We start from the raw sequence: 87,631 nt of genomic DNA, 5'->3' as shown, positions 1-87,631 counted from the left end.
CAATCAGGATGTCGATCAACAGCTGCACCACCATCATCGACACCGCTTCGGCGGTTTTGCCGGCGATTTCGCTCGGTGGCAGCATGTCCAACCACAGGCTGGCGCAGCGCACCAGCAGGCACAGCGCTGCTTCGTCACTGGCTAGCAACTGGGCTTTTTCCATGACATCCGGTGCGGTTTTGGCGAGCTTTTCCAGCTCCGCGGCGCTTTCACCCAACCGCTCTGCGAACTTCGCCGGATCCTTGAGAATGTCCGACAGCAGGCTGATGCCGTCCCACACACCTTCAATGGCCGCCCAACTGCCCGCGAGCATTCCATTGCCTACAGCCACCGAAGACGATTGCGACCACTTCGGCTTGAACGTCCGCCACTCATCTCGCAGCCAGCTGTCGAGCTCCTTCGTCAGGCCATCGTAGGAAGAGAAAAGATCTTCAACTTGCTGTGGTGTGACTTCGTTGTGGACGTGAATGCGGTAGAGCTTGCCTTCTTCCCCTCGGAATGTTCCCTTGCCATTTTTATCGAGCGTGACCGGCGTCGACTTACCGCCATCCATGGCAATCACATCGACCTGAATATTCCCCACGGGAATGTCATAAACCGATTCAAATTTGCTCTCGATCTCGAGCTTTCCACCTTTCGGGCACTGCACGACTGTGGAGAGAAAGTCGTCGTCGCCACTGCTCACCACGGTGCTGGCATTGCCGAATCTGATGATCCGTTCCATGCCCATCAGCGAAGGCAGATCGGCAGCGTGACTGGCCGTATCTGCCGCCCGGCTGAACCAGTGCTTGAGCTGTTCGCGGTAGAGCGTCAGGGTGTTCGGAAAACTGTCGAGCTCCTGCTCGATGCGCACAATCTGATCCATCAGCTCAGCTCCGCCATCAGGTAATCCACCAACGCTTGTTTCGCTGCTTGGGGCAGGTCCGGCGCTTCAAGAAAACTCGCGGTCTTGCGCCGCAAAACGCTTTCGGAAAACGCTTCAAACAGGTCTGGGCGGTCTTCGCTCAGCCACTTCAGCAGGTTGTTGATTCGGGTGACTTCAGACTGTGCGGCGAGCTGTTCCAACAACGTCGCCGGGACTTTCCACCATGGAAAAACGAGGGAGGTTTTCAGCGCGCGACCACCGATCTCGTGCGCCTGACCATTGATCAGGCAACGCCCGATCAGCGGCAGCAGCTGCACGGAATCGACCTCGGCGGATTGCAGAATTGGCAGCAGATAGCGCCCATCCCAGAACCGAAAAAATACCTTGTCGCCATTGGGCAGCAGCGCTTGTGTGAGAGAGCGCAAGTGCTCGACCAGCGCTTGATGACTGGCCGCAGAAACCGCCAACCAGCCCCAGTCACGAGACTCAGTGGCGGCAACCCACTCCAGAAACTCACTATCCGCAGCGACGATTCCGACATAGGGCATCACCGCTTCCCACTCGGCATACGCGGTATCAGCCCAGATCGGGCTCGGCGCTTGAGCGGTGATTGAGCGTTGCCAGGCTTTGAACGGTTCAGCAGCACTGGCGCTGCTGAATATCGCAAACAGTTGCTCCGCCGGTTTCAGCGGCTGGTGCTCCAGCCAGGCGCGAGGTGACAAGGCATCAGGCGGCACAAACACCGTCCTTGCAGCGCTCGCATTCTTCGCAGAACGGCGCGTCGCTTTGCAGGCTGAGTATTTGTGCGGCACTGAGCAGCGCCGCCGGGGCGGCGGCGAGTTTCAACGGAACATCCGGCAGGCTCGGCGCCGCAGCCATGGCCGCCATCGGCGCACCACCGACCTGAATCGGTACGCTGCTGAAAATCCCGCCGGGGCCGATGTTGATCCACTGCCCGCCCGCTTGAATGGTCGCGCTGGCACCGCCGTCAATGACCACTTGCTGGCCGGCGCTGACGTGAAACTGCTGACTGGCATTGAGGGCCTGACTGGTCACGCGAATGTGCCGGTCACCGGCCACCACCAAGTGATCGTCCAGCCGCACTTCGGTCTGGCGCTGACCGTGGGTGATGCGTTTTTCGTCAGCCTTCAGTTCATGGCGGGCGGTGCCGGTAACGACGATGCTGCGAGCGTTATCGACCTGCACCTGTTGATCATTCAGTACGTGCTGGGTCCAGTTTCGCTGGGCGCGCAGGTAGATTTCCTCGGCGCCCTTGCGATCCTCGATGCGCACTTCGTTGTAACCGCCGCCGCCGGGACTACTTTGGCTGCGGAAAATGCTGCGGGTCTTGTCCGCCGGCAGATCGAGCGGCACCGGGGTCGCCGCGTTGGGTAGGCAACCCATCACCAGCGGTTTGTCCGCATCGGCGTCGACGAACCCCACCAGCACTTCCATGCCGACGCGCGGAATCATCACGCTGCCGTAACGGTCATGCGCCCAGCCAGTGGCGACACGCAACCAGCAACTGGAATGCTCGTTGAGCTCACCGTCACGGTCCCAGGCGAGCTGAACCTTGACCCGACCGTACTCGTCGCAATGGATTTCGCTGTCAGTCGGGCCGGTGACCATGGCGGGTTGATAGCCGAGCATGCGTGGCTTTTCTGGTCCCAGCGGCGGGCGAAAGGAAACGTCCCACGGCGTCGCCAGAAAGGTATTGCGATAGCCCTGGAAATCATCCGGGCTGTCGCTGGTGGCCGACTCTTCCAGCACCTGCGGCTGCCGGCCCCGGTGCTCGATTTCGGTGATCAACCACAGGTCATTCCACGCCTGGCGCGGGTGTTCGGCGAGGTGTAGGAAATGCCCACTGACCAACGCAGATTCGTCGCCGCGACCTTCGGCTTGGCGGTAATCTGCCCCGTGGCGCTCCAAGGCCCGTTGCGCCAGATGCTTGCCATGTTCGCGATCAGTGAATTGGCCGGGGAAGTGGTAGTCCTCGAGCACCGGTCGCTGCTCGCTGTCGTGGCGGCTTTCGAGTTGCAAACGCGGTTTACGGAAGTCGTAGTCCCGGCGAGTGACCGCTGTGGTCCGGGTTTCCAGCCGCACGTTGAAACGTTTGATCGCTGGCGCATCTGCCGCCATCCCACTGCCTGGCAGGTACAGCGTCGGCTCGGGCAGCCGGGGGAAAACCGTCTGGTCATCGCCGAACACCAACAGATGCCCGTCGGGGCTGTGCTGGAAGTGGTAGTGAATACCTACCTCGGCACACAACCGCTGGATGAACGCCAGATCGCTTTCGGCGTACTGCACGCAATACTCGCGTTCGGGGTAGTCGCTGCCGAGCCGGAACTCGAAGGCATCGCGCTGGATGCTGTGGTCTTTGAGGATTTGCGCGACGATAGTCGGCACGCTTTTGTGCTGGAAAATCCGCTGATTGATACGCTGACCGAGGTACGCCAGACGCGGCACGAGACTGATTTGGTAGCCCGTCAGACGCTGGCCGGAATCGCTCTGGCCGACGCGAAAAATCTGACCGTGAATACCGGAACCTTGCGCATCGAAACTCAGAAAGGCCTGACGATGCAGCAGGCTTTCGAGCTCCAGATCCGGGCGCTCGCTGACCAGTTCCAGGTCAAAGCGGTAGGGTTGGCTTATGGCTTCCTTGCCCGTGAACTCAAGTACCTTGAGCTCATTCTGGACGCCGTCGAGGGTCAACGTGAAACGCGGTTGATTGGCTGGCGCGAACATCCGATGTGTCTCTACAGAATGAAGGCGGGCGATTCTGCATGAGCGACAAGGGGTGTTGAGCGGAGGTCAGGAAAATCAGATTTTCCCTGCTTTTTTAGGGATTTTTCCTTCAAAAATCGGGATATAGGACTACAGACTTTCCTGTCAGAAGCACCACCGAACAACTGTGGGAGCGGGCTTGCCCGCGATAGCGGTGGGTCAGGTAATGCATTTGTGACTGACAGGGCCCTATCGCGGGCAAGCCCGCTCCCACAATGGAACTTCGATGTTTCACGCCCTGCGTCAAAAGAAACAGCGCAAAAAAACGGCCCGCTTCCAGTAGGAAGCGGGCCGTTTTGTTGTAGCCGAAAGGTCAGAGCATCAGCTCATCCCCATCACTGGTTCAGGCGGAAATCCTTCTCGGCCGCAGCAAAGCGCTGAAGCATGCCGGCGGTCGGTGTGCCCCTTTTGCTGACGAAGTAGATCGCCAGGCTGGCGAAGATGAAACCAGGGATGATTTCGTACAGGCCCAGCAGTTCGAAGTGTTTCCAGACGATCACGGTGATCGCGCCGACCAGGATGCCGGCCAGTGCGCCGTTGCGGGTCATGTCTTTCCAGATCACGGAGATCAGGACAACTGGACCGAACGCGGCACCGAAACCAGCCCAGGCGTAGCTGACCAGACCCAGTACACGGTTTTCCGGGTTAGCCGCCAGAGCGATGGCGATCAGGGCAACCAGCAGCACCATGGCACGGCCGACCCAGACCAGCTCAACCTGGGAAGCGGTTTTACGCAGGAAGGTTTTGTAGAAGTCTTCGGTCAGGGCGCTCGAGCACACCAGCAGTTGGCAGCTCAGCGTACTCATTACCGCCGCCAGAATGGCCGACAGCAACACACCGGCAACCCACGGGTTGAACAGGATTTTCGCCAGTTCGATGAACACACGCTCGTGGTTTTCGGTCACGGGCATCGCCAGGGCAGGGTTTGCCGAGAAGTAAGCGATACCGAAGAAACCTACAGCGACGGTGCCGCCCAGGCACAGGATCATCCAGGTCATGGAGATGCGACGTGCCTTGGCAATCGACTTGACCGAATCCGCCGCCATGAAACGCGCCAGGATGTGCGGCTGGCCAAAGTAGCCCAGACCCCAGCCCATCAGCGAAATCACGCCGATGAAGGTGGTGTTTTTCAGCATGTCGAAGTTGCTTGGGTCTTGTGCTTCGATCGCCAGGAACGTGGTGTCGATGCCGCCAGTGGCCAGCAGCACGATGATCGGCGTCAGCAGCAAGGCGAAGATCATCAGCGTGGCTTGTACGGTGTCAGTCCAGCTCACTGCCAGGAAACCACCGACGAAGGTGTAGGCAATCGTCGCCGCGGCACCGGCCCACAGCGCTGTCTCGTAGGACATGCCGAAGGTGCTTTCGAACAGACGGGCACCGGCCACGATGCCGGAAGCGCAGTAGATGGTGAAGAACACCAGGATCACGACCGCGGAGATGATCCGCAGCAGGCCGCTTTTATCTTCAAAACGGCTGGAGAAGTAATCCGGCAGGGTCAGTGCATCACCGTTGTGCTCGGTCTGCACGCGCAGACGGCCGGCGACGAACAGCCAGTTCAGGTAAGCACCGATGATCAGGCCGATGGCGATCCAGCTTTCGGAAAGACCGGACATGTAGATGGCGCCTGGCAGGCCCATCAACAACCAGCCGCTCATATCGGAAGCACCGGCAGAGAGTGCAGTCACGACGCTGCCCAGGCTACGACCGCCCAGAATGTAGTCAGAAAGGTTGTTGGTGGAGCGATAGGCCATGAAGCCGATCAGCACCATTGCTGCGATGTAGATCACGAACGTGATCAGGGTTGGATTGCTTACGCTCATTGAGTGACGCCCTGGCATTGTTTTTATGTAACGGCGGCTGGTGAACCGCTCGCAAACGAAGACGTTTGACAGACGATTCGGGATCCCGCGCATTTATGACTGATGTTTCCCCAGGAAAGCCATCAGCCGGCGCACCGATCTTTTTGACCGGTTGCACCTTGGCCGCGAATGCTATTCAACAAAGCAAATAAGGTGCAACCAGTTTCGCCAGAATAAGTTGCACCTAGTCGGATTATCTTGAAAAGGGTCGTTTTTTGCTCCTTTTCAGGGCGTTTTTCGCATTGCGCTAGAAGCAAAAGCACCAAGCAGGCGCGGGAGATGTGTACCAGAATTTATTTCCTGACGAGCCGCCGATTATTCCGACAAAAAAGGGTTGCACCCGGTTGCACCTCGACCAACGCACAGCTAATCTTGCCGCCAGCTGATGCCACGAGGTCGTGGCAAACATGAGGATAAAAATATGGCTACCACCACCCTTGGGGTCAAACTTGACGACCCGACCCGCGAACGCCTCAAGGCCGCCGCGACCTCGATCGATCGCACGCCGCACTGGCTGATCAAGCAGGCAATTTTCAATTACCTGGAAAAACTCGAGGGTGGTGCAACCCTGACCGAGCTGAGCGGTTTGACCGGCAAAGACGCCGACGACGCTGGCGAAGTCCATACCGATCACGCGCACCAGTGCTTCCTGGAGTTCGCTGAAAGCATCCTGCCGCAATCGGTGCTGCGTGCGTCTATCACTGCCGCTTACCGTCGCCCGGAACCCGAAGTGGTGCCGATGCTGATCGAGCAGGCGCGCCTGCCGGCCCCGATGTGCGACGCCACCAACAAGCTCGCCGCCTCGATTGCCGAGAAACTGCGCAATCAGAAGAGCGCCGGCGGCCGTGCCGGGATTGTTCAGGGCCTGTTGCAGGAATTTTCCCTGTCGTCCCAGGAAGGCGTGGCACTGATGTGCCTGGCCGAAGCGCTGCTGCGCATTCCGGACAAAGGCACTCGCGACGCATTGATCCGCGACAAGATCAGCACCGGCAACTGGCAGCCGCACCTGGGCAACAGCCCGTCGCTGTTCGTCAACGCCGCCACCTGGGGCTTGCTGCTGACCGGCAAACTGGTCGCCACCCACAACGAAGCCGGCCTGACGTCGTCCCTGAGCCGCATCATCGGCAAGAGCGGCGAGCCGATGATCCGCAAGGGCGTCGACATGGCCATGCGCCTGATGGGCGAGCAGTTCGTCACCGGCGAAACCATCGCCGAAGCCCTGGCCAACGCCAGCAAGTTCGAAGCCAAGGGCTTCCGCTATTCCTACGACATGCTGGGTGAAGCCGCACTCACCGAGCACGACGCCCAGAAGTACCTGGCCTCGTACGAACAAGCCATCCACTCGATCGGCAAAGCCTCTCACGGTCGTGGGATTTATGAAGGCCCGGGCATTTCCATCAAGCTGTCCGCCTTGCACCCGCGTTATAGCCGCGCCCAGTACGAGCGCGTGATGGACGAGCTGTACCCGCGCCTGCTGTCGCTGACTCTGTTGGCCAAGCAATACGACATCGGCCTGAACATCGACGCCGAAGAAGCCGACCGCCTCGAGTTGTCGCTGGATCTGCTGGAGCGCCTGTGCTTCGAGCCGCAACTGACCGGCTGGAACGGCATCGGCTTCGTGATCCAGGCTTACCAGAAGCGTTGCCCGTACGTGATCGATTACGTGATCGACCTGGCTCGCCGCAGCCGTCATCGCCTGATGATCCGCTTGGTGAAAGGCGCGTACTGGGACAGCGAAATCAAACGCGCCCAGGTCGAAGGCCTGGAAGGCTATCCGGTCTACACCCGCAAGGTGTACACCGACGTTTCCTACATCGCCTGCGCACGCAAACTGCTGTCGGTGCCGGAAGTCATCTATCCGCAGTTCGCCACGCACAACGCCCACACCTTGTCGGCCATCTACCACATCGCCGGTCAGAACTATTACCCCGGCCAGTATGAGTTCCAGTGCCTGCACGGCATGGGCGAACCGCTGTACGAACAGGTTGTAGGTAAAGTTTCCGAAGGCAAGCTGAACCGTCCGTGCCGCGTGTACGCACCGGTCGGTACTCACGAAACACTGTTGGCGTACCTGGTGCGTCGTCTGCTGGAAAACGGTGCGAACACTTCGTTCGTCAACCGCATCGCCGACCAGTCTATTTCGATTCAGGAGCTGGTGGCCGATCCAGTGGCCAGCATCGAGCAGATGGCGACGCTGGAAGGCGGCTTCGGCCTGCCGCACCCGCGTATCCCGCTGCCACGTGACCTGTATGGTGCCGAGCGCGCCAACTCCAGCGGTATCGACATGGCCAACGAACATCGTCTGGCTTCCCTGTCGTGCGCCCTGCTGGCCACTGCTCACAACAACTGGAAAGCCGCGCCGATGCTCGGCTGCGCGTCCAGCACTGAAAGCCCTGCGCCGGTATTGAACCCGTCGGATCTGCGTGACGTGGTTGGTCACGTACAGGAAGCCACTGTCGAAGACGTCGACAACGCGATCCAGTGCGCCCTGAACGCTGGGCCGATCTGGCAGGCCACCCCGCCGGCCGAACGTGCCGCGATCCTGGAACGTGCCGCCGATTTGATGGAAGGCGAGATCCAGCCGTTGATGGGCCTGTTGGCTCGCGAAGCCGGCAAAACCTTCGCCAACGCCATCGCCGAAGTGCGTGAAGCCGTGGACTTCCTGCGTTACTACGCGGTGCAGGCTCGCAACGATTTTACCAACGATGCCCACCGTCCGTTGGGTCCGGTGGTCTGCATCAGCCCGTGGAACTTCCCGCTGGCGATCTTCAGTGGTCAGGTCGCTGCTGCCCTGGCCGCCGGTAACCCGGTACTGGCCAAACCTGCGGAACAAACCCCGCTGGTGGCTGCTCAAGCCGTGCGTTTGTTGCTCGAAGCCGGGATTCCGGAAGGCGTGCTGCAACTGCTGCCGGGCCGTGGCGAAACCGTTGGTGCCCGTCTGGTCGGTGACGATCGGGTCAAAGGCGTGATGTTCACCGGCTCCACCGAAGTCGCTCGTTTGTTGCAACGCAATGTCGCCGGTCGCCTGGATGCCCAGGGCCGTCCGATTCCGCTGATCGCCGAAACCGGCGGCCAGAACGCGATGATCGTCGACTCCTCGGCGCTGACCGAACAGGTTGTGATCGACGTGGTGTCGTCGGCCTTCGACAGTGCTGGCCAGCGTTGCTCGGCGCTGCGGGTGCTGTGCTTGCAGGAAGATTCCGCCGACCGCGTCATCGAAATGCTCAAGGGCGCCATGGCTGAATGCCGTCTCGGCAACCCTGAGCGCCTGTCCGTGGACATCGGCCCGGTGATCGATGCCGAAGCCAAAGCCGGCATCGAGAAGCACATCCAGGCTATGCGCGACAAAGGTCGCAATGTGTATCAGGTGGCCATAGCCAACAGCGAAGAAGTCAAACGCGGCACCTTCGTGATGCCGACCCTGATCGAACTGGAAAGCTTCGACGAACTGCAACGGGAGATCTTCGGCCCGGTTCTGCACGTGGTTCGCTACAAGCGCAAAGAGATCGATCAACTGATCGGCCAGATCAACGCTTCCGGCTACGGCCTGACCCTGGGCGTACACACTCGCATCGACGAGACCATCGCCAAGGTGATCGACAACGTCAACGCCGGTAACGTCTACGTGAACCGCAACATTGTTGGTGCTGTGGTCGGCGTGCAACCGTTCGGCGGTGAAGGCCTGTCGGGTACTGGCCCGAAAGCCGGTGGTCCGCTGTACCTGTACCGCTTGCTGTCGACGCGTCCTACCGATGCGATCGAACAATCCTTCGCTCGCGGCGACGCCATCGCTGCACCGGACGTCCGCCTGCGTGACGCCATGAGCAAACCGCTGACCGCCCTGAAAGCCTGGGCCGACAGCAACAAGCTCGCTGACTTGAGCGCCCTGTGCGTGCAGTTCGCGGCGCAATCGCAAAGCGGGATCACCCGTGTACTGGCAGGCCCGACCGGCGAGCGCAACAGCTACGCCATCCTGCCGCGCGAACACGTGCTGTGCCTGGCGGATGTCGAAGGCGATTTGCTGACCCAACTGGCGGCGGTGTTGGCCGTCGGTGGTTCGGCGGTGTGGCCGGACGCTGAACCGGGCAAGGCCCTGTTCGCACGCCTGCCGAAAGAAATCCAGGCGCGGATCAAGCGGGTTGCCGACTGGACCAAGGACGAGGTGGTGATTGATGCGGTCCTGCATCACGGCCATTCCGACCAGTTGCGTGCGGTCTGCCAGCAAGTGGCCAAGCGTGCCGGTGCGATTGTCGGGGTTCACGGCTTGTCGCAGGGTGAAACCAACATTGCGCTGGAACGTCTGGTGATCGAGCGTGCGTTGAGCGTTAACACCGCTGCGGCGGGTGGTAATGCCAGTTTGATGACGATCGGCTAAACCGCAACAAGACCGGGCACCTGCAATGGGTGCCTGGTTTACACATTACCTGTGGGGCTTGCCCGCGATAGCGATGTATCAGTCACTGATGATATTGACCGGTCTGACGCCATCGCGGGCAAGCCCGCTCCCACAGTTGCTTGTGTCGCCTGCTAAGCCGCCGCTCTGCTGCACCATCACGCTCATCAATCATCCTGTTCAGCCTCTATTCCCACGCCTAGACTCGGTCCATTCCAAAATAAGGTAGGCCGCCATGTCCGAGACGTTGCTCAGTTCCCGTAATCTGGCTTTCGAGCTGTATGAAGTCCTCGATGCCGAGGGCCTGACCCAGCGTGAGCGGTTCGCCGAGCACAACCGCGAGACCTTCGATGCGGCCATCGGCACTGCCCGCAGCATCGCCGAGAAGTTATTCGCCCCGCACAACCGCAAGGGCGACGAGAACGAGCCGCGCTATGAGGACGGTCAGGCGATTCTGATTCCGGAAGTGAAACCGGCGGTGGACGCCTTCCTCGAAGCCGGTTTCCTCAACGCCGCGCGCAATTTCGACGCGGGCGGCATGCAACTTCCTACGCTGCTGTCGCAAGCGTGCTTTGCGCACTTTCAGTCGGCCAACGCGGCGTCGACTTCTTACCCGTTCCTGACCATGGGCGCGGCCAACCTGATCGAAAGCTTCGGCACCGATGAGCAGAAGCAACGCTTCCTGCAACCGATGATCGACGGCCGTTTCTTCGGCACCATGGCCCTCACCGAGCCCCATGCTGGCTCGTCGCTGTCGGATATTCGAACCCGCGCAGAGCCTGCGTCCGACGGCACCTATCGACTCAAGGGCAACAAGATCTTCATCTCCGGTGGCGATCACCCGCTGTAGGAAAACATCGTGCACATGGTGCTGGCCAAACTGCCAGACGCACCGGCCGGGGTGAAGGGCATTTCGCTGTTTATCGTGCCCAAGTTTCTGGTCAACGATGATGGTAGCCTCGGCCAGCGCAACGACGTGTTGCTGGCCGGGTTGTTCCACAAGATGGGCTGGCGTGGCACCACGTCCACCGCGCTGAACTTCGGCGACAACGGCGAGTGTGTCGGCTATCTGGTGGGCAAGCCGCACCATGGCCTGAGCTACATGTTCCAGATGATGAACGAGGCGCGGATCGGCGTCGGCATGGGCGCGGTGATGCTGGGTTATGCCGGTTATCTGTACTCACTGGAATACGCCCGCGAGCGTCCGCAAGGTCGGGTGCCGGATAGCAAGGACCCGACCACCGCGCCGGTGGCAATCATTCAGCATGCCGATGTCAGACGCATGCTGCTGACCCAGAAAGCCTACGTCGAAGGCGCGTTCGACCTCGGGTTATATGCGGCGCGGCTGTTCGACGACACTACAACCCTTGAAGGCGAAGCCGAGCGCAAACAGGCTCATGAGCTGCTGGATTTGCTGACACCGATCGTCAAGTCCTGGCCGTCGGAGTTTTGCCTGAAGGCCAACGAACTGGCGATCCAGATCCTCGGCGGCCACGGTTACACCCGTGAGTATCCGGTGGAGCAGTATTACCGCGACAACCGCCTGAACCCGATCCATGAAGGGACTCATGGCATTCAGTCCCTGGACTTGCTCGGGCGCAAACTGGCGCAGAACGGTGGCGCGGGGCTCAAGCAACTGATCCGCCTGATCGCCGACACCGGCGAGCGGGCGCAGGTGTATGAATCGCTAACGCCGCTGCGAGAACCGCTGGAGAAACTGATGGCGCGCCTGCAAGCCGTGACCACCGGCCTGCTGACCGATCTGGCTCAAGGCAAGGTCAACAGCAGCCTGGCGAACTCGGCGCTGTACTTGAAGGTGTTCGGTCATACGGTGATTGGTTGGCGTTGGCTGGAGCAGGCGATTCGTGCGGAGGAAGGGTTGGCCAAAGGGAATGCGGCGGATGTGAGCTTCTATAAAGGCAAGCTGCAGGCGGCACGGTATTTCCTGACGTGGGAAGTGCCGGGTTGCCACCATGAGCTGGCGATTCTTGAGGCTCGGGATGATGTGTGCCTGACGATGCGGGATGAGTGGTTTTGATCGGGGCTTTGTGGCGAAGCGGACATCCAATCGCGGGCAAGCCCGCTCCCACAGGGATCTCTGTTGTTCACAGATAATGTGTTCCACGCACAAATCCTGTGGGAGCGGGCTTGCCCGCGATGGCGTCAGTACAGGCAACACATTTATCAGCTCAACCGAAACCCACCCATCTGCCGAGCCAAATCATCCGCCAAGCGCTGCAACGTCTGACAGTCTTCACGGCAAGCCCTGACTTCCCCCGCCGTGGCCCGCGCCAAATCAGAAATCCCCTGTACATTGCGGTTGATCTCTTCCGTCACCACCGACTGCTCTTCCGTCGCCGTGGCCACCTGATGGTTCATATCGCTGATGCGCTCGACCTGCCCGGTAATCGCCGTCAGCGACGCCCCGGTGCGCTGACTCGACTCAACGCCCGTGCCGGTCGCCGCTTGCCCGGAATGCATGGAAGACACCGCATTCTCCGCGCCTTGCTTGAGACTGCCGATCATTTGCTGGATCTCGTCGGTGGACGATTGAGTTCGCCGCGCCAGGGTCCGCACTTCATCGGCCACCACCGCAAACCCGCGCCCCATGTCCCCGGCCCGCGCCGCTTCGATGGCGGCGTTGAGCGCCAGCAGATTGGTCTGCTCGGAAATCCCGCGAATCACCGCCAACACCTGATCGATGGACGCCACTTGATGAGCCAACTCGCCCACCGCACCGGCGGCGATGCCAATCTCCTCGGACATGCTTTCGATATGCCGGATCGATCCGCCCACCACTTCCCGCGCCTGCAGCGCTTCATCCCGCGCGGTTTGCGAAGCGACGGCCGCGTTGCCGGCGTTTTGAGCGATTTCCTGCACGGTCAGGCCCATTTCGTGAACAGCGGTGGCGACCATGTCGGTCATTTCCTGCTGACGGCCCGAGCGTTCGGCCGTGTTGTCCACCACCCGCGCCACCTGGCCGACCGCCGTGCGCAAACGCTCACTGGTGGCCAGGACTTCGCCGATCATGTCGCGCTGACTTTCCAGGAAGCGATTGAAACCGCGAGCCAGGTCACCCAGCTCATCGGCGCGGCTGGAATTTAACCTGTGGGTCAAATCTCCACCACCGCTACCGATGGCTACCAGCGCCACTGTTACCTGACGGATCGGCCGTACCAGCCCACGGGCGAGCAACACCACTAATAAAAGACAGACCAGCGCCACGACCAGACCAATACCGCGGCTCATCCACATCGCCCGGCGAGCTTCGGCGTAGATCTGCGACTGCGGCACTTCGGCCACCAGGGTCCAGCCCAGATCACGCAGTGGCAGGCTCAAGGCCAGAAACTCTTCGCCATCGCGGGCAAAACTGCTGGTGGCAGCTTTTGGACCCATCACTGCTTGCGCCGCCGAAGCGCCGATTTGCTCGACCAGCGTACGTTTGCCGCTGAACTGCGCCTCGGGGTGAACCTGGATCAATCCGTCGGAACGCACGAGATAGACCTTGCCGCGCTCACCAAAGTTGAAATTCTGGATCAGCTCCGACAGTTCTTTCATGCTCAGGCCCAGCCCGGCGACGCCCACGACTTTACCGGCCTGCTCGACCTTGAGGTCGATGAACAGCGCCAACTCACCGGTGGCGGTGTCATTGTCGATATTGAGGGTGCGCGGCTGATTGCTGTCGAGGAATGAATAGAACCAGGCGTCGTTGGGATTGGAACGGCTGAGCGTCCGGTCCAGGCCTTTTTCAGTGATGTAATGGCTTGAAGCGGCGCCGATAATCAGCGCGGTAAAGGCTTTGTGCTCGGTGCGGATGCCTTCCAGATACTTCACGAATGTGTCGGTCTGGACACTGTTTTCGCCCCCGGCCAACCAGTCTCGCACCATGCTGTTACTGGCAATGTCCTTGGCGGCGGTGAGGGGTTGAACGAGGATTCGCTCGATGTCGTTGCGCATCGCTTCGATGCTCGACGGCAGCGCCTGCTCGACCAGATAGCGCTGGGCGAGGCGGTTGACCACGAAGGTATAAATGCCAACCACGATCAGAATACTGACCAGCAGGGCGGTGCCCATGCTCAGGATCAACTGCCATTGAATACTGCGTCGCCAGAACTGCATGGAGCACCCCCAAAGAATAAGAGGCTGAAACACTGCAACAGCCATGCCGATTGTATACAACTAAATCGACAATTTATTCTTTGGTTGTGCGCAAAGCCGCTCAGGCCTGGTTGATCGTCTTGGCGATCACTTCAACCGTGGCGCTGACTTGCTCTTGGTAACGGTCGAGTTCCTGCCGGTGACGCTTTTGCATTTCGATCTGCTGCGAGCACAGATTCATCGCCGCCAGCACCAGCAAGCGGTCACCGATCAGCGTCGGGTATTTCTTTTTGGTCTCGGCCAGGGCGGCCTTCAACATCAATGCAGCGTCCAGCAGGGTCTGCTCTTCCCCGGCCGGCGCCTTGATTGAATAGTCCTCGCCCAGAATCGAGACGACTTTTACCCCTGCGGCGCCGTAACTCATGCGCTGACAGGGCCGGCGCTGACGCGCTCAACCAAGGCCTGGATGCGTGCGACAGTGGCGCCTTGTTTCTCTTCCTGTTCCATCAGGCTCAGTTGCAGGCTTTCGTTTTCATCCTTGACCCGGGCCAGTTCTGCACTCAGGGATTGATGCGTGCCGAGCAGGGTCTGGTTCTGTTGCACCAGGTCGCTGACCAGCTGTTCCAGTTGGCTTAGGGATGCTTCTAACATTTTGATTTTCCGGGCATTTTCAAAGGGCGCGTACGATAAAGAAAAGTCACTGTGGAAGCCAGGGTTATGCAGGCGCAAGGCCTTGATTTTCCTGACGGTCGACCTTCCTCGCGAGCTTTAAAGACTGCGATTGACGGCTCTGGTTCCTGCACTTCGTCGTTGCGGCCCTTCTGCGACAAATGCGCGCAGCGACTCAAGACTTTAGTCGTATGACCGATAAGCCATGAATACAGCAGTCTCAGCGCCGCACGGATGCGCTTTTTTCGGTGAACACCATGTCCCTACGAAATATGAATATCGCACCGCGGGCGTTCCTCGGCTTCACCCTGATTGGCGTCATGATGCTGATTCTGGGTGTGTTCGCCCTGAACCAGATGAGCAAGATTCGCGGCGCCGCCGAGGAGATCACCTCGAACAGCGTACCGAGCATTAAAAGCCTCGATGAATTCACACAGCTGACCCTGCGTCTGCGCGTGCTGTCTTATCGCCTGTTGGTGAATCGTGAGCCGGACGTCCAGCTGAAAACCATGGACCTTCTGGAAACCCGTAACCAGCAGATTCGAACGGCTCAGACAACCTATGAAAAACTGATCGCCAGCCCGCAGGAACGTGCGGCCTATGATCAGTATGTGCAGTTGCTGGGGCAGTATCGCCAGATCGAAGACCGGATGAAGAGCCTGTCGCGCAACAATCAGGTCGACGAACTGCGCACACTGGTCAACACCGATTTGCTGAACAACTCTGAAGCCATCAACACCGTGCTCAACCGCTTGCTGGAGATCAACACCCAGCAGGCCGACAACGCCAACCAGCAAGCCGCCGACCAGTACTCGTCAGCCTTCAACCTGGTAGTGACCCTGCTGGTGATCGCCACTGGCCTGACCCTGCTGTTCGCCTGGCTGCTGACCAACAGCATCACCAAACCCATCGCCAACGCCCTGAGCGCCGCCGAAGAAATCGCCGAAGGCAACCTGACGCGCCCGATCACGGTCGATGGCGAAGATGAAGCCGGTCGTCTGCTCGCCGCGATGGCGAAGATGCAGGAAAAACTGCGCGACACCCTGCAACGTATTTCCGGTTCGGCCACGCAACTGGCGTCCGCCGCAGAAGAGCTCAACAGCGTCACCGACGAAAGCGCCCGTGGCCTGACCCAGCAGAACAACGAAATCGAACAGGCCGCCACCGCCGTCAATGAAATGACCAGCGCCGTGGAAGAAGTCGCCCGCAACGCCGTGAGCACCTCCGAAGCCTCGAAAAATGCCACCACCTCTGCCGGTGATGGTCGTGACCTGGTGCAGGAAACCGTCAGCGCCATCGAACGCATGAGCGCCGACGTGCAGAGCACCGCTACCCTGATCGGCGATCTGGCCAACGAGTCGCGGGACATCGGCAAAGTGCTGGACGTGATCCGCGGCCTGGCCGACCAGACCAACCTGTTGGCGTTGAACGCCGCCATCGAAGCAGCCCGTGCCGGTGAAGCCGGTCGTGGTTTTGCGGTGGTCGCCGACGAAGTGCGTGCCCTGGCCCATCGCACCCAGCAATCGACCAGCGAAATCGAACGCATGATCGGCAGCATCCAGAGCGGCACCGAACACGCTGTGGATTCGATGCGCAACAGCACCGAGCGCGCCGAATCGACTTTGAACATCGCTCGCGGTGCCGGCCTGTCGCTGGACACCATCAACAGCGCCATCGTCGAAATCAACGAGCGTAACCTGGTGATCGCCAGCGCGGCCGAAGAACAGGCCCAGGTGGCCCGTGAAGTGGACCGCAATCTGGTGAACATTCGTGACCTGTCGGTGCAATCGGCCACTGGCGCCAACCAGACGAGTGCGGCCAGCAGCGAGCTGTCGCGCCTGGCGCTGGACCTGAACAACATGGTCGGGCGGTTTAGCCTGTAACGGCTACACCACCTCTGTGGCGAGGGAGCTTGCTCCCGCTCGGCTGCGAAGCAGTCGCAAATCGGTCCAAGCATTGAACCTGATGCAACGCAGCGCCGGTTTGGGGTCGCTACGCGACCCAGCGGGAGCAAGCTCCCTCGCCACAGTGATCTCATCCAGCCGAAGCGGGTGTGGATGATCAGCGTTAAAAGCTTTTTGACAGCATCACATTTCAACAGGTTAGAATCGCTGGCACGCAGACTGCATGGTCAGTTTGTGCCCGCCTTTAGCTTTCTGGAGTACTGCCTTTGAATGCGACGACCATCAACAGCCTGTTCTTGATCGGCGCGTTGCTGGTAGGTGCGAGCATTCTGGTGAGCTCACTTTCATCGCGCCTCGGTATCCCGATTCTGGTGATCATCCTCGCGGTGGGCATGTCGGCCGGTGTCGACGGCGCCGGCATTATTTTCGATAACTACCCCACGGCTTATCTGGTCGGCAACCTCGCCCTGGCAGTGATCCTGCTCGACGGCGGCTTGCGCACCCGGGTGGCGAGTTTTCGCGTGGCGTTGTGGCCGGCGCTGTCGCTGGCTACGGTCGGGGTGTTGATCACCACCGGGCTGACCGGGATGGCGGCGGCGTGGCTGTTCAACCTGAACCTGATTCAGGGCCTGCTGATCGGCGCCATCGTCGGCTCCACCGATGCCGCGGCCGTATTCTCGTTGCTGGGTGGCAAGGGCCTGAACGAACGGGTGACCGCGAGCCTGGAGATCGAGTCCGGCAGCAACGACCCGATGGCGGTGTTCCTCACCGTGACCCTGATCGACATGCTCGCCAGCGGCCAGACCGGCCTGCACTGGAGCCTGCTCGGGCACTTGCTGCGTGAGTTCGGTATCGGCGGCGTCATCGGCCTCGGCGGCGGTTGGTTGATGCTGCAACTGGTCAACCGCATCCATTTGGCCACCGGCCTTTATCCGATTCTGGTGATTGCCGGCGGCCTGGTGGTGTTTGCCCTGACCAACGCCCTGCACGGCAGCGGCTTTTTGGCGGTGTACCTGTGCGGCCTGGTGATCGGCAACCGCCCGGTGCGCAGCCGTCACGGTATTTTGCATATGCTCGACGGCATGGCCTGGCTGGCCCAGATCGGCATGTTCCTGGTGCTGGGGCTGCTGGTCACGCCCCATGACCTGCTGCCAATTGCGCTGCCGGCGCTGGGCCTGGCGCTGTGGATGATTCTGTTTGCCCGTCCGCTGTCGGTGCTGGTCGGCCTGCTGCCTTTCAAAGCGTTCCATGGGCGCGAGAAGGCATTCATTTCCTGGGTGGGCCTGCGCGGCGCGGTTCCGATCATTCTGGCAGTGTTCCCGCTGATGGCCGGGCTGCCCAACGCTCAGCTCTACTTCAACCTGGCGTTCTTTATCGTGCTGGTGTCGCTGTTGGTGCAAGGCACAAGCCTGCCGTGGGTTGCCAAGCTTTTGAAAGTGACCGTCCCGCCGGAACCCCTGCCCATCACCCGTTCGGCGCTGGAAGTGCATGTCACCAGCGAGTGGGAGCTGTTCGTGTATCGCCTCGGCGCCGAAAAATGGTGCATCGGCTCGCCCCTTCGCGAGCTGAAAATGCCCGAAGGCACCCGTATCGCGGCCCTGTTTCGTGGCCAACAACTGCTCCATCCGTCGGGTAGTACGGTGCTCGAAGTCGATGATTTGCTCTGCGTAATCGGCCATGAACACAACCTTCCAGCCCTCGGTAAACTCTTCAGTCAGGCACCGCAACGGGGGCTGGATTTGCGCTTCTTCGGCGACTTCGTGCTCGAAGGAGACGCCCAGCTGGGCGCGGTTGCTGCCCTGTACGGGTTGAAAGTCGAAGGCATCGATCCAAACGTGTCCCTGGGCCACTTCATTGCCCAGAAAGTGGGCGGTGCCCCAGTCGTCGGTGACCAGGTGGAGTGGAACAACACCCTCTGGACCGTCGCGGTCATGGAAGGGAACAAGATCGGTAAAGTGGGCGTCAGATTCCCCGAAGGAAGTCGCCCCGGTCCCGGCTTGTTCCTCTAAACTCCATTCTTCATCTCGTTTCGATCGGTCTCTATGTCAACTCTGCGCACCTTTTTCATCATGGCCCTGCTGGGCTTGAGCCTTTCAATCAGCACGCTGCAAGCCGCCGAACCGCCGTCCAGCGAAGCCGTGCAGACGAGCCTGAACAAGATCGCCGACCGCAAACTGCCGGAAGCCGACCAGAAAACCCTGCAAACCATCCTGCAGAGCACGCTCACCCAGCTCAACAACCTGCGCGATTACGATCAGAAGCTGATCGATCTCAAGCAGCAGTTGGCCAACGCTCCGAAGCAGAATATCGAGAACCAGCGTGAACTGACCCGCCTCAAGGCCACCAAAGTGGTGCCGGTGGGGCAACGCTATACCAAAGAGACGATTCAGCAGCTCGAACAACTGTTGACCGAACGCTCCACCCAGCAAAGCGATCTGCAGAAAGCCCTGGCCGAAGCGAACAGCCTGATCATCACCGCCCAGACCCGCCCCGAGCGCGCCCAGGCCGAGATCTCTGCCAGCCAGACGCGTATCCAACAGATCAATAACACCCTCAAGCTCGGCAAGGACAGCGGCAAGACCTTGACCCCTGAGCAGCGCGATCAGCTCAATGCTGAACTCGCGGCACTGAACGCCTTGATCCCGTTGCGTCGCCAGGAACTGGCCGGCAACAGCCTGTTGCAGGACCTGGGCAACAGCCAGCACGACTTGCTGTCGGAAAAATCCGATCGCCTGGATCAGGAGATCCAGGACCTGCAAACCCTGATCAACCAGAAACGCCTGGCCCAGTCGCAAGAGACAGTGACCCAACAGTCCATCGAAGCGCAGAAGGCTGGCGGCAGCAGCCTGCTGGCCACCGAAAGCGCGGCCAACCTGAAGCTCTCGGACTACCTGCTCAAAAGCACCGACCGCCTCAATGAAGTTACTCAACAGAACCTGCAGACCAAGCAGCAACTGGACAGCGTGACCCAGAGCGATTCGGCGCTGGACGAACAGATCAACGTGCTCAAGGGCAGCCTGCTGCTCTCCAAGATTCTCTACAAACAGAAACAGGCTCTTCCGCGTCTCAGGCTCGACCGCGACCTTGCCGACCAGATTGCCGACATTCGCCTGTATCAGTTCGAAGTCAGTCAGCAACGGGAACTGCTCAGCAACCCGATCACCTATGTCGATAACCTGCTGGCAACTCAACCACCCGAGCAAGTCACCCCGCAACTGCGCAAGAGCCTGCTGGAACTGGCCAGCACCCGAGCGGACCTGTTGGAGCGCCTGAATCGCGAACTGAGCGCGGTGCTCAACGAATCCATCACCCTGCAACTCAACCAGAAGCAACTGCTCAGCACCGCCCAAAGTCTGCGGGCGACCCTCGACGAGCAAATGTTCTGGATTCCCAGCAACAAGCCGCTGGATTTAGAGTGGATGCACGGCGTGCCGGATCGCCTGCAACGCCAGGTCACCACCTTGCCGTGGGCCTCAAGCCTGAGCGAACTGACCGATGGCCTGACGCAGCGGCCGCTGCTGTTCCTGCCACTGGCCTTGCTGATCGGGGCTCTGCTATGGCGCCGCAAGAATCTCTATGCCCGCCTGAATAAAGTTCACCAGGACATCGGCCATTTCAAGCGCGACAGCCAGTGGCACACCCCGCAAGCAATTCTGATCAACATCCTGCTGGCGATGCCCGTCTCTCTGGGCCTGGCCTTGTGCGGCCTGGCCTTGCAGATCGACGCCCGCGGGCAGAATACGAACATGGGTGCGGCGCTGCTGCAAATGGCCCAGGCCTGGCTGGTGTTCTACACCGCCTACCGCATCCTCGCGCCGGGTGGCGTGGCCGAACTGCATTTCCGCTGGGAAAAACCTCAGGTCGAATTCCTTCAAGGCTGGATTCGCCGGCTCGGGCTGGTGGTGATGGCCCTGGTGACCGTGGTGGCGGTCGCCGAACTGCAACCGGCGGCGCTGGCCGATGACGTGCTCGGCATGCCGGTGGTGCTGACCTGCTACGCCTTGATGGCCTGGTTGCTCAGCCGTTTGCTGGTCAGCAGCCCGACGCACGAAAACACATCACTGTTCCGCAAAGCCTTGGGAATCCTGTTCACCGCCCTGCCGATCGCGTTGTTCATCGCCGTGTGCTTTGGCTACTACTACACCGCGCTGAAACTCAGCGACCGGTTGATCAACACGCTTTACTTGCTGATGTTCTGGCTGGTGATCGAAGCCGCCTTCGTGCGCGGCCTCAGTGTCGCGGCACGGCGCCTGGCCTATCAGCGCGCTTTGGCCAAACGTCAGGCCGCGAAAGAGGCCGGCGACGGTGAAACGGTGATCGAAGAGCCGACCCTGGACATCGAGAAAGTCAATGAGCAGTCCCTGCGACTGATCCGCCTGGCGCTGCTCGGCGGTTTCATTGCGGCACTGTATTGGGTCTGGTCGGATCTGATCTCGGTGTTCGCGTACCTGGACAACATCACCCTCTACGAATACACCAGCGGCACCGGCGCCAACATGAGCATGGTGCCGATCAGCATCGGCGACATGCTCGGCGCGCTGATCATTATCGGCATCACCCTCGCCTTGGCGCGCAACCTGCCGGGTTTGCTGGAGGTGCTTGTGCTCTCAAAGCTGAATTTGGCTCAGGGCAGCTCCTACGCCATGACCACGCTACTGTCCTATGTGATTGCCGGCGTCGGTTTCGTCTCGACCCTGTCCACCCTCGGCGTGAGCTGGGACAAGTTGCAATGGCTGGTGGCGGCACTGTCGGTCGGTCTCGGTTTCGGCATGCAGGAGATCTTCGCCAACTTCATCTCCGGCATCATGATCCTGTTCGAACGCCCGGTGCGGATCGGCGACACCATCACCATCGGCAACCTGTCGGGCACGGTAAGCAAGATCCGCATCCGCGCCACGACCATCACCGACTTCGACCGCAAAGACATCATCGTCCCGAACAAGACGTTCATTACCGGGCAACTGATCAACTGGTCCCTGACCGACACCATCACCCGGGTAACCCTCAAGCTCGGCGTCGATTACGGCTCGGACCTGGATCTGGTGAAAGAGCTGCTGCTCAAGGCGGCCCGCGATAACCCGCGCGTACTGAAGGACCCCGAACCCCAGGTGTACTTCCTGAACTTCGGCGAAAGCACCCTCGACCACGAGTTGCGCATGCATGTGCGCGACCTCGGCGACCGCAACCCGGTACTTGATGAGGTCAACCGCTTTATCAATCGCGAGTTCAAGAAGCAGAAGATCAACATCTCGTTCCGGCAAATGGAGGTCTATCTCAAGAACCTTCACGGCCAGGAGTACAAGATGGTGCCGGTCGAGCCGGAAACCAAAACCATCGTGCCGCTGCCCGATGGCAATCCGCGGCGGGAGCCGCCGCCTGTCGAACTCGACTAAGCGCTCTATCCCTAGCAGAATGCTCGGACATTCTGCTGGAGATGGCCGTTGAAAGCCCTCGACGAACTGACCTTCGACAATCGCTTCGCCCGCCTGGGCGACGCGTTCTCAACCCACGTGCTGCCCGAACCCCTCGCCGCCCCACGGCTGGTGGTCGCCAGCCCCGCCGCCATGGCGCTGCTGGACCTGGACCCGGCCGAGGCCGAGACGCCGGTGTTCGCCGAGCTGTTCGGCGGCCACAAGCTGTGGGCCGAAGCCGAGCCACGGGCGATGGTCTATTCCGGACATCAGTTCGGCTCCTATAACCCGCAGTTGGGCGACGGTCGCGGCCTGTTGTTGGGCGAGGTCTATAACGAAGCCGGCGAGCATTGGGACCTGCACCTCAAGGGCGCCGGTCAGACGCCGTACTCACGCATGGGCGATGGACGGGCTGTGCTGCGTTCGTCGATCCGCGAGTTTCTCGCTTCCGAAGCCCTGCATGCCCTGAACATTCCCACCACGCGCGCACTGTGCGTGATCGGCTCCGACACGCCGGTCTGGCGCGAGAAACAGGAACGCGCGGCCATGGTCTTGCGCCTGTCGCCGAGCCATGTGCGCTTCGGGCATTTCGAATTCTTCTACTACACCAAGCGCCCCGAGCAGCAGAAAGAACTCGGTGAACACGTGCTGGCCATGCACTTCCCGCACTGCCTGGAACAGCCGGAACCGTATCTGGCGATGTTCCGCGAAATCGTCGAGCGCAATGCCGAGTTGATCGCCAAATGGCAAGCCTATGGGTTCTGCCACGGCGTAATGAACACCGACAACATGTCGATCCTGGGCATCACCTTCGACTTCGGCCCGTTCGCCTTCCTCGACGACTTTGACGCGCATTTCATCTGCAACCACTCCGATGACCAGGGCCGTTACTCCTTCAGCAACCAGGTGCCGATTGGCCAATGGAACCTCAGCGCCCTCGCCCAGGCCCTGACGCCGTTCATCAGCGTCGACGCCCTGCGCGAAACCCTCGGCCTGTACCTGCCTCTGTTCCAGGCCCACTACCTGGACCTGATGCGCCGCCGTCTCGGTTTCACCACGGCCGAAGACGACGACCAGAAACTACTGGAGCACCTGCTGCAACTGATGCAAAACAGCGGCGTCGACTACAGCCTGTTTTTCCGCCGCCTGGGGGATGAGTCACCCGAACTGGCCGTCGCCCGTTTGCGCGATGACTTCGTCGACATCAAGGGCTTCGATGCATGGGGCGAGCTCTACGTCGCTCGGGTTGCTCATGAAGGTGAGGTTGATCAGGAGCTGCGCCGGGAACGGATGCATGCGGTGAATCCGCTGTATATCCTGCGCAATTACCTGGCGCAAAAAGCCATCGATGCGGCGGAAAGCGGCGACTATTCAGAAGTTCGTCGTTTGCATGCAGTGCTGAGCAATCCGTTCAAGGAACAGCCGGGGATGGAGAGTTATGCCGAGCGGCCACCGGAATGGGGCAAGCATCTGGAGATCAGTTGTTCGTCGTGAGTGGGAAGGCCCTCTTCGCAATCGAAGAAGATAATGGTCTAAAACCTGTCGCCTTGATAAAGACCACCTTCGACTCCAGATCAGTTTCATAGACTGCCCAACTGAGAGCCAATCATGACCGAACCACTGCTCATCCCCTGCCCCCACTGCAACGGCCTCAACCGCATCCCCGCCGAACGCCTCAACGACCATCCAAAATGCGGCCGCTGCAAGGCCGAGGTCTTGCTGAACAAACCGTTCGAATTGAAGCAAGGCGATTACGCCAGTCAGATCAAGGGTGACCTGCCGTTGCTGGTGGATGTGTGGGCGGACTGGTGCGGACCGTGCAAGTCGTTTGCGCCGGTGTTCGAGCAGGCAGCGGGGCAATTGGCGGGCAAGTGTCGGCTGGCCAAGCTGGACAGCGAGGCGAATCAGCAGTTGTCGGCGCAATTGGGAATTCGCTCGATCCCGAGCCTGATTCTGTTCAAGAACGGTCGGGAAGTGGCCCGCCAGAGCGGGGCCTTCCCGTTACCGCAGTTGATGAGCTGGTTGCGCAGTCAGGGGATCTGAAGCCCCTTCAACAACAGCGACTCAGGTATTTTCCAGCAGGTTATGCAGGTCGACGAATTGCTGGGTCAGTTTGTGCCGCGGGTCGAGGTGGATCAGCGGCGTGTTGGCCTGATGGGATTCGCGCATGCGCACCGAACTGGCCAGATACACCGGCAGTACCGGCAGGCCTTCGGCGATCAGCTCATCGAGGATTTGCTGGGGCAGGCTGGCGCGAGCCTGGAACTGGTTGACGACAATGCCTTCGACTTCCAGCCCTTCGTTGTGGTCGTCCTTCAATTCTTCGATTTCCGCCAGCAGACCGTACAGCGCCTGGCGCGAGAAGCTGTCGCAGTCGAAGGGGATCAGCACACGGTCAGCGGCGATCAAGGCCGAGACGGCATAGAAATTCAGCGCTGGCGGGGTGTCGAGGTAGATCCGGTCGTAATCGCCGTCCAGCTCCTCGAGCAATTTACGCAGCTTGTTGATCTTGTGTTTGGCCTCAAGCTTGGGCTGCAAGTCTGCCAGCTCGGCGGTGGCAGTGATGACGTGAAGGTTGTCGAACGGAGTTTCGTAGATATCGACCTGACCTTTCTTCGAGAACGGCCCGGAGGACAGGGTCTGCTTGAAGAAGTCGGCGATACCCATCGGAATATCGTCACCGGTGAGCCCCGTCAGGTACTGAGTGGAGTTGGCCTGGGCATCGAGATCCACCAACAGCGTGCGATAGCCTTCGTTGGCGCTGACCGCCGCCAGATTGCAGGCAATACTTGATTTGCCCACGCCACCTTTCTGATTGAACACCACGCGCCGCATGTCAAAACCTCCGTGTATCAAAGAATGACCGAGTGTAGTAGTCCATAACGCTGCTTAGCTACCTCGCCAGCATCTAGACTACACAGTCATTAGCAAATCTCCGGCTGAAGAAGCTGCCAATTCGTTCATCGACAGCCAATAGCGCCGACAGACATACCCGCTGCACTGTGGATAATGGCCAAACGACAGCTTTTTTCGCGAACCAGACGGTACATTTCGTTGCGCAAAATGTAACCAGTATTTGCTACACGCCCGCAGCACCGGGATAATGCGCGCCACTCGGCGCTAAGCGCCACGTCAGGTCAGCCGCGGTTCTTGCGACTCACCGCATTAAAGGAAGCCCGCAGGGGCGGGATGAATGTCTGTGATCAACTTCAACATCGCCCAATGGCGCGCTTGGGCCCCTGGGCTTGAAAGCGTGGATGATTGGCAGGCCTGGAGCCGACAACCGGTCGTGCTCGAGCCCAGCGATGCCGCCCCGGATGTGTCGTTTCTGCCGGCCATGCAGCGCCGGCGACTCAGCCGTCTGGCGCGGATGGCGTTCAGTGTCGGCTGGCCCTTGGCCGATGGTCACCAGGACCTACCGTTGGTCTTTATTTCCCGCCACGGCGAAACCCCGCGCACCTTCGAAATTCTCAGCGATCTGGCGACCGACCAACCGTTGTCGCCCACCCAGTTCAGCCTGTCGGTGCACAACGCGGTGATCGGCCTGTGGTCGATCATGCGCGGCGAAGCCAGCGAAATGACCGCCCTCGCCGCGGCCGGCGATGGCCTTGAACACGGCATGCTGGAGGTGGCGGCACTGCTTGCCGAAGGCGCGCCTGCGGTACTGCTGGTGGTGACCGAAGAGCAACCGCCCGCTGTCTATTCGACCTGGATCGACGACGTGCCATTCCCTTACGCGGTCGGCCTGTTGATCACCCCCGGTAATCAGTGGCAGTTATCGCTGAACAGCGCCCCCCACGCGTTGTCCAAAGCCCGCTGGCCCCATGCCCTGAATCTGTTACGCACCCTGCTCGGTCAGCAGACTACCTGCCAACATGCCTGGAAAAATCGTGTATGGACCTGGCAACGCAACCTGTAACCGATAAAAACCGCGACGCCTACTACTGGCGCCTGCTGGCCACCGCCGCGAGCTTTACCCTGTTCGGGTTGGGCGGGCTATGCCTGCGACTGGTGGTGTTCCCACTGTTGAGCTGTCTGCCGGGAGACGCCCAGGCCCATCGTCAGCGCGCACGACAGACGGTCAGCCGGTGTTTCTGGTTTTTCATTCGGTTCATGGCTCGCAGTGGCGTGCTGACTTATGACATTCAAGGGGCGGAAAAGCTCGGACGGCCAGGCCAGATGATCGTCGCCAACCACCCCTCGCTGATCGATGTGGTGTTCCTGATCGGCCTTGTGCGCCACGCCAACTGCGTGGTCAAGAAAAGCCTCTGGGAAAACCCGTTCACCCGCGGTCCGCTGCGCTGTACCGAGTACATCAGCAACGATGGCAGCATGGACATGCTCGACGCCGCTGCCGACGCGCTGAAAAGCGGTCAGACCCTGATCATCTTTCCCGAGGGCACCCGCACCCAACCCGGCAAATCGCCGGCCTTTCATCGGGGGGGCGCGGCAATCGCCCTGCGCGGTGCGAGAATCCTCACCCCGGTGATCATCAAGGTCAACCCGACCACATTGACCAAGGCCGAACCCTGGTATCGAATCCCCAAACGCCGCGTGCACTTCAGTTTCCGCGTCGGGGCCGATATAGACCCACAGGCATTCGCTACGCAGGGGCCTGCGCCCCAAGCCTCGCGCAAGCTCAATGATTATTTGCACCATTACTTTATTAAGGAGCTCGCCGAAGATGAGCGATCTGCACACCAATAGCCTGATGCTGGAAATCAAAGAGCTGATCATCGAAGCGCTGGGCCTCGAAGACATCAGCCTCGAAGACATCGGCGATGACCAAACGCTGTTCGGCGAAGGCCTGGGCCTGGATTCGGTAGACGCGCTCGAACTCGGCCTGGCCATCCAGAAAAAGTACGGCATCAAAATCGACGCCGACGCCAAGGACACCCGTAATCACTTCACCAACGTGGCGAGCCTTGCGGCGTTCGTCACTGCAAAACAGGCAGTTTGAGACCGGACCATGCAAACTCGTGACGACATTTTCAACACCCTGCGCGATGCTCTGGTCGAACTCTTCGAGCTGGACCCCGAGCGCATCAGTCTGGAATCGAACCTGTATCAGGATCTGGAAATCGACAGCATCGATGCGGTCGACCTGATCGATCACATCAAACGCCAGACCGGCAAGAAAATCGCCGCCGAAGAATTCAAATCGGTGCGTACCGTCAGCGACGTGGTCGAGGCGGTCTACCGTCTGGTTCAACCCGCCGCATGAGCCGACTGATCGGCCTTGGCCTGCTGCTGGCAGGCCTGCTGTACCCCTTTGCGGTGTATTTCGGCATGGAGCATTTTGCCCCGTGGCAGTTCGGTCTGCTGCTGGGTAGCCTGTGGCTGGCACGGGCGCTGACCGGCGAACGGCGCCCTGGCAGCCTGTGGATGGCCACCGTCGCCATCGCGTTCTGCCTGCTGTTGGCGCTGTTCGACAGCCCAGTGTTGCTGCGCTGGTACCCGGTGCTCATCAGCGCGTTCATGCTGGTGCTGTTCGGCTTGAGCCTGAAATATGGCCCGCCGATGGCCGAACGCCTGGCCCGTCTGCGGGAGCCGGAATTACCGCCCAGGGCCATTCGCTACACCCGCCAGGTGACGATTGCCTGGAGCGTGTTTTTTCTCTGCAACGGCTTGTGCGCCGCCGCCCTGACCCTTTGGGCGCCGCTGAGCTGGTGGATGTTGTACACCGGCCTGATCTCCTATGGATTGATTGGCCTGATGTTTGCCATTGAATGGCTCATACGACAACGGGTACGAGGCCGCCCATGAATTGGATAAAACTTGAGCAACTGCTGCTCAAGGCTCAGCCGGAGCGTGCCGTGACGGCCGAGCCGGCGTTGAATCACGCGCAATTGTGCGACCGGGCCCTGAGCCTGGCTGCCGGCCTGCAAACCCAGGGTGTGCAGCGCATCGCCGTGCACCTTGAAGACGCCGCCGACCTGGCCATCGCCCTGCTCGGCGCCTGGCGTGCCGGGGTCAGCGTGCTGCTGCCTGCCGACCTGCAAGCGCAGACTCGCCAGCGCTGGTCGACCGAGGTCGATCTGTGGCTGACCGACCAGGCCGACGATGCACACCTGAGCGATTATCGGCATTCACCGCTGCCGGCCAACCCGCTGGATCTGGACGGCTGTCAGCTGAGTCTGTGCACCTCCGGCTCCAGTGGCGAACCCAAGCGCATCGACAAAACCCTGCGCCAACTGGCCAATGAAGTCGAGGCCCTGGAGCACTTGTGGGGTGCGGAACTGGGCGAAGCCTGCATCATCGGCAGCGTCGCCACTCAGCACATCTACGGGCTGCTGTTCCGGGCGCTGTGGCCGCTGTGCGCCGGGCGTCCGTTCGTGCGCAAGCAACTGGCCTTCCCGGAAGACTTGCAACGCGCCAGCCGCGAACACCCGGCCTTCGCCTGGATCGCCAGCCCGGCGCTGCTCAAACGCATGGGCGACAACCTCGACTGGCCAGCGCTGAGTGCGGTGCGCCGAGTGTTTTCCTCCGGTGGCACATTGCCCGCCGACGCCTCGCAAAGCCTGTACCAACGCCTGCAACAATGGCCGACCGAGATCCTCGGCAGCTCTGAAACCGGCGGTATCGCCTGGCGTCAGGGCCAGAATCTCTGGCAGCCCTTCGCCGACGTGGCGCTGAGCCAGGACAACGACGGGGCGCTGCTGATTGCGTCACCGTACCTGCCGGCCGGCCATATCGAACACACCGCCGATGCCGCGCGCATTGCCGCCGATGGCCGCTTCGAGCTGTTGGGGCGGCTGGACCGGATCGTCAAACTGGAAGAAAAACGTATCTCTCTACCGATGCTCGAACACGCGTTGATGGCTCACGCCTGGGTCGCCGAAGCGCGGCTGGGGGTGGTTCAGGAAAACCGCGCCTCATTGGGCGCGCTGCTGGTGCTCAGCGAGCAAGGCCTGCATGCCTTGCGCAATCAGGGGCGACGCAGCCTCACGCAAGCGTTGCGTCAGCATTTGAGTCAGCATTGTGAAACGCTGGCCCTGCCACGACGCTGGCGCCTGTTGCGGCAACTGCCGCTGAACGCGCAGGGCAAATTGCCCCAGGCCGAGGTTGAAACCTTGCTGCTGGCGCCCCGCCCAAAGACGCCGCAAGTGCTGGAGCAGGTCGAACTCGATGGCGAGTGGAGCCTGCAACTGGCCGTCCCGCCGGACCTGGCGTATTTCAGCGGGCACTTTCCCCAGGCGCCTGTATTGCCTGGCGTGGTGCAGGTGGATTGGGCATTGAGCCTGGGCCAGCAATTGATGGACCTGCCGGCAAAATTCGCCGGCATGGAAGTGCTGAAGTTCCAGCAACTGGTGCGTCCCGGCGATGAAATCCAGTTGCACCTGCGCTTCGACCCAACGCGTGGCAAATTGTATTTCGCCTATCGCAACGAAACCGCCACCTGCTCCAGCGGGCGGATTTTGCTGGAGGCTGCCAGCGATGCATAACTTTGGTGAGTGCTACGCACTCAATCGCGAGCAGGCTCGCTCCCACATTGGATCGCTGTTAAACACGAATTCCCTGTGGGAGCGAGCCTGCTCGCGATGCAGACACCTCGATCCTTCAGATGCACGCCATCATGCATAACCCCTGCGCCGTAATCCCGGTCTACAACCACGAAACCGCCATCACCGCCGTGGTCGAGGCGCTGCTTGCCAGCGGCCTGCCGTGCATTCTGGTGGACGATGCCAGCAGCCCGGCCTGCGCCAAGGTGCTTGACCAACTGGCGCAGCGCGACAGGGTTTACCTGATCAGGCTCACCATCAATCAAGGCAAGGGCGGCGCGGTGATGACCGGTCTGCGGGAGGCCTCGCGCCTGGGCTTCAGCCACGCCTTGCAGGTGGACGCCGACGGCCAGCATGACTTGCAAGACGTCAAAGTCTTCATCGAGCATTCGCGCGCCCATCCCGAGGCGGTGATTTGCGGTTATCCGCAATACGACACCAGCGTGCCGAAGGGCCGTTTGTACGCCCGCTACCTGACTCACGTCATGGTCTGGATCAACACCCTGTCGCTGCAGATTCGCGACTCGATGTGCGGTTTCCGTGTCTATCCATTACCGCCAACCCTGGCACTGATCGACTCGGCCAGGATCGGCAAGCGCATGGACTTCGACTCCGACATCCTGGTGCGCCTGGCCTGGCGCAATCAGCCGATGCAGTGGCTGAAAACCAGGGTTCATTACCCTTTGGATGGCGTCTCGCATTTCCGCCTGTTCCACGACAATGTTCTGATTTCGGGCATGCACACCCGGCTGTTCTTCGGCATGTTGCTGCGGGCACCGGTAATCCTCTGGCGACGGTGGCGAGCATGAGCGACAACACAGACAAACAGCACTGGGCCGACCGCCAGGAGCGTGGCAGTTTCTGGCTGATGAAGTTCACCGCGCTCTGTGCAAAAGTCTTGGGCCGCCGACTGTTGAGCCCACTGCTGTACGGCATCGTGCTGTACTTTTTCCTGTTCGGGCGCAGTGCTCGCCAAAGCGCCTGGCAATACCAGCAGCGGCTCGCCGACTGGAGCGGTCGCAACGAATTGCGCCCGACCCATTGGCGGGTGTTCGGCCAGTTCATGGCCTTCGCCGACTCCATGCTCGACAAGCTCGATGTGTGGAACGGCAAGCTGAGCATCGAGCAGATCGAAATCATCGACCCGGCGCTGCTGCGCAACCAACTGCGCGGCACACGCGGGCAAATGCTGGTGGGCGCGCACCTGGGCAACCTCGAGGTCTGCCGGGCGCTGGCCGAGATCGGCGAGAAAGTCACCATGAACGTGCTGGTGCACACCAAGCACGCCGAGCAGTTCAACCGTTTGCTGGGCGAAGCCGGGGCGACCAATCTGCGGCTGATTCAGGTCAGCGAGCTGGGCCCGGTGATCATGCTGCAACTGCATGAACGCCTGGAACGCGGCGAATGGCTGGCGATTGCCGGCGACCGTGTGCCGCTGCATGGCGGGCGCAGCGTGACGGTGGACTTTCTCGGTCATCAGGCTGCGTTCCCCCAAGGCCCGTGGTTACTGGCAGGCCTGCTGAAATGCCCGGTCAATCTGCTGCTGTGCCTGAAAAAACCCACGGGCGACTATCGACTGACCCTCGAACCGTTCACCGAGGCGGTGGTGTGGAAACGCAGCGAGCGCGAACAGGTCATTCACCAGTGGGCCTCCCGCTACGCCGAACGCCTGGGTCACTATTGCCTCGAAGCGCCCCAACAATGGTTCAACTTTTACCCTTTCTGGAAGACCGATGACGACGCCAACGCTTGAGCCGGTAACCTTCGGCGAACTCCCTTTGCGCATCGAAGACGTGCTGGCCCTGGCCAACCGTCAGGTGCCGACGCAGCTGCAAGGCGACCCCGAGTTTCGCCAGCGCATTGCCAAGGGTCCGCAGTTCCTTGATTCCCTGCTGGACAAGGAAGGCGTGATCTATGGCGTGACCACCGGTTATGGCGATTCCTGCGTGGTGGCCGTACCGCTGCATCACGTTGAAGCCCTGCCCCGCCATTTGTATACGTTCCACGGCTGCGGCCTGGGCAAACTGCTCGACGCCCAAGCCACCCGCGCAGTGCTGGCGGCGCGTTTGCAGTCGCTGTGCCACGGCGTGTCCGGGGTTCGCGTGGAGCTGTTGGAGCGCCTGCAAGCGTTCCTCGAGCACGACATCCTGCCGCTGATTCCGGAAGAGGGTTCAGTGGGCGCCAGCGGTGATCTGACGCCGCTGTCCTACGTCGCCGCGACCTTGTCCGGCGAACGTGAAGTGATGTTCCGCGGTGAGCGCCGACAAGCCGCCGATGTGCACCGCGAACTGGGTTGGCAACCGCTGGTGCTGCGCCCCAAAGAAGCCTTGGCGCTGATGAACGGCACCGCCGTCATGACTGGCCTCGCCTGCCTGGCTTACGCCCGCGCCGATTACCTGCTGCAACTGGCCACGCGCATCACCGCGCTGAACGTGGTCGCTTTGCAGGGCAACCCGGAGCACTTCGACGAGCGCCTGTTCGCCGCCAAACCCCATCCAGGGCAGATGCAAGTCGCTGCGTGGTTGCGCAAGGATCTGGCGATCGATGCGCCGACCGCGCCGCTGCATCGCCTGCAAGACCGTTACTCTCTGCGTTGCGCGCCGCACGTGCTCGGTGTATTGGCCGACAGCCTGAACTGGCTGCGTTCGTTCATCGAGATCGAGCTCAACAGTGCCAACGACAACCCGATCATCGACGCCGAAGCCGAACGCGTGCTGCATGGCGGGCACTTCTACGGCGGCCATATCGCGTTCGCCATGGACAGCCTGAAAAACCTGGTGGCGAACGTAGCCGACTTGCTCGACCGTCAGCTCGCACTGCTGGTGGACGAGCGTTACAACCATGGCTTGCCGAGCAACCTGTCCGGCGCCAGCGCCGACCGCGCGATGCTCAACCACGGCTTCAAGGCAGTGCAGATCGGCACCAGCGCCTGGACCGCCGAAGCCCTGAAAAACACCATGCCGGCCAGTGTCTTCTCGCGCTCCACCGAGTGCCATAACCAGGACAAAGTCAGCATGGGCACCATCGCCGCCCGCGACGCCATCCGCGTGCTGGAGCTGACCGAACAGGTCGCCGCCGCCACGCTGCTGGCCGCCAACCAAGGCGTCTGGCTACGCGGCCAGGCCGAAGACGCCCGGCCACTGCCACCGGCCTTGGCCACGATGCACGAAGAATTGGCCAAGGACTTCCCGCCGGTCATCGAAGACCGTGCCCTGGAAGGCGAATTGCGCCTGTGCCTGCAACGCATCGCCGAGCAACACTGGAGGCTGCATGCGTAGCAAGGGAGTGCTTCACACCGATACGGAAATCCTCGTCCCGTTCTTTGACGTCGACACCATGAACGTGGTCTGGCACGGCCATTACGTCAAATACCTGGAAGTCGCCCGCTGTGCGCTGCTGGACAGGATCGGCCACAACTACGACGCCATGGTGGCGTCGGGTTACGCCTGGCCGGTGATCGACTTGCAACTGCGCTATGTGCGCGGCGCCGTGTTCGGCCAGAAGCTGAATGTGCGCGCCAGCCTGGTGGAATGGGAGAATCGCCTGAAGATCAATTACCTGATCAGCGACCTTGCAACCGGCGAACGTCTGACCCGCGCTGTTTCAGTGCAGGTCGCCGTCGATATGAGCAGCCGCGAAATGCAGTTGGCCTCGCCGAAGGTGTTCACCGATGCGGTTGAAAGGATGCTGCCATGAATTCGCTGTTCAAATGCCTCGGCGCTTTAGCGTTGCTCGGGATTTCATCATTGGCGCAGGCCTTCGATCTGCAGCAACTCAGCGATCAACTGGCCAAACCCGATGTGATTCACGGCAGCTTCATCCAGGAAAAACACCTGCGCGCCCTGCCCCAGCCGCTGACCAGCAAGGGCACCTTCGTTTTGGCGAAGAATCACGGCCTGCTCTGGCTGCTGAAAACGCCACTGCAACAGGACTACCGCATCAGCGACAAGGGCATTGCCCGGCGTGATGCCAACGGTTGGCAAATGCTGCCGAACAAGAGTGCCGGCTCCGAACAGAACCGTTTGTTCCTGGCCGTACTGCAAGGCGACAGCAGTGGCCTGCAACGGGATTTCGAGCTTTCGCTGAGCGGTGATGCACAGAACTGGAAGCTGACCCTGACCCCGCGCTCGATGCTGCTCAAGCAGGTGTTCAACCAGATCAACATTGACGGCGGCGAACTGGTGCACAGCATCGAGCTGCTCGAAACCCAGGGTGACCGAACCTTGTTGCGCATGCAGGACAGCACCAGCGCCCAACCTTTGAGCGATGCGGAGCAACATGACTTTGCCGAGTGAACGGATGCTGCCGCGGCTGTTTCTGATCCTGCTGCTGGCAGTGCTTGCGCTCGCCGGTTGGCAGTGGCGCGACGGCACTCCGCTGTCGGCCAACCTGATGGAGCTGGTGCCAGGCACCGCACCGGACGCGCTGGAGTTGCGCGCCGAGCAACGCATGCAAGAACCGCTGAACCGGGAAATGCTGGTGCTGGTCGGCCATAAAGACCGCCAGCAAGCCATCGCCATGGCACAAAAACTGGGTGAGCAGTGGCAGGCCAGCGGCGTGTTCGAAAAGGTCCAGTGGAACTTGCAGGCTGATTTGCCCGCACTGCGCACGCAATTGCTGCAAGGCCGACTGGCGATGTTGTCGGCGACCGACCGCCAGCAACTCATCGAGCACCCCGACGCCTTCATCCAGCAACGGGTGCAAGCCCTGTTCGACCCGTTCACCGGGTTCAGCCTGGTGCCGAGCCAGGACGACTGGCTCGGCCTGACCGGGCGCATCCAGAACAGCCAGCCCCAGCACGGTTCGGTGCAACTGGACATCGGCAGCGGCGCGCTGGTGGCCGATGCCGACGGCAAGAGTTGGGTGATGCTGCGGGCGCGAACCGTCGGCAACGCGTTCGACATGAACCTGCCGCTGCAAGTGGCCGACCTGCTCCAGCACAGTCGCGAAGAAGCCGCCCAGGCCGATGTGCAACTGCTTGCCGCCAGCGGCCTGCTGTATGCCGCCAGCGGTCAACGGCAAGCCGCGCGGGAGATGACCTGGGTCGGTGGCGGCGCCACGCTCGGGATTCTGTTGCTGCTGTTGTTGGCCTTCCGCCGTTGGCGGGTATTGCTGGCATTCGTCCCGGTGCTGGTGGGCATGCTGTTCGGCGCGGTGGCCTGCGTGGCGCTGTTCGGTCACATGCATGTGATGACACTGGTGCTGGGCTCCAGCCTGATCGGCGTAGCAGTGGATTACCCGCTGCATTACCTGTCCAAAAGCTGGAGCCTGAAACCCTGGCACAGCTGGCCGGCGTTGCGCCTGACCCTGCCGGGGCTGACGCTGAGCCTGATCACCAGTTGCATCGGCTACCTGGCCTTGGCCTGGACGCCGTTCCCGGCCCTGACCCAAATTGCCGTGTTCTCCGCCGCCGGCCTGCTGGGCGCCTATCTGTCGGCCGTGTGCCTGCTGCCAGCTCTGCTCAAGGGCGCGCAACTGCGTCCGGCGCAATGGCCGATGCGCATCGCCGAGTCTTTGCTGGCGCTGCGTGAATCGCTGCTCAAATACGTACGCACGCCAGTGCTGCTGGCGCTGCTGATCGCCTTCTGTGTCGGCGGTCTGTTGCAGCTGCAGACCAAAAACGACATTCGCCAATGGGTCGGCGCCCCCCAGCATCTGACGGACGAAGCCCAGACCATCGCACGCATCACCGGCTATCAACCCACCAGCCAGTTCTTCCTGGTGCGCGCGGCCAATCAGCAGGAGTTGCTTGAACGCCAGACGGCACTGAGCGAGCGTCTGGATCAGTTGGTCAATCTGGAAAAACTCCAGGGCTACCTGTCGCTCAACCAGTTGGTCAGTCAGCCGAGCGAACAGCACAAAGTGCGTGATGCACTGGGCAAGCTGCCGCAATTCTGGCAACCGTTGCTCGACCTTGGCGTACCTGCCGACGCCCTGCAAGCCGAGTTGGTGAAGTTACAGGCGCTGCCCACCGAAGACATCGACGCGGCAATGGTCGGCCCATTGGCCGAACCCTACCGCACGCTGTGGCTGGGGCCGACCGATGACGGCGTGGCCGCGATGGTCAGCCTGCAAGGCTTGAACAATCCCGCGCTGTTGCGGGTCCAGGCGCTGGACTTGCCGGGCGTGGAACTGGTGGACCGCCTCGGCGATTTGAACAAGGTATTCGCCGCGACCCAAATCAGTGCCGCTGAATTGAAACTCGCCTCCTGCGTGCTGATCGTGCTGGTGCTGATCCTGCCATTCGGTTTCGGTGGCGCGTTGCGAATCGTCTCCTTGCCGCTGCTGGCGGCCCTGTGCAGCCTGGCAAGCCTCGGCTGGCTCGGTCAGCCGCTGACGCTGTTCAGCCTGTTCGGCTTGCTGCTGGTGACGGCCATCAGCGTCGACTACGCGATCCTCATGCGCGAACAGATCGGCGGTGCCGCCGCGAGCCTGCTGGGTACCCTGCTGGCAGCGGTGACCACGTGGTTGTCGTTCGGCCTGCTGGCAGTGTCCAGCACGCCGGCGGTGAGCAACTTCGGCCTGTCGGTGAGCCTCGGCCTGGCGTACAGCTTCATCCTGGCGCCGTGGGCCGGTCGACAAGCCCACGCCGCCCCGGTCGCGGAGCCGGCAGCGTGATGGTCGCGATGTTCTGGGTGATGGTCCTGGTGTTGTTCGCCGTGGCCACCCGTGTCGGCCGTCATTTCGGTCTGATTCCGATCGTCAGCCAGTTGCTGCTGGCGACCTTCGGCCTGCCGCTGCTGATGTACTTCTGGATCGAACCGGGCTGGCACCTTAGCGGTGCCGAACTGATCTCACCGAGCTGGCTGAAAAACCTCTACAGCCTGAGCTTTGCCTTGCTGCTGGGGCACATCCTCAGCGACGTGATCGACCTGCGGCTGGATCGCCAGAGCCTGAAAATCGCCCTGCCGAGCTTCTGCATTCCATTTGCCTGCGGGCTGGGGACAGCGGTCTGGCTGTTGCCGCCGCAGCCGTGGATCAGCTCGCTGGCGGTCGGCCTGCTGTTCGCCATCACCGCGATTCCGGTGTTGTATCTGTACCTGCGCCACATCGACTACCCGCCCGCAGCCACCCGGCGCCTGGTGCAGACCGCGATCCTGATCGACCTGACCTGCTGGACCCTGTTCGCGTTCGCCCAGGGCAGCCTGCACCTGAGCAGCCTTTTGCTGCCGCTGGCAGGCGCCTGCCTGCCGTTGTTGCTGCGACTGCTCGGCTTGCGTCAGCCGTTGCTGCACAGCGGCGGCTTCTTCGCGCTGTTGGTGGTCGCCGAACACTTCAAACTCAATGCGCTGATTTTCGGTATCGGGTACCTGCTGTGCATGGCTGCGCTCAAGGTGCCGCTGGTGCTGCCTTTGCCGGCGGCCTGGATGAACCGTTTGCAGACCTGGATCGCCATCCCGCTGATCCTCACGTTCGGCATCGTGCAGATCAACGTGCACAGCGCCATCAACAGTCTCGGATGGGTGCAATTGGCCGCGCTCCTGCTGTTGCCGATTGCCAGCAAACTGTTGGGCAACTGGCTGGGCCTCGGCTGGGCTGGTGCCTCGTTTGAAGGTGCCAGCCGCTGGCGGGAAAGCCTTTTACTGAATATTCGCGGCTTGAGCGAGATCGTCTTTCTCAACCTGCTGCTGCAACAACAGCTCGTCAGCCCGGCGCTGTACTTCGCGCTGATGCTGATGGGCCTGATCGCAACCCTGCTGCCGGCATTGGCCGGCATGCACCGAATCCCTTTGAACATCGCCGCCCCGGCAAGGAGCTCCCGTGCCAACAGTTGAAATGGAACGTCGTCAGGTGGTGGTGATCGGTGCCGGCCCCTCGGGCGCCATCGCCGCCGCGCTGCTCAAGCGTAAAGGTCATGATGTACTGATGATCGAGCGCCAGCATTTCCCAAGGTTCTCCATCGGCGAAAGCCTGTTGTCCCACTGCCTGGATTTCGTCGAAGAGGCCGGCATGCTCGAAGCGGTCAATGCGGCCGGTTTCCAGCGCAAGAACGGTGCGGCGTTCGCCTGGGGCGATCAGTACAGCGCCTTCGATTTCGGCGACACGTTCAGCAACGGCAAGCCGACGACGTTCCAGGTCCAGCGCGCCGATTTCGACAAGCTGCTGGCCGATCAGGCTGAACTGCAAGGTGTCGACGTCCGTTATGGCGAAGCCATCGTCAGCGTCGATTTCAATCTGTCGAAACCGCAGCTCGATGTGCTTCGCGAAGACGGCAGCCAATACCGCGTCGAGGCCGATTTCGTGCTCGATGCCAGCGGCTACGGTCGTGTGCTGCCGCGCTTGCTGGACCTTGAGGCACCGTCGAACTTTCCGGTGCGCCAAGCCGTGTTCACCCACGTCGAAGACCGTATCGACAGCCCGGCTTTCGAGCGGGAAAAAATCCTCATCACTACCCATCCGACCCAGCGTGACATCTGGTTCTGGACCATCCCGTTCAGCAATGGCCGTTGCTCGGTGGGCGTGGTGGCGGCCGCCGAACACTTCGAAGGCCGCACCGAGAATCTGGACGATTGCCTGCGCGGCTTCATCGCCGAAACCCCAAGCCTGGCCGGTGTGCTGAACAACGCCGTGTGGGATACGCCCGCGCGCTCCATCGGCGGTTACTCGGCCAACGTCAAAACCCTGCACGGTCCCGGTTTCGCCCTGCTGGGCAATGCGGCGGAATTTCTCGACCCGGTGTTTTCCTCCGGCGTGACCATCGCCATGCGTTCGGCAAGCATGGCCGCCGGGGTGCTGCACCGCCAACTGCAAGGTGAAAGCGTCGACTGGCAGACCGAGTTCGCCGAACCGCTCAAGCGCGGCGTCGACACCTTCCGCTGCTACGTCGAAGGCTGGTATGCCGGGACCTTTCAGGATGTGGTTTTCTATCAGGGCGGCACAGCAGACATCCGCCGCATGATCAGCTCGATCCTCGCGGGTTACGCCTGGGATCAACGCAACCCGTTCGTCAGCGAGCCCAAACGTCGACTGCGGATGATCTCGGACCTTTGCGCAAGGGATGCGACATGAGTTATTTGAGCGATAACTACGTCGAAGAAACCCGTTTCGGTTTCTGGTTCCTGCGCAGCCACACCTGGCAACACCATGTATTGCGAGTGGCAATCAATGATTTGCGCAGCCTGTTCAGTGCGCCATTGCCCAACAATCCGGTATTGCTGGATGCCGGCTGCGGCCAGGGCAAGTCGTTTCAGTACCTGCGTCAGACCTTCGCGCCCAAGCGCCTGATCGGCCTGGATGCCGACCCTCACAGCCTGAGCCTGAGCGGCGAAGAAGCGGCCCGCCAAGGCATGGATGTGGAGCTGATCGGCAGTGACTGCGCCAGCATCAAAGTACCAGACGCCAGCGTCGATCTGCTGTTCTGTCACCAGACCTTCCATCATCTTGTCGAGCAGGATCAGGCCCTGGCCGAGTTCTATCGGGTGCTCAAGCCGGGCGGCTATTTGCTGTTCGCCGAGTCCACCGAGGCATACATTGATACGTGGGTGATTCGCTGGCTGTTCCGCCACCCGATGCACGTGCAGAAGAGCGCCGCCGGCTATCTGGAGATGATTCGTCGGCAGGGTTTCGAGTTCGGCCCGCAGAACGTGTCTTACCCTTACTTGTGGTGGAGTCGCGCCAAGGATTTCGGCCTGCTCGAACGCTTCGGCCTGCGCCAGCCAAAACCCTTTGGCCAACGGGAAGAGACCCTGGTCAATGTGGTCGCGCGCAAGCCCCTTGAAGGTGCTGATTGATGTCTAGCGCAATTCAAACCTGTGGGAGCGAGCCTGCTCGCGAAAGCAGTGTGTCAGTCAACAAAAGTGTTGGATGTACCGACGCATTCGCGAGCAGGCTCGCTCCCACAGGGTCTGCGGTGCTGATCCGCTTTCTGCTGCTCAGCTGTGCCCTGTTGCTGAGCGCCTGCGCCAGCCAGGCACCGCTGCCCGAGCGAACCCCGCACCTGGCATTGCCGCTGCAACTGCACATCGAACGGCAGATGGCCGAGCAACGTCAGGACTGGCTGCTGGTGATCCAGCGTGAAGGCCCTGGTATTCGCTGGTCGATGATGGACCCTTTGGGGATTCCCGTGGCACGGCAGAAACTGATCGATGGCCAGTGGCAGGCTGACGGCTTGCTACCGCCCAATCCGGAAGCCCGGGAACTGTTCGCCGCCTTGTTGTTTGCGCTGACCCCTGCAGGCGAGTTGCACGGCAACTATCCCGCCGCCCGCCAGCATGACGGGCAACGGTCCTTGTCACCACGCTGGAACATCCGCTACTCACCACCCGGCTTGTCACAACCACTGAGCTTTGAATTGAACGTGTCCCAAGGCCCACACTACCGCATCACTCCGTTAGGCGAGAACACGCCATGACCGCTTACCTGAACGCCCTCGGGGTGATCTGCGCCCTCGGCCGTGACAAGCAGGAAGTCGCCCGCAACCTGTTTGCCGGCGATTGCTCGGGCATGCGCAACGAGGCCGGCTGGGTGGCGGAGCGCTCGTTGCCAGTGGCGGCGGTGCGTGGTGAGCTGGCGCCGATTCCAGCTGAGCTGGCTCGTCAAGGCAGTCGCAATAATCAATTGCTGCTGGAGGCCGCGCTGCAAATTCGCCAAGACATCGAACAGGCGATCCAGACCTACGGCCGCGACCGTATCGGCGTCATTCTGGGCACCAGCACCTCGGGCATCGATGAGGCCAGCCGCGGCCTGGCCCATTACATCCGTGAGCATCAGTTCCCCGCCGATTATGACTATCAGCAGCAAGAGCTCGGAGCACCGGCGACGTTTCTCGCCGACTGGCTGCAATTGAGCGGCCCGGCTTATGTGATTTCCACCGCCTGCACCTCCAGCGCCCGCGCGCTGATGAGCGCCCAACGCTTGCTCGACCTGGGTATGTGCGACGCCGTGTTGTGTGGTGGCGTCGACAGCTTGTGCAAGCTGACCCTCAACGGCTTCTCGGCCCTGGAAGCGGTATCCGAACAGCGCTGCAACCCGTTTTCGGCGAACCGCAACGGCATCAATATCGGCGAAGCCGCCGTGTTGTTCCTGATGAGCAAAACCGCCGACAGCAGCCAATCGATTGCCCTGCTCGGCAGTGGCGCCAGCTCCGATGCGCACCATATTTCCGCGCCGGAACCGACCGGCCGCGGCGCCCTGCAAGCGATGCGCAAAGCCTTGAGCCGCGCGGGTCTGCATTCACAGCAGATCGACTACCTGAACCTGCACGGCACCGCCACCCAACACAACGACGCCATGGAAAGCCTGGCCGTGACGACGCTGTTCCCGCAAGGCGTGCCCTGCTCGTCGACCAAACCGATGACCGGCCACACCCTCGGTGCCGCCGGCGCCCTGGAAGCGGCGTTCTGCTGGTTGAGCCTGAGCGCGGATAACCGCGAGCATGCCTTGCCGCCCCACGTCTGGGACGGTCAGCCCGACACCGAATTGCCAGCCTTGCATTGGGTGACCTCGTCCGACCACCTGACGTCCATTGCACCTCGCTACCTGATGAGCAATTCCTTTGCCTTCGGTGGCAATAACGTCAGCCTGATTATCGGAGACGCCCCATGATTGCCTGGCCGCTCGCCGAACTGCTGCCCCATGCCGGCGACATGATCCTCATCGAGCAGATCCTGTCGTTCGATGACGAGCAGATTCACACCCGACTCACCGTCAAACCCGGCGGCCTGTTCAATCGCCCCGACGGCAGTCTGCCGGCCTGGATAGGCATCGAGCTGATGGCCCAGAGCGTCGCCGCTTACGCCGGCTGCCATGCGCGCCAGAAAGGCAATGCGGTGGAGTTGGGTTTCCTGCTCGGCACCCGTAAATTCGAATGCAACGTGGAGCACTTCCCCGCCGGCACCGAGCTGACCATCCACGGGATACGCTCGCTGGAAGACGACAACGGCATGGGTGTGTTCGAATGCCACATCACCGCCCCCGGCATCCACGCCACCGCCCGGCTGAACGTGTTCCGCCCGCCTCAAGCCGCTCAATATCTTCACGAACCCCAAGGAGTCGAGTGATGACTGAATCCGTACTGGTCACCGGCTCCAGCCGTGGTATCGGCCGCGCCATCGCGTTGCGTCTGGCCCGGGCCGGGCATGACATCGTGCTGCACTGCCGCAGCGGCCTGGCGGACGCCGAAGCGGTTAAAGCCGAAGTCGAGGCCCTGGGGCGTAACGCGCGCATCCTGCAATTCGACGTCAGCGACCGAGCGGGTTGCAAGGCTATCCTCGAAGCCGATGTCGAAGCCCATGGTGCTTATTACGGCGTGGTACTCAACGCCGGCCTGACCCGCGACGGTGCTTTTCCGGCCCTGAGCGAGGAGGATTGGGATGTGGTGATGCGCACCAATCTCGACGGTTTCTACAACGTGCTGCACCCGGTGATGATGCCGATGATTCGTCGTCGCGCCGCCGGGCGGATTGTCTGCATTACTTCGGTATCCGGGCTGATCGGCAATCGCGGGCAGGTCAATTACAGTGCGTCCAAGGCCGGTTTGATCGGCGCGGCCAAAGCGTTGGCGATTGAACTGGGCAAGCGCAAAATCACTGTTAACTGTGTCGCACCCGGCCTGATCGACACGGCGATGCTCGATGAAAACGTGCCGGTGGAAGAATTGATGAAAATGATCCCCGCACAACGCATGGGCACCCCGGAAGAGGTGGCCGGTGCAGTGAATTTCCTGATGTCGGCGGAAGCGTCGTACATCACCCGGCAGGTTCTGGCCGTCAACGGAGGCCTGTGCTGATGAAGCGCGTCGTCGTCACCGGCATGGCCGGCATCACCTCACTGGGCAGCGACTGGGACACCATCGCCGCCAACTTCGCCGCCAACCGCAGCGGCATCCGTCGCATGGACGAGTGGGATCGCTTTACCGAACTCAACACCCGTCTGGCCGGGCCGATCGACGACTTCCAGGTCCCCGGCCACTGGACGCGCAAGCAACTGCGCAGCATGGGCCGGGTATCACGGCTGGCGGTCGGCGCGGCGGAACAAGCCTTGGCGGACGCCGGGTTGCTGGGTGACGAATCGATCAAGGACGGGCGCATGGGCGTATCCTGCGGCTCGTCCACCGGCAGCACCGACGAAATCAAGGCGTTCGGCAACATGCTGCTCAACTCGGTGGCCGAAGGCCTGAACGCCAACTCCTACGTGCGGATGATGCCGCACACCACGGCAGCGAATATCAGCATCTTCTTCGGCCTCACTGGCCGACTGATCCCAACCTCCAGCGCCTGCACCAGCGGCAGCCAGGGCGTCGGTTACGCCTACGAGTCGATCAAGTTCGGCCGCCTGCCGCTGATGCTCGCCGGCGGCGCCGAAGAGCTGTGCCCGACCGAAGCCATGGTGTTCGATGCGCTCTACGCCACCAGCCTGAAAAACGATGCCCCGCAAACCAGCCCGCGCCCTTACGACGCCGGCCGCGATGGCCTGGTGATCGGTGAAGGCGGCGGCATGCTGGTGCTCGAAGAACTCGAACACGCCTTGGCGCGCGGTGCCCGCATCCACGCCGAGATCGTCGGTTTCGGCAGCAACGCCGACGGTCAGCACGCCACCCGTCCGGAGCAGCTCACCATGCGCCGAGCCATGGAGCTCGCACTGGAAGATGCCGGACTGCAGCCTTCGGCCATCGGCTATGTGAATGGTCATGGCACCGCTACAGAACAGGGCGACATTGCCGAAACACTGGCGACCAGCGCGTTGTTCGGCGAACACATGCCAATCAGTTCGCAAAAGAGTTTCCTCGGTCACACCCTGGGAGCCTGCGGCGCGCTGGAATCCTGGTTCAGTATCGAAATGATGAACCGCGACCAGTACGTGCACACCTTCAACCTCGACGAGGTCGATCCGCAGTGCGGCAAGCTCGATTATCTGCGCGGTGAATTCCGGCAGATGAGCAACCAGTATGTGATGAACAACAATTTCGCTTTTGGTGGGGTCAACACCTCGTTGATTTTCCGCCGCTGGTCGTAATCGAACTACTTAGGGTCAAGGAGACCTCCATGCACTTCAAGAAACTCGCTACCGCCGCCACCCTGCTGATCTGCGCGTTGCCGGGCATCAGCCAGGCACGTGACACGGCGGTGTATCTGCCCTTTGACAAAGCAGTCGCCGAAGCGACCCGTGCCGGCAAAATCGATGGCAGCGTGAAGTTCTACCTGGCCGGCACCACGCCGGCAGGCAACGTCACCGTCCTCAGCGCCGGTGCCGTAACCAACAAGAAAACCAACGCCTTCAACAAGTCTGACGAAGTGGCCTGCGAATGGGTCGCGCAATCGGCAATCATCAGCCTGCACCAAGCGGCGAAGAACGCCGGCGCCAACGCCGTGACCAACATCGTCAGCTTCTACAAGAAAAATGAGCGCAAAGATGCCAAGACCTATGAGTGCCACGCCGGGGCAATCATGGCGGGCGTTGCGTTGAAAGGGGATTTGGCGAAGGTTCAGTAACGCCTGAAACAGACTAACCGCGACACACTCAGCCGTTACCGATTGCGTTGATGCCTGGGGGCTGGTGCAGTGCCTTGAACATCAGGATCAAAAGATCGCAGCCTCGTTTCACTCGACAGCTCCTACATCGATCGGCGTAGGAGCTGCCGAAGGCTGCGATCTTTTAAACGCTGATCACATCCCTTCAACCTTACGCGTCAGCAATTCAACAAACGCCCTGGCCATCGGCGACTTCTGATTCTTGCGTTGCATTAATCACACCGCCGACACTTCTGAATCAAGCAGCGGGCTCGCCACATCTGCGTCCTCGGCAAACAAATGAAACATAGAGAAAACGGAGTATGTCATTTCGGAAACGTCCCACAGCCAGAGCTTTAGCTTCGCGGTAGGGTCAATGTCCCCCGGGACTACCCAAGGATGAGAAAGTATGAATAACAAGGCAGTCATCGTTTTTAGTGGTGGACAAGACTCAACAACTTGCTTGATCCACGCATTGCAAACCTATGATGAAATACACTGCATTACGTTTGATTATGGTCAGCGCCATCGTGCAGAGATTGAAGTGGCGCAACAGCTTTCGGCAAAACTTGGTGTGACAGTGCACAAGGTGCTCGACGTTTCATTATTAAACGAGTTAGCTATCAGCAGCCTGACTCGCGACAACATTCCAGTCCCTACCACCGCCAGTTCAGGGGAGAGCCTGCCAAACACTTTCGTACCTGGCCGGAATATTCTGTTTTTAACGCTAGCTTCTATTTATGCCTATCAAGTTGGCGCCACAACTGTAATCACAGGTGTTTGTGAAACCGACTTTTCAGGCTATCCGGATTGCAGGAATGAATTCATCAAGGCTATAAATAACGCCGTTGAATTGGGGATGGACTATAAATTACGAATTGAAACCCCACTCATGTGGCTAAACAAGTCTGAAATTTGGGCTTTGGCCGATCACCATGGAAAGTTTGAATTAATTCGGCACCACACACTGACTTGCTACAACGGAATAAAAGGCAGTGGATGTGGTGACTGTGACGCGTGCAATCTTCGAGCAGAAGGCTTTAATGAGTATCTCAAAAACAAATCAACGGTGATGAAAAGCCTGAAAGAAAAACTGCACATTAAATAGCATTTAGCAGTGCAGGGGGAGCTCCCCCCTGCCTTTTACGCAGCCTGTGTTCCAGCTACATACCTCTTAAATAAGGACCTTGCTCCATACGCAGGCAAAACGTTAAAAACAGCGAAACACATCTTTATGGCGACCTGGACATAAACAATATTAAGTATCTCCGCATTTGTCATCGTTCCGTAAAACGCAATAAAACAAAAAATAAAACTGTCTATTATCACCGCAAAAAACGTACTTAAAAACACACGCAAAAATAACAATCTTGCATTCGTAAGCTCCTTTATTTTGCTCAGCAAAAAAGAATTTGCATATTCAGAAAAAATAAAAGATACAGAGGACGCTACCAACACCGAGGACACGTGCGTCACGACTTCGCTGTAAGGCGCATCAAGCTTCCAACCTGACAAGCCAGGAAGATAGCTGGTCGCACTCAGCAAAATAGTAATGAGCGAATTACTTGCGAATGCAAATAGAATGGCTTTTCTTGCCAATCTAAGGCCATAAAACTCATTTAACATATCGACTATTAAAAATGTAAGTGGGTACAGAAAAACTCCGGGAGTTACGACAACACCAATCGATTCGATATACACAAGCTTTGTCGCAGCAATATTAGTAAAAATATATAGCGCAAAAAGCAGTAGATTGAGAGCGACATAAACCATCCACAACTTTTCATGCCGATCATTTACCTCATACGCCGTCAATGCAGCCCCGCCAGAATAAAACTTCCTGTACACCGACTTTATCTCCGACCTGCTTAAATCATCCACCATTTCACTTTTTAATAACTCATCGAGCTTAACTTTTATGACCTTTCCCGTTGAGACAACCATGACAACGGCAAGCCTCTTACTATTCTCGAACCCTAACAGCTTATACCTTCTGTTTTCCGAAACACTATCCATTGAACCTCTCCTCCATTACCTCCCCAATTACAAGAACAACATCAGAGCAACAGCAAGGCTCACTGGTTATGAACAACCGTTTCGTCGCCTTGTCGTACACCAATTTTTCTTTATTGCTACTCGACAAGCCCTTCTTGACTATTAACAAATCCCCCGACTCATTCACACCGCTAATTTCATTTTCCAGAAGCACACCGATTAAATTGCAGGCCGTACCGAAGTAGTAAGTCAGCGGATGGGTTACGACCAACTCGCCAATCCTCTTGCCAAGACTCTGCTCAAGCAAGCTCTCTTTAATGATAGGGACGGCTGCTGGATTCATATTACCTTGCAAAGATACACTACTTTCTATGATGTCCCTTTCTTCAAAATCAACAGTCTCTATCTCCTTATAAGAGACACCAAAGAAATCAGAAATTTTTCTAATCGTAGATTGTTGAACGTTCACCACCCGCCCTTCCAAGATATTATATATCGTGGTCCGAGTCAGCCCACTCGCATTGCACAAGGACAGTTGCGTCTCTCCGCGACTCTTTATCAAGTATTTAATATTATTCTTCAAGTTTTCTGTTTTTTCTTTCTTATACATTAAATATCAACCATTTATAGCTTGAACCAACTGCACGCCCTTACTGAAAACTACAGAGGTGCCGCTGTGAGATATCAGCATCCTATACCTCTAGGAGTTGTACAAAAATTAATGTCGCAAACATGGCAAACAATCGTTAAATGATATTTCACTCCCGACTCTTGGAATGTCGTTCTATTGCTATTAACCACTCAACTTAGCGAAACTTCCCACGGCCATTTCCCACAGCAATTTCCTACAGAATTTACCTGACAAGAAATGAATCATTTAATTATGCAGATGTTCATTTATTTGATTAATTAAATAGAATTTTCTGGTAATAAATCTACCGTTCCACTCTCCTTTGCACGCCGCCAATCAATCTTGGCTTACTGCATGGGGTTAGTGGTTTCTTAAATTTTTAAGGGAATTCCAATATGAAAAAGATCCCCCCTACCCCCTCGGATTCGCAAAATCCATCATCCGACAACACCGTCGATTTACCCAAGCTCTCCGAAATCACCGAACGCCGCGTCAGCGCCCGCCTGCGCAATCCAGACCGTCCCGACCCTGTCAGCCACGTCTTCACCATTGTCCCGGATGCCGACACGGAATCCCTGCTCTGTCACGCCTGCGAAACCCTTGCCTCGCTGAATGTCATGAGCACCGATCTGGCCGGCGAACTGGAAGGCTCGCGCCGCAATGTGGCGTTGGCCATCCAGCAACTGGCCGTGCTGGGGGAGTTATTGGTCAATCGGGTGCTAGACAAACTGGACCTGGCCGATGGGTCATCCGCAGTTCCGTCAAACAGCCAATGCTGAGTAGTACCGTTCTGTTACCAAATGGAGGTTTTTTGTCATGGATCGATATATGCCTATCACCGGCATCGACTGCACCATCGCATCGTTGGTGATCGACACCGAAGCACCGCTGGACGTGTTGCACGAAACAGCGGCCTATCGCATTCGCACCGCGACCCAACTGCTGGAAAATTTCGCGTCTAGCGAGGGCGTTCACAGTGAGCTGGCGCGGGTGTTGGTGACGTCATTGCGCGACGGTTGCGATTTGATGGATGTCATTGGTCGACGATTGCAGGTGCGGGTCTCGGTGTAGTGCTTAGGAAAGAAAAACGGGTGACCTCAGTGAGGTCACCCGTTGTTACGGCTTCAAAGGCTCAACCTTACGCGTCAACAACTCCACAAACGCCTTGGCCATCGGCGACTTCTGATCCTTGCGCTGCACCAGCCACACCGCCGACACCGCTTCCGGATCGAGCAAAGGCCGATACACCACACCGTCGATACGCATCCGCTGATAAGACGCCGGTAACACCGACACCCCAAGCCCCGCCGCCACCAGCCCGATGATGGTCATTGCCTCGCCAGCCTCCTGGGCGAAGTGCGGGCTGAAGCCGGCATCTCGGGCCAGGCTGAGCAATTGTGCATACAGACCGCTGCCATAGCTGCGTGGGAAAAATACGAACGGTTCGAGGGCAAGGGCTGACAGGAACAGGCCCTCTTCGCTGCCGTTCACCAGTGGATGCTTGGAGCTGAGTACCGCCACCAGTGGCTCGCGCATCAGTTCCACCACGCTGAGGGAGTCCGGCAAGCCCAGCGGTCGCATGATGCCAACTTCGATCGACTCGTCCACCAGCGCATCGGCCACTTGGGTGCTGCTCATTTCCCTTAGGTTCAGGTGCACCGCCGGGAAGCGCTGGCGAAACGAAAAAATCGCCTGGGGAATGGTCGAGTTGAAGGGCGCCGACGAGGTGAAGCCGATCTTCAGTTCACCCAATTCACCGAGTTGTGCCCGTCGTGCCACATCCGCCGCTTTGTCGACCTGAGCCAACACCAGCCGCGCCTCTTCCAGAAACAGCCGACCGGCCTCACTGAGTTCGACCCGACGATTGGTCCGTTCGAACAATCGCGCGCCCACCTCCTGCTCCAGCGCCTGAATCTGCTGGCTCAACGGAGGTTGCGAGATGCCCAGCACCTGGGCGGCGCGGCCGAAATGCAGTTCTTCGGCGACGGCGATGAAGTAGCGCAGGTGGCGCAATTCCATGAAAACTCCATTAGGTCGTAAAACCTATCAAACAGGTCGAACAATATATTGGATTGAATCATTAGCCAGCTATATGATTTTTTCATTGCCTGACCGGCTGCGCCCTCCGAGGTTTGAAGTGAAAACTGCTGTCGCCCCACTCGCCCATGAAATTCCGCCCGCCGCGCGGGACGATGTCGTCACCGAGCTAAACGAGATCTACATTGAAAAAGGCACGCCGATGTTCATGCGCACGGTGCTGGCGCTGTTCTCCGGCGGCTTCGCGACCTTTGCCCTGCTCTACTGCGTGCAACCGATGATGCCGCTGTTGTCCCGCGAGTTTTCCATCAACGCGGCCCAGAGCAGCCTGATTCTGTCGGTCGCCACCGGCATGCTCGCCATCGGCTTGCTGATCACCGGTCCCATCTCCGATCGCATCGGGCGTAAACCGGTGATGGTCGCCGCGCTGTTCGCCGCAGCCCTCTGCACCATGGCCAGCGCGATGATCCCGAGCTGGCAAGGCGTGCTGGTGATGCGGGCGCTGGTGGGGCTGTCGTTGAGCGGTCTGGCGGCGGTGGCGATGACTTACCTGAGCGAAGAGATCCACCCGCAGCACATCGGCCTGGCCATGGGTTTGTACATCGGTGGCAACGCCATCGGCGGCATGTGTGGACGGTTGATCGTCGGGGTACTGATCGACTTCGTCAGCTGGCACACGGCGATGCTGGTCATCGGTGGCCTGGCGCTGATTGCCGCAGCGGTGTTCTGGAAAATCCTCCCCGAGTCACGCAACTTCCGTGCTCGCTCGCTGCATCCACGCAGCTTGCTGGACGGCTTCACCATGCACTTTCGCGATGCCGGCCTGCCGTTGCTGTTTGTTGAAGCGTTCGTGCTGATGGGCGCGTTCGTCACCCTGTTCAACTACATCGGCTATCGCTTGCTGGCCGAGCCGTATCACATGGATCAGGCCTTCGTCGGGATGCTCTCGGTGGTGTACCTGTCGGGCATCTACAGCTCGGCGAAAATCGGCGCCCTGGCCGACCAGCTCGGCCGGCGCAAAGTGCTCTGGGCAACCATTGTGGTCATGCTCGCGGGCGTCGCCCTGACCCTGCTCACGCCGTTGCCACTGGTGATCCTCGGCATGCTGATCTTCGCCTTTGGCTTCTTCGGCGCCCACTCCGTGGCCAGCAGCTGGATCGGCCGCCGGGCGATCAAAGCCAAGGGCCAGGCGTCGTCGCTGTACCTGTTCAGTTATTACGCCGGGTCGAGTATCGCGGGTACGGCGGGCGGAGTGGCCTGGCACCTGGGTGGCTGGAACGGGATCGGGTTGTTTATTGGCGGGTTGTTGGTGATCGCGCTGTTGGTGGCGTTGAAACTGGCGAAGTTGCCGCCGTTGGGCGATGTAAAGGCCTGATGCAAAACCCTGTGGGAGCGAGCCTGCTCGCGAAAGCGGTCTGTCAGCAAACATCTCAGTTGGATGTGCCGACCTATTCGCGAGCAGGCTCGCTCCCACATTGACCGTGTACGATCTGGTACCTCATACAAAAACGCCCGGCAGATGCCGGGCGTTTTCATTATCGGGCAGCGATCACTCGTGATACTGCGCCGACAGTTCATGCACCGCGCGCAGGAACGCCCCAGCATGTTCCGGGTCGACTTCCGGCGTGATGCCATGGCCAAGATTGAACACGTGGCCGCTGCCCTTGCCGTAGCTGGCGAGAATGCGGCCGACTTCGGTGCGGATGGCTTCTGGCTTGGCGTAGAGCACGGTTGGGTCCATGTTGCCTTGCAGGGCGACTTTGCTGCCGACGCGTTGGCGGGCTTCGCCAATGTCGCAGGTCCAGTCCAGGCCCAGCGCATCCGCGCCTGCGTCGGCAATGCTTTCCAGCCACAGGCCACCGTTTTTGGTGAACAGGATGACCGGCACTTTGCGGCCTTCGTGTTCACGGATCAGGCCGCTGACGATTTTGCGCATGTAGGCCAGGGAGAATTCCTGATAGGCCGCCGCCGAGAGGTTACCGCCCCAGGTGTCGAAGATCTGCACCGCCTGCGCACCGGCCATGATCTGGCCGTTGAGGTAAGAGGTGACCGACTGTGCGAGCTTGTCCAGCAGCAGGTGCATGGCTTGCGGGTTGTCGTAGAGCATGGCCTTGGTCTTGCGGAAGTCTTTCGACGAGCCGCCTTCGACCATGTAGGTGGCCAGGGTCCACGGGCTGCCGGAGAAGCCGATCAGCGGCACGCGGCCGTTCAGTTCGCGGCGAATGGTGCTGACCGCGTCCATGACGTAGCCGAGGTCTTTCTGTGGATCAGGAATCGGCAGGGCTTCGATGTCGGCCAGGGTGCTGACGACTTTCTTGAAGCGCGGACCTTCTCCGGTTTCGAAGTACAGGCCCTGGCCCATGGCGTCGGGGATGGTCAGGATGTCGGAGAAGAGGATCGCCGCATCCAGTTGTGGATAGCGGTCGAGCGGCTGCATCGTGACTTCGCAAGCGAACGCCGGGTTCATGCACAGGCTCATGAAGTCACCGGCCTTGGCACGGCTGGCGCGGTATTCAGGCAGGTAGCGACCGGCCTGGCGCATCATCCACACGGGGGTGACGTCTACGGGTTGCTTGAGCAGGGCGCGAAGGAAACGGTCGTTCTTCAGGGCAGTCATGTCGGCATCCGGAAAAAAAGTGCGGGCATTTTCTCAGAGCGCGACGCAAAAGGCACGGCAAGAGCCGATCCTTTTGTCTATCGGGTCAATTTGTCGCGGTTTCACTCGCCAGATCGTTCCCACGCTCTGCGTGGGAATGCATCCTGTGACGCTCTGCGTCACGACTTTAAGAGCGGACGCAGAGCGTCCATGGGGGCATTCCCACGCGGAGCGTGGGAACGATCAGTGCGGGGGTTTAGACGCCCAGGTAATCCAGGATCCCTTCAGCGGCATTGCGGCCTTCGAAGATCGCCGTTACCACCAGGTCGGAACCGCGCACCATGTCGCCACCGGCGAAGATTTTCGGGTTGCTGGTCTGGTGCTTGTATTGACCTTGTTCCGGCGCCACGACGCGGCCCTGGCTGTCGGTCTGGATGCTGAACTGTTCGAACCACGACGCCGGGCTTGGACGGAAGCCGAAAGCAATGACCACGGCATCGGCCGGGATGATCTCTTCGGAACCCGGGATCGGCTCGGGGCTGCGACGACCACGGGCGTCCGGTTCGCCGAGACGGGTCTCGACCACCTTCACACCTTCGACGCGGTCTTCACCCACGATGGCGATCGGCTGGCGGTTGTAGAGGAATTTCACGCCTTCTTCCTTGGCGTTCTTCACCTCTTTGCGCGAGCCCGGCATGTTCGCTTCGTCACGACGATAGGCACAGGTCACCGACTTGGCGCCCTGGCGAATCGAGGTACGGTTGCAGTCCATCGCCGTGTCGCCACCGCCGAGCACCACGACCTTCTTGCCTTTCATGTCGACGAAATCTTCCGGCGACTTTTCAAAGCCCAGGTTGCGGTTGACGTTGGCGATCAGGAAGTCGAGCGCGTCATACACGCCCGGCAGATCTTCACCGGCAAAGCCGCCCTTCATGTAGGTGTAGGTACCCATGCCCATGAACACGGCATCGTATTCTTCGAGCAATTGCTCGATGGTCACGTCCTTGCCCACTTCGGTGTTCAGGCGGAACTCGATGCCCATGCCGGTGAAGACTTCGCGGCGATTGCTCAGCACGGTCTTTTCCAGCTTGAACTCGGGGATGCCAAAAGTCAGCAGACCGCCGATTTCCGGGTTCTTGTCGAACACCACCGGGGTCACACCGCCGCGCACCAGCACGTCGGCACAGCCCAGGCCCGCAGGGCCCGCACCGATTACCGCAACACGCTTGCCGGTCGGCTTGACCTTGGACATGTCCGGGCGCCAGCCCATGGCGAACGCGGTGTCGGTGATGTACTTCTCGACCGAACCGATGGTTACCGCACCAAAACCGTCATTGAGGGTGCAGGCACCCTCGCACAGACGATCCTGAGGGCAAACCCGGCCGCAGACTTCCGGCAAGGTGTTGGTCTGGTGCGACAACTCGGCGGCCTGGAGGATGTTGCCCTCGGCCACCAGTTTCAGCCAGTTCGGAATGAAGTTGTGCACCGGGCACTTCCATTCGCAATACGGGTTACCGCAACCCAGGCAGCGGTGGGCCTGGTCGGCCGACTGCTGGGGTTTGAACGGTTCGTAGATTTCCACGAACTCTTTCTTGCGTTGACGCAACAGTTTCTTCTTCGGATCTTTGCGCCCGACGTCGATGAACTGGAAGTCGTTATTCAGACGTTCAGCCATTGTTAAAACCTCATCAAACTCTTCAGGCGCATATCACTGCGGGTTGGCACGGGTGCTGGAAAGCAACGTTTTCAAGCTGGCAGCCTTTGGCTTGACCAACCAGAAACGGCGCAGGTAGTCATCGAGGTTTTCCGCGAGTTCACGACCCCACTCGCTGTCGGTTTCCTCGACGTACTCGTTCAGCACGCGTTGCAGGTGGCTACGGTAGGCTTCCATCGCTTCGCCGCTGATCCGCTGGATTTCCACCAGTTCGTGGTTGACCCGGTCAACGAAGGTGTTGTCCTGGTCGAGCACGTAGGCGAAACCGCCGGTCATGCCTGAGCCGAAGTTGTAACCGGTCTTGCCCAAGACGCAGACGAAACCACCGGTCATGTACTCGCAGCAGTGATCGCCAGTGCCTTCCACCACGGTGTGAGCACCGGAGTTACGCACCGCGAAACGCTCGCCTGCGGTGCCGGCGGCGAACAGCTTGCCGCCGGTGGCGCCATACAGGCAGGTGTTGCCGATAATGGCACTGTCCTGAGTCTTGTAGATGCTGCCTTTTGGCGGAACGATGACCAGCTTGCCGCCAGTCATGCCTTTGCCGACGTAGTCGTTGGCGTCGCCTTCCAGGTACATGTTCAGGCCACCGGCGTTCCACACACCGAAGCTCTGACCCGCCGTCCCTTTGAAGCGGAAGGTGATCGGCGCATTGGCCATGCCCTGGTTGCCGTGCTTGCGAGCGATTTCACCGGAGATCCGCGCGCCGATGGAACGGTCGCAGTTGCAGATATCCAGGGCGAAATCGGCGCCGCTCAGGTCGTTGATGGCCGAAGTGGCCAGGTCGACCATTTTCTCGGCCAGCAGGCCTTTGTCGAACGGCGGGTTGCGGTCGACCTGGCAGAATTGAGGCTTATCTGCCGGGATATGATCGCTGCCGAGCAACGGGGTCAGGTCCAGGTGGTTTTGCTTGGCGGTCTGGCCTTCAAGCACTTCCAGCAGATCGGTACGGCCGATCAGTTCTTCGAGGGAGCGCACGCCCAGCTTGGCCAGCCACTCACGGGTTTCTTCGGCGACGTAGGTGAAGAAGTTCACCACCATGTCGACAGTACCGATGTAGTGATCCTTGCGCAGCTTCTCGTTCTGAGTCGCGACGCCGGTGGCGCAGTTGTTCAGGTGGCAGATGCGCAGGTACTTGCAGCCCAGGGCGATCATTGGCGCGGTGCCGAAGCCGAAGCTTTCAGCACCGAGGATCGCTGCCTTGATCACGTCGAGGCCGGTTTTCAGGCCGCCATCGGTCTGTACCCGGACCTTGCCGCGCAGGTCGTTGCCACGCAGGGTCTGATGGGTTTCGGCCAGGCCTAGCTCCCACGGTGCGCCCGCGTATTTGATCGAGGTCAGTGGCGATGCACCGGTGCCGCCGTCGTAGCCGGAGATGGTGATCAAGTCCGCGTAGGCCTTGGCCACACCGGCAGCGATGGTGCCGACGCCCGCTTCTGCCACCAGCTTCACCGAAACCAGTGCCTTCGGGTTGACTTGTTTCAGGTCGAAAATCAGCTGCGACAAGTCTTCGATCGAATAGATGTCGTGGTGCGGCGGAGGCGAGATCAGGGTCACGCCCGGTACTGCGTAACGCAGCTTGGCGATCAGACCGTTGACCTTGCCGCCTGGCAACTGACCACCTTCGCCTGGCTTGGCACCCTGGGCGACCTTGATCTGCAACACTTCAGCGTTGACCAGGTATTCCGGGGTCACACCGAAGCGGCCAGTGGCGACCTGCTTGATTTTCGAGCTCTTGATGGTGCCGTAGCGCGCCGGGTCTTCGCCGCCTTCGCCGGAGTTGGAACGCGCACCGAGGCGGTTCATTGCTTCGGCCAGGGCTTCGTGGGCTTCCGGCGACAGAGCGCCGAGGGAGATGCCCGCGGAGTCGAAGCGCTTGAGCACCGATTCCAGCGGTTCGATCTCGCTGATGTCCAGCGGCGTGTCCAGGGTCTTGACCTTGAACAGGTCGCGGATCATCGACACCGGGCGGTTATCCACCAGTGACGTGTATTCCTTGAATTTGGCGTAGTCGCCCTGCTGCACAGCGGCTTGCAGGGTGTTGACCACATCCGGGTTGTAGGCGTGATATTCGCCACCGTGGACGAACTTCAACAGACCGCCCTGCTGGATCGGCTTGCGCGGGCTCCAGGCTTCGGCCGCCAAGGCTTTCTGCTCAGCTTCGATGTCGACGAAGCGCGCACCCTTGATGCGGCTTGGCACGCCACGGAAGCTCAGTTCGCAGACTTCTTCGGACAGGCCGATGGCTTCGAACAACTGCGCACCGCGATACGACGTGATGGTCGAAATGCCCATCTTCGACAGGATCTTGAGCAGGCCCTTGGTGATCCCTTTGCGGTAGTTCTTGAACACCTCATAGAGGTCGCCCAGCACTTCACCGGTGCGGATCAGGTCGCCCAGCACTTCGTAGGCCAGGAACGGATAAACTGCCGAAGCACCGAAGCCGATCAGCACCGCAAAGTGATGCGGATCGCGAGCAGTGGCGGTTTCTACCAGGATGTTGGAGTCGCAACGCAGGCCTTTTTCGGTCAGGCGATGGTGTACCGCGCCGGTGGCGAGCGAAGCGTGAATCGGTAGCTTGCCCGGGGCGATATGACGGTCACTCAGCACGATCTGGGTGCGACCGGCGCGCACGGCTTCTTCAGCCTGATCGGCGACATTACGCACCGCCGCTTCGAGGCCGACGCTCTCGTCGTAGTTGAGGTCGATGATCTGACGCTCGAAGCCCGGGCGATCGAGGTTCATCAGCGAACGCCACTTGGCCGGGGAAACGACCGGCGAGCTGAGGATCACGCGCGAGGCGTGTTCCGGCGACTCCTGGAAGATGTTGCGCTCGGCGCCGAGGCAGACTTCCAGCGACATGACGATGGCTTCGCGCAGCGGGTCGATCGGCGGGTTGGTCACCTGCGCGAACTGCTGGCGGAAATAGTCGTACGGCGTGCGTACACGCTGGGACAGCACAGCCATCGGCGTATCGTCGCCCATCGAGCCGACGGCTTCGTAGCCTTGCTCGCCGAGCGGACGCAGCACCTGGTCGCGCTCTTCGAACGTGACCTGATACATCTTCATGTACTGCTTGAGCTGATCGACGTCGTAGAACGCCGAACCGTGGTCGTTGTCTTCCATGGTCGCCTGGATGCGCAGGGCATTCTTGCGCAGCCATTGCTTGTATGGATGACGTGACTTCAAGCGGTTGTCGATGGCATCGGTGTCGAGGATCTGACCGGTTTCGGTGTCCACGGCAAAGATCTGGCCCGGGCCAACGCGACCCTTGGCGATCACGTCTTCGGGCTGGTAGTTCCAGACACCGATTTCCGAGGCCAGGGTAATGAAACCGTTCTTGGTGGTGACCCAACGCGCCGGACGCAGACCGTTACGGTCGAGCAGGCACACCGCGTAACGACCGTCGGTCATGACCACGCCGGCCGGGCCGTCCCACGGCTCCATGTGCATCGAGTTGTATTCGTAGAACGCACGCAGATCCGGGTCCATGGTTTCGACGTTCTGCCACGCAGGCGGAATGATCATCCGCACGCCACGGAACAGGTCGATGCCACCGGTAACCATCAGCTCGAGCATGTTGTCCATGCTGGAGGAGTCGGAACCGACGCGGTTCACCAGCGGGCCGAGTTCTTCCAGATCCATCAGATCGTTGGTGAACTTGGTGCGACGAGCCTGGGCCCAGTTGCGGTTGCCGGTGATGGTGTTGATCTCGCCGTTGTGGGCGAGGAAGCGGAACGGCTGCGCCAGCGGCCATTTCGGCAGCGTGTTGGTCGAAAAGCGCTGGTGGAACACGCAGATCGAGGTTTGCAGGCGCTGGTCGCTCAGGTCTGGATAGAAGGCGGTCAAATCCGCCGGCATCATCAGGCCTTTGTAAATAATGGTCTTGTGGGAAAAGCTGCAGATGTAGTGATCGACGTCGGCGGCGTTGGCCACGGACGAACGACGACGGGCGCTGAACAGCTTGATCGCCATGTCCTGATCGCTCAGGCCTTCACCACCGATGAACACTTGTTCGATCTGCGGCAGGCGCTCGAGGGCCAGGCGACCGAGGACGCTGGTGTCGATCGGCACTTTGCGCCAGCCGACCAGGGTCAGGCCTTCGGCCAGGATCTCGCGGTTCATGTTCTCGCGAGCAGCTTCGGCTTTTACCGGATCCTGGTTGAAGAAGACCATGCCCACGGCATATTGCTTGGGCAGTTCGACGCCAAAGGTTTCCTGGGCGATGGCCCGCAGGAACACATCCGGCTTTTGAATCAGCAGACCGCAACCGTCACCGGTCTTGCCGTCGGCGTTGATCCCACCGCGGTGGGTCATGCAGGTCAGGGCCTCAATGGCCGTTTGCAAAAGGGTATGACTGGGCTCGCCCTGCATATGGGCTATCAGGCCGAAACCGCAGTTATCCTTGAATTCATCTGGTTGGTACAGACCTGCTTTCATAGACACTTTCTCACCAGGCTGCCTCTTATCGAGGCAAATTTCTTTTCAATTCAACCAGTTACCATCCACGCCGAACGTACGCCAGCTTTGCGGGGCAAAAGGGAGGTCATTGTACACACCGACACTGAGGCTCACAAATTTGACGACGAAATGTCGCAAATCTATGTCGCATTTGTGAAAGGTTTAAAGCGATATGCTGTGCTAGTCAAAACTTTTTTAATTTTGACCGCAGCGACTCAAAGACTACTGTGACGCAGACACCACAAGGCACGCGCCCCAGGGTCTGCTGGTGCTTGCTGACGAACCGCGTTGTGATGCCAACATGTGCGAGGCAAGGCGCGGGATGCTGCCAATGGCTCTTCCCTTGGCAAATCCCGCAACGCAGCCTCGCGCATGTTGGCGCGCAACGCGGTCGTCAGCAAGCGCCAGCGGACCCTTTAGGCAGCGCGCACTTGCAGAAATTTTGAGGTGCCGGGAGAGGCGGCCTGGGTAAGGCCGCCGAATCTTCAGCGAGTTGTTGCCAGTTCCTGTTGGACGCTGGCGACAGTGCGAGGCCAAGGTTTACCAGCCTGAACCTTCGCTGGCAAGGCCTTGATGGCAGTAACGGCTGCATCGCGGTTGGCGAAGTTACCGTAGGTGATGACGTAAAGCGGCTTGCCGTTGAGCACTTTCTTGAAATAACGGTACTCGCCGCCCTGCTCCTTGACGAAGCTTTGCGCGGTCGCCTCAGAGCTGGTGCCAAGGATCTGCACCACGTAGTTACCCGGCGCCTGACCTGCGTACCAGCCGCCACCGGCGGCTTTGGCCACGGTGACTGGCTTCTCGGCAGGTTTGACCGCGACGGCCGGCTTGGCGGGCGCTGGAGCCGGTTTGGCAACAGGCGCAGGCGCAGGGGCTGGCTTGGCAACAGGCGCTACTGGCTTGGCGGTTGCGACCTGAGTCGGCGCAGGCGTCGGCTTGGCGGCCGGTGTCGGCGCAGGCCCCGCCGGAACGCCTGCCGGCGGCGCGGTGGTGGTCACGGTCGGCGGTGTGGCGCTGGAGCCTTCGACGGGTACGCCATCATCACCTTCGGTAATGCCACCGGCCGCTTCGGCCAACGGACCACGCATCACCGGCTGCGAGTTACCGACCAGCGGTAATGGCATCGGCTGCGAGTTACCCGCGAATTCCACGGCTGGAGCGCCGCTACTGTTAGGTTGTGGCGTGCCCTGGCCCAGCGGCAGTTGCGCCTGTTCGTTGGCAGGTGTGCCGGTGGTCGGTGCTTTGCTGCGACCCGGCATCAACCAGGCGGCGGCTACCGCGACCACGACGACGGCGGAAATCGCCAATACGTGTTTCTTCGGCATGTTGAACCCCATACTTGGACGCTTGACCGCTGAGCGGCTGGCAATCATGGCTTCGATCATCGCATCGCGGGCGACCTGGTTAATAGTGCCAGGCCAACCGTCGGAGCTTTCGTGAATATCAGAGATCTGATCCGCGGTGAAAAGTTCGATTCCCCGGCCGGCGCCTTCAAGACGCTGATCCAGGTATTCGCGGGTTTCTTCTTCGGTGTAAGGCTGCAATTCGATGACGTGGAAACGCTCTTCCTCGAGGCTCAGCGCTTCAAGTTGAGCAATCAGCGAGGACTCGCCGAACAGGAACACGTGCGGGCGACCTTCCGGTGCACCGGCAGCCAGGGCCAGCAAGGCTTCCAGCGCGGACTCGTCGAGTTGCTCGGCGTCATCCACCAGCAAATAGACTTCCTGCCCCGTGAGCGCAAGCTGCACCACTTGAGCCAGGATCGCACCGACCTCGGCCTGGGCAACGTTCAGCGCCTGAGCCACCTGATTCAATACACCAGCAGCATCGCCGGCGCCACGGGCGGAAACCACCACGCTCTGCACTGACTGTTTGTTGGTGCTGGCCACCAGGGCCTGACGCAACAGGGTTTTGCCGCTGCCTTGAGGGCCAGTGACCACCAGCAGCAACTGGCTGTAACGGGCCAGATGATGCAGCTGCCCCAGCACCGGTTTGCGCTGGGCCGGGAAAAATTTGAAGCCAGGCACCCGTGGAGCGAAAGGGTCATGACTTAACTGGTAATGGCCGAGGAAAGCCTCGTCGGCATGCAAACTAGTCATCGGGATCTTATTAACCTTTAAGCTGAGCCAGGGCGCGGTAATCCGCTCCCAGCGTGGCCTGTAAAACCTCTTTCGGATAATCGTCGGTCACCACTGCTTCGCCCATGTGGCGCAGCAGCACCAGGCGCAAACGACCGTCGATCACTTTCTTGTCAATTGCCATGTGTTCGAGAAAATCGGCTTCAGTCATCTCTTGCGGCGGGATGACCGGCAGGCCGGCACGCTGGAACAGACGAATACCGCGATCACGTTCCTGTTCGCTGATCCAGCCCAGGCGCGCGGACATTTCCAGAGCCATTACAGTGCCAGCAGCGACCGCTTCACCATGTAGCCAGACACCATAGCCCATATGGGTTTCGATCGCGTGGCCGAAGGTATGGCCCAGGTTGAGCGTGGCACGCACGCCGGTCTCTTTCTCGTCGGCACCGACCACCGCAGCCTTGGCTGCGCAGGAGCGTTCGATGGCGTACGTCAGGGCGGCCTGGTCCAGGGCGCGCAGGCGATCGACGTTTTCTTCGAGCCAGGTCAGGAACGGCTCGTCGCAAATCAGCCCGTATTTGATGACTTCCGCCAGCCCGGCGGACAGTTCGCGGGCCGGCAGGGTGTTGAGGGTGGCGGTATCGATCAGCACCACATTGGGCTGATAGAAGGCGCCGACCATGTTCTTGCCGAGTGGGTGATTGATCCCGGTTTTGCCGCCCACCGAGGAGTCGACTTGCGACAACAGGGTGGTCGGCACCTGGATGAAATCAACGCCGCGCTGGTAGCAGGCGGCCGCAAAACCGGCCATGTCACCGATCACTCCGCCGCCGAGAGCGATCACTGTGGTGCGGCGGTCGTGCCGTGCGGTCAGCAGGCCATCGAAAATCAGTTGCAGGGTTTCCCAGGTCTTGAAGGCTTCGCCGTCGGGCAGCACCACGGAAATCACCGAGAACTGCGCGAGGCTGCGAGTCAGACGCTCGAGGTAGAGCGGCGCGACGGTCTCGTTGGAGATGATCGCCACCTGCCGTCCGCGGATATGCGGGGCCAGCAGCTCAGGCTGATCCAACAAACCTTCGCCAATATGAATCGGGTAGCTGCGCTCGCCTAGATCGACCTTGAGTGTCTGCATGTGTCCCCACAGTGAAGATGGAATCAGGCATCCTGCCTTGAGTTAACGAATTCCACGGCGTCCGCTGGTGTGACGCCGTTCGGTAGCCATCCGCCACAACCTTGAGCGGCTGCGACAGGACGCCGAGGATAGCGCATTTCGCGCCGCGCATTAACGGGGCGGTAGCTGCTGCAAGCGGTCGAGAATGTCGAGCACCACCATCCGCGGTGGCCGCTCATCGGTTTCCACCACAAGGTCGGCGATTTCCCGATACAGCGGATCACGGATCGCCAGCAAATCCCGCAGGGTCTTGGCCGGATCGGCCGTGCGCAACAGTGGCCGATTGCGATCGCGGGCCGTTCGACCCACCTGCTGCTCGACAGACGCATGCAGATAGACCACTCGACCACCGGCATGCAGCGCCCGGCGATTGGCTTCGCGCATCACCGCTCCGCCGCCGGTCGCCAACACCACACCGTCGGACGCGCACAGCTCGGCAATCATCGCTTGCTCGCGATCACGAAAGCCCGGTTCGCCTTCCTTATCGAAAATCCACGGGATATTGGCGCCCGTGCGCAATTCAATTTCCTTATCGGAATCTTTGAATGGCAGGCGCAGCTCTTTGGCCAGCAACCGGCCGATGGTGCTTTTTCCAGCCCCCATCGGTCCAACAAGAATCAAATTTCGCACAGAATCAATGACTCACAGCAATCGCCTGATTGTTCATGATACGCGGTGTGAGAAAGACCAGCAGCTCGGATTTTTTCTCCGAAACCACATCACGCCGGAAAAGGCGGCCAAGATACGGCACATCACCGAGAAATGGCACCTTATCTACAACCTTGCTCTGAGTATTTGAGAAAACCCCACCAATGACGATGGTCTCGCCGTCGTTGATCAGGACCTTGGCGTTGACTTCGTTTTTGTTGATCGGCGGCTGCCCAAGGACTAGGTTAGCGTAGTCCGGCTGATCCTTGGTGACCTTGACCTCCATGATAATGCGATTGTCCGGGGTGATCTGCGGGGTCACCTCCAGCGAAAGGACTGCCGGCTTGAACGTCACCGACGTCGCGCCGCTGGAACTGGATTCCGGATACGGAATTTCAGTACCTTTCAGGATCTTCGCGGTTTCCTTATCAGCCGTGACCACCTTGGGTTGCGAAACAATTTCGCCATTGCCGGTTTTTTCCATGGCGCTCAACTCGAGGTCCAGCAGCGTGTTGTCAGTGATAAAGGAAATGCCGATCCCGGACGTGGCACTTGTAGCGCCCAGATCAACAAAGGGTTGGCTGGTGCTTTGCCCTGTAATGGGGTTGCCGGGAGAAGCACCGCCCGACCCTGTCCAATTACCACCGGTCTTGCTTCCACCCCATCGCACGCCCAACTGCTTGTCGTAATCAACGCTAGCTTCGACGATGCGCGCCTCGATCATTACCTGACGCACCGGAATATCCAGCTGCGCCACGATGCGGCGCAGTTCATCGAGGCGATCCTGGGTCTGGTAGGCAATGATGTTGTTGGTCCGCTCATCGACCGTGATTGAACCGCGCTCGTCTATTTTCGCCTCGGCACTGGTCACCGACTGGAACAGCTTGGCAATATCGGCGGCCTTGGCGTAGTTGACCTGCAACAGTTCGCGACGCAGAGGCGCCAGTTCGGCGATCTGCTTCTGCGACTCCAGCTCCTGACGCTCCCGGGCGGCAATTTCATCGGCCGGCGCCACCAGCAGCACGTTTCCGATCTTGCGCTTATCCAGGCCTTTGGTTTTCAACACCAGATCCAGCGCCTGATCCCACGGCACATTCTGCAGGCGCAACGTGATGCCGCCCTGCACCGTGTCACTGGCCACTAGATTGAGGTTGGTGAAATCGGCGATCAGTTGCAGCACCGAGCGCACATCGATGTCCTGAAAATTCAGCGAGAGTTTTTCGCCGGTGTAGGCAAAGCGTTCGGTATTGCGCTTTTGCAGGTCATCGACAGTCATCGGCCGGATGCTGACGGTCAGTTTGTTGTCGGTCTGATAGGTCGAATAATCGAAGGCGCCGCTGGGCTCGATACTGATGGTGGCCCGATCACCTGTGGCGCTGGCGTTGACGAACTGCACCGGCGTGGCGAAATCCTTGACGTCGAGGCGCACGCGCAACCGTTCAGGCAGTTGGGTCTTGGTGAAACCGACGATGATCTTGCCATCGTGCTCCTGGATGTCCGGGGCGATGGACGGATCCGACAGATCGATAACCACATTGCCTTCACCCTGGGTGCCGCGCTGGAAATCCACGCCCCGGATGGCTTTGCCCACGGGGGCATTGACCCTGGCGGGCGCTGGCGTCGCAGTGGCTGTGCGCGGCGCGCTGGTGATCGGTTTAGGCGCCTTGCTACCGCCCCCCTGCCCGACGACCACGAAAAGATTGTTGCCTTCGACGCGTGCGTTATACGGGGTTAACTGGGTCAGGCTGATGATCAGCCGTGTGCGGTCCTTGGCCTCCACCACCGTGGCGCTGCGGGCATTGCCGCCGCCCAGGTCTCGATTCTTGTTCGCCAGCTGACTGGTGACCCCCGGCAGATCCAGCGCAATCCGCGCAGGCTGCTCTGTCGTATAACCCTGGGGCTGCGGCGGCGGCCCATCGAACGACAACTTCAACTCGACGCGATCACCGGGCAGCGCCGCGACATCCAGCGTTTTGAGGTTGGCCGCCTGTACCATCGGCGACAGAAACGCTATCCATAGCGAAATACCGAAGGTTGAGAAAATCCTGTTCATTATTCGAGTTCCACTATGAGTGCTCTTTCAAAGGGATGGTCCGCGGCCGCTCCAGCCAGGCGCCTTCGCCATCGGGAACGATTTCGACCACATCGACTTGCGAGCCGCTGATGGCGACAATCCGTCCATCGTTACGCCCCAGGTAATCGCCGACTTTCAGCCGATGCACACCGCCCGCCCCGCGCAACAGTGCAAAGGAGCCGGTCGCATTGGAGATCGTGCCGACCATTTCAAATTGCTCGATGTTGAAACCTTCGAGGTACTGCTTGACCCGATTGGGGTCGGGTTTGACGTTGCGCGAGCCGCGCTTCTGGCCAGCCAGATCGACCCTGACCTGCCGGGAGAACGGGCTACGCAGGTTGGCAGCGCTGTAGGTGAATGTCGGGTAAGACCGGAATGTCGGCGTTGGTTCAATCTTGCCGGGCGCACGCAGGCGCACTTCGTTCAGGTAGGCGTCCAGATCGCTGAAATCATTGCCGCCACCACAGCCGGCCAGGACGACCAGACACATCACCATCGACAGGCAACGAGCCGGGCTCATTTCTGCACTCCCTTGTCGTTGTAGCGGTAGGTCTTGGCAAGGATGCTCATGCGCAACTTCGGACCGCCTTCGGGATTGGCCGGCGCCAGATCGAAGTCATGCAGGGTGACGATCCGCGGCAGGCCGGCCACGCCGCTGACGAAAGTGGCCAGGTCGTGATACGCGCCGGTGACGGTGATCTGGATAGGGAGCTCGATGTAAAACTGCTGGGCGACCTCCGGGAGCAGCTTGATCTCTTCGAACTCCAGGCCGCTCCCCAGGCCGGTGCGGGTGATGTCTTCCAGCAGCCCGGGCACTTCGGTGTCGCTGGGCAATTGGCGCAGCAGAACGCCGAAGGAGTTCTCCATTTCCTTCATCTGTTGGGTATACAGCTCCAGATTAGCCGCCATGTGGCCTTTGGTCGCGAACTGCTCCTTGAGCGTCGACTCTTCCTCGCGCTTGAGTTCGAGGTGGTTTTGCAGGTCGCTGATCAAGAAGCTGTAGCCCAGCGCCAGCACCAGCACCATGAGCAGGACACTCGCCAGGGCCTTGATCGCCACTGGCCAGGACCCCATGTTGTTGGTGTCCAGATCGTTGATGTCAATCTTGCGCAGCCCTTCGAGCCATTCGGACGGCCTCATTTGGCACCCCCCTCAATGGCCGGCTGAGTCTGACGGACGGTCAACTGAAAAACATTGGTCTGATCCAGCTGACCGGCGGTGGTCGCTTTGACTTCCGTAAGGTTGGGTGCATCGAACCAGTCGGACGCATCAAGATTGCGCATCAAATCCGAAACACGATTGTTGGACTCCGCCGCACCGGTGATGGACAAGGTCTTGCCGACCATTTTCACCTCGGTGAAATACACGCCATCCGGCAAGGTACGCGCCAACTGATCGAAAATCCTCCCACTGATCGGCCGGTTGCCTTGCAGGTCCTGGATAATGCGCATGCGCTCGACGAGTTGCTGACGGCGAGCCTTCAGGTCGCTGATCTGTTTGATCCGCTCATCGACCACGGCAATCTGCCTGGCGATGTAATCGTTACGGGCAACTTGCCGATCAATGGCGCCGTTAATGACCTGATCCGTAATCAACAGCGCCCCCACTGACCCCACCAGCACACCGACCAACGCCAGCAAAAAGCGTTGGCGACGCCTTTCGCGCAACTCTTCGCGCCAGGGTAAAAGATTGATCCGCGCCATCAGTCAAAACTCCTGAGGGCCAGCCCACAGGCGATCATCAGCGCCGGGGCATCACTGGCCAGGGCACCGGCGTTGACCTTGCTGCCCAGGGTCATGTCGGAGAATGGATTGGCGACCTGGGTCGGCGTACCCAGGCGCTGCTCGATCAACCGATCCAGCCCGGAGACCGAGGCGGTGCCGCCGGCCAGAAGGATGTGATCGACCGAGTTGTATTGGCCGGAGGCAAAGAAAAACTGCAACGAACGCGACACCTGTTGCACCAACGCCTCACGAAACGGCTGCAAGACCTCGCTGACGTAATCGTCCGGCAAACCACCCTGCTTCTTCGCCAGCCCCGCCTGCTCGACCGTCAGGCCATAACGGCGCTGGATTTCTTCCGTCAGTTGACGGCCGCCGAACAATTGTTCACGGGTGTAGATGATTCGCCCATTGTGCAGCACGTTCAGGGTGGTCATGGTCGCGCCGATATCGACCACCGCCACGGTCAGACGCTCCTGAGAGGCGGCCAGCTGGGTTGCCAACAGGCTAAACGATCGCTCCAGGGCATAGGCTTCGACATCGACCACGCGCGCGGTCAACCCGGCCAGGGCCAAAGCCGCTTCACGAACCTCGACGTTTTCCTTGCGACAGGCGGCCAGTAGCACATTGACCCGCTCGGGGTTGCGCGCCGACACGCCCTGCACTTCGAAATCGATCGCCACTTCGTCCAGTGGATAAGGGATGTACTGATCGGCCTCGATCTTCAGCTGGTTTTCCATCTCGTCGTCGGAAAGACCGGCGTCCATCTCGATGATCTTGGTGATCACCGCCGAGCCGGCGACCGCCACGGCGACGTTCCTGAGGCTGGTTCTGGCCTTGACCAGCACGCGCGCAAGGGCCTGCCCCACACCTTCGAGCTCGGCGATATTTTTCTCGACCACGGCACTGGCGGGCAGCGGTTCGACCGCATAGGCCTCGACCCGATAGCGGTCGCCCTGGCGACTTAGCTCCAGCAGCTTCACCGACGTGGAGCTGATGTCGATCCCCAAAAGCGTATTGGCTTTTTTATTGAAGAGTCCTAGCACTACCAATTCCCTATGACTATCCGTGAGTTACGGACTCTGTAATATCCATTGCGTTCAATACCCCCCGTCTTGACAGAAGCGCAAATGACGCTCCCCACGGAAAAATGCTTATAATGCCGAGCGTTTTTTCCGCTTTCACTGCAAGCGCGGGTCATTCTCTGTACAGCCTGAACCCTGATGCCTAATTCATTCTTTGCCCTGGATATCCAAAAGCCTTGATTCGTCTGCTGAAATTTTTCGGTTGGTCCATCGTCGCCGTTTTCTGCGGACTGCTCCTGGGTCTGAGCGGCGCTTTTCTTTACCTTAGCCCCGGATTGCCATCCGTGGAGGCGCTGAGAAGTATTCAGTTGCAGATTCCTTTGCGGGTGTACAGCAGCGACAACAAATTGATCGCAGAATTTGGCGAAATGCGCCGCACTCCAATCCGTTTCGCCGACATTCCTCCCAATTTCATCAATGCGTTACTAAGTGCTGAAGACGACAACTTCGCCAACCACTATGGCGTCGATCCCAGCAGCTTGATGCGTGCCGCTACCCAGCTGGTAAAAAGCGGGCACATTCAGTCCGGTGGCAGCACCATCACCATGCAGGTGGCGAAGAATTTCTTCCTGACCAGCGAACGCAGCTTCTCGCGCAAGACCACCGAAATCCTCCTGGCCCTGCAGATCGAACGGCAGCTGACCAAGGACGAGATCCTCGAGCTGTACGTCAACAAGATCTATCTGGGCAACCGCGCCTACGGCATCGAGGCGGCGGCGCAGGTTTATTACGGCAAGTCGATTCGTGACGTCAGCCTGGCACAGATGGCGATGATTGCCGGCCTGCCGAAAGCGCCGTCGCGCTTCAATCCGCTGGCCAACCCGGCCCGTAGCAAGGAGCGTCGCGACTGGATCCTGGGGCGCATGTACAAGCTCGGCAAGATCAACGAAGCCGACTACACCGCTGCGATCAATGAACCACTGAACGCCAGCTACCATGTGCCGACCCCGGAAGTGAACGCACCGTACATCGCCGAAATGGCCCGTGCCGAAATGGTCGGCCGCTATGGCAGCGATGCGTACACCGAAGGCTTCCGCGTCACCACCACGGTGCCGAGCGATTTGCAGGAAATGGCCAACGCCGCGGTTCACGAAGGTTTGATGACCTACGATCAACGGCACGGTTATCGCGGCCCCGAGTCACGCCTGCCGGGTAAAACCCGAGAGGCCTGGACCCTGGAGCTGACCAAGCAGCGGACCATCAGCAGCCTCGAACCGGCAATCGTGACCCAGGTCGACAAGAACGGCGTGCAGGTGCTGACTCGCACAGGTGATGAACACGTCGCCTGGGACAGCATGAAGTGGGCCCGCCCATTCCTGAACACCAACAGCATGGGCGCCAATCCGAAGCAGCCTTCGGACGTCGCTCAGGTCGGCGATCTGATTCGCGTGCAGCGTCAGCCGGACCATTCGCTCAAATTCAGCCAGATCCCACAGGCCCAGGGCGCACTGGTTTCCCTCGATCCGCAGAACGGCGCCATTCGTTCGCTGGTCGGCGGTTTCGCCTTCGAGCAGAGCAACTACAACCGCGCGATGCAGGCCAAGCGTCAGCCGGGTTCGAGCTTCAAGCCGTTCGTCTACAGCGCCGCCCTGGACAACGGCTACACCGCCGCCAGCCTGGTGAACGACGCACCGATCGTGTTCGTCGACGAGTACCTGGACAAGGTCTGGCGCCCGAAGAACGACACCAACACCTTCCTCGGCCCGATCCGCATGCGTGAAGCGCTCTACAAGTCGCGCAACCTGGTATCGATCCGCCTGCTGCAAGCGCTGGGTGTCGACCGCACTATCGACTACATCAGCAAGTTCGGCTTCAACAAGCAGGACCTGCCGCGCAACCTGTCCCTGGCCCTGGGCACCGCGACCCTGACACCTATGGAAATTGCCACCGGCTGGAGCACCTTCGCCAACGGCGGCTACAAGATCAGCCCGTACATCATCGACAAGATCGAAAGCCGAAATGGCGACACGCTGTTCGTCGCCAATCCGCCGAGCGTCCCAAAAGGCGAAGTAGTCAGCGACGGCATCGCCGTACCGGCCTCCAACACCTTCACGGTCAACGCCACCCCAGGCGAAGCGCCGAGCGCCCAGACAGCGCCACAAACGCCAGCCGTGGCCGAGCGCATCGTCGACGGCCGCACCACCTACATCCTCAACAGCATGCTCGAGGACGTGATCAAACTCGGTACCGGCCGCCGTGCACTGGCCTTGGGTCGCAGCGACATCGCAGGCAAGACCGGCACCACCAACGAATCCAAGGACGCCTGGTTCTCCGGCTACAACGCCGATTACGTGACCACCGTCTGGACCGGCTTCGACCAACCGGAAAGCCTGGGCAAACGCGAGTTTGGCGGCACCGTCGCCCTGCCGATCTGGATGAACTACATGGGCGCCGCCCTCAAAGGCAGGCCACCCCACACCCAGCCGGAACCCGAAGGCATCCTCAGCCTGCGGGTCGACCCGGTCAGCGGTCGTGCAGCCACCCCAAGCACCCCTGGCGCCTACTTCGAACTGTTCAAGGCCGAAGACACACCACCGTCGGTGAACGAGCTGGGTAACGGCAATGCGCCAGGCAGCCCATTGCCAGCGGACGAGGCCGCGCCGATCGATTTGTTCTGATCCCGTAGCGCAACGCAAAAGCCCCGTTCTTCTCTGGAAGACGGGGCTTTTTGTTGCGCCTGGAATTTATGCACCGGCTGAAACCAGGGCTGCCTGTCTGGCCGCCTTCGCGAGCAAGCCCGCTTCCACATTGGAATGCATACCCCTGTGGGAGCGGGCTTGCTCGCGAAGAGGCCCTCAAAGACACCACAAAAACCGCAGGCAATAAAAAGCCCCGACTCGCGAGAACCGGGGCTTTGTGTTGAAGCGCTACAACGGCTTAGCCGTTGAACACGTCATCCACGCTTTTCAGCGGGTAGTTCTTCGGATACGGCAGGGTCGCCACACCGGTCTCGATCGCAGCCTTGGCCACGGCATCGGAGATCAGGGTGATCAGACGGGCATCCATTGGTTTCGGAATGATGTACTCACGACCGAATTCCAGTTTGATGCCGCCGTAGGCGTCGCACACTTCCTGAGGCACTGGCAGCTTGGCCAGTTCACGCAGGGCGTTGGCGGCAGCCACTTTCATCTCTTCGTTGATGCGCTTGGCGCGAACGTCCAGGGCACCACGGAAGATGAACGGGAAGCCCAGTACGTTGTTGACCTGGTTCGGGTAGTCCGAACGGCCGGTGGCCATGATCACGTCGTTGCGAGTGGCGTGTGCCAGCTCCGGGGAGATTTCCGGATCCGGGTTCGAGCACGCGAACACGATCGGGTTGGCCGCCATGCGCAGCAGGTTCTCGGCGCTCAGCAGGTTCGGGCCCGACAGACCGACGAATACGTCGGCGCCATCCAGCGCGTCAGCCAGGGTGCGCTTCTCGGTCGCGTGAGCGAACACAGCCTTGTACTGGTTCAGGTCGTCACGGCCGGAGTGGATCACGCCGGTACGGTCAACCATGAAGATGTTTTCGATGTTGGCGCCCATGCTCACCAGCAATTTCATGCAGGAGATGGCGGCAGCACCGGCGCCCAGGCAGACGATCTTGGCTTCCGGCAGGGTTTTGCCAGCGATTTCCAGGGCGTTGATCATGCCGGCGGCGGTCACGATCGCGGTGCCGTGCTGGTCATCGTGGAATACCGGAATGTCGCACTGCTCGATCAGAGCGCGTTCGATCTCAAAGCACTCAGGTGCCTTGATGTCTTCCAGGTTGATGCCACCGAAGGTGATGGAGATACGCTTGACGGTGTCGATGAAGGCTTGCGGGCTTTCGGAGTCGACTTCGATGTCGAAAACGTCGATGCCGGCAAAGCGCTTGAACAGAACACCTTTACCTTCCATTACCGGCTTGGAAGCCAATGGGCCGAGGTTACCCAGGCCCAGAATCGCGGTGCCATCGGAAATGACTGCAACCAGGTTGCCTTTGCCGGTGTATTTGTAGGCCAGTTCAGGATCGCGGGCGATTTCGCGTACTGGTTCGGCTACGCCGGGGCTGTAGGCCAGCGACAGGTCGCGGGCGGTAGCGGTGGCCTTGGTGAGCTCGACACTCAGCTTCCCTGGACGGGGATGGGCGTGATATTCGAGAGCGGCAGTTTTCAGATCAGACATATGGGCATTCCGCTTTTTACTGTTGGACAGACGGACCGCCGAGGATACTCGCCTCGCAAAGTCCTCACAAGACTGACCAGTCACCCCTGTCAAGCGCCCGGCCCTACGACTTTGGGCCAAGAGCCACGAAACACAAGGGATAGACTGTTCACAATCAACAGAAAAAATGTCTACAATTTTTTCTTACGGCATCGCCTGCAACATCGCCGGATCGGTCAGCGGCAGAAGCCAGCGCGCCTGCCCCGGCTTCAGGCCGCCACGGCGGGAACGATCCACCACCCAGCCACGAGCCTCGATCTGCCTGCCTTTGAGCTGTTCAAGCGACGCGCCATCGAATTGCTCCAGCATATTGGGTGCAACCCGCAATACAACCGATTCCTGCAACTCGATCCAAACCCCGCCGCGATTGCGCTGAACCTTGCTCACACGGCCACTGAGCACGGCGAAGCCGGACGCGCTGATCTGCTCCGCTTTCAGTACAGGTGATTGTCGCCATAGCCCGAGGCCGGCCTGACGAGCACTGCGTTCCGCCGCTTGCTGACAACCGGCCAAATCGACGTTCGGTGCCACCGCCACCTGAAAACCGAGGCCTTCAGCGAGCATCTGCGCTTCAAGGTTGGCGCCATCGACGCTGTAGACATGGGCCAGGGTACGGCCGTAATGGTCCTTGCTTTCTTTACCCGGCAGCAAACCGACCCGCCCGTCGCTGGCGGCCACCAGGGCTTCCAGGCGTTTGCGCGCAGCCACGGCAAACGGCTCGTCGGAACGGCCCTGCTTGCCCAGCTCTGGCGTGTTCAAACCGATCATGCGCACACTGCGGCCATCGCGCAGGCGCAAGGTGTCGCCATCCACCACCCGCTGCACCACAACCGGCGTCAGCCCGCTCGGCACCGGGCAGAAAGCCTGGGCACCGGAAAGCCAAATCGCAGACACAAAAAAGGCGCCCGCAAGGGACGCCTTTTTCATCAGTCTGGAGAAGCCGAAACGACTTTCCAAAATGATCGGCCTTAGGCCTTTTTCGGGCCAAAAGCACCGAAACGATCGGCGAACTTCTGAACACGGCCGCCGGTATCCAGAGTCTTCTGCTTACCGGTGTAGAACGGGTGGCATTCGTTGCAAACGTCGATCGACAGAGGCTTGGCGAAAGTCGAACGGGTTTCGAACTTGTTGCCGCAGCTGCAAGTTACGGCAACTGCTGGGTATTCTGGATGGATATCGGCTTTCATGGTGTTTTCCTCAGGCTAGCGTGCCGCCACCCAACACTATTGTTGAATACCGCACGTAATTAGGCCGCGGATTCTACCAGACCTTTGCAAACACGCAAGCTGTCACTGAGTCCGACCGTCTGCTAGGCTCCCGACCCAAGTCGCCGTCCCACAGGGTATGCGCCAGCCTTTCATTTATTGCCCGCCCAATGAGACTCCCGCGTGCCCGACGCCATTCTGCGCCTCGCCCTGCCTTCGCCCCTGCGCCGCCTGTTCGACTACCGCGCTCCGGCCGGAGTCCTGCGCGCCCAGCTACACCCGGGCATGCGTTTGCGGGTGCCGTTCGGGCGGCGGGAGATGATCGGCATTCTGGTGGAGGTCACCGATCACAGCGAAGTCCCGGCGGAAAAGCTCAAACCGGCCCTGGCCCTGCTCGATGCCGTGCCGCCGCTGCCGCCCGCGCTGTTCAAGCTGTGCCTGTGGACATCCCAGTATTACCAGCACAGCCTCGGCGATACGTTGAGCTGGGCGCTGCCGGTGTTGCTGCGTCAGGGCGAACTCGCCGAAGCACGCCAGGAGCGTTTCTGGTCCGCCGCGCCCGGCGCCAGCCTCGATGATCCGCGCATCGCCCGCGCACCGCGACAGCGTGAAGCCCTGGCGACCCTGGCCCAGCACCCACACGGCGTCGCCCATCAGTTGCTGAGCAAACTGATGCTGAGCAAAGACAGCCTCGACCTGTTGCTGGCCAAAGATCTGGTTCAGGTAGACATCCGCAAACACGCCCCCGGCGCTCGCCACGAGCATTGGCTGGCGCAACCGGAATTGCCGCTCAACCCCGAGCAGCGCGCCGCTTATGAAGCGATTCGCGCCGGGTTCGACAGTTATCACGCGTTTTTGCTGGCCGGCGTCACCGGCAGCGGCAAGACCGAAGTCTATTTGCAGCTGATCCGCGAAACCCTCGAGGCCGGCAAGCAAGCCCTGGTGCTGATCCCGGAGATCAACCTCGGCCCGCAAACCCTGGCGCGCTTCGAACAACGCTTCAATGCGCGCATCGCGCTGATCCACTCGGCGGTCAACGACCGCGAGCGCCTGGACGCCTGGCTGGCGGCACGGGATGGCGAGGCCGACATTATTATTGGCACCCGTTCGGCGCTGTTCACGCCGATGAAGAACCCCGGCCTGATCATCATCGATGAAGAGCACGATGGTTCCTATAAGCAGCAGGAAGGCCTGCGCTACCACGCCCGCGACCTGGCACTGGTTCGCGCCCGGCAGGAAAACATCCCGATTGTCCTCGGTTCCGCCACGCCTTCGCTGGAAAGCCTGCAAAATGCCTACACCGGTCGTTACGGCCTCTTACGCCTGAATGAGCGGGCCGGTGGCGCCAAACAGCCACGCTTCCTGCGTCTGGACGTGAAAAGTCGCCCACTGGACAGCGGCATTTCCGGGCCGATGCAGCAAGCCATCGGTCAGACCCTCGCCGCCGGCCAGCAGGTTCTGGTGTTCCTCAACCGCCGAGGATTCGCCCCGACGCTGCTCTGCCACGACTGTGGCTGGATGTCCGAATGCCAGCGCTGCGACGCGCGCATGACCGTGCACCAGCGCTCGGGCGAACTGCGCTGCCACCATTGTGGCTATGTCGAACGAGTGCCTCGGCATTGCCCGAAGTGCGGCAAGGTCGATTTGCGACCGGTGGGCGCCGGTACCGAGCGCGCCGAGGAACGCCTGGGGATTCTGTTCCCGGACGTCCCGGTGCTGCGGGTCGACCGCGACAGCACCTCGCGCAAAGACGCGATGAATCAGTTATTCGCGACCATCCAGAAAGGCCAGCCGTGCATTCTGGTCGGCACACAGATGCTTGCCAAAGGGCACCACTTTCCTCGAGTGACCCTGGTGTCGATTCTCGATGCCGACGGCGGCCTGTTCTCCGGCGACTTCCGCGCCAGCGAGCGCATGGCGCAGTTGATCGTTCAGGTCGCCGGGCGCGCGGGGCGGGCCGAAGAGCCGGGCAAAGTGATCATCCAGACGCACCTGGCGGACCACCCGCTGCTGGTGCAGTTGACCGAACAGGGCTATTTCGCCTTTGCCGAACAGGCGTTGAGTGAACGCCGCTCCGCCGGGCTGCCGCCGTTTGCGCATCTTGCGTTGCTGCGGGCCGAAGCACACAAACCGGGGCAGGCCGAAGGCTTCCTCGATGAGGCGTGTAGCGAGGCCGAGCGCCTGTTAGCGGAGCAAAACCTGACCGGTATCGAATTGCTGGGGCCGGTGCCGGCGCCGATGGAACGCCGGGCCGGGCGTTATCGCGCGCAGTTGTTGCTGCAAGCCACGGCCCGGGCGCCGTTGCATCGATTGCTGAGCAGTTGGTTGCTGGCTTTGGAGCAGATGCCGAGCGGGCGGGCGGTGCGCTGGTCTTTGGATGTCGACCCGGTCGATTTGTATTGATTTCAAAATCGCCATCGCGAGCAGGCTCGCTCCCACGATGGGTCTGTGGTGTTCATTGGTTTTGTGATCAACGCCTATCCCCTGTGGGAGCGAGCCTGCTCGCGATGGGTGCCGAATAGTCCCCACATATCCATAACCTGCCCGCTATAGTTGGCAAGCTCGTCTTCGCAACGGATAATGCCCAGTTTTTCCACCAGCGCATTGAAGCGCCGCCGCGCTTGCGGTCGAAAGAGAAGACCATGAAAGACACCATTCGCCAGCTGATCCAACAAGCCATCACCCAACTCGTCAACGAAGGTGTGTTGCCTGAAGGCCTGTCGCCGGCGATCCAGGTGGAAAACTCCCGTGACAAGACTCACGGCGACTTCGCCAGCAACATTGCGATGATGCTGGCCAAGCCGGCCGGCATGAAACCCCGCGACCTGGCCGAGAAAATCATCGCTGCGCTGCCGGCTGACGAGAACGTCACCAAAACCGAAATCGCCGGCCCTGGCTTCCTGAACTTCTTCCAGAACACCCAAGCCCTGGCGACCCGTCTGGACGCGGCCCTGGCCGACGACCACATCGGCGTGCGCAAGGCCGGTCCGGCGCAGCGCACCGTCGTCGACCTGTCGGCGCCGAACCTGGCCAAAGAGATGCACGTCGGCCACTTGCGCTCGACCATCATCGGCGACGGCGTGGCCAGGGTTCTGGAATTCCTCGGTGACGCTGTGATCCGTCAGAACCACGTCGGCGACTGGGGCACCCAGTTCGGCATGCTGATGGCTTATCTGCAGGAAAACCCGATCACCAGCGACGAGCTGTCGGATCTGGAAAACTTCTACCGCGCCGCCAAACAGCGTTTCGACGAATCCGCAGAGTTCGCTGATCGCGCCCGCGGTCTGGTGGTCAAGCTGCAAGCCGGCGATCCAGACTGCCTGGCGCTGTGGACCAAGTTCAAAGACATCTCGCTGTCGCACTGCCAGAAAATCTACGAACTGCTGAACGTCAAACTGACCATGGCCGACGTGATGGGCGAAAGCGCCTACAACGACGACCTGATCAACGTGGTCAACGACCTCAAGGCCGCTGGCCTGCTGGTCGAGAGCAACGGCGCCCAGTGCGTGTTCCTCGATGAATTCAAGAACGCCGACGGCGAGCCGCTGCCGGTGATCATCGTCAAGGCCGACGGCGGCTACCTCTACGCCACCACCGACCTGGCGGCCGTGCGCTACCGCAGCGGCGTGCTCAAGGCTGATCGCGCACTGTATTTCGTCGACCAGCGCCAGGCCCTGCACTTCCAGCAAGTGTTCGCCGTCGCGCACAAGGCCGGTTTCGTGACGCACCCGATGGAAATGGAGCACATGGGCTTCGGCACCATGAACGGCGCCGACGGCCGTCCGTTCAAGACCCGTGACGGCGGCACCGTGAAGCTGATCGACCTGCTGATCGAAGCCCAGGAGCGCGCCTACACGCTGGTGAAGGAGAAGAACCCGGAGTTGGCCGAAGACGAGTTGCGCAATATCGCCAAGGTCGTGGGCATTGGCGCGGTGAAATACGCCGACCTGTCCAAGCACCGCACCAGCGACTACAGCTTCAACTTCGACCTGATGCTCAACTTCGAAGGTAACACCGCGCCATACCTGCTGTACGCCTACACCCGTGTGGCTGGCGTGTTCCGCAAACTCGGCAAGGACTTCAGCGAAGTCGAAGGGCAGATCGTCCTCGAAGCGCCCCACGAGCATGAGCTGGCAGCGAAACTGGCGCAGTTCGGCGAAATTCTGAATAACGTGTCCGACAAAGGCACGCCGCACATCCTCTGCACTTACCTGTACGATGTGGCCGGCCTGTTCTCCAGCTTCTACGAGAACTGCCCGATACTCGGCGCCGACACCCCGGCGCAAATGCAGAGTCGTCTGCGCCTCGCCGCGCTGACCGGCCGCACTCTCAAGCAGGGCCTGGAACTCTTGGGTCTGGAAACTCTGGAGCGTATGTAAGTTGGCTGCCAAGAAAAAACCTGCACCCAAGCGTGGCGCCAGCCGTTACCAAGCTCCTGCAAAGCAACCGATCCCGGGTTGGCTGTGGATGGCCATCGGCCTGACGGTCGGTGCGTTCATTGTGTTCCTGATGAAGCTGGAGCCGGGCAAGAGCAGTGACAGCGTCAAGCGCGAGAAAGTCGAGCAGCAGAAAGCCACCAAGATCGCCGAGGCCAACAAGACCCCGCCAAGCCCGACGCAACCGGTGAAGCCGAAGTACGACTTCTACACCTTGCTGCCGGAATCGGAAGTGATCGTGCCGCCGGACGCGGTGCCGGAGAAAACCCTGCCGACGCCACAAGTGCCGGCCATTCCGACCACGCCGGTGACGCCTGCGGAAGCGGCGAAGATCGACACTGCCCGGGCTCAAGCGGCATTGGCCGGTATCACCCCGCCGCCAGCGCCACCGGTGGCAAAAGCTGCGCCGGTGACCAAGTTCTTCCTGCAGGCCGGTTCGTTCCGCAAGGAAGCCGATGCCGACAAGGTTCGTGCGCAGATCATCCTGCTGGGGCAAGCCGTGGCGGTTGAATCCGGCACCGTGAAGGACGAGACCTGGTACCGGGTGCTGGTCGGTCCGTTCAGCAACCGCGAACAGCTGACCACCGCCCAGAAACAACTGGCTGGCAGCGGCTTCAGCAACCTGTTGTTACAACAACGCCAGAGCCGCTGACCTTCCACTGATCGTTCCCACGCTCTGCGTGGGAATGCCTCTGGGGACGCTCCGCGTCCAGTGACGCGGAGCGTCACGGGCTGCATTCCCACGCAGAGCGTGGGAACGATCGATCAGACAACATCCCATCCCCGCCCTACACCGCTCGTCCCCCGCCGCGCCCTACAGTTGAAAAACGCTCCACCACCCCCATATGGGTTGGCATAAGGCATTTTCGCCCCGCTGCGTGGAGACTCTCCCTTGACCACCATCGTTTCAGTTCGCCGCCACGGCAAAGTCGTCATGGGCGGCGACGGCCAGGTTTCGCTCGGCAATACCGTGATGAAAGGCAACGCGAAAAAAGTTCGCCGCCTGTACCACGGCCAGGTTATCGCTGGTTTTGCCGGAGCCACCGCTGACGCCTTCACCCTCTTCGAGCGTTTCGAAGGCCAACTCGAGAAACATCAGGGCCATCTGGTGCGCGCCGCCGTCGAACTCGCCAAAGAGTGGCGCACCGACCGCTCCCTCAGCCGCCTCGAAGCCATGCTCGCGGTCGCCAACAAAGACGCCTCCCTGATCATCACCGGCAACGGCGACGTGGTCGAGCCCGAAGAAGGCCTGATCGCCATGGGCTCCGGCGGCGGCTACGCCCAGGCCGCAGCCAGCGCGCTGCTGAAAAAAACCGACCTGTCGGCCCGGGAAATCGTCGAAACCGCTTTGGGCATCGCTGGCGACATCTGCGTGTTCACCAACCACAACATCACCATCGAGGAGCAGGATCTCGCTGATTAAGCCTGTTTCGGCCTAGCGCCACGGCTCACTTTTGCTTGAGGACCGCCAATTACTATGCCCATGACCCCCCGTGAAATCGTCCACGAACTCAATCGCCATATCATCGGCCAGGACGATGCCAAACGCGCCGTCGCCATTGCCTTGCGCAACCGCTGGCGCCGGATGCAACTGCCCGAAGAGCTGCGCGTCGAAGTCACCCCCAAGAACATCCTGATGATCGGCCCGACCGGTGTCGGTAAAACCGAGATCGCCCGCCGCCTGGCCAAACTCGCCAACGCGCCGTTCATCAAAGTCGAAGCGACCAAATTCACCGAAGTGGGCTACGTCGGCCGCGACGTCGAATCGATCATTCGTGATCTGGCCGACGCTGCAATCAAATTGCTGCGCGAACAGGAAATGACCAAGGTGCGCCACCGCGCCGAAGACGCCGCCGAAGAGCGCATCCTCGACGCTTTGCTGCCACCGGCACGCATGGGCTTCAGCAACGAGGATGCCGCACCGTCCCAGGATTCCAATACCCGTCAGCTGTTCCGCAAACGCCTGCGTGAAGGCCAGCTGGATGACAAGGAGATCGAAATCGAAGTGGCCGAAGTGACCGGCGTCGATATCTCCGCGCCACCGGGCATGGAAGAAATGACCAACCAGTTGCAGAGCCTGTTCGCCAACATGGGCAAGGGCAAGCGCAAAAACCGCAAGCTCAAGGTCAAGGAAGCGCTGAAACTGGTTCGCGACGAAGAAGCCGGTCGCCTGGTCAACGAAGAAGAATTGAAGGCCAAGGCCCTGGAAGCCGTCGAACAGCACGGCATCGTGTTCATCGATGAAATCGACAAGGTCGCCAAGCGTGGCAACTCCAGCGGCGTCGATGTTTCCCGTGAAGGCGTGCAGCGCGACTTGCTGCCGCTGATCGAAGGCTGCACCGTCAACACCAAGCTGGGCATGGTCAAGACCGACCACATCCTGTTCATCGCCTCCGGTGCGTTCCATCTGAGCAAGCCGAGCGATCTGGTGCCCGAGCTGCAAGGTCGCCTGCCGATTCGAGTCGAACTCAAGGCCCTGAGTCCGGAAGATTTCGAGCGCATCCTCAGCGAGCCGCATGCATCGCTCACCGAGCAGTATTGTGCATTGCTGAAAACCGAAGGCCTGCTCATCGAATTCCTGCCGGACGGCATCAAGCGTCTCGCCGAGATCGCCTGGCAGGTCAACGAGAAGACCGAAAACATCGGCGCCCGTCGCCTGCACACCCTGCTCGAGCGTCTGCTCGAAGAGGTGTCGTTCAGCGCCGGCGATCTGGCCAGCACCCACGAGGACAAGCCGATCCTGATCGACGCCGACTACGTCAACAGCCACCTGGGCGAATTGGCGCAGAACGAAGACCTGTCCCGTTATATCCTGTAGGTCTCAATCTGTGTGAGCGGGCTTCTGTGGCGAGGGAGCTTGCTCCCGCTGGGTCGCGAAGCCGCCCCAAAAGTCAGTGAATGCGGTCTACCAGACAGACCACATTCACCGAATTTACGGCTGCTGCGCAGCCGAGCGGGAGCAAGCTCCCTCGCCACAGGTCACCCGTCGACACAGGGCCTTCATACAGACGGAAGATCGGCCCCATGACGACCCAACTCCCCACCGACATCAAACTGCACAAAGCCTCGAAAACCCTGACGCTCAAATACGCGTCCGGCGAGGAATATCACCTGCCCGCCGAGTTCCTTCGCGTGCACTCTCCTTCCGCCGAGGTCCAGGGCCACGGCAAACCTATCCTGCAATTTGGCAAGATCGGCGTAGGCCTGAGCAAAGTTGAACCGGCGGGTCAGTACGCACTGAAATTGACCTTCGACGACGGCCACGACAGCGGCCTGTTCACTTGGGAATATCTGTACCAGCTGGCCGTGCGCCAAGAAGATCTCTGGAGTGATTATCTTGCGGAACTCAAAGCGGCTGGAAAAACCCGTGACCCGAATGAATCCATCGTCAAGCTGATGCTCTAGGTCAGGCCTCGGGGTATTTAGAGGGCATTTTCTAATTCCATCTGTTTGAATGCTTGGCTGCCGGGCCAACGATTGGCCCGCTTGCGAAAAAAATTAAACTCGGGTAACCAATGGAGCTGGCAAGTTCCGTGCATTTGTAGCTATGCGCAATTAACGGTCACCCGAGCAGTAGTACCTGGCGTTTGTTGTGTGACTAGACAACTGGGCTCAGGTACTCGCCTCAGGACAATGGAGCGTCGTAGATGAGTAACAAGCAAAACGATGACCTGAAATTCCAGGCTTCAGAAAATACCTTGGGACTGAATCCTGTTGTTGGGCTGCGTAGAAAGGATCTACTGGGTTCCGCTCGAATGGTACTGACCCAAGCCATCAGGCAACCCATCCACAGTGCCAGACACGTCGCCCATTTCGGCATCGAACTCAAGAACGTGCTGCTCGGAAAATCCGAGCTCCAACCGCAAAGCGATGACCGTCGCTTCCTCGACCCGGCCTGGAGTCAGAACCCGCTCTACAAACGTTATTTGCAAACTTATCTGGCATGGCGCAAGGAACTTCACGCCTGGATCGATGACAGCAACCTCTCGCCCAAGGACGTCGCTCGCGGGCATTTCGTGGTCAATCTGATGACCGAAGCCATGGCCCCGACCAACACGGCGGCCAACCCGGCGGCAGTCAAACGCTTCTTCGAAACCGGTGGGAAAAGCCTGCTCGATGGCCTCTCCCACCTGGCCAAGGACCTGGTACACAACGGCGGCATGCCAAGCCAGGTCAACATGGGCGCATTCGAAGTCGGCAAGAGCCTGGGCGTGACCGAAGGCGCGGTGGTCTTTCGCAACGACGTGCTGGAGCTGATCCAGTACCGGCCGATCACCGAGCAAGTGCATGAGCGCCCACTGCTGGTGGTGCCGCCGCAGATCAACAAGTTCTATGTTTTCGACCTGAGCCCGGACAAGAGCCTGGCGCGTTTCTGCCTGCGCAACAACGTGCAGACGTTCATCGTCAGCTGGCGCAACCCGACCAAGGAGCAACGCGAGTGGGGTCTGTCGACTTACATCGAAGCGCTCAAGGAAGCAGTCGACGTGGTCACTGCGATCACCGGCAGTAAAGATGTGAACATGCTCGGTGCATGCTCCGGCGGCATCACCTGCACCGCCCTGCTGGGTCACTACGCAGCGATCGGCGAGAAGAAGGTCAACGCCCTGACGCTGCTGGTCAGCGTGCTCGACACCACCCTCGACAGCGACGTGGCCCTGTTCGTCGACGAGCAGACCCTCGAAGCCGCCAAGCGCCATTCCTACCAGGCCGGTGTGCTGGAAGGTCGCGACATGGCGAGAGTCTTCGCCTGGATGCGCCCCAACGACCTGATCTGGAACTACTGGGTCAACAACTACCTGTTGGGCAACGAGCCACCGGTTTTCGACATTCTGTTCTGGAACAACGACACCACCCGGTTGCCGGCGGCGTTCCACGGCGACCTGATCGAGATGTTCAAAAACAACCCATTGATCCGCCCCGATGCACTGGAAGTGTGCGGCACACCGATCGACCTCAAGCAGGTGACTGCCGACATCTTTTCCCTGGCCGGCACCAACGATCACATCACCCCGTGGAAGTCCTGCTACAAATCCGCGCAGCTGTTCGGTGGCAAGGTAGAGTTCGTGCTGTCCAGCAGCGGGCATATCCAGAGCATCCTGAACCCGCCGGGCAATCCGAAAGCGCGCTACATGACCAGCACCGAGATGCCGGTCAAGGCCGAGGACTGGATGGAAAACTCCACCAAGCACACCGACTCCTGGTGGTTGCATTGGCAGGCGTGGCAGGCCGAGCGTTCGGGCAAACTGAAGAAATCCCCCGCCAGCCTTGGCAACAAGGCCTATCCCGCAGGTGAGGCGTCGCCGGGCACTTATGTGCATGAGCGGTAACTGACACACCCCACCCCTGTGGGAGCGAGCCTGCTCGCGATGACGGCGGTACATCCAGCCATTGTGTTGACTGTTACTCCGCAATCGCGAGCAGGCTCGCTCCCACAGAGGGTGAGGAAGAATTAGAGATAGCGACCCACAGGGCCCCGAAGCATGCCGCAACCGTTCATATTTCGTACCGTCAACCTGGATGGCCAGACCCTCCGCACCGCGGTACGCCCCGGCAAGCCTCACTTGACGCCCTTGCTGATTTTCAACGGCATCGGTGCCAACCTGGAGCTGATATTTCCGTTCGTCCAGGCGCTGGATCCGGACCTGGAAGTCATCGCCTTCGACGTACCCGGTGTCGGCGGCTCATCGACTCCCAACCGCCCGTATCGATTCTCGGGTCTGGCGAAACTCACGGCACGAATGCTCGACTACCTCGATTACGGGCAGGTCAATGTCATCGGCGTGTCGTGGGGTGGCGCTCTGGCGCAGCAATTTGCCCATGACTATCCCGAGCGCTGCAAGAAGCTGGTGCTGGCGGCCACGGCTGCCGGCGCCGTGATGGTTCCGGGCAAGCCGAAAGTGCTGTGGATGATGGCCAGCCCACGGCGCTACGTCCAGCCATCCCATGTGATCCGCATCGCACCGATGATCTATGGCGGCTCGTTCCGTCGCGATCCGACCCTGGCTGCCAGTCATGCCGCCAGGGTCCGTTCGGCAGGCAAACTCGGCTACTACTGGCAGCTGTTCGCCGGCCTCGGTTGGACCAGCATTCACTGGCTGCACAAGATCCACCAACCCACCCTGGTGCTGGCCGGCGACGACGATCCACTGATCCCGCTGATCAATATGCGCATGCTGGCCTGGCGAATTCCCAACGCCCAACTGCACATCATCGACGACGGGCACCTGTTTCTGATTACCCGGGCCGAAGCGGTGGCACCGATCATCATGAAATTTCTCGAGGAGGAACGTCAGCGCGCAGTGATGCATCCGCACCCTGCGCCATCGGGTGGTTAACCGACTCCGGCTTTTATTTATGAAAAGGGGTCGGCAGGAGGCCAGGCCGCGCAACATCCCGCAACAGCGGCTATGGTGTTTTGTTCGGCGTGTTTGTTTTTGGCCTGATGACGAAGGAGTGTTGACTCATGCGCGACAAACCAGCGAAGGGCTCTTTGCCCACTCCCGCTGCATTCATCAACGCACAGAGTGCGGTTACCGGTCTGCGCGGCCGGGACTTGCTTTCGACCTTGCGCAGCCTCGCCACCCATGGCCTGCGCAACCCGGTGTATACGGCCCGGCATGCCTTGAAGCTGGGCGGCCAACTGGGCCGCGTGCTGCTGGGTGAAACCCTGCACCCGATCAACCCGCAGGACAATCGCTTTGCCGATCCGGCGTGGAGCCTCAATCCTTTTTATCGCCGCAGCTTGCAGGCTTATCTGAGCTGGCAGAAAGAGGTCAAGAACTGGATCGACGAAAGCAACCTGAGCCCGGACGATCGCGCCCGCGCCCACTTTGCCTTTACCTTGATCAACGACGCCGTGGCACCGTCCAACACCTTGCTCAATCCGCTGGCGATCAAGGAGATATTCAACTCTGGCGGCCACAGTCTGGTGCGGGGTGTCGGCCATCTTCTCGACGACCTCCTGCACAACCACGGCCTGCCCAGGCAAGTCACCAAACAAGCATTCGAGGTGGGCAAAACGGTCGCCACCACTACCGGTTCCGTGGTGTTTCGCAATGAGCTGCTGGAGCTGATCCAGTACAAGCCAATGAGCGAAAAACAGTATGCCAAGCCGTTGCTGATCGTGCCGCCACAGATCAACAAGTTCTACATTTTCGACTTGAGCCCCAACAACAGCTTCGTCCAGTTCGCCCTTAAGAACGGCTTGCAGACGTTCATTATCAGCTGGCGCAATCCCGATGTGCGTCATCGCGAATGGGGGCTGTCGTCTTACGTCGAAGCCGCCGAAGAAGCGATGAATGTGTGCCGGGCGATCACCGGCGCTCGCGAGGTCAACCTGATGGGGGCCTGCGCCGGCGGGCTGACCATCGCCGCGCTGCAAGGGCATTTGCAGGCCAAGCGGCAGCTGCGGCGGGTGTCCAGCGCGACCTACCTGGTCAGCCTGCTCGACAGTCAGATAGACAGCCCCGCAACTCTTTTCGCCGACGAGCAGACACTGGAAGCGGCCAAGCGCCGCTCGTACCAGAAGGGCGTGCTGGAAGGTCGTGACATGGCCAGGGTTTTTGCCTGGATGCGCCCCAACGATTTGATCTGGAATTACTTCGTCAATAACTACCTGCTGGGCAAGGAGCCGGCGGCGTTCGACATCCTCTACTGGAACAACGACAACACGCGCCTGCCGGCAGCGTTTCATGGTGATCTGCTGGACTTTTTCAAGCACAACCCGCTGAGTCATCCGGGCGGGCTGGAAGTGTGCGGGACACCGATTGACCTGCAGAAAGTCACCGTCGACAGTTTCAGCGTGGCCGGCATCAACGATCACATCACCCCCTGGGATGCGGTGTATCGCTCGACATTGCTGCTGGGTGGCGAACGGCGCTTCGTGCTGTCCAATAGCGGTCATGTGCAGAGCATTCTCAACCCGCCCCACAATCCGAAAGCCAACTACGTCGAGAACCCGAAAATGAGCAGCGACCCGCGAGCCTGGTATTACGATGCCAAGCGCGCCGACGGCAGTTGGTGGACGCAATGGCTGGGCTGGATTCAGGAACGCTCTGGCGCACAACGCGAAACCCTGATGACCCTCGGCAACCAGAACTACCCACCGATGGAGGCAGCACCCGGTACTTACGTGCGCGTGCGCTGACGTTCAACAAACCACGGCCGGAAATGGCCGTGGACTGACTCGACCATTAAGAAGACTGGATGAAAACCCGCGACCGGATTCTCGAATGTGCCCTGCAGTTGTTCAATCAGAAGGGTGAACCGAACGTGTCCACCATGGAAGTTGCCAACGAAATGGGCATCAGCCCGGGAAACCTCTACTACCACTTCCACGGCAAGGAACCGTTGATTCTCGGGCTATTCGAGCGCTTCCAGGCCGAACTGACGCCCTTGCTCGATCCACCGTCCGATGTGGAATTGGCACCCGATGATTACTGGCTGTTCCTGCACCTGATCATCGAACGCCTGGCCCACTACCGGTTTCTGTTCCAGGACCTGTCGAACCTTGCCGGCCGCCTGCCGAAACTGGCCAAGGGGATCCGCAACCTGCTCAATGCATTGAAGCGCACTCTGGCTTCATTGCTGGCACAGTTGAAGGCTCAGGGTCAGCTGGTCAGTGACACCCAGGCGCTGGGACAACTGGTGGAGCAAATCACCATGACGTTGCTGTTCTCGCTGGACTATCAGCGGATTCTCGACCGTGAAGGTGAAGTGCGACTGGTGGTGTATCAGATCATGATGCTGGTGGCGCCGCACTTGCTGCCACCGGTGAAAGTCGCGACCGAGCGGTTGGCGTTGCAGTACCTGGAGGAGCACGACTAACCCTGTGGGAGCGGGCTTGCTCGCTCCCACATTGGATCAGTGGTGTTCTTTAGAATGTGTGTGCAAACAAAAACGCCCGACCTTTACAGGCCGGGCGCTTTTTTGAGTCCTGAAAATCAGGACTGACTGGTTGGCGCCGGAGCCGGCGCGGCAGTCGGGGTTACAGCAAGGGTCGGCGCAGTGCCGGAGTTTGCCGTACTGACCGGGGTTGCCGGCTTGGCGGCAGCCGCTGCCGGTTTCGGTGCAGCCACTTTCGGGGCTGCCGGCTTTTTCACTGCAGGCTTCTTCGCAGCAGCGGGTTTAGCCGCTGCGGTTTTAGCTGCAGGTTTGGCCGCCGGTTTAGCAGCAGGTTTAGCGGCCGCTTTGGCTGCAGGTTTCGCCGCGGCAGTTTTGGTCGCCGGTTTAGCGGCAGCCTTGGCCAATGGTTTGGCAGCGCTTTTGGCTGCAGGTTTGGCCGCCGCGGTTTTCGCCGCAACAGGCGCAACCTTGGCACCGGTGAGTTTTTCGATTTGCTTGGTCAACGTATCGACCTTGCTGTGCAGTGCTTTGACTTCATTGCGGCTCGGTACACCCAGGCGCGAAATGGCACTGTTCAGGCGCTTGTCAAAAGCCCCTTCCAGCTCATCCCACTTGCCCAGTGCGCGATCTTTCACGCCGCTGATGCGCGACTTGGCCGACGAAGCGGAGTCCTTGGCGGCATCGACTTTCTTGCCGACAGCACTCTTGGTGAGCTTCTCGGCCTTCTCGCCGTCCTTAACCAATGCATCGAAGAGCTTGCTACCGTCAGTGTCGATCTTCGAGTACACGCCTAAACCAGCCAGCCAGATCTTGCGGGAGTAGTCTTCGACCTTCCCGATCCACGAGCTGCCTTCTTTTTCAGTATTCTTTTTGCCAGCCATCCCGTTCTCCTTAAGATTTACGCGCGACACGTTCGAGCAATGCTGTCAGCTCATCGAGCTTAGCAGAGAGTGTCTCAACGTCATGTTTAGACGGAATGCCGATACGATTCAAGGCACTTGCGATGCGCGTATCGAAAGCCTTCTCGACTTTGTCGAGTTGAAGTTCAACTTTGCCTTTGAAAGTGCTCACTTCACTCTTGGCTTCATCGATCTCGGCATTGGCCGCTTCAAGCTTCTCAGTGACGACTTTTTTGCCTTTCTTTTCAACAGCTTGACCAGCCTTGATCAACTCTTGAACGTACTCGCTACCCTCTTGACCGACCTTGGTGTAAGCACCCAGGCCTGCCAGCCAGATCTTGCGGGCATACGATTTGACGTCGCTCGGAGCGTTAGTCTCGACGTCGACTTTTTTCTTCAAAATAACTTTGGCCATGGTGCACCTCACGCGCAGAAGGGTTGAGGAACTGCCCGCAAAGAGTCGGGCTCAGGCACAAAGTAGTGAGAATAATTAGAAACGGCACCCTAACAAGTGACATAAACCTTTGGGCACACCACAAACAAATGTGGGAGCGAGCCTGCTCGCGAAGAGGCAGGCACATTCAACATTGATGTCGACTGAAAGACCGCTTTCGCGAGCAGGCTCGCTCCCACAGGGATCGCATTTCGCAAAAAGAAGTGGATCAGGTCAGTGCTTTATCGAGAGCCCTTTCGATTTCCGATTTGATGGTGCCGCTCATGGCGGACATCAACAGGCCCAGTTCAACGTCGACCCTGATCGAGTCCTCGCCCACATGCACCGCGCCTTTCACACCGGAACGTCTGAGGTTCAGGGTGTCGCCGGACCACTGCGGCTCCAGGCCATATTGATCGGACAGTTTCTGCGCCAACTTGTCGGCCTTCTCGCGGGCCGCTTCCTTACCCAGGCCGTGGGCACGCTCAACACTAATACGGGCCATCGAATGACTCCTGCTTTATGAATACTTCCTGAAGCATCTTGACCGGTGCTGCGTCAAAACGTCCCGGTGGTTGCCTATCTTACCTTCAGCCTTGCCAAGACAAAGCAGGCCACCGGGATTAGAATGTCCCGCATTCTCTTTTGGTGACAGCGATATGACTGATCAGCGCAAAGGCAGCGATGCCGAACCCACCACTCACTTCGGCTTCAAAAACGTTCCGGAAAGCCAGAAAGCGGAAAAAGTCGCTGAGGTTTTTCACTCGGTAGCCGCCAAGTACGACCTGATGAACGACCTCCTGTCGGGCGGCATGCACCGTCTGTGGAAGCGTTTCGCGATCGAACTGTCGGGCGTGCGCCAGGGTAACCGCGTACTGGACATCGCCGGTGGCACTGGTGACCTGACCAAAAAGTTCTCGCACCTCGTTGGCCCGACTGGCCAGGTCGTTCTGGCCGACATCAACGAATCCATGCTCAGGGTCGGTCGTGACCGCCTGCTGGATCTGGGTGTGTCCGGCAACGTCGAATTCGTCCAGGCCGATGCTGAAAAGCTGCCGTTCCCGGACAACCACTTCGACTGCGTGACTATCGCTTTCGGCCTGCGCAACGTGACGCATAAAGAAGACGCCCTGCGCTCGATGCTGCGCGTGCTGAAACCGGGCGGCCGTTTGCTGGTGCTGGAATTCTCCAAACCGACCAACGCGCTGATGTCCAAAGCCTACGACGCCTATTCGTTCGCCTTCATGCCGCTGATGGGCAAGCTAATCACCAATGATTCGGAAAGCTATCGCTACCTGGCCGAATCGATCCGCATGCACCCGAACCAGGAAACCCTGAAGTCGATGATGGTCGAGGCCGGTTTCGACCGCGTGACTTACCACAACATGACCGCAGGCATCGTCGCCCTGCACCGCGGCATCAAGCCCTGATGTTGCTGGCCGGCCTGCTCGCCAGCGTTGAACTCGGTTTGAACCGGGTGCTGCGT

General features: G+C 60.2%; 71 protein-coding genes and 5 pseudogenes (1 of these 76 running past the window's edge). 46 read left to right on the top strand and 30 right to left on the bottom strand.

Annotated features, from left to right (window positions below; all coding sequences use genetic code 11):
* The 4 genes and pseudogenes from AACY49_RS15665 to putP form a co-directional block, all read right to left on the bottom strand.
* A pseudogene (locus AACY49_RS15665) lies at nucleotides 1–865 on the bottom strand (type IV secretion protein Rhs); the annotation flags it as partial.
* Nucleotides 865–1,602 carry a DUF4123 domain-containing protein gene (locus AACY49_RS15660; RefSeq protein ID WP_339524906.1) on the bottom strand — a complete coding sequence of 246 codons (738 nt, stop codon included), beginning with the start codon at nucleotides 1,600–1,602 and terminating at the stop codon, nucleotides 865–867. The gene AACY49_RS15660 and the pseudogene AACY49_RS15665, both read right to left, overlap by 1 nt.
* Nucleotides 1,592–3,610 carry a type VI secretion system Vgr family protein gene (locus tag AACY49_RS15655; protein WP_339524904.1) on the bottom strand — a complete coding sequence of 673 codons (2,019 nt, stop codon included), beginning with the start codon at nucleotides 3,608–3,610 and terminating at the stop codon, nucleotides 1,592–1,594. Before AACY49_RS15655 ends, AACY49_RS15660 begins: the two co-directional genes overlap by 11 nt.
* A 374-nt stretch (nucleotides 3,611–3,984) precedes the next feature.
* The gene (gene putP / locus AACY49_RS15650) at nucleotides 3,985–5,469 is read right to left on the bottom strand and encodes a sodium/proline symporter PutP (protein ID WP_339524902.1); all 1,485 of its coding nucleotides are present in this window, start codon (nucleotides 5,467–5,469) and stop codon (nucleotides 3,985–3,987) included.
* 460 nt (nucleotides 5,470–5,929) lie between these two features.
* On the opposite strand from putP, the gene putA reads away from it, so the two are divergent.
* Both putA and AACY49_RS15640 read left to right on the top strand, forming a co-directional pair.
* Nucleotides 5,930–9,883, top strand: coding sequence for a trifunctional transcriptional regulator/proline dehydrogenase/L-glutamate gamma-semialdehyde dehydrogenase (gene putA / locus AACY49_RS15645; RefSeq protein ID WP_339524900.1), 3,954 nt, complete (start codon nucleotides 5,930–5,932; stop codon nucleotides 9,881–9,883).
* A gap of 253 nt (nucleotides 9,884–10,136) precedes the next feature.
* Nucleotides 10,137–11,939: pseudogene (locus AACY49_RS15640) on the top strand (acyl-CoA dehydrogenase).
* Between the two features lie 146 nt (nucleotides 11,940–12,085).
* Here AACY49_RS15640 and AACY49_RS31880 read toward each other — a convergent pair.
* The 4 genes and pseudogenes from AACY49_RS31880 to AACY49_RS15625 form a co-directional block, all read right to left on the bottom strand.
* Nucleotides 12,086–12,817, bottom strand: coding sequence for a methyl-accepting chemotaxis protein (locus AACY49_RS31880; RefSeq protein ID WP_445262646.1), 732 nt, complete (start codon nucleotides 12,815–12,817; stop codon nucleotides 12,086–12,088).
* Nucleotides 12,818–12,952: 135 nt separating this feature from the next.
* Nucleotides 12,953–13,975 (bottom strand): annotated as a pseudogene (locus tag AACY49_RS31875) (HAMP domain-containing protein); the annotation flags it as partial.
* A gap of 145 nt (nucleotides 13,976–14,120) precedes the next feature.
* Nucleotides 14,121–14,423 (bottom strand): cell division protein ZapA, encoded by a 303-nt coding sequence (locus AACY49_RS15630; protein ID WP_258697894.1) that lies wholly within the window; start codon nucleotides 14,421–14,423, stop codon nucleotides 14,121–14,123.
* Entirely contained in the window at nucleotides 14,420–14,650 is a 231-nt protein-coding gene (locus AACY49_RS15625; RefSeq protein WP_258697895.1) for a hypothetical protein, read from the bottom strand. The genes AACY49_RS15630 and AACY49_RS15625 overlap by 4 nt, the downstream gene beginning before the upstream one ends.
* A 275-nt stretch (nucleotides 14,651–14,925) precedes the next feature.
* On the opposite strand from AACY49_RS15625, the pseudogene AACY49_RS31870 reads away from it, so the two are divergent.
* From AACY49_RS31870 to trxC, 6 genes and pseudogenes are all read left to right on the top strand, one after another.
* Nucleotides 14,926–15,696, top strand: a pseudogene (locus tag AACY49_RS31870) (MCP four helix bundle domain-containing protein); the annotation flags it as partial.
* Nucleotides 15,679–16,551 (top strand): methyl-accepting chemotaxis protein, encoded by an 873-nt coding sequence (locus AACY49_RS31865; RefSeq protein WP_445262645.1) that lies wholly within the window; start codon nucleotides 15,679–15,681, stop codon nucleotides 16,549–16,551. The pseudogene AACY49_RS31870 and the gene AACY49_RS31865, both read left to right, overlap by 18 nt.
* Before the next feature lie 287 nt (nucleotides 16,552–16,838).
* A complete protein-coding gene (locus AACY49_RS15615; protein WP_339524893.1) occupies nucleotides 16,839–18,581 on the top strand; it encodes a potassium/proton antiporter in 1,743 nt (580 codons plus the stop codon).
* A gap of 33 nt (nucleotides 18,582–18,614) precedes the next feature.
* Nucleotides 18,615–21,965, top strand: a complete 3,351-nt coding sequence (gene mscK, locus AACY49_RS15610) for a mechanosensitive channel MscK (RefSeq protein WP_339524891.1) — start codon at nucleotides 18,615–18,617, stop codon at nucleotides 21,963–21,965.
* Nucleotides 21,966–22,013: 48 nt separating this feature from the next.
* Nucleotides 22,014–23,477 (top strand): protein adenylyltransferase SelO, encoded by a 1,464-nt coding sequence (gene selO, locus AACY49_RS15605; protein ID WP_339524889.1) that lies wholly within the window; start codon nucleotides 22,014–22,016, stop codon nucleotides 23,475–23,477.
* A gap of 114 nt (nucleotides 23,478–23,591) precedes the next feature.
* The gene (gene trxC / locus AACY49_RS15600) at nucleotides 23,592–24,026 is read left to right on the top strand and encodes a thioredoxin TrxC (RefSeq protein WP_258697900.1); all 435 of its coding nucleotides are present in this window, start codon (nucleotides 23,592–23,594) and stop codon (nucleotides 24,024–24,026) included.
* 21 nt (nucleotides 24,027–24,047) lie between these two features.
* Here trxC and AACY49_RS15595 read toward each other — a convergent pair whose 3' ends face one another.
* Nucleotides 24,048–24,818, bottom strand: a complete 771-nt coding sequence (locus tag AACY49_RS15595) for a ParA family protein (protein ID WP_339524886.1) — start codon at nucleotides 24,816–24,818, stop codon at nucleotides 24,048–24,050.
* Between the two features lie 358 nt (nucleotides 24,819–25,176).
* Between AACY49_RS15595 and AACY49_RS15590 the strand changes: the two genes are divergently transcribed.
* The 21 genes from AACY49_RS15590 to AACY49_RS15490 all read left to right on the top strand — a co-directional run bounded on the left by AACY49_RS15590 (nucleotide 25,177) and on the right by AACY49_RS15490 (nucleotide 43,914).
* A complete protein-coding gene (locus tag AACY49_RS15590; RefSeq protein ID WP_339524884.1) occupies nucleotides 25,177–25,902 on the top strand; it encodes a beta-ketoacyl synthase chain length factor in 726 nt (241 codons plus the stop codon).
* Complete coding sequence (locus AACY49_RS15585; protein WP_339524882.1) at nucleotides 25,878–26,690, top strand: lysophospholipid acyltransferase family protein; 813 nt, start codon at nucleotides 25,878–25,880, stop codon at nucleotides 26,688–26,690. Before AACY49_RS15590 ends, AACY49_RS15585 begins: the two co-directional genes overlap by 25 nt.
* Nucleotides 26,668–26,943, top strand: a complete 276-nt coding sequence (locus tag AACY49_RS15580; RefSeq protein WP_339524880.1) for a phosphopantetheine-binding protein — start codon at nucleotides 26,668–26,670, stop codon at nucleotides 26,941–26,943. Before AACY49_RS15585 ends, AACY49_RS15580 begins: the two co-directional genes overlap by 23 nt.
* Nucleotides 26,944–26,952: 9 nt before the next feature.
* Nucleotides 26,953–27,207: an acyl carrier protein gene (locus AACY49_RS15575; RefSeq protein WP_007936741.1), complete on the top strand. Its 255-nt coding sequence runs from the start codon at nucleotides 26,953–26,955 to the stop codon at nucleotides 27,205–27,207.
* Nucleotides 27,204–27,749: a hypothetical protein gene (locus AACY49_RS15570; RefSeq protein WP_258697905.1), complete on the top strand. Its 546-nt coding sequence runs from the start codon at nucleotides 27,204–27,206 to the stop codon at nucleotides 27,747–27,749. Before AACY49_RS15575 ends, AACY49_RS15570 begins: the two co-directional genes overlap by 4 nt.
* Nucleotides 27,746–29,428, top strand: coding sequence for an AMP-binding protein (locus AACY49_RS15565; protein WP_339524876.1), 1,683 nt, complete (start codon nucleotides 27,746–27,748; stop codon nucleotides 29,426–29,428). The genes AACY49_RS15570 and AACY49_RS15565 overlap by 4 nt, the downstream gene beginning before the upstream one ends.
* A 131-nt stretch (nucleotides 29,429–29,559) precedes the next feature.
* On the top strand, nucleotides 29,560–30,294 hold the full coding sequence (locus AACY49_RS15560; RefSeq protein WP_339524912.1) for a glycosyltransferase family 2 protein: 735 nt from the start codon (nucleotides 29,560–29,562) through the stop codon (nucleotides 30,292–30,294).
* Entirely contained in the window at nucleotides 30,291–31,238 is a 948-nt protein-coding gene (locus tag AACY49_RS15555; protein WP_258697907.1) for an LpxL/LpxP family acyltransferase, read from the top strand. Before AACY49_RS15560 ends, AACY49_RS15555 begins: the two co-directional genes overlap by 4 nt.
* Nucleotides 31,219–32,763, top strand: coding sequence for an HAL/PAL/TAL family ammonia-lyase (locus tag AACY49_RS15550; RefSeq protein WP_258697908.1), 1,545 nt, complete (start codon nucleotides 31,219–31,221; stop codon nucleotides 32,761–32,763). Before AACY49_RS15555 ends, AACY49_RS15550 begins: the two co-directional genes overlap by 20 nt.
* On the top strand, nucleotides 32,756–33,181 hold the full coding sequence (locus AACY49_RS15545) for an acyl-CoA thioesterase (protein ID WP_258697909.1): 426 nt from the start codon (nucleotides 32,756–32,758) through the stop codon (nucleotides 33,179–33,181). Before AACY49_RS15550 ends, AACY49_RS15545 begins: the two co-directional genes overlap by 8 nt.
* Nucleotides 33,178–33,780 (top strand): outer membrane lipoprotein carrier protein LolA, encoded by a 603-nt coding sequence (locus AACY49_RS15540; RefSeq protein ID WP_258697910.1) that lies wholly within the window; start codon nucleotides 33,178–33,180, stop codon nucleotides 33,778–33,780. Before AACY49_RS15545 ends, AACY49_RS15540 begins: the two co-directional genes overlap by 4 nt.
* Nucleotides 33,764–36,103, top strand: coding sequence for an MMPL family transporter (locus tag AACY49_RS15535; RefSeq protein ID WP_339524873.1), 2,340 nt, complete (start codon nucleotides 33,764–33,766; stop codon nucleotides 36,101–36,103). Before AACY49_RS15540 ends, AACY49_RS15535 begins: the two co-directional genes overlap by 17 nt.
* Nucleotides 36,103–37,260 carry a sodium:proton antiporter gene (locus tag AACY49_RS15530; RefSeq protein ID WP_339524910.1) on the top strand — a complete coding sequence of 386 codons (1,158 nt, stop codon included), beginning with the start codon at nucleotides 36,103–36,105 and terminating at the stop codon, nucleotides 37,258–37,260. The genes AACY49_RS15535 and AACY49_RS15530 overlap by 1 nt, the downstream gene beginning before the upstream one ends.
* Nucleotides 37,247–38,494: an NAD(P)/FAD-dependent oxidoreductase gene (locus AACY49_RS15525; protein ID WP_339524871.1), complete on the top strand. Its 1,248-nt coding sequence runs from the start codon at nucleotides 37,247–37,249 to the stop codon at nucleotides 38,492–38,494. The genes AACY49_RS15530 and AACY49_RS15525 overlap by 14 nt, the downstream gene beginning before the upstream one ends.
* On the top strand, nucleotides 38,491–39,216 hold the full coding sequence (locus AACY49_RS15520) for a class I SAM-dependent methyltransferase (protein ID WP_339524869.1): 726 nt from the start codon (nucleotides 38,491–38,493) through the stop codon (nucleotides 39,214–39,216). Before AACY49_RS15525 ends, AACY49_RS15520 begins: the two co-directional genes overlap by 4 nt.
* A 122-nt stretch (nucleotides 39,217–39,338) precedes the next feature.
* A complete protein-coding gene (locus AACY49_RS15515) occupies nucleotides 39,339–39,836 on the top strand; it encodes a DUF3261 domain-containing protein (protein ID WP_320394566.1) in 498 nt (165 codons plus the stop codon).
* Nucleotides 39,833–41,029 carry a beta-ketoacyl-[acyl-carrier-protein] synthase family protein gene (locus tag AACY49_RS15510; RefSeq protein ID WP_339524867.1) on the top strand — a complete coding sequence of 399 codons (1,197 nt, stop codon included), beginning with the start codon at nucleotides 39,833–39,835 and terminating at the stop codon, nucleotides 41,027–41,029. The genes AACY49_RS15515 and AACY49_RS15510 overlap by 4 nt, the downstream gene beginning before the upstream one ends.
* Entirely contained in the window at nucleotides 41,026–41,484 is a 459-nt protein-coding gene (locus tag AACY49_RS15505) for a hotdog family protein (RefSeq protein ID WP_339524865.1), read from the top strand. The genes AACY49_RS15510 and AACY49_RS15505 overlap by 4 nt, the downstream gene beginning before the upstream one ends.
* On the top strand, nucleotides 41,484–42,212 hold the full coding sequence (gene fabG, locus AACY49_RS15500) for a 3-oxoacyl-ACP reductase FabG (RefSeq protein ID WP_258697917.1): 729 nt from the start codon (nucleotides 41,484–41,486) through the stop codon (nucleotides 42,210–42,212). The genes AACY49_RS15505 and fabG overlap by 1 nt, the downstream gene beginning before the upstream one ends.
* Nucleotides 42,212–43,438: a beta-ketoacyl-ACP synthase gene (locus tag AACY49_RS15495; protein WP_339524863.1), complete on the top strand. Its 1,227-nt coding sequence runs from the start codon at nucleotides 42,212–42,214 to the stop codon at nucleotides 43,436–43,438. The genes fabG and AACY49_RS15495 overlap by 1 nt, the downstream gene beginning before the upstream one ends.
* 29 nt (nucleotides 43,439–43,467) lie before the next feature.
* Nucleotides 43,468–43,914, top strand: coding sequence for an excinuclease (locus tag AACY49_RS15490; protein WP_258697919.1), 447 nt, complete (start codon nucleotides 43,468–43,470; stop codon nucleotides 43,912–43,914).
* A gap of 174 nt (nucleotides 43,915–44,088) precedes the next feature.
* Here the strand turns inward: AACY49_RS15490 and AACY49_RS15485 are convergent.
* Nucleotides 44,089–44,220: pseudogene (locus AACY49_RS15485) on the bottom strand (LysR family transcriptional regulator); the annotation flags it as partial.
* A gap of 121 nt (nucleotides 44,221–44,341) precedes the next feature.
* Between AACY49_RS15485 and queC the strand changes: the two are divergent.
* On the top strand, nucleotides 44,342–45,040 hold the full coding sequence (gene queC, locus AACY49_RS15480) for a 7-cyano-7-deazaguanine synthase QueC (RefSeq protein WP_339524860.1): 699 nt from the start codon (nucleotides 44,342–44,344) through the stop codon (nucleotides 45,038–45,040).
* Nucleotides 45,041–45,075: 35 nt separating this feature from the next.
* On the opposite strand, the gene AACY49_RS15475 is transcribed toward queC, so the two are convergent.
* Complete coding sequence (locus AACY49_RS15475) at nucleotides 45,076–45,948, bottom strand: queuosine precursor transporter (protein WP_339524858.1); 873 nt, start codon at nucleotides 45,946–45,948, stop codon at nucleotides 45,076–45,078.
* Nucleotides 45,941–46,537 carry a helix-turn-helix transcriptional regulator gene (locus AACY49_RS15470; protein WP_339524856.1) on the bottom strand — a complete coding sequence of 199 codons (597 nt, stop codon included), beginning with the start codon at nucleotides 46,535–46,537 and terminating at the stop codon, nucleotides 45,941–45,943. The genes AACY49_RS15475 and AACY49_RS15470 overlap by 8 nt, the downstream gene beginning before the upstream one ends.
* Nucleotides 46,538–46,953: 416 nt before the next feature.
* Here AACY49_RS15470 and AACY49_RS15465 point away from each other — a divergent pair, with 416 nt between their 5' ends.
* Nucleotides 46,954–47,337: a DUF6124 family protein gene (locus AACY49_RS15465; RefSeq protein WP_258697923.1), complete on the top strand. Its 384-nt coding sequence runs from the start codon at nucleotides 46,954–46,956 to the stop codon at nucleotides 47,335–47,337.
* A gap of 37 nt (nucleotides 47,338–47,374) precedes the next feature.
* Complete coding sequence (locus AACY49_RS15460) at nucleotides 47,375–47,629, top strand: hypothetical protein (protein WP_258697924.1); 255 nt, start codon at nucleotides 47,375–47,377, stop codon at nucleotides 47,627–47,629.
* 45 nt (nucleotides 47,630–47,674) lie between these two features.
* On the opposite strand, the gene AACY49_RS15455 is transcribed toward AACY49_RS15460, so the two are convergent.
* Nucleotides 47,675–48,577: a LysR family transcriptional regulator gene (locus AACY49_RS15455; protein WP_008009190.1), complete on the bottom strand. Its 903-nt coding sequence runs from the start codon at nucleotides 48,575–48,577 to the stop codon at nucleotides 47,675–47,677.
* A gap of 151 nt (nucleotides 48,578–48,728) precedes the next feature.
* Here AACY49_RS15455 and AACY49_RS15450 point away from each other — a divergent pair, with 151 nt between their 5' ends.
* Nucleotides 48,729–49,970 (top strand): MFS transporter, encoded by a 1,242-nt coding sequence (locus tag AACY49_RS15450; RefSeq protein WP_445262644.1) that lies wholly within the window; start codon nucleotides 48,729–48,731, stop codon nucleotides 49,968–49,970.
* 174 nt (nucleotides 49,971–50,144) lie between these two features.
* On the opposite strand, the gene hemE is transcribed toward AACY49_RS15450, so the two are convergent.
* From hemE to AACY49_RS15395, 11 genes are all read right to left on the bottom strand, one after another.
* Nucleotides 50,145–51,212, bottom strand: a complete 1,068-nt coding sequence (gene hemE / locus AACY49_RS15445) for a uroporphyrinogen decarboxylase (RefSeq protein ID WP_258697926.1) — start codon at nucleotides 51,210–51,212, stop codon at nucleotides 50,145–50,147.
* A 235-nt stretch (nucleotides 51,213–51,447) separates the two neighbouring features.
* Nucleotides 51,448–52,866: an FAD-dependent oxidoreductase gene (locus AACY49_RS15440; RefSeq protein WP_105340576.1), complete on the bottom strand. Its 1,419-nt coding sequence runs from the start codon at nucleotides 52,864–52,866 to the stop codon at nucleotides 51,448–51,450.
* Between the two features lie 33 nt (nucleotides 52,867–52,899).
* Nucleotides 52,900–57,345 (bottom strand): glutamate synthase large subunit, encoded by a 4,446-nt coding sequence (gltB, locus tag AACY49_RS15435; RefSeq protein WP_339524847.1) that lies wholly within the window; start codon nucleotides 57,343–57,345, stop codon nucleotides 52,900–52,902.
* Nucleotides 57,346–57,851: 506 nt separating this feature from the next.
* Entirely contained in the window at nucleotides 57,852–59,465 is a 1,614-nt protein-coding gene (locus AACY49_RS15430; protein WP_258697928.1) for an AAA family ATPase, read from the bottom strand.
* 10 nt (nucleotides 59,466–59,475) lie between these two features.
* Entirely contained in the window at nucleotides 59,476–60,576 is a 1,101-nt protein-coding gene (aroB, locus tag AACY49_RS15425) for a 3-dehydroquinate synthase (RefSeq protein WP_258697929.1), read from the bottom strand.
* Between the two features lie 150 nt (nucleotides 60,577–60,726).
* On the bottom strand, nucleotides 60,727–61,245 hold the full coding sequence (gene aroK, locus AACY49_RS15420; RefSeq protein WP_258697930.1) for a shikimate kinase AroK: 519 nt from the start codon (nucleotides 61,243–61,245) through the stop codon (nucleotides 60,727–60,729).
* 4 nt (nucleotides 61,246–61,249) lie between these two features.
* Nucleotides 61,250–63,316: a type IV pilus secretin PilQ gene (pilQ, locus tag AACY49_RS15415; RefSeq protein ID WP_339524844.1), complete on the bottom strand. Its 2,067-nt coding sequence runs from the start codon at nucleotides 63,314–63,316 to the stop codon at nucleotides 61,250–61,252.
* 13 nt (nucleotides 63,317–63,329) lie between these two features.
* On the bottom strand, nucleotides 63,330–63,857 hold the full coding sequence (locus AACY49_RS15410; RefSeq protein WP_320392493.1) for a pilus assembly protein PilP: 528 nt from the start codon (nucleotides 63,855–63,857) through the stop codon (nucleotides 63,330–63,332).
* Nucleotides 63,854–64,477, bottom strand: coding sequence for a type 4a pilus biogenesis protein PilO (pilO, locus tag AACY49_RS15405; RefSeq protein WP_320392494.1), 624 nt, complete (start codon nucleotides 64,475–64,477; stop codon nucleotides 63,854–63,856). Before pilO ends, AACY49_RS15410 begins: the two co-directional genes overlap by 4 nt.
* Nucleotides 64,474–65,040, bottom strand: coding sequence for a PilN domain-containing protein (locus AACY49_RS15400; RefSeq protein WP_258697934.1), 567 nt, complete (start codon nucleotides 65,038–65,040; stop codon nucleotides 64,474–64,476). The genes pilO and AACY49_RS15400 overlap by 4 nt, the downstream gene beginning before the upstream one ends.
* Nucleotides 65,040–66,104 (bottom strand): pilus assembly protein PilM, encoded by a 1,065-nt coding sequence (locus AACY49_RS15395; RefSeq protein WP_258697935.1) that lies wholly within the window; start codon nucleotides 66,102–66,104, stop codon nucleotides 65,040–65,042. The genes AACY49_RS15400 and AACY49_RS15395 overlap by 1 nt, the downstream gene beginning before the upstream one ends.
* A gap of 218 nt (nucleotides 66,105–66,322) precedes the next feature.
* On the opposite strand from AACY49_RS15395, the gene AACY49_RS15390 reads away from it, so the two are divergent.
* A complete protein-coding gene (locus AACY49_RS15390) occupies nucleotides 66,323–68,761 on the top strand; it encodes a penicillin-binding protein 1A (protein WP_445262643.1) in 2,439 nt (812 codons plus the stop codon).
* Nucleotides 68,762–69,020: 259 nt separating this feature from the next.
* Here AACY49_RS15390 and AACY49_RS15385 read toward each other — a convergent pair whose 3' ends face one another.
* The 3 genes from AACY49_RS15385 to rpmE all read right to left on the bottom strand — a co-directional run bounded on the left by AACY49_RS15385 (nucleotide 69,021) and on the right by rpmE (nucleotide 71,515).
* Complete coding sequence (locus AACY49_RS15385) at nucleotides 69,021–70,289, bottom strand: malic enzyme-like NAD(P)-binding protein (protein WP_258697937.1); 1,269 nt, start codon at nucleotides 70,287–70,289, stop codon at nucleotides 69,021–69,023.
* A 183-nt stretch (nucleotides 70,290–70,472) separates the two neighbouring features.
* Complete coding sequence (locus tag AACY49_RS15380; protein ID WP_258700802.1) at nucleotides 70,473–71,255, bottom strand: thermonuclease family protein; 783 nt, start codon at nucleotides 71,253–71,255, stop codon at nucleotides 70,473–70,475.
* Nucleotides 71,256–71,296: 41 nt separating this feature from the next.
* Nucleotides 71,297–71,515 carry a 50S ribosomal protein L31 gene (rpmE, locus tag AACY49_RS15375; protein WP_258697938.1) on the bottom strand — a complete coding sequence of 73 codons (219 nt, stop codon included), beginning with the start codon at nucleotides 71,513–71,515 and terminating at the stop codon, nucleotides 71,297–71,299.
* A gap of 201 nt (nucleotides 71,516–71,716) precedes the next feature.
* On the opposite strand from rpmE, the gene AACY49_RS15370 reads away from it, so the two are divergent.
* The 10 genes from AACY49_RS15370 (at nucleotide 71,717) to AACY49_RS15325 (ending at nucleotide 84,795) form a co-directional block, all read left to right on the top strand.
* Nucleotides 71,717–73,936: a primosomal protein N' gene (locus AACY49_RS15370; RefSeq protein WP_258697939.1), complete on the top strand. Its 2,220-nt coding sequence runs from the start codon at nucleotides 71,717–71,719 to the stop codon at nucleotides 73,934–73,936.
* 239 nt (nucleotides 73,937–74,175) lie between these two features.
* On the top strand, nucleotides 74,176–75,912 hold the full coding sequence (gene argS, locus AACY49_RS15365) for an arginine--tRNA ligase (RefSeq protein ID WP_339524836.1): 1,737 nt from the start codon (nucleotides 74,176–74,178) through the stop codon (nucleotides 75,910–75,912).
* A gap of 1 nt (nucleotide 75,913) precedes the next feature.
* Complete coding sequence (locus tag AACY49_RS15360) at nucleotides 75,914–76,621, top strand: SPOR domain-containing protein (protein ID WP_320392500.1); 708 nt, start codon at nucleotides 75,914–75,916, stop codon at nucleotides 76,619–76,621.
* 240 nt (nucleotides 76,622–76,861) lie between these two features.
* The gene (hslV, locus tag AACY49_RS15355; RefSeq protein WP_258697941.1) at nucleotides 76,862–77,392 is read left to right on the top strand and encodes an ATP-dependent protease subunit HslV; all 531 of its coding nucleotides are present in this window, start codon (nucleotides 76,862–76,864) and stop codon (nucleotides 77,390–77,392) included.
* Nucleotides 77,393–77,446: 54 nt separating this feature from the next.
* A complete protein-coding gene (gene hslU / locus AACY49_RS15350; protein ID WP_339524831.1) occupies nucleotides 77,447–78,787 on the top strand; it encodes an ATP-dependent protease ATPase subunit HslU in 1,341 nt (446 codons plus the stop codon).
* 206 nt (nucleotides 78,788–78,993) lie between these two features.
* The gene (locus tag AACY49_RS15345) at nucleotides 78,994–79,374 is read left to right on the top strand and encodes a DUF971 domain-containing protein (RefSeq protein ID WP_258697943.1); all 381 of its coding nucleotides are present in this window, start codon (nucleotides 78,994–78,996) and stop codon (nucleotides 79,372–79,374) included.
* Between the two features lie 242 nt (nucleotides 79,375–79,616).
* Nucleotides 79,617–81,296 carry a class II poly(R)-hydroxyalkanoic acid synthase gene (gene phaC, locus AACY49_RS15340; protein WP_339524829.1) on the top strand — a complete coding sequence of 560 codons (1,680 nt, stop codon included), beginning with the start codon at nucleotides 79,617–79,619 and terminating at the stop codon, nucleotides 81,294–81,296.
* A gap of 153 nt (nucleotides 81,297–81,449) precedes the next feature.
* The gene (gene phaZ, locus AACY49_RS15335; protein WP_258697945.1) at nucleotides 81,450–82,304 is read left to right on the top strand and encodes a poly(3-hydroxyalkanoate) depolymerase; all 855 of its coding nucleotides are present in this window, start codon (nucleotides 81,450–81,452) and stop codon (nucleotides 82,302–82,304) included.
* 128 nt (nucleotides 82,305–82,432) lie between these two features.
* A complete protein-coding gene (gene phaC, locus AACY49_RS15330; protein ID WP_320392502.1) occupies nucleotides 82,433–84,115 on the top strand; it encodes a class II poly(R)-hydroxyalkanoic acid synthase in 1,683 nt (560 codons plus the stop codon).
* A gap of 59 nt (nucleotides 84,116–84,174) precedes the next feature.
* Nucleotides 84,175–84,795, top strand: coding sequence for a TetR/AcrR family transcriptional regulator (locus tag AACY49_RS15325; protein ID WP_258697947.1), 621 nt, complete (start codon nucleotides 84,175–84,177; stop codon nucleotides 84,793–84,795).
* Between the two features lie 116 nt (nucleotides 84,796–84,911).
* Here AACY49_RS15325 and AACY49_RS15320 read toward each other — a convergent pair whose 3' ends face one another.
* The 3 genes from AACY49_RS15320 to AACY49_RS15310 all read right to left on the bottom strand — a co-directional run bounded on the left by AACY49_RS15320 (nucleotide 84,912) and on the right by AACY49_RS15310 (nucleotide 86,650).
* Nucleotides 84,912–85,694: a phasin family protein gene (locus AACY49_RS15320; RefSeq protein WP_258697948.1), complete on the bottom strand. Its 783-nt coding sequence runs from the start codon at nucleotides 85,692–85,694 to the stop codon at nucleotides 84,912–84,914.
* A 10-nt stretch (nucleotides 85,695–85,704) separates the two neighbouring features.
* The gene (locus tag AACY49_RS15315) at nucleotides 85,705–86,127 is read right to left on the bottom strand and encodes a phasin family protein (RefSeq protein ID WP_258697949.1); all 423 of its coding nucleotides are present in this window, start codon (nucleotides 86,125–86,127) and stop codon (nucleotides 85,705–85,707) included.
* Nucleotides 86,128–86,374: 247 nt separating this feature from the next.
* Nucleotides 86,375–86,650 carry a polyhydroxyalkanoic acid system family protein gene (locus tag AACY49_RS15310; RefSeq protein WP_258697950.1) on the bottom strand — a complete coding sequence of 92 codons (276 nt, stop codon included), beginning with the start codon at nucleotides 86,648–86,650 and terminating at the stop codon, nucleotides 86,375–86,377.
* A 154-nt stretch (nucleotides 86,651–86,804) separates the two neighbouring features.
* Between AACY49_RS15310 and ubiE the strand changes: the two genes are divergently transcribed.
* Together ubiE and AACY49_RS15300 are read left to right on the top strand one after the other, a co-directional pair.
* Complete coding sequence (ubiE, locus tag AACY49_RS15305; RefSeq protein ID WP_258697951.1) at nucleotides 86,805–87,575, top strand: bifunctional demethylmenaquinone methyltransferase/2-methoxy-6-polyprenyl-1,4-benzoquinol methylase UbiE; 771 nt, start codon at nucleotides 86,805–86,807, stop codon at nucleotides 87,573–87,575.
* Nucleotides 87,575–87,631, top strand: partial view of a ubiquinone biosynthesis accessory factor UbiJ gene (locus AACY49_RS15300; RefSeq protein WP_339524822.1) — the 5' portion only. The gene runs 567 nt beyond the window's last position; the window shows 57 of its 624 coding nt (coding positions 1–57); it begins with the start codon at nucleotides 87,575–87,577; the stop codon falls past the right edge of the window. Before ubiE ends, AACY49_RS15300 begins: the two co-directional genes overlap by 1 nt.

Origin of the sequence: Pseudomonas sp. EL_65y_Pfl2_R96 (genome assembly GCF_963970905.1) — a bacterium.
GTDB lineage: Bacteria > Pseudomonadota > Gammaproteobacteria > Pseudomonadales > Pseudomonadaceae > Aquipseudomonas.
Note: the sequence above shows the minus strand (reverse complement) of the source record. Positions and strands in the feature narration are given on the sequence as shown.

What these genes read in the sequence shown, in the direction of transcription:
- hemE (WP_258697926.1), bottom strand. Translation starts at nt 51,212, where the DNA reads ATGACTGCCCTGAAGAACGACCGTTTCCTTCGCGCCCTGCTCAAGCAA.
- AACY49_RS15385 (WP_258697937.1), bottom strand. Translation starts at nt 70,289, where the DNA reads ATGTCTGATCTGAAAACTGCCGCTCTCGAATATCACGCCCATCCCCGT.
- phaC (WP_339524829.1), top strand. Translation starts at nt 79,617, where the DNA reads ATGAGTAACAAGCAAAACGATGACCTGAAATTCCAGGCTTCAGAAAAT.
- AACY49_RS15545 (WP_258697909.1), top strand. Translation starts at nt 32,756, where the DNA reads ATGCGTAGCAAGGGAGTGCTTCACACCGATACGGAAATCCTCGTCCCG.
- AACY49_RS15310 (WP_258697950.1), bottom strand. Translation starts at nt 86,650, where the DNA reads ATGGCCCGTATTAGTGTTGAGCGTGCCCACGGCCTGGGTAAGGAAGCG.
- ubiE (WP_258697951.1), top strand. Translation starts at nt 86,805, where the DNA reads ATGACTGATCAGCGCAAAGGCAGCGATGCCGAACCCACCACTCACTTC.
- gltB (WP_339524847.1), bottom strand. Translation starts at nt 57,345, where the DNA reads ATGAAAGCAGGTCTGTACCAACCAGATGAATTCAAGGATAACTGCGGT.
- AACY49_RS15585 (WP_339524882.1), top strand. Translation starts at nt 25,878, where the DNA reads ATGGACCTGGCAACGCAACCTGTAACCGATAAAAACCGCGACGCCTAC.
- AACY49_RS15575 (WP_007936741.1), top strand. Translation starts at nt 26,953, where the DNA reads ATGCAAACTCGTGACGACATTTTCAACACCCTGCGCGATGCTCTGGTC.
- AACY49_RS15455 (WP_008009190.1), bottom strand. Translation starts at nt 48,577, where the DNA reads ATGGAATTGCGCCACCTGCGCTACTTCATCGCCGTCGCCGAAGAACTG.
- fabG (WP_258697917.1), top strand. Translation starts at nt 41,484, where the DNA reads ATGACTGAATCCGTACTGGTCACCGGCTCCAGCCGTGGTATCGGCCGC.
- AACY49_RS15505 (WP_339524865.1), top strand. Translation starts at nt 41,026, where the DNA reads ATGATTGCCTGGCCGCTCGCCGAACTGCTGCCCCATGCCGGCGACATG.
- AACY49_RS15540 (WP_258697910.1), top strand. Translation starts at nt 33,178, where the DNA reads ATGAATTCGCTGTTCAAATGCCTCGGCGCTTTAGCGTTGCTCGGGATT.
- AACY49_RS15320 (WP_258697948.1), bottom strand. Translation starts at nt 85,694, where the DNA reads ATGGCTGGCAAAAAGAATACTGAAAAAGAAGGCAGCTCGTGGATCGGG.
- AACY49_RS15325 (WP_258697947.1), top strand. Translation starts at nt 84,175, where the DNA reads ATGAAAACCCGCGACCGGATTCTCGAATGTGCCCTGCAGTTGTTCAAT.
- AACY49_RS31880 (WP_445262646.1), bottom strand. Translation starts at nt 12,817, where the DNA reads ATGGTCGCCACCGCTGTTCACGAAATGGGCCTGACCGTGCAGGAAATC.
- AACY49_RS15570 (WP_258697905.1), top strand. Translation starts at nt 27,204, where the DNA reads ATGAGCCGACTGATCGGCCTTGGCCTGCTGCTGGCAGGCCTGCTGTAC.
- argS (WP_339524836.1), top strand. Translation starts at nt 74,176, where the DNA reads ATGAAAGACACCATTCGCCAGCTGATCCAACAAGCCATCACCCAACTC.
- pilO (WP_320392494.1), bottom strand. Translation starts at nt 64,477, where the DNA reads ATGAGGCCGTCCGAATGGCTCGAAGGGCTGCGCAAGATTGACATCAAC.
- AACY49_RS15460 (WP_258697924.1), top strand. Translation starts at nt 47,375, where the DNA reads ATGGATCGATATATGCCTATCACCGGCATCGACTGCACCATCGCATCG.
- AACY49_RS15550 (WP_258697908.1), top strand. Translation starts at nt 31,219, where the DNA reads ATGACGACGCCAACGCTTGAGCCGGTAACCTTCGGCGAACTCCCTTTG.
- AACY49_RS15380 (WP_258700802.1), bottom strand. Translation starts at nt 71,255, where the DNA reads ATGAAAAAGGCGTCCCTTGCGGGCGCCTTTTTTGTGTCTGCGATTTGG.
- AACY49_RS15565 (WP_339524876.1), top strand. Translation starts at nt 27,746, where the DNA reads ATGAATTGGATAAAACTTGAGCAACTGCTGCTCAAGGCTCAGCCGGAG.
- queC (WP_339524860.1), top strand. Translation starts at nt 44,342, where the DNA reads ATGAATAACAAGGCAGTCATCGTTTTTAGTGGTGGACAAGACTCAACA.
- AACY49_RS15430 (WP_258697928.1), bottom strand. Translation starts at nt 59,465, where the DNA reads ATGACTAGTTTGCATGCCGACGAGGCTTTCCTCGGCCATTACCAGTTA.
- AACY49_RS15315 (WP_258697949.1), bottom strand. Translation starts at nt 86,127, where the DNA reads ATGGCCAAAGTTATTTTGAAGAAAAAAGTCGACGTCGAGACTAACGCT.
- hslU (WP_339524831.1), top strand. Translation starts at nt 77,447, where the DNA reads ATGCCCATGACCCCCCGTGAAATCGTCCACGAACTCAATCGCCATATC.
- AACY49_RS15630 (WP_258697894.1), bottom strand. Translation starts at nt 14,423, where the DNA reads ATGAGTTACGGCGCCGCAGGGGTAAAAGTCGTCTCGATTCTGGGCGAG.
- AACY49_RS15440 (WP_105340576.1), bottom strand. Translation starts at nt 52,866, where the DNA reads ATGGCTGAACGTCTGAATAACGACTTCCAGTTCATCGACGTCGGGCGC.
- pilQ (WP_339524844.1), bottom strand. Translation starts at nt 63,316, where the DNA reads ATGAACAGGATTTTCTCAACCTTCGGTATTTCGCTATGGATAGCGTTT.
- AACY49_RS15555 (WP_258697907.1), top strand. Translation starts at nt 30,291, where the DNA reads ATGAGCGACAACACAGACAAACAGCACTGGGCCGACCGCCAGGAGCGT.
- putA (WP_339524900.1), top strand. Translation starts at nt 5,930, where the DNA reads ATGGCTACCACCACCCTTGGGGTCAAACTTGACGACCCGACCCGCGAA.
- AACY49_RS15410 (WP_320392493.1), bottom strand. Translation starts at nt 63,857, where the DNA reads ATGAGCCCGGCTCGTTGCCTGTCGATGGTGATGTGTCTGGTCGTCCTG.
- phaC (WP_320392502.1), top strand. Translation starts at nt 82,433, where the DNA reads ATGCGCGACAAACCAGCGAAGGGCTCTTTGCCCACTCCCGCTGCATTC.
- mscK (WP_339524891.1), top strand. Translation starts at nt 18,615, where the DNA reads ATGTCAACTCTGCGCACCTTTTTCATCATGGCCCTGCTGGGCTTGAGC.
- AACY49_RS15530 (WP_339524910.1), top strand. Translation starts at nt 36,103, where the DNA reads ATGGTCGCGATGTTCTGGGTGATGGTCCTGGTGTTGTTCGCCGTGGCC.
- AACY49_RS15590 (WP_339524884.1), top strand. Translation starts at nt 25,177, where the DNA reads ATGTCTGTGATCAACTTCAACATCGCCCAATGGCGCGCTTGGGCCCCT.
- AACY49_RS15625 (WP_258697895.1), bottom strand. Translation starts at nt 14,650, where the DNA reads ATGTTAGAAGCATCCCTAAGCCAACTGGAACAGCTGGTCAGCGACCTG.
- AACY49_RS15495 (WP_339524863.1), top strand. Translation starts at nt 42,212, where the DNA reads ATGAAGCGCGTCGTCGTCACCGGCATGGCCGGCATCACCTCACTGGGC.
- AACY49_RS15470 (WP_339524856.1), bottom strand. Translation starts at nt 46,537, where the DNA reads ATGTATAAGAAAGAAAAAACAGAAAACTTGAAGAATAATATTAAATAC.
- putP (WP_339524902.1), bottom strand. Translation starts at nt 5,469, where the DNA reads ATGAGCGTAAGCAATCCAACCCTGATCACGTTCGTGATCTACATCGCA.
- phaZ (WP_258697945.1), top strand. Translation starts at nt 81,450, where the DNA reads ATGCCGCAACCGTTCATATTTCGTACCGTCAACCTGGATGGCCAGACC.
- AACY49_RS15465 (WP_258697923.1), top strand. Translation starts at nt 46,954, where the DNA reads ATGAAAAAGATCCCCCCTACCCCCTCGGATTCGCAAAATCCATCATCC.
- AACY49_RS15595 (WP_339524886.1), bottom strand. Translation starts at nt 24,818, where the DNA reads ATGCGGCGCGTGGTGTTCAATCAGAAAGGTGGCGTGGGCAAATCAAGT.
- AACY49_RS15345 (WP_258697943.1), top strand. Translation starts at nt 78,994, where the DNA reads ATGACGACCCAACTCCCCACCGACATCAAACTGCACAAAGCCTCGAAA.
- AACY49_RS15520 (WP_339524869.1), top strand. Translation starts at nt 38,491, where the DNA reads ATGAGTTATTTGAGCGATAACTACGTCGAAGAAACCCGTTTCGGTTTC.
- AACY49_RS15510 (WP_339524867.1), top strand. Translation starts at nt 39,833, where the DNA reads ATGACCGCTTACCTGAACGCCCTCGGGGTGATCTGCGCCCTCGGCCGT.
- AACY49_RS15535 (WP_339524873.1), top strand. Translation starts at nt 33,764, where the DNA reads ATGACTTTGCCGAGTGAACGGATGCTGCCGCGGCTGTTTCTGATCCTG.
- trxC (WP_258697900.1), top strand. Translation starts at nt 23,592, where the DNA reads ATGACCGAACCACTGCTCATCCCCTGCCCCCACTGCAACGGCCTCAAC.
- AACY49_RS15560 (WP_339524912.1), top strand. Translation starts at nt 29,560, where the DNA reads ATGCATAACCCCTGCGCCGTAATCCCGGTCTACAACCACGAAACCGCC.
- rpmE (WP_258697938.1), bottom strand. Translation starts at nt 71,515, where the DNA reads ATGAAAGCCGATATCCATCCAGAATACCCAGCAGTTGCCGTAACTTGC.
- AACY49_RS15490 (WP_258697919.1), top strand. Translation starts at nt 43,468, where the DNA reads ATGCACTTCAAGAAACTCGCTACCGCCGCCACCCTGCTGATCTGCGCG.
- AACY49_RS15580 (WP_339524880.1), top strand. Translation starts at nt 26,668, where the DNA reads ATGAGCGATCTGCACACCAATAGCCTGATGCTGGAAATCAAAGAGCTG.
- AACY49_RS15475 (WP_339524858.1), bottom strand. Translation starts at nt 45,948, where the DNA reads ATGGATAGTGTTTCGGAAAACAGAAGGTATAAGCTGTTAGGGTTCGAG.
- aroB (WP_258697929.1), bottom strand. Translation starts at nt 60,576, where the DNA reads ATGCAGACACTCAAGGTCGATCTAGGCGAGCGCAGCTACCCGATTCAT.
- AACY49_RS15655 (WP_339524904.1), bottom strand. Translation starts at nt 3,610, where the DNA reads ATGTTCGCGCCAGCCAATCAACCGCGTTTCACGTTGACCCTCGACGGC.
- AACY49_RS31865 (WP_445262645.1), top strand. Translation starts at nt 15,679, where the DNA reads ATGGCGAAGATGCAGGAAAAACTGCGCGACACCCTGCAACGTATTTCC.
- AACY49_RS15400 (WP_258697934.1), bottom strand. Translation starts at nt 65,040, where the DNA reads ATGGCGCGGATCAATCTTTTACCCTGGCGCGAAGAGTTGCGCGAAAGG.